This window comes from Bacteroidales bacterium, from assembly GCA_013141385.1.
Taxonomy (GTDB): domain Bacteria; phylum Bacteroidota; class Bacteroidia; order Bacteroidales; family Tenuifilaceae; genus UBA8529.
Genome location: JABFRB010000019.1, coordinates 173,014 through 288,356 on the forward strand (window position 1 = coordinate 173,014; position 115,343 = coordinate 288,356).

General features: G+C 34.7%; 99 protein-coding genes and 1 tRNA gene (2 of these 100 only partly in view). 43 read left to right on the forward strand and 57 right to left on the reverse strand.

All coding sequences use genetic code 11. From position 1 onward, the window contains the following. The 8 genes from HOO91_11620 to HOO91_11655 all read left to right on the forward strand — a co-directional run. Window positions 1-577: the 3' portion of a hypothetical protein gene (locus tag HOO91_11620; GenBank protein NOU18193.1), read on the forward strand. It extends 5,930 nt beyond the left edge of the window; the window shows 577 of its 6,507 coding nt (coding positions 5,931-6,507); its start codon lies off the left edge, out of view; the stop codon is at window positions 575-577. Between the two features lie 243 nt (window positions 578-820). Further along, window positions 821-1,681 carry a sulfite exporter TauE/SafE family protein gene (locus HOO91_11625; protein NOU18194.1) on the forward strand — a complete coding sequence of 287 codons (861 nt, stop codon included), beginning with the start codon at window positions 821-823 and terminating at the stop codon, window positions 1,679-1,681. Between the two features lie 223 nt (window positions 1,682-1,904). Beyond that, the gene (locus HOO91_11630) at window positions 1,905-3,278 is read left to right on the forward strand and encodes a TolC family protein (protein ID NOU18195.1); all 1,374 of its coding nucleotides are present in this window, start codon (window positions 1,905-1,907) and stop codon (window positions 3,276-3,278) included. 18 nt (window positions 3,279-3,296) lie between these two features. Then, window positions 3,297-4,610 carry an efflux RND transporter periplasmic adaptor subunit gene (locus tag HOO91_11635; GenBank protein ID NOU18196.1) on the forward strand — a complete coding sequence of 438 codons (1,314 nt, stop codon included), beginning with the start codon at window positions 3,297-3,299 and terminating at the stop codon, window positions 4,608-4,610. 8 nt (window positions 4,611-4,618) lie between these two features. After that, complete coding sequence (gene tsaB / locus HOO91_11640; protein ID NOU18197.1) at window positions 4,619-5,335, forward strand: tRNA (adenosine(37)-N6)-threonylcarbamoyltransferase complex dimerization subunit type 1 TsaB; 717 nt, start codon at window positions 4,619-4,621, stop codon at window positions 5,333-5,335. A 10-nt stretch (window positions 5,336-5,345) separates the two neighbouring features. Then, window positions 5,346-6,134, forward strand: coding sequence for a DUF3108 domain-containing protein (locus tag HOO91_11645; protein ID NOU18198.1), 789 nt, complete (start codon window positions 5,346-5,348; stop codon window positions 6,132-6,134). A 170-nt stretch (window positions 6,135-6,304) separates the two neighbouring features. Then, window positions 6,305-6,871: an elongation factor P gene (efp, locus tag HOO91_11650; protein ID NOU18199.1), complete on the forward strand. Its 567-nt coding sequence runs from the start codon at window positions 6,305-6,307 to the stop codon at window positions 6,869-6,871. A gap of 143 nt (window positions 6,872-7,014) precedes the next feature. Then, on the forward strand, window positions 7,015-8,250 hold the full coding sequence (locus HOO91_11655) for a SpoIIE family protein phosphatase (GenBank protein NOU18200.1): 1,236 nt from the start codon (window positions 7,015-7,017) through the stop codon (window positions 8,248-8,250). Here HOO91_11655 and HOO91_11660 read toward each other — a convergent pair. Further along, a complete protein-coding gene (locus tag HOO91_11660; protein ID NOU18201.1) occupies window positions 8,247-9,359 on the reverse strand; it encodes an O-antigen ligase family protein in 1,113 nt (370 codons plus the stop codon). The genes HOO91_11655 and HOO91_11660 overlap by 4 nt on opposite strands. Window positions 9,360-9,399: 40 nt before the next feature. Between HOO91_11660 and HOO91_11665 the strand changes: the two genes are divergently transcribed. Then, window positions 9,400-9,672 (forward strand): hypothetical protein, encoded by a 273-nt coding sequence (locus HOO91_11665; protein ID NOU18202.1) that lies wholly within the window; start codon window positions 9,400-9,402, stop codon window positions 9,670-9,672. A gap of 8 nt (window positions 9,673-9,680) precedes the next feature. On the opposite strand, the gene HOO91_11670 is transcribed toward HOO91_11665, so the two are convergent. From HOO91_11670 to HOO91_11695, 6 genes are all read right to left on the reverse strand, one after another. Next, entirely contained in the window at window positions 9,681-10,694 is a 1,014-nt protein-coding gene (locus HOO91_11670; protein ID NOU18203.1) for a hypothetical protein, read from the reverse strand. A gap of 109 nt (window positions 10,695-10,803) precedes the next feature. Continuing rightward, window positions 10,804-12,096 carry a tyrosine--tRNA ligase gene (locus tag HOO91_11675; GenBank protein ID NOU18204.1) on the reverse strand — a complete coding sequence of 431 codons (1,293 nt, stop codon included), beginning with the start codon at window positions 12,094-12,096 and terminating at the stop codon, window positions 10,804-10,806. A gap of 75 nt (window positions 12,097-12,171) precedes the next feature. Beyond that, entirely contained in the window at window positions 12,172-13,476 is a 1,305-nt protein-coding gene (locus HOO91_11680) for a M48 family metalloprotease (GenBank protein ID NOU18205.1), read from the reverse strand. Window positions 13,477-13,529: 53 nt separating this feature from the next. Then, complete coding sequence (locus tag HOO91_11685; GenBank protein NOU18206.1) at window positions 13,530-14,075, reverse strand: hypothetical protein; 546 nt, start codon at window positions 14,073-14,075, stop codon at window positions 13,530-13,532. Window positions 14,076-14,119: 44 nt separating this feature from the next. Further along, window positions 14,120-14,647, reverse strand: coding sequence for a CvpA family protein (locus HOO91_11690; GenBank protein NOU18207.1), 528 nt, complete (start codon window positions 14,645-14,647; stop codon window positions 14,120-14,122). 18 nt (window positions 14,648-14,665) lie between these two features. Then, window positions 14,666-15,640, reverse strand: coding sequence for a polyprenyl synthetase family protein (locus HOO91_11695; protein NOU18208.1), 975 nt, complete (start codon window positions 15,638-15,640; stop codon window positions 14,666-14,668). A gap of 191 nt (window positions 15,641-15,831) precedes the next feature. Here HOO91_11695 and HOO91_11700 point away from each other — a divergent pair, with 191 nt between their 5' ends. From HOO91_11700 to polA, 3 genes are all read left to right on the forward strand, one after another. Next, window positions 15,832-16,131 carry a helix-turn-helix transcriptional regulator gene (locus tag HOO91_11700; GenBank protein NOU18209.1) on the forward strand — a complete coding sequence of 100 codons (300 nt, stop codon included), beginning with the start codon at window positions 15,832-15,834 and terminating at the stop codon, window positions 16,129-16,131. Between the two features lie 102 nt (window positions 16,132-16,233). Further along, window positions 16,234-16,680 (forward strand): 6-carboxytetrahydropterin synthase, encoded by a 447-nt coding sequence (locus tag HOO91_11705; protein ID NOU18210.1) that lies wholly within the window; start codon window positions 16,234-16,236, stop codon window positions 16,678-16,680. Window positions 16,681-16,691: 11 nt separating this feature from the next. Continuing rightward, entirely contained in the window at window positions 16,692-19,469 is a 2,778-nt protein-coding gene (gene polA, locus HOO91_11710) for a DNA polymerase I (GenBank protein ID NOU18211.1), read from the forward strand. 30 nt (window positions 19,470-19,499) lie between these two features. Here polA and HOO91_11715 read toward each other — a convergent pair whose 3' ends face one another. After that, complete coding sequence (locus HOO91_11715; protein ID NOU18212.1) at window positions 19,500-20,459, reverse strand: AEC family transporter; 960 nt, start codon at window positions 20,457-20,459, stop codon at window positions 19,500-19,502. Window positions 20,460-20,821: 362 nt separating this feature from the next. On the opposite strand from HOO91_11715, the gene HOO91_11720 reads away from it, so the two are divergent. Together HOO91_11720 and HOO91_11725 are read left to right on the forward strand one after the other, a co-directional pair. Continuing rightward, window positions 20,822-21,040, forward strand: coding sequence for a hypothetical protein (locus tag HOO91_11720; protein NOU18213.1), 219 nt, complete (start codon window positions 20,822-20,824; stop codon window positions 21,038-21,040). Window positions 21,041-21,179: 139 nt separating this feature from the next. Further along, window positions 21,180-23,798 carry a tetratricopeptide repeat protein gene (locus tag HOO91_11725; GenBank protein ID NOU18214.1) on the forward strand — a complete coding sequence of 873 codons (2,619 nt, stop codon included), beginning with the start codon at window positions 21,180-21,182 and terminating at the stop codon, window positions 23,796-23,798. Here the strand turns inward: HOO91_11725 and HOO91_11730 are convergent. The 5 genes from HOO91_11730 to HOO91_11750 form a co-directional block, all read right to left on the reverse strand. Further along, window positions 23,764-24,273, reverse strand: coding sequence for a winged helix-turn-helix transcriptional regulator (locus HOO91_11730; protein ID NOU18215.1), 510 nt, complete (start codon window positions 24,271-24,273; stop codon window positions 23,764-23,766). The genes HOO91_11725 and HOO91_11730 overlap by 35 nt on opposite strands. Before the next feature lie 193 nt (window positions 24,274-24,466). Beyond that, window positions 24,467-24,952 (reverse strand): GNAT family N-acetyltransferase, encoded by a 486-nt coding sequence (locus HOO91_11735; GenBank protein NOU18216.1) that lies wholly within the window; start codon window positions 24,950-24,952, stop codon window positions 24,467-24,469. A gap of 6 nt (window positions 24,953-24,958) precedes the next feature. Then, on the reverse strand, window positions 24,959-25,939 hold the full coding sequence (locus HOO91_11740) for a D-alanine--D-alanine ligase (protein ID NOU18217.1): 981 nt from the start codon (window positions 25,937-25,939) through the stop codon (window positions 24,959-24,961). A gap of 6 nt (window positions 25,940-25,945) precedes the next feature. After that, entirely contained in the window at window positions 25,946-26,923 is a 978-nt protein-coding gene (locus HOO91_11745; GenBank protein NOU18218.1) for an ATP-grasp domain-containing protein, read from the reverse strand. Between the two features lie 166 nt (window positions 26,924-27,089). Further along, the gene (locus HOO91_11750) at window positions 27,090-28,331 is read right to left on the reverse strand and encodes a KamA family radical SAM protein (GenBank protein NOU18219.1); all 1,242 of its coding nucleotides are present in this window, start codon (window positions 28,329-28,331) and stop codon (window positions 27,090-27,092) included. Between the two features lie 424 nt (window positions 28,332-28,755). On the opposite strand from HOO91_11750, the gene HOO91_11755 reads away from it, so the two are divergent. Continuing rightward, window positions 28,756-28,827 (forward strand) — tRNA-Arg (locus HOO91_11755). Window positions 28,828-28,950: 123 nt separating this feature from the next. Then, on the forward strand, window positions 28,951-32,220 hold the full coding sequence (locus HOO91_11760) for a peptidase S41 (protein ID NOU18220.1): 3,270 nt from the start codon (window positions 28,951-28,953) through the stop codon (window positions 32,218-32,220). Window positions 32,221-32,291: 71 nt separating this feature from the next. Here HOO91_11760 and deoC read toward each other — a convergent pair whose 3' ends face one another. The 13 genes from deoC to HOO91_11825 all read right to left on the reverse strand — a co-directional run bounded on the left by deoC (window position 32,292) and on the right by HOO91_11825 (window position 39,397). Continuing rightward, window positions 32,292-33,089 (reverse strand): deoxyribose-phosphate aldolase, encoded by a 798-nt coding sequence (deoC, locus tag HOO91_11765; GenBank protein NOU18221.1) that lies wholly within the window; start codon window positions 33,087-33,089, stop codon window positions 32,292-32,294. 1 nt (window position 33,090) lies between these two features. After that, window positions 33,091-33,573 carry an RpiB/LacA/LacB family sugar-phosphate isomerase gene (locus tag HOO91_11770; GenBank protein NOU18222.1) on the reverse strand — a complete coding sequence of 161 codons (483 nt, stop codon included), beginning with the start codon at window positions 33,571-33,573 and terminating at the stop codon, window positions 33,091-33,093. A gap of 74 nt (window positions 33,574-33,647) precedes the next feature. Then, a complete protein-coding gene (locus HOO91_11775; GenBank protein NOU18223.1) occupies window positions 33,648-33,917 on the reverse strand; it encodes a EutN/CcmL family microcompartment protein in 270 nt (89 codons plus the stop codon). Further along, window positions 33,914-34,189 carry a EutN/CcmL family microcompartment protein gene (locus HOO91_11780; GenBank protein NOU18224.1) on the reverse strand — a complete coding sequence of 92 codons (276 nt, stop codon included), beginning with the start codon at window positions 34,187-34,189 and terminating at the stop codon, window positions 33,914-33,916. Before HOO91_11780 ends, HOO91_11775 begins: the two co-directional genes overlap by 4 nt. A 38-nt stretch (window positions 34,190-34,227) precedes the next feature. Then, window positions 34,228-35,643 (reverse strand): aldehyde dehydrogenase EutE, encoded by a 1,416-nt coding sequence (locus tag HOO91_11785; protein NOU18225.1) that lies wholly within the window; start codon window positions 35,641-35,643, stop codon window positions 34,228-34,230. A 17-nt stretch (window positions 35,644-35,660) separates the two neighbouring features. Continuing rightward, window positions 35,661-36,212, reverse strand: a complete 552-nt coding sequence (locus HOO91_11790; GenBank protein ID NOU18226.1) for a BMC domain-containing protein — start codon at window positions 36,210-36,212, stop codon at window positions 35,661-35,663. A gap of 7 nt (window positions 36,213-36,219) precedes the next feature. Further along, window positions 36,220-36,507 (reverse strand): EutN/CcmL family microcompartment protein, encoded by a 288-nt coding sequence (locus HOO91_11795; protein ID NOU18227.1) that lies wholly within the window; start codon window positions 36,505-36,507, stop codon window positions 36,220-36,222. 2 nt (window positions 36,508-36,509) lie between these two features. Next, window positions 36,510-36,806, reverse strand: coding sequence for a EutN/CcmL family microcompartment protein (locus tag HOO91_11800; GenBank protein NOU18228.1), 297 nt, complete (start codon window positions 36,804-36,806; stop codon window positions 36,510-36,512). 96 nt (window positions 36,807-36,902) lie between these two features. Then, entirely contained in the window at window positions 36,903-37,208 is a 306-nt protein-coding gene (locus HOO91_11805) for a BMC domain-containing protein (GenBank protein ID NOU18229.1), read from the reverse strand. Between the two features lie 45 nt (window positions 37,209-37,253). Continuing rightward, window positions 37,254-37,877: a hypothetical protein gene (locus tag HOO91_11810; protein ID NOU18230.1), complete on the reverse strand. Its 624-nt coding sequence runs from the start codon at window positions 37,875-37,877 to the stop codon at window positions 37,254-37,256. 16 nt (window positions 37,878-37,893) lie between these two features. Further along, window positions 37,894-38,202: a BMC domain-containing protein gene (locus tag HOO91_11815; GenBank protein NOU18231.1), complete on the reverse strand. Its 309-nt coding sequence runs from the start codon at window positions 38,200-38,202 to the stop codon at window positions 37,894-37,896. A gap of 407 nt (window positions 38,203-38,609) precedes the next feature. Further along, window positions 38,610-38,945 (reverse strand): nucleotide pyrophosphohydrolase, encoded by a 336-nt coding sequence (locus HOO91_11820; protein ID NOU18232.1) that lies wholly within the window; start codon window positions 38,943-38,945, stop codon window positions 38,610-38,612. Beyond that, window positions 38,945-39,397 carry a D-tyrosyl-tRNA(Tyr) deacylase gene (locus tag HOO91_11825; GenBank protein NOU18233.1) on the reverse strand — a complete coding sequence of 151 codons (453 nt, stop codon included), beginning with the start codon at window positions 39,395-39,397 and terminating at the stop codon, window positions 38,945-38,947. Before HOO91_11825 ends, HOO91_11820 begins: the two co-directional genes overlap by 1 nt. Before the next feature lie 185 nt (window positions 39,398-39,582). On the opposite strand from HOO91_11825, the gene HOO91_11830 reads away from it, so the two are divergent. From HOO91_11830 to HOO91_11890, 13 genes are all read left to right on the forward strand, one after another. After that, on the forward strand, window positions 39,583-44,874 hold the full coding sequence (locus HOO91_11830) for a T9SS type A sorting domain-containing protein (GenBank protein ID NOU18234.1): 5,292 nt from the start codon (window positions 39,583-39,585) through the stop codon (window positions 44,872-44,874). Between the two features lie 128 nt (window positions 44,875-45,002). Beyond that, window positions 45,003-48,263: a PAS domain S-box protein gene (locus tag HOO91_11835; protein NOU18235.1), complete on the forward strand. Its 3,261-nt coding sequence runs from the start codon at window positions 45,003-45,005 to the stop codon at window positions 48,261-48,263. A 314-nt stretch (window positions 48,264-48,577) separates the two neighbouring features. Continuing rightward, on the forward strand, window positions 48,578-49,063 hold the full coding sequence (locus HOO91_11840; GenBank protein NOU18236.1) for an RNA polymerase sigma factor: 486 nt from the start codon (window positions 48,578-48,580) through the stop codon (window positions 49,061-49,063). 7 nt (window positions 49,064-49,070) lie between these two features. After that, a complete protein-coding gene (locus tag HOO91_11845; protein ID NOU18237.1) occupies window positions 49,071-50,141 on the forward strand; it encodes a hypothetical protein in 1,071 nt (356 codons plus the stop codon). Window positions 50,142-50,209: 68 nt separating this feature from the next. Beyond that, the gene (locus tag HOO91_11850) at window positions 50,210-51,154 is read left to right on the forward strand and encodes an outer membrane beta-barrel protein (GenBank protein ID NOU18238.1); all 945 of its coding nucleotides are present in this window, start codon (window positions 50,210-50,212) and stop codon (window positions 51,152-51,154) included. Between the two features lie 135 nt (window positions 51,155-51,289). Continuing rightward, the gene (locus tag HOO91_11855; protein NOU18239.1) at window positions 51,290-53,263 is read left to right on the forward strand and encodes a tetratricopeptide repeat protein; all 1,974 of its coding nucleotides are present in this window, start codon (window positions 51,290-51,292) and stop codon (window positions 53,261-53,263) included. 114 nt (window positions 53,264-53,377) lie between these two features. Further along, complete coding sequence (pepE, locus tag HOO91_11860; GenBank protein ID NOU18240.1) at window positions 53,378-54,082, forward strand: dipeptidase PepE; 705 nt, start codon at window positions 53,378-53,380, stop codon at window positions 54,080-54,082. 112 nt (window positions 54,083-54,194) lie between these two features. Beyond that, complete coding sequence (locus tag HOO91_11865; GenBank protein ID NOU18241.1) at window positions 54,195-54,878, forward strand: ABC transporter ATP-binding protein; 684 nt, start codon at window positions 54,195-54,197, stop codon at window positions 54,876-54,878. A 561-nt stretch (window positions 54,879-55,439) separates the two neighbouring features. Next, window positions 55,440-57,239 (forward strand): translational GTPase TypA, encoded by a 1,800-nt coding sequence (gene typA / locus HOO91_11870; protein NOU18242.1) that lies wholly within the window; start codon window positions 55,440-55,442, stop codon window positions 57,237-57,239. Between the two features lie 130 nt (window positions 57,240-57,369). Then, window positions 57,370-57,861 carry a DUF177 domain-containing protein gene (locus HOO91_11875; GenBank protein NOU18243.1) on the forward strand — a complete coding sequence of 164 codons (492 nt, stop codon included), beginning with the start codon at window positions 57,370-57,372 and terminating at the stop codon, window positions 57,859-57,861. Window positions 57,862-57,887: 26 nt separating this feature from the next. Further along, the gene (rpmF, locus tag HOO91_11880; GenBank protein ID NOU18244.1) at window positions 57,888-58,076 is read left to right on the forward strand and encodes a 50S ribosomal protein L32; all 189 of its coding nucleotides are present in this window, start codon (window positions 57,888-57,890) and stop codon (window positions 58,074-58,076) included. 37 nt (window positions 58,077-58,113) lie between these two features. Continuing rightward, window positions 58,114-59,055 carry a phosphate acyltransferase PlsX gene (plsX, locus tag HOO91_11885; GenBank protein NOU18245.1) on the forward strand — a complete coding sequence of 314 codons (942 nt, stop codon included), beginning with the start codon at window positions 58,114-58,116 and terminating at the stop codon, window positions 59,053-59,055. Further along, window positions 59,055-60,062: a ketoacyl-ACP synthase III gene (locus HOO91_11890; GenBank protein NOU18246.1), complete on the forward strand. Its 1,008-nt coding sequence runs from the start codon at window positions 59,055-59,057 to the stop codon at window positions 60,060-60,062. The genes plsX and HOO91_11890 overlap by 1 nt, the downstream gene beginning before the upstream one ends. 47 nt (window positions 60,063-60,109) lie before the next feature. Here the strand turns inward: HOO91_11890 and HOO91_11895 are convergent, their stop codons facing one another. The 5 genes from HOO91_11895 to HOO91_11915 all read right to left on the reverse strand — a co-directional run bounded on the left by HOO91_11895 (window position 60,110) and on the right by HOO91_11915 (window position 68,902). Then, window positions 60,110-61,180: a T9SS type A sorting domain-containing protein gene (locus HOO91_11895; GenBank protein ID NOU18247.1), complete on the reverse strand. Its 1,071-nt coding sequence runs from the start codon at window positions 61,178-61,180 to the stop codon at window positions 60,110-60,112. Window positions 61,181-61,183: 3 nt separating this feature from the next. After that, window positions 61,184-65,038 (reverse strand): T9SS type A sorting domain-containing protein, encoded by a 3,855-nt coding sequence (locus tag HOO91_11900; protein NOU18248.1) that lies wholly within the window; start codon window positions 65,036-65,038, stop codon window positions 61,184-61,186. A 5-nt stretch (window positions 65,039-65,043) separates the two neighbouring features. Then, a complete protein-coding gene (locus HOO91_11905; protein ID NOU18249.1) occupies window positions 65,044-65,601 on the reverse strand; it encodes a 5-formyltetrahydrofolate cyclo-ligase in 558 nt (185 codons plus the stop codon). Between the two features lie 96 nt (window positions 65,602-65,697). Further along, a complete protein-coding gene (locus HOO91_11910) occupies window positions 65,698-68,529 on the reverse strand; it encodes a hypothetical protein (protein NOU18250.1) in 2,832 nt (943 codons plus the stop codon). 28 nt (window positions 68,530-68,557) lie between these two features. Then, complete coding sequence (locus tag HOO91_11915; protein NOU18251.1) at window positions 68,558-68,902, reverse strand: translation initiation factor; 345 nt, start codon at window positions 68,900-68,902, stop codon at window positions 68,558-68,560. Window positions 68,903-69,194: 292 nt separating this feature from the next. On the opposite strand from HOO91_11915, the gene HOO91_11920 reads away from it, so the two are divergent. From HOO91_11920 to HOO91_11960, 9 genes are all read left to right on the forward strand, one after another. After that, the gene (locus HOO91_11920) at window positions 69,195-72,257 is read left to right on the forward strand and encodes a DUF2723 domain-containing protein (GenBank protein ID NOU18252.1); all 3,063 of its coding nucleotides are present in this window, start codon (window positions 69,195-69,197) and stop codon (window positions 72,255-72,257) included. A gap of 74 nt (window positions 72,258-72,331) precedes the next feature. Next, window positions 72,332-73,843 (forward strand): F0F1 ATP synthase subunit beta, encoded by a 1,512-nt coding sequence (locus HOO91_11925; GenBank protein NOU18253.1) that lies wholly within the window; start codon window positions 72,332-72,334, stop codon window positions 73,841-73,843. Window positions 73,844-73,853: 10 nt separating this feature from the next. After that, window positions 73,854-74,111 carry an ATP synthase F1 subunit epsilon gene (gene atpC, locus HOO91_11930; GenBank protein ID NOU18254.1) on the forward strand — a complete coding sequence of 86 codons (258 nt, stop codon included), beginning with the start codon at window positions 73,854-73,856 and terminating at the stop codon, window positions 74,109-74,111. A 9-nt stretch (window positions 74,112-74,120) separates the two neighbouring features. Next, a complete protein-coding gene (locus HOO91_11935; GenBank protein ID NOU18255.1) occupies window positions 74,121-74,861 on the forward strand; it encodes a hypothetical protein in 741 nt (246 codons plus the stop codon). A 111-nt stretch (window positions 74,862-74,972) separates the two neighbouring features. Next, a complete protein-coding gene (locus HOO91_11940; GenBank protein NOU18256.1) occupies window positions 74,973-76,259 on the forward strand; it encodes a U32 family peptidase in 1,287 nt (428 codons plus the stop codon). A gap of 222 nt (window positions 76,260-76,481) precedes the next feature. Then, window positions 76,482-77,183 (forward strand): hypothetical protein, encoded by a 702-nt coding sequence (locus HOO91_11945; protein ID NOU18257.1) that lies wholly within the window; start codon window positions 76,482-76,484, stop codon window positions 77,181-77,183. 230 nt (window positions 77,184-77,413) lie between these two features. Continuing rightward, complete coding sequence (locus tag HOO91_11950; protein NOU18258.1) at window positions 77,414-78,022, forward strand: DUF4254 domain-containing protein; 609 nt, start codon at window positions 77,414-77,416, stop codon at window positions 78,020-78,022. Between the two features lie 13 nt (window positions 78,023-78,035). Further along, a complete protein-coding gene (locus HOO91_11955; GenBank protein NOU18259.1) occupies window positions 78,036-79,064 on the forward strand; it encodes a glycosyltransferase family 9 protein in 1,029 nt (342 codons plus the stop codon). A 419-nt stretch (window positions 79,065-79,483) separates the two neighbouring features. After that, the gene (locus HOO91_11960; protein NOU18260.1) at window positions 79,484-80,395 is read left to right on the forward strand and encodes a YitT family protein; all 912 of its coding nucleotides are present in this window, start codon (window positions 79,484-79,486) and stop codon (window positions 80,393-80,395) included. A 105-nt stretch (window positions 80,396-80,500) separates the two neighbouring features. Here HOO91_11960 and HOO91_11965 read toward each other — a convergent pair whose 3' ends face one another. The 6 genes from HOO91_11965 to HOO91_11990 form a co-directional block, all read right to left on the reverse strand. Next, window positions 80,501-81,238, reverse strand: a complete 738-nt coding sequence (locus tag HOO91_11965) for a glycosyltransferase family 2 protein (protein ID NOU18261.1) — start codon at window positions 81,236-81,238, stop codon at window positions 80,501-80,503. Continuing rightward, window positions 81,207-82,463, reverse strand: coding sequence for a hypothetical protein (locus HOO91_11970; GenBank protein ID NOU18262.1), 1,257 nt, complete (start codon window positions 82,461-82,463; stop codon window positions 81,207-81,209). The genes HOO91_11965 and HOO91_11970 overlap by 32 nt, the downstream gene beginning before the upstream one ends. Window positions 82,464-82,504: 41 nt before the next feature. After that, window positions 82,505-83,563, reverse strand: a complete 1,059-nt coding sequence (locus HOO91_11975; GenBank protein NOU18263.1) for an NAD-dependent epimerase/dehydratase family protein — start codon at window positions 83,561-83,563, stop codon at window positions 82,505-82,507. A 5-nt stretch (window positions 83,564-83,568) separates the two neighbouring features. Continuing rightward, window positions 83,569-84,630, reverse strand: a complete 1,062-nt coding sequence (locus HOO91_11980) for an NAD-dependent epimerase/dehydratase family protein (GenBank protein ID NOU18264.1) — start codon at window positions 84,628-84,630, stop codon at window positions 83,569-83,571. A 228-nt stretch (window positions 84,631-84,858) separates the two neighbouring features. Continuing rightward, window positions 84,859-85,806: a hypothetical protein gene (locus HOO91_11985; GenBank protein ID NOU18265.1), complete on the reverse strand. Its 948-nt coding sequence runs from the start codon at window positions 85,804-85,806 to the stop codon at window positions 84,859-84,861. 519 nt (window positions 85,807-86,325) lie between these two features. Continuing rightward, a complete protein-coding gene (locus HOO91_11990; protein NOU18266.1) occupies window positions 86,326-86,874 on the reverse strand; it encodes a hypothetical protein in 549 nt (182 codons plus the stop codon). Window positions 86,875-87,098: 224 nt separating this feature from the next. Between HOO91_11990 and rsgA the strand changes: the two genes are divergently transcribed. Genes rsgA through mnmH form a run of 3 tightly spaced genes read left to right on the forward strand, consistent with a single transcriptional unit; the run spans window position 87,099 to window position 89,858 of the window. Then, window positions 87,099-88,022 carry a ribosome small subunit-dependent GTPase A gene (gene rsgA, locus HOO91_11995; protein ID NOU18267.1) on the forward strand — a complete coding sequence of 308 codons (924 nt, stop codon included), beginning with the start codon at window positions 87,099-87,101 and terminating at the stop codon, window positions 88,020-88,022. Between the two features lie 18 nt (window positions 88,023-88,040). Beyond that, window positions 88,041-88,808: a TIGR00266 family protein gene (locus HOO91_12000; protein NOU18268.1), complete on the forward strand. Its 768-nt coding sequence runs from the start codon at window positions 88,041-88,043 to the stop codon at window positions 88,806-88,808. 27 nt (window positions 88,809-88,835) lie between these two features. After that, window positions 88,836-89,858, forward strand: coding sequence for a tRNA 2-selenouridine(34) synthase MnmH (gene mnmH / locus HOO91_12005; GenBank protein ID NOU18269.1), 1,023 nt, complete (start codon window positions 88,836-88,838; stop codon window positions 89,856-89,858). A gap of 45 nt (window positions 89,859-89,903) precedes the next feature. Here the strand turns inward: mnmH and HOO91_12010 are convergent, their stop codons facing one another. From HOO91_12010 to HOO91_12065, 12 genes are all read right to left on the reverse strand, one after another. Then, window positions 89,904-90,731, reverse strand: a complete 828-nt coding sequence (locus tag HOO91_12010; GenBank protein NOU18270.1) for a universal stress protein — start codon at window positions 90,729-90,731, stop codon at window positions 89,904-89,906. 120 nt (window positions 90,732-90,851) lie between these two features. Then, window positions 90,852-91,850, reverse strand: a complete 999-nt coding sequence (locus tag HOO91_12015) for a polyprenyl synthetase family protein (GenBank protein NOU18271.1) — start codon at window positions 91,848-91,850, stop codon at window positions 90,852-90,854. After that, entirely contained in the window at window positions 91,819-94,209 is a 2,391-nt protein-coding gene (locus HOO91_12020; GenBank protein NOU18272.1) for an MMPL family transporter, read from the reverse strand. The genes HOO91_12015 and HOO91_12020 overlap by 32 nt, the downstream gene beginning before the upstream one ends. Window positions 94,210-94,611: 402 nt before the next feature. Further along, window positions 94,612-95,484, reverse strand: coding sequence for an ATP synthase F1 subunit gamma (gene atpG / locus HOO91_12025; GenBank protein ID NOU18273.1), 873 nt, complete (start codon window positions 95,482-95,484; stop codon window positions 94,612-94,614). A 5-nt stretch (window positions 95,485-95,489) separates the two neighbouring features. Then, on the reverse strand, window positions 95,490-97,073 hold the full coding sequence (locus HOO91_12030) for a F0F1 ATP synthase subunit alpha (protein ID NOU18274.1): 1,584 nt from the start codon (window positions 97,071-97,073) through the stop codon (window positions 95,490-95,492). Window positions 97,074-97,085: 12 nt separating this feature from the next. Continuing rightward, window positions 97,086-97,637, reverse strand: coding sequence for an ATP synthase F1 subunit delta (atpH, locus tag HOO91_12035; GenBank protein ID NOU18275.1), 552 nt, complete (start codon window positions 97,635-97,637; stop codon window positions 97,086-97,088). A gap of 8 nt (window positions 97,638-97,645) precedes the next feature. Next, window positions 97,646-98,143, reverse strand: a complete 498-nt coding sequence (atpF, locus tag HOO91_12040) for a F0F1 ATP synthase subunit B (protein NOU18276.1) — start codon at window positions 98,141-98,143, stop codon at window positions 97,646-97,648. 14 nt (window positions 98,144-98,157) lie between these two features. Next, complete coding sequence (gene atpE, locus HOO91_12045) at window positions 98,158-98,415, reverse strand: ATP synthase F0 subunit C (GenBank protein ID NOU18277.1); 258 nt, start codon at window positions 98,413-98,415, stop codon at window positions 98,158-98,160. 24 nt (window positions 98,416-98,439) lie between these two features. Then, complete coding sequence (atpB, locus tag HOO91_12050) at window positions 98,440-99,567, reverse strand: F0F1 ATP synthase subunit A (protein NOU18278.1); 1,128 nt, start codon at window positions 99,565-99,567, stop codon at window positions 98,440-98,442. Between the two features lie 446 nt (window positions 99,568-100,013). Next, on the reverse strand, window positions 100,014-100,388 hold the full coding sequence (locus HOO91_12055; protein NOU18279.1) for a polymer-forming cytoskeletal protein: 375 nt from the start codon (window positions 100,386-100,388) through the stop codon (window positions 100,014-100,016). A 57-nt stretch (window positions 100,389-100,445) separates the two neighbouring features. Further along, window positions 100,446-101,096, reverse strand: a complete 651-nt coding sequence (locus HOO91_12060) for a rhomboid family intramembrane serine protease (protein NOU18280.1) — start codon at window positions 101,094-101,096, stop codon at window positions 100,446-100,448. A gap of 19 nt (window positions 101,097-101,115) precedes the next feature. Continuing rightward, entirely contained in the window at window positions 101,116-103,296 is a 2,181-nt protein-coding gene (locus tag HOO91_12065; GenBank protein ID NOU18281.1) for a tetratricopeptide repeat protein, read from the reverse strand. 77 nt (window positions 103,297-103,373) lie between these two features. Here HOO91_12065 and HOO91_12070 point away from each other — a divergent pair, with 77 nt between their 5' ends. Next, window positions 103,374-105,827, forward strand: a complete 2,454-nt coding sequence (locus HOO91_12070; protein ID NOU18282.1) for a hypothetical protein — start codon at window positions 103,374-103,376, stop codon at window positions 105,825-105,827. 16 nt (window positions 105,828-105,843) lie between these two features. Next, entirely contained in the window at window positions 105,844-106,998 is a 1,155-nt protein-coding gene (locus HOO91_12075) for a HAMP domain-containing histidine kinase (GenBank protein ID NOU18283.1), read from the forward strand. Window positions 106,999-107,008: 10 nt separating this feature from the next. Here HOO91_12075 and yidD read toward each other — a convergent pair whose 3' ends face one another. The 8 genes from yidD to ybeY all read right to left on the reverse strand — a co-directional run. Beyond that, a complete protein-coding gene (gene yidD, locus HOO91_12080; GenBank protein ID NOU18284.1) occupies window positions 107,009-107,269 on the reverse strand; it encodes a membrane protein insertion efficiency factor YidD in 261 nt (86 codons plus the stop codon). Then, the gene (gene rnpA, locus HOO91_12085; protein ID NOU18285.1) at window positions 107,256-107,642 is read right to left on the reverse strand and encodes a ribonuclease P protein component; all 387 of its coding nucleotides are present in this window, start codon (window positions 107,640-107,642) and stop codon (window positions 107,256-107,258) included. Before rnpA ends, yidD begins: the two co-directional genes overlap by 14 nt. Before the next feature lie 28 nt (window positions 107,643-107,670). Then, window positions 107,671-108,423, reverse strand: coding sequence for a uroporphyrinogen-III synthase (locus tag HOO91_12090; protein NOU18286.1), 753 nt, complete (start codon window positions 108,421-108,423; stop codon window positions 107,671-107,673). Window positions 108,424-108,453: 30 nt separating this feature from the next. After that, window positions 108,454-109,533: a DUF4271 domain-containing protein gene (locus HOO91_12095; GenBank protein NOU18287.1), complete on the reverse strand. Its 1,080-nt coding sequence runs from the start codon at window positions 109,531-109,533 to the stop codon at window positions 108,454-108,456. A gap of 32 nt (window positions 109,534-109,565) precedes the next feature. Beyond that, the gene (locus tag HOO91_12100) at window positions 109,566-111,368 is read right to left on the reverse strand and encodes an excinuclease ABC subunit C (GenBank protein NOU18288.1); all 1,803 of its coding nucleotides are present in this window, start codon (window positions 111,366-111,368) and stop codon (window positions 109,566-109,568) included. Beyond that, complete coding sequence (ade, locus tag HOO91_12105; GenBank protein NOU18289.1) at window positions 111,365-113,005, reverse strand: adenine deaminase; 1,641 nt, start codon at window positions 113,003-113,005, stop codon at window positions 111,365-111,367. Before ade ends, HOO91_12100 begins: the two co-directional genes overlap by 4 nt. 115 nt (window positions 113,006-113,120) lie before the next feature. Further along, on the reverse strand, window positions 113,121-114,986 hold the full coding sequence (mnmG, locus tag HOO91_12110; protein ID NOU18290.1) for a tRNA uridine-5-carboxymethylaminomethyl(34) synthesis enzyme MnmG: 1,866 nt from the start codon (window positions 114,984-114,986) through the stop codon (window positions 113,121-113,123). Then, on the reverse strand, window positions 114,979-115,343 hold the 3' portion of the coding sequence (gene ybeY, locus HOO91_12115; GenBank protein ID NOU18291.1) for an rRNA maturation RNase YbeY. 64 nt of this gene lie beyond the right edge of the window; the window shows 365 of its 429 coding nt (coding positions 65-429); its start codon lies off the right edge, out of view; the stop codon is at window positions 114,979-114,981. Before ybeY ends, mnmG begins: the two co-directional genes overlap by 8 nt.

The window sequence follows — 115,343 nt, forward strand, 5'->3', positions numbered from 1 at the left end:
CTATGCAAAGGCAGATCCGATAAACTTCATTGATCCGACAGGCAAGGAAAATAATTTTCCCTGTCCTCAATATGGACCAGCCCCAACACCATATAAACCAAATCCTAATAATTTTCCACCCATTCCGTTAAGACTTCCTGACTCATATACTTATAGCTACTCAAGTGGGTTGTCTAATTATGCTCTAACAGTCGATTCATTTGGGAGAGTTTATCCTTCATTTGGAGTAAACGATGTACCTAGTACTCCCAACTGGAGTATAACTGCAAATTGGATAGCACAATCAAAAGCCCCAACGGAGCAAGAATCTAGGGACTTTTATACAGGTATGGCATTCAATACAAGTGCAAATGTATTCAACGTGGCTGTAGGAACAACATATTCTGGCGGTAAGATGGGGTATAGTATTGGGGCTTCTCCTGGCGCTGGTTATTCTAGTGGCTTTAGTGTATCACCAGAGCAATTTTCTTATTCTATCCCTGATAATGCAAATAACACAGCATACCAATTTTCGACTGAATTCAAACAGATTTTAGGGCTAAATGATGCGGGATTTATGATGAATTTTTCGAATTAGCTTGAAATTTATTGTATTGAGAACGCTTTTTTTGAACAAAAAATAGAAAGAGGAGCAATAAGCTCCTCATTTTAAAGTTTTTAACTAGCAACTTTTTAGAATTATTTGCTGTTCAGGGAATAAATACTTCACCGATATTTTGGATTTTTTTTCATACCTAAATGACTTATACTTGGAAACCACAAAGCTCTTTTGTAGTTTTAAAAAATCATTTATTGAATCTCCCTTAAAATCTGATATACCATGATTATTATTCTTAAAGCCTTACTTGGAGTATTTGCAAGTATTTTCAGTTTCTTCTACATAAAAGATTTAACAAAAAATAGAAAAACTTATTCTGATAAATCATGGTTTGGACTGTCTGCAACTGGGTTCATCACAAATTTTTTAGATACCCTAGGAATTGGAAGTTTTGCCCAGCAAACTGTAATATTCAAATTTTTCAAATTTGTCGATGATCGGCTAATTCCAGGCACCATGAATGTTGGCAATTTAATTCCCACCGTTGTGCAAGCATTCATTTTTATGACCGCTGTTAATGTTGATCCCATTACTATTTTTTCCATATCAGCCGCTACAGCATTTGGCGCAATCTTAGGGGCAGGAGTAGTTTCAAAAATGCCACGCCAGAAAATACAACTCGGAATGGGTATTGGTTTAATGGTTGTTGCCTTCATCATTCTTGCAGGTTTTTTAAATATCATGCCATTGGGTGGCACTGCTAATGGGCTTATAGGATGGAAACTTGTACTTATTATTTCTTTAAGTTTTGTTTTTGGCGCATTACAGACAATTGGTATCGGTTTTTATGCTCCTTGCATGGCAATGGTATATACCCTTGGAATGCATCCATTAACTGCTTTCCCAATTATGATGACAGCAACAGCAATGCTAATGCTGGCAGGTGGTTTTAGGTTTATGAAAGAAAATGCTTATGATAGGAAAACATCAATTGCGCTTACTATTGCAGGCACGGTAGGCGTTTTCTTAGCTGCTTATGTGGTAAAATCCTTACCACTTCAAGTTCTCAAAGGGGTTGTATGTGGAGTTGTAATGTACACATCAATTTGGATGTTCAAATCTGCAATAAGTAAAGAACACTAATAAAATAGTTTGACAAGTTAACTTATCAAAGAGATGATATGCAATCCCATATTGGGGATTAAAGAACCCTCCATATTCTTAACATAAATAGAGGAATTTTAGTTAAACAGCCTAATACTAAAGGGTGTTTTTACAATATTAGCTTTCTTTAATTATTCTATTTCAAATTATTCAACTAATTTCGAAGGTTAATTATAATCATTATCAACTTAATTATTAGTCTATGCAAAAAAAATATTCTTTGATTATCGTATTGTTTCTGTTCCTATCTTCTGTAACCTTAAAGGCACAAGAAACTTGGTCGTTAGAAAAGTGCATCAAATATGCCTTCGATAATAATATTCAGATTAAACAGCAAATGCTTAATGTTAAGGTGAGCGAAGGAAAACTGTTTCAATCAAAAATGAGCGCCCTACCTAATCTTAATGTATCTAGCAGTCATGCTTACAGTTTTGGACTTGCTACAAACTATTTAACTAACCAAAAAGAAGCACAAAATACACAGGCAACTAGTTTTTCGATTAATACTTCAATGACTCTCTTTAAGGGTTTTCAAATTTCTAACACAAAAAAACAGGATAAATTTGACTTATTAGCCACAATAAGTGATGTTGAAAAGGTAAAAAATAACATCGCATTATCCATTGCTTCGGCATACTTACAAATACTATACAGCGAGGATCTAGTCGCTTCTGCCGATAAACAACTTGAACTTTCTAAAATGCAGATAGAAAGAACAAGCATGCTTGTAAAAGCGGGTAGTTTACCAGAAGGTAATCTTTTAGAAATTGAAGCACAAGCCGCTAGTGATGAACTTCAACTTGTTAATGCTCAAAATCAACTTGATATAGCATATCTTACCTTAACTCAATTTCTTGATATAAAAACCACAGAGGGTTTTAAAATTCAAAAACCAACCCTTGATGCTACTGAGAGTAAACTAGTGGATCTCTCCCCTGCTGGAGTTTTTGAAACATCACAACAAACCATGCCTCAAATTATTAGCGCAGGGCATCGGGTCACAAGCGCTGAGTTTGGCGTAAAAATTGCAAAAGGAGGAATGAGCCCCCACCTTTCACTTAATGGAAATTATAATACTGGTGCTCAATTTTACTTAACAAAAGTTTATAAATTAAATACAACAACTGGTCTACTAGAAGTGATTAACGAGGATCCGTTTATGACCCAAGTAAAAAACAATGCAAGTAAAACCATTTCCTTAGGATTATCTATTCCCATTTTCAATGGGTATCAAGTTCACAATAATATCTCAAACGCTAAGATTTCACTTGAAAATGCTCGGTTAAATTTTGATAACGAAAAGAATGTTCTTTATAAAGACATTCAACAAGCCTATACCGATGCTCTTGCTGCCCAAAAAAAACTTAAAGCAACTCAAAAAAGTTTGGTATCCCTCGAAGAGGCTTTCAGATACTCGGAACAGAAATTCAACGTCGGAATGGTTACTTCAGTCGATTACACAACTGCCAAAACAAAACTATCAAAAGCTGAAACGGATCTATTACAAGCCAAGTACGAGTTGATTTTTAAATCTAAAATTCTTGAATTCTATAAAGGCGTTCCACTAAGTTTATAACTACAAAATATACCACAAATGAAAAAGAAAAATACACTAAAATACTTAATTGGGGTTGTTATAATCCTTATTGTATTTGTAGTTATTGGTAAAAAAGCTGGGTGGTTTGGAAAACCCGAGACAATAGAAGTTTTTGTTGAAAAACCCTTAAAAAGAACAATAACAGAAAGTATTACCGCCAACGGTAAAATTCAACCTGAAATTGAGGTTAAAATTAGCCCTGAGGTATCCGGAGAAATTATTGAACTTCCTATAAAGGAAGGAGAACAGGTTGAAAAAGGTAAAATACTTTGTAGAATCAAACCCGACACATACAATTCATATAAAGAAAGAGCTATTGCGGCTGTAAATACATCCAAAGCACGACAGACCCAATCAGAAGCACAACTTGCGCAACAACTACTAGCATTTAATCGCAGCAAACAACTTTTTAATCAAAAAGCCATTTCTGAATCGGATTTTGAAACTGCCAAAACTAATTATGAAGTTGCGCTAGCAGATGTAAAGTCTGCCCGATTTGGGGTTGAAAGCTCTGAGGCTTCGCTTAAGGAAGCCGATGAAAATCTTCTGAAAACCACAATCTATGCTCCAATGAGTGGAACTATTTCCAAACTCAACGTTGAACTAGGAGAAAGAGTTCTAGGAACAATCCAAATGGCTGGTACTGAAATTCTTCGAATTGCAAATCTTGGTCGTATGGAAACACGAGTAGACGTTAATGAAAATGATATCGTTCGCGTAAAAATGAACGATACTGCTCTTATTGAGGTCGATGCGTATCTAAATCGTAAATTTAAAGGTATTGTAACCCAAATAGCCAATTCTGCAAGCGTGCAAGGAGCCTCAACGGATCAGGTAACTAGCTTTGAGGTAAGAATTTTACTGCTCGAAGATTCTTATAAAGATCTGATAAATAGCAAAAATCCAAGCCCATTTAGACCGGGTATGTCAACAACAGTTGATATTAGAACCCAAACAAAGTATGATATATTATCAGTCCCCATACAGGCGGTTACCACTCGTTCGGACTCTTTGAATAACAATGCCGCCATAGGACTTTCAGAATCAAACCAAGATCAGCAGAACAAAGTGGCTGTAAAACCAAGTGAATTAAAAGAGATCGTTTTCATTGCTAGGAAAGATTCTTCAAAAATAGTTGTAGTAAAAACGGGTATACAAGACAATCAATATATTGAAATTAAGGAAGGGTTAAAAGGTGATGAAGATGTAATCTCTGCCCCATTTAGCGCAATATCAAGAAAACTTAAAGATGGGAAGCTGGTTAAAAAGGTTGCAAAAGACAAATTATTTAAAGACGAAAGCAAGAAGTAATTTACGGGATGTGTAGTTTCCTTTTAATTGAATCGGGTGCAAATGTTTGTTCAGTAGCCATTACTATTGATAAGAGGATTGTTGGGTTAAAAGAAAGCACTGATGAAAAAGCCCATGCAACCCAACTAACAGTTTTTATCGGTCAACTAATTAAGGAAACAGGTATTAGTATCGCTCAGCTAGATGCAATAGTAATAAGTAAAGGGCCAGGCTCATACACTGGCTTAAGAATTGGTGTTTCGGCGGCAAAAGGCATTTGTTATGCCGCAGAAAAACCTTTAATATCGATTTGTAGTCTTAATTCGATGTCATCTGGGGCATTCTTTTTATACCCTTCAATTATTGAAAAAAACAAAATCGATCTCCTTTGTCCGATGATAGATGCCCGTAGAATGGAGGTCTATACCGCACTATACGATAAATCTTGCTCTCAAATCAAGGACATAGAAGCATTAATTGTCTATACAACAACATTCAACAATTATTTAGAAACAAATAAAATTTTATTCTTTGGCAACGGGGCATCAAAGTGCAAATCGGTGATTAACCATCCGAATGCTTTTTTTGTTGATGATTTTTCACCCTCGGCACAATTTATGGTTCCACTAGCCTTGGAGGCTTTTGAAAAAAAAACATTCGAAGATGTTGCCTATTTTGAACCATACTACCTTAAAGACTTTATAGCAACTCGATCTCATAAAAATATTTTTGTCGGATTGCAATAATATTAGAACTATGATTATACCTATTAAGTCAAAAAAACACATCTATTTGCTTTGTGCTCTTATCCTTAATTTCACGGGGATATCTGCTCAACAGAAAAAATCTTTTACCACGGGTGAACTTTTAAAATATCAGGTTCATTATGGTTTTATTCGGGGAGGAGAAGCCATTCTTTCAGTTAGAGAAGGCACCTATGAGGGGAAGTCGGTTAATAGTCTTTACTTAAATGGCAAATCGGTTGGCCTTGCAAGTTCTCTATATCTTGTCGATGACACCTATGAAAGTTTTACTGATAAAGAAACCAACTGGCCCTATAAATCAATCCGAAATATACATGAAAATAGATATAAGCACTATAGTACACAGGTATTCGATCATTGGTCAAGAAAGGATTCTTCAATCTGTAATAGTTCAATAACAGGAAAAGTTGTTGTCGTCAAAGGATGTCAGGATATACTATCATCATTCTACTACTTACGTACTCTAATGCTTGATAAGAAACCAACCCTTGATGAACTTTTTATTGTTAACACATACTTTACCGATGAAAAATATCCACTGGTAATTCGTTTTAAAGGCTTTGAAAAGATAAAAACCAAATTTGGCACTATTGATTGTATGAAGTTTATGCCTGAAGTACTCACCGGAAGGGTGTTTAAATCTAAGGATGATATGGCAATATGGTTCTCAAACGACTCAAACTTTATCCCCATAAGAATTAAGTTTGATATATTTATAGGTTCAGTGTATTGCGATTTGATAGAATATTCCGGTATTCTCTACCCATTAAAATTAGAATAAACCGTATAAATTGCTTATTCTTAGATTTTTTAGCCTTAGTCTTATTTCAAAAAGCCATTATTTGTTTGCTTTTTATTTTTATTATTACAATCATAAAAGACTTCTAAGGAATAAGTTTTAGATTTTCATTGATTTACTATTTTTGCAAGAAATTTATTTATAATAATCATATGGCAACTACTGCAGATTTTAAAAATGGGATGTGTCTTGAGTTTAACGGGAAACTTTACACAATCGTTCAATTTCAACACGTTAAACCAGGTAAGGGGGGTGCATTTGTTCGTACTAAACTTAAAAACCTCGAAACAGGAAAAGTAATTGAAAATACTTTTAACGCAGGAGTAAAAATTAATCAGGTTCGCATTGAACGCAGACCTTATCAATTTTTATATAAGGATGATTTGGGATATCATTTTATGCATCAGGAGACTTTTGAGCAATTTTCACTTCAACAAGATCTCGTTGACAATAGCGATCTGTACAAAGAAGGTCAATATGTTGAAATGATGATACATGCTGAAGAAGAGCGCATACTTTCTTGTGAACTTCCTCCGTTCGTTGAAATGACAGTTACCTATACAGAACCAGGCTTAAGAGGTGATACCGCCTCATCAACTGCTTTAAAAGCAGCAACTATTGAAACTGGAGCTATCATTCATGTGCCTCTTTTCATTAATATCGGGGATAAAATCAGAATCGATACACGAACCAGAGATTATTACGAACGAGTTAAATAAACTCTTTTTCTCTGTATTCTCTGTTGCAAAAAGGATGATTTATAATTCTACTTTTTTATAATCTATATAATTTTGAAAGAGTAGAAATAAGCCAATAGTAATATACATTTTGATATTTACTTTTAGTTTAACATGCTGATTATATGTCACTAACCTCGTCATCAAAAAGACTTAAGCAGAGTACGTTTAAATTGAATGCTCTTTTAACGATGGCGCAGGCTATTAGTGCAGATTTAAAAACCGAAAATTTACTCCAACGGTTTGGCACTATTCTAAACGATGATCTTGGGATTGATCGAGTTCTTTTCTATAAAAAGGAGGAAACATGGGAGTTGTTACTTAAAACGAACTGTCCAGATTCAGTTATTGAGAATATTGATGTTGAGCGAGATCTTATCTCCTTTAACGAAATTACTATTATTAGCACTATTGAGAGTTCAGTATTACAAGAACTTGATATCATCATTCCTGTAATTCAGAATAACACTCCTTTAGCTTTTATTTTAATTGGTGATACAAATGATTTAGAAAAAGGGGTGAGTGCATCAATTAGGCATCTAAATTTTGTACAAACACTTTCAATTATCATATTTGTTGCAATTGAAAATCTCCGCCTATTTTATAAAAGCCTTGAACAGGAGGCCATTAGAAAAGAGTTAGAACTTGCATCGAAGATGCAAAACATGCTAATACCCAGTCCCGAGAATTTACCAAAATTCGAAAAACTCAAAATTACTACATACTATAACCCACACTACGAGGTAGGTGGAGATTATTATGATGTTATTGAACTTAGTCCAGGGGAGATAGGTTTTTGTATTGCTGACGTATCTGGCAAAGGTATTTCAGCTGCACTATTAATGTCGAATTTTCAAGCCAACCTTAGAGCTCTTTTTACACACGAAATTCAACTTACAAAACTTGCCGAAAAACTTAATGAAAGAGTTATGGCAACGGCTAAGGGAGAAAAATTTATTACGATCTTTATTGGTCGATTTAATCTCCAAAAACGCCATCTCGAATACATCAATGCAGGACATAACCCTCCCCTTCTGTACAATAAATTCTCAAAGCAAATCAACCAACTCACAAGTGGCTGTGTTGGGCTTGGAATGCTCGATGAAATTCCTATTATGAATGTTGGTTCAATACTAATAAATCAACCATCAAAGCTAATCTGTTTTACAGATGGTTTGGTTGAATTTCTAAGCGAGAATAAGGTAGAGAATGGAACAAAAGCTATTGAAATAAATATTTCAAACACTTCTAGCCTTGATGATAATATAAAGTTTATTGTGGAGGCACAAGAACAGGATTCAGGGAATAACAATATTGTTCTTTTCGATGATATATCTATCCTTGGTTTTGAATTCCTCTAAAGAGTTTGGTTCCTAAACCGAATATCCATTGCTACAATAAAGGCAATAAATCCCCAAAAGGGAGCAGCAATTTTATCGCTATCAAGAAAATCATTCAAGAAACCATGAATTGCATAGGTAACAATTCCTAATAATGCCCCGATTAATAAAATTCGAATATTTCTATCTTCAATTTTTCTGGTTAATGTAAATCCACGGTAGAATACAAAAATCAAAATTAGAATATAGCCTAACATTGCAATAACACCTGAATCAGCAAGTAATCCAAGGTATTCGCTATGTGCATTTCCACCAGTACCAAAATTTGTGCTGATTATTGTTTTTTGGTATGAACGCTGAAATGGGGCATAGTAAAACATGTAAGTTCCTGGACCCCATCCAAAAAATGGTCTTTCGCTAAACATTCTAGTTGCACAACTCCACCGATTTATCCTTTCTAAATTGGAAGCATCGGTAGAGACATTTATTGCTGAGTTCAAGTGTTCTTTTAAATTTCCACTAGAATCTGTGGTATTACTGCTTAACCATTGACCAATCTCAAGCTGAAACGAGATTAACAAACTAACAACGACTATAAATCCCGCAATCAGTATTGAAAACCTAATTCTTATATACCAAACAACCCATACCGCAATTGCCACAGCCACACTAAGCCAAGCAGCTCTTGAGTATGAAAAAATTAATGCTACAGTAAAAAAGAGGGTCAAACCCGATAAAACTATCTTTCGACCTATTTTCTTAGAGATAACAATTAAACTAACTAAAAAAGGCAGGATTATAGCTATTGCAGCACCATATGAGGTGTGATCGATGAAGAACGGAGCACTAGTTCCATGAGCGGCTTTCTCGTTAAAAATACCAAGCCCTATGTGTTTAATTAGGGAAATAGTAACAACAACCAGTAGACCTAAAATAAAACACCATAGAAAAATTTTAAAATACCTTAATTCCGATTTAAAAAGAATATATCCTAGGTAGAAAAAAACGCCTATAAACCATAATCTAACTAACAAGTACTTCATAGAAACCAAAGGCATTTCGCTAGGAATAATGCAAATAAAAATCCAACCTAGGTATAGTAGTATAGCCCAAAAAACAGGATGATTCATTAGCTGTTTATCAAAATACCTCTCCTTTAATGATTTTAAAATGAGTATTACTAAAATACTTAAGATTATCGGTTCGGTTGGAAACCAAAAATCAAAAGAAAGTCCAGGTATAATTCTATACAACGGTATTGAAAGTGGAGCCAAAAAAACAAGTAAGAAGAAAAGTTGTCTTAATGAAAAGAAAAGAAGGGTTATAAAGATTAATAAAACAGGGAGGATATTCAATAAAAAAATACTCCTTGATGTGAGAAATGCATTTAAAAGGATAAACAGGGTTGAAACCCCAATAATGCCGATAGTATACTTTCGCTGATTCAAAGTTTATTTTTCCCCTTTGAGTACATTTTTAATAAAATCGGCTATAACAATCAAAAATATTCCAAAAAATAGTGCCGATAGAGTAGATAGTATAATTACTATGGATTTCTTTGGATAATCTTTTTTATCGGGAATAGAAGCCCAATCAACAACAAACTGGCTAGGTATTTTTTGAGATGCTTCAATCTGCATTGTTTTTAAACTATTGCTTAACTCAGTTATCTGAATGGCCTTATTCTGAATTTCTTCCATATATATTACATATTTTCCACCATATTTTTTTAATGGTTCCATCTTTTTATCAAGAGCCAGAATAGCGTTGGTTTCATTTTTTGCAACGGCTTTAGCATAGGCTCTATAGAATTCCTGTGTCTGAGATTGTAGATGAATCACCCCATTCGACATTGTCTTAGTTAGGGAATCCTCCAAATTCTTCATTTCTGCTAAGCCCAGTTTATACTGCTCCTCAACAACCAATAACCCTTTTTTAGCAACTTGAGCCTTAATGGCTAGCATCAAACTATCCTCAACAGCAACAATAGTGTTAGCGATCTTTGCAGACATCGCCGGAGAGGCATCCATAACCTCAACCTCTACGCTAAGATATTGCGTTGGCCTAAATTTGATATTATCATTATAAATACCATAGGTCTTATGCCGAGCATACATATCATCGGATTTTATTCCCCAATTTGCGGTAAGATTTAGTTTCTTAATAACAATATCCCTTAACGTGCTTGATGAGAGAACCTGTAGAAGTTGCTCAGATTCTTTACTATCTCCAAATACAGTTAATCCTGCTTGTATATTTGAAGTTAATAACTCCTTTGAAGGTTGGTTATTAATGGGTGGATAGATAATTGCCGTTGCCTTAAACATTGGAGTAATTAGAAATGAAGCCACCATTGAAACAACAAATGCGATTGCACCAATCCACATCAATAGTTTGCGTTTACTCAAAACCAATTGTATAAGATTGGTTGAGTTAAGGTTAAATTCGTTCTTAGTAGATTCCATCTATATAAGGCTCTAGTTATTGTTACCAAAAATGAGTTATAAATCATTGCTAGTTGAACAATGATTTAATAACGAAAATGTTCTGCTTTTTGTATGTAAAATTGAAAATTTAGATCGCTCGAATAATGCTATAATTCTTCTTCCCTTTCTGAACTAAAAGATATTTCTTATTTATCAGATGATTGGTATTAATCAGCATCTCCGAATCGGTTACCTTTTCCTTATTAATGCTAATCCCACCACCCTGAATCAATCTGCGAAGTTCTCCTTTAGAGGCAAAGACCGCAGCGCTCTCCACTGCTAACATTGAGAATGGAGTTCCTTTTTCAAAACTATCAAAAGAAACATCAAATGTAGATACTCCTTCAAATACCGAGAGGAAAGTTTCTTCATCAAGTTTTTTTAACGTATCGGCTGTTGCATTTCCAAAAAGAATTCCAGATGCTTCAACCGCCATCTGATAATCCGCTTCGGAATGTACCATTGTTGTAATTAATTCGGCAAGTTTTTTCTGCAATATTCTAAGATGTGGTGCTTGACTATGCTCAAGAGTCAATGCCTCAACCTCCTGCTTTGTAAGCAAGGTAAATATCTTGATATACTTTGCAGCATCATCGTCCGAAACGTTAAGCCAAAATTGGTAAAAACGGTAAGGTGATGTATATCTCGAATCGAGCCAAACATTTCCCTGTTCGGTCTTACCAAATTTGCCACCATCCGATTTTGTAACAAGTGGAATAGTTAAAGCGAATGCTTCACCACCGGTTTTTCGTCTTATAAGTTCAGTTCCTGTGGTAATATTTCCCCACTGATCAGAGCCGCCCATCTGAAGTTTGCAGTTATTATTCTGATATAGGTGAAGAAAATCGTAGCCTTGTACCAGTTGATATGTAAATTCTGTAAAGGACATGCCTGTTTTTGACTCTTCGCCTAAGCGTTTCTTTACAGAATCTTTCGACATCATGTAATTAACGGTGATGTGCTTGCCAATATCGCGAATGAATTCAAGAAAGGTATAATCTTTCATCCAATCGTAGTTATTTACCATTTCCGCTCTATTCGGAGCATCTGAATCAAAATCGAGAAATTTTGATAGCTGTGCTTTTATCCCATCCAGATTTTTCTGAAGGGTCTTTTCATCGAGCAAATTTCGCTCCTGCGATTTCCCTGACGGATCACCAATCATTCCTGTTGCGCCACCAACCAGTGCGATAGGTTTATGTCCCGCAAGTTGAAAGTGTTTCAGTAGCATTATTTGGGCAAAACTACCCACATGTAATGAATCGGCAGTTGGGTCAAAACCGATATATGCTGCGGTCATCTCTTTCTTCAACAGATCCTCGGTACCAGGCATAATATCATGGATCATGCCTCTCCATGTTAATTCTTCAACAAAATTCATATCAAAAAAATTTCTCAAAGATAATAATCAATTCTAAACAAGACTTACAATGAATCGCTACAACTAGCAACTTTTTTATTCTTTGAGAGGATATACAGAAAGGGATTTATTGAGATGTTCAGCCTTCCAAATCATTGCGTTATGTACCCTTGTTCTCCCGCTTGGGTGATCAAAGAAAATAATTTCCTCCAAATGTCCGGGGCTAATTTTTCTATATTCGGACAACTTCATTGCAATGGAAGCAAATCCATCGGGTTCCTGCGCAGCGTTCAAACTAAAGTAATCGGCCTCAATTTCAATTGTTCGTGAAAAGTTGTTAATTATAGGTTTCGAAAAATGGAAAAACAAAGTGAATAATAACACGAGTAGGGGCAAACTTCCAATATCAGCAATAGTGCTGATGCTCCATTTTTTGCCCCACCTATAAATTAATTTATTTAAACACCAATTAATTAGAGCAAAGGCAATTACAAGAACAATTATCAAAAGAATAATTCCTTTGTAAATGTGGTTTAGAACATAATGACCCATTTCGTGAGCCATTACGGATCTTATTTCGGAAATTGAGCATCTTTTTAATAAATTATCATTCAATGAAATCCTTACCGTACTCCCCAAACCGCTAACATTTGCGCTAATCCTTTTACTCTGCTTTGAGGCATTGAATTGGTAAACATTTTCTGCCGGGACACCATTTGCTTTTGCTAATGATAAAATCTCATTTTTTAATTTTCCCTCTTCGAGTGGTTTGTATTTGTTAAAAAGTGGAGTAATTATAATGGGTCCTATAAACATTCCAAATACTATAAAAACAAAAGCAATCCCGCTAGCCCAAATCCACCAGTCCTGTTTCACTTTTCTAATCGCCTTATAAATAGCAAGTAAAATAATGCTTCCAAAAACTAAAGTCAAAATAAGAATTATTAACTCATCGGCGAACCATCCACAAAACAATAAATTCGACAGATTATACTGATGTTCCCGAATATACCCTTGATAAATATTAAACGGAAAGATTAATAGGAAGGCAAACAAAAAATATAGGAGGATGTATATTAAGTTTTGGAGGTTAACATTTTTTACCCTAAAGGCTATTCCCTTTATCCATTGTGATAATCCTAGCGACAAAAACACCCAAGTGATAACAATTTCTAGGATAATATTCCACAGCATTAGCCAGTAATCACCTTCAAAATATGTATCTGATTTTTTCTTTTCCTCTGGAGTAAGAGTATCAAGATATTTTTGAGTGGCTATTTCTGGATCAAAAACTTCGGTTTTAACAGCTATGGTATCTTTATTTGATGGTACTGTTGAAGTATTATTCGCCTTTGTAAGTGTAGCAAGACTTATTAAACCAGCAAGAAATAGGGTTTTCATATTCTAATAATCACTGCATGAGATTTTTTAAGATTTATATTTCCTGTTGTAGATCAAATTGAACCATTTCGTTGAAACCACTCCTTTGAAGAGTCCGCAAAATTTTCGCAAATAACTTTTTGTTCAAGTTTTTGCTGTGCCCTCACGATTGACTTACTAATCATTGGGTGCTCTATCATCTCATCCTCCTTCATTCCTAAACTTTTCATCATCCGGATTATCTCATCGCTTCCAAATATCTCAAATAACGGTTCATCCAAAGAACTTAAAACTATAACCTGTGAGGGATTTAAGTTAATAATAAAAGTTTCCTCTTTCCCACGTAAAGGAAAGTGCTCAAGCAGAATAAGTTTTTTATCAGATATTTGGGTCGATATGGCGGTTTGTGCAAGTTGAATTTCAACGCCAAGTCCATGCTGTTCATTCAAAAATTGATGAAACTCCTCTTGCGTTTTTGAGAACCATGCAACAACCACAAATTCTTTTTGCTCCTGTAAAAGTTTAAAACAACCCGTTAATTTTGCGGATTGGCTCATCCAAATCATATCCTTTATGTTTGGAGTTGCTTTTTTTTTCTGAGAAAAATTGAATATTCCCATTGTTGGTTTTTTTCAAAGACAATAATAGCTTACTGTTATATTTCCTAAGGATTAACAGGTGCAAAAGTTTCCTTAATCTTAGTTTTGATCTCATCAAAATTTAGATCGGGAAAGATTGATGGTGCTAACCGTTCAATCGGGTGGTAGAAAAGTGATTTTTGAGAAATGTCCTGTGGTAAAAACTTCATTTTAATATCTGCTTTTCCCATAATAACCAAGATAACACTAAGAATAAACGCCGTCTTAAGAACACCAAAAACCACTCCAAGTATACTATTTGCAAAACCCAGGAATGCCATTTCGAATAATCCCTCAACCATATTACCAAGAAAATGAACCCCAACTACAATAATACCAAAGGTTATTGCGAATGCAATTAAAGGTAAATACTCTGTTGTAATATGGAGATGTTCTGTCAATAATCCCGCTGTATAATCTGAAAATTTAATTGCGCCCCAGATACCGAGGAGTAATCCAGCTAATGATGCAAACTGGCTAACAAAACCTTTTTGATAGCCACGAAATCCCGCAAAAATAAAAACTGCGATTAGAATGATATCAATAAAACTCATAGGATATAATATTATTAACTATTTGCTCCTTTCCACAACATAATCCGTTAACATCTCAAGAGATGATCTAAACTCTGATTCTGGATAAAGACTCAATATTTGTAAAGCCTTGTCTTTGAATTCCTGCATTTTTTGGGTTGAATAATCAAGTCCACCATTCTTTTGCACAAAAGCAACAACCTTTTCAACCGCTTTGCTGCTTTTTTTACTGCTCCTCACCAATTTTAAAATATCAGATTGTTCACTTTTTTGAACTTTGGTGAGAGAATAAATCAAGGGAAGAGTAAGTTTTTTCTCTTTAATGTCATTTCCTGTTGGTTTACCAATTATACCTTGAGGTTGATAGTCGAAAAGGTCATCCTTAATTTGAAAAGCCATTCCCAGATACGTTCCAAAATCTTTCATCCGCTTAATCATTTCTGGATTTGCACCAACAGAAGTTGCGCCATTTGCAGCACAAGAAGCTAATAAACTCGCTGTTTTCTTCTGAATAATTTCAAAGTAAGTACTCTCATCAATATCCATTTTTCTTGATCGTTCAATCTGTAGAAGTTCTCCTTCACTCATATCCTTTACAGCTTGACTCATTATTCTTAGCAACTCTATCTCATTTTTCTCAATCGATAGCAAAAGTCCTTTAGAAAGCAGGTAATCACCAACCAGTACAGCAATTTTGGAGCGCCAAAGGGCATTTATTGAGAAAAAACCTCTGCGTTCATAAGCTTCATCTACCACATCATCATGAATTAGAGTTGCAGTATGTAGCAACTCTATCATACCTGCAGCAACATATGTTGATTGATTAATCTTCCCATTCAGCCCTGCAGAAAGGAATACAATCAAGGGTCTAAGTTGCTTTCCTTTTCGTCGATATATGTAATTTGTAATAACATCAAGTAGAGGAACCTTTGAACTCATGGAACTGCGAAAGTATGGCTCAAATTCATTTAAATCATGATTTACAGGCTTCTTTATATCATCGAGTTTTGACATTCGGATTCGATTTATTTTACATGGCAAATTAACTATTTTTTTAATCCTTGATAGCTTATTCTTTTTGTATTATGTGTAAAATAGTAAAAATAAGGATTAACCTGTGGATCAAATTTTAATAATTGATCCTATTGCACAAGGCAAAAGTTAATTATTAATATATTTGTATTTGACTCTACGACTATTAAATCATGCAACAAAAGAGAGAATTAAATGTTGAACAACTTGAAAAGGCTGTTAACATGCTAAAAGCAATCGCACATCCAATGAGAATATCAATAATAAGTCTACTTGAAGACGGCAGGAGAATGACAGTTACCGAAATTCACGAGAAATTAGATATTGAACAATCTACCACCTCCCATCATTTAGGTATACTAAAGGATAAAGGGGTTTTATCATCTAAAAGAGAAGGAAAGAACACCCATTATTTTTTAAAAAACGAAAATCTTTCCAAAATTCTCGATTGTATTGGAAGATGCACGGTTTAAGGGAATTCGAAACAATCCCATAAAGTATTTTTTGCATCTGATTTATTATCAGCCAACAATATAACAAATACGGTTTTTTATTTCTGTAAAGTTTAAGGTATTATGGCATTAATTCGGCTAACCAAGGAGTTCCATTTTGAACTTGCTCATGCACTTGAAGGTTATGATGGAGCTTGTCGCAATATTCATGGTCACTCTTACGTGCTATTCGTAACAGTTATAGGTAGTCCAATTTCTTCTGAATCGAATCCAAAATTAGGGATGATAATGGATTTCGGAGATTTAAAAAAGATAGTGCATGAAAATATCATCGGTCGGTTCGATCATGCTCTGCTGCTTAACCAAAAATCATCGATGTTAAAAACCTTGCGAGCGGAGAGTTTTGGAAAAATTGAATCGCTCCCATTCCAGCCTACATGCGAAAATCTATTGCCTTACTTTGCCGATATTATTTCTTCCAGACTACCCAATGGGGTAAAGCTACATCATCTTAAACTAAACGAAACAGCAACATCATTCGCTGAATGGTATGCTTCAGATAATCTTTAATAGAATTTCGGATGCAAAAAAAACTTCTACTCATAGATGCATACGCTCTGATTTACAGAGCTTACTTTGCTTTTATCAATCGCCCTATAAAAACCAGCAAGGGATTAAATACTTCTGCTATTTACGGCTTCATAAAAACGCTACTTGATGCAATTAAGAAGACAGAACCAACACACTTAGCTGTGGCCTTTGATCTATCAGGACCCACCTTTCGAACGGAACTTTACCCCGAGTATAAAGCCAATAGACAAGAAACGCCCGAAGATATTCGATTGGCCGTTCCAATTATCAAGCGTCTTCTTGGAGTAATGAATATACCTATTGTTGAACTAAAGGGATATGAAGCCGATGATATTATCGGTACACTGGCTACTCAGGCAGATCCTTTGGGTTATGAAGTTTTTATGATGACCCCAGACAAGGATTATGGTCAACTCCTCTCCCCGAATGTAAAGATTATTAAGCCTGGCAAAGGGGGTGGTGAAATGGAAACCATCACAACAGAAGCATTTTGCAAAGATTATAAAATCGATAACCCCTCTCAGTTCATTGATATCCTAGCTCTATGGGGCGATACATCGGACAATGTGCCTGGTGTAAAAGGGATTGGTGAAAAAACCGCTGCTGATTTAATTTCAAAATACGGATCAATAGACAATATCCTTCAAAATACCTATAAACTATCGAAAGCACAAAGAACAAATATTGAGGAATCCAAGGATCAACTTCTTCTGGCTAGAACATTGGTTACTATTAAAATCGACCTAATGTTGAACCAAGACATCAATAGTTTTGAAAGGAAAGAACCAGATCCTGTTGAGTTCAGAAAAATGTTAGAGGAACTTGAGTTTCGTTCAATGCTAAAAGATATATCAGTAAAAAAAGATGTAAAAGAGGTAAAAAAAGAGAGTTTCGTTCAGGGTAATCTTTTTGGTGAAGTAGCTTCACAACCTGTTGCTCCAGAGCATAATCTAAAAACCCTTTATGATTTTACTTACGATTACAGGGTCGCGGCAACAGCTGATGAGCGCAAACTTCTTATAGATGTACTTAATAGCGCAAATGAGTTTGCTTTTGATTCTGAAACAACAGGGCTCGATCTTTATACTAGTCAACTGGTTGGGCTATCATTTGCAACAGCTCCTTTTAAGGCGTGGTATGTTCCAATTCCTGTAAATCAAACAGAAGCAAATCAGGTCCTTCAAGAATTTAAGGCTGTTTTGGAGGATACCAATAAACCAAAGATTGGGCAAAATATTAAGTTTGATCTCCTGATGCTTAAAAACTATGGAATCAAGCTCAAGGGCTTCCTATTTGACACCATGATTGCCCATTATTTGGTAGAACCCGATATGCGCCACAATCTCAATATTATTTCGGAACAATTGCTTGGCTATAAACCAATCGTTATAGAGGAGTTAATTGGGAAAAAGGGGGTAAACCAAATTTCGATGCGAAGCGTTCCTATTGATAAAATCTCAATATACGCTTGTGAGGATGCCGACCTTGCTTTTCAGCTGAAAGAGGTTTTATACAAAAAACTTGTAGACGAGGGTCTTCTAGAACTATATAAAACCATAGAAGCACCCTTAATTGAAGTTCTGGCTGATATAGAAAGGGCAGGAGTTCAAATCAATGTTCAAAATCTTAGCGAGTTTGCTAAATCATTAAACCTTGAATTAATTGCTCTTGATGATGAAATCAAAGCAATAGCAGGTATTCCCGATCTCAATATTTCATCTCCTAAACAGCTCGGCGAGGTTCTCTTCGAAAAACTAAAAATTGCCTCGGATGTAAAAATGACAAAAACAAAACAATATGCAACCGGGGAAGAGGAATTGCTCAAATACAAAGACAAGCATCCAATTATTGATAAAATATTAGAATTTAGATCTTTAAAGAAATTACTTTCAACCTACGTTGAGGCCTTGCCCTTGCTTGTAAATTCTAAAACAGGGAAAATTCATACTTCATTCAATCAAGCAGTAGCCTCAACAGGTCGGTTAAGTTCAAATAATCCAAACCTTCAAAACATTCCTATCCGAGATGAAAAAGGTCGTGAAATTCGAAAAGCGTTTGTTCCCTCCTCTGATGATTACTTAATTCTATCAGCCGACTACTCCCAAATTGAACTCAGGTTGATGGCTCATATGAGCAAAGATCCTTCGCTGCTCGAAGCATTTCATCAAGGGGAGGATATCCATACGGCAACCGCCTCAAAAATATTTAAAGTTCCCCTTAGTGAAGTTACAAGAGAGCAACGAAGTAGAGCGAAAACTGCAAATTTTGGAATGATTTATGGTATTTCTTCCTTCGGTTTATCTCAAAGGCTTTCTATATCCCGAACCGATGCAAAAGAACTAATAGATGGCTATTTTGGCACCTACAAAGGGGTTAAAGAATATATGGAAAACTGCATTAAAAATGCTAGGGACAAAGGATGGGTTTCTACAATTTTCGACAGGAAGCGTTATTTAACAGATATCAAATCAAATAACGCAACAGTAAGAGGTCTTGCTGAGCGAAATGCCATAAACGCACCTATTCAGGGCTCAGCCGCTGATGTTATTAAGTTAGCAATGATAAAAATTCACCAAGAACTTTCCGATAATAACCTTAATTCTAAAATGATCATTCAGGTTCACGACGAACTTGTGCTTGAGGTTTACAAACCTGAAATTGAGCAAGTAAAAGAGATTGTTATAAAATCAATGACACAAGTCGCAAAACTATCAGTTCCTCTTGATGTTGAAATCGGCATAGGTAACAATTGGCTTGAAGCGCACTAATAAAAGCGTTAATAGTTAAGTCACCTGTTTTTAAATTATGAGCCTAAAAATATTCTCCAAAACGAGATAAAGTAAAGGTAAAGTGATAATACTAAATAAGGTTGAAACAAGAAGATTGCTTGCTGCCAGATGGTAATCACCACCATACCTTCGTGTCATCACAACAATGATCGTTTGGCAGGGCATACCTGCTTGCATGACTAAAACGAAGAACGCTTCGCGGGCAATTTCAAGGTGTAGCCATCTAATCAGTAAAATATAAGTAAAACCAAGAATCAGAGGAACGATTAAAAGTTTATTCATACTGATAATAAAAACGCTAACCGTTTTAAATGATTTTCGGATATTCATACCTGCCAGAAGAGCACCAATATAAACCATTGAAAGAGGGCTAGTACACTTCCCTAGGCCAGAAAAAGCATCAACGACAAATTTTGGTAAATGAAGTCCTGAAATCAAAATTAAACTTCCAAGAACAATTGCTCCTGTATTTGCATTAAGTAAGCTCTTCCAACCAGATTTTTGAGTACCCAAACTTAATTTATAAATTCCATAGGTAAAAGTTAAAGAATTAGATGCCAATTGGTAAACTGCTGCATAAAAAACCCCAATGCCATTGGGAAACAGAGCATCAAAAAGAGGAAAACCAAGGAAAACAATATTCCCAAACATAGAATGGAGTGTGTGCACCATTGCTTGAGGTTTACTGAGTTTTTGAGCAAATGATGAAAATGAACCCGCTAGATATAAAATTGCTATATTTACAAAAGCCAGAATAAAAACGAATAACCCATTTTTAAAAAGTTTGATATCAAATTCCAGATGTGAGAATGTTGAAAAAATAAGGAAGGGCAATGTAATATCGATTATTATTCTTGCTAGGAAATCTTTTGATTCATCATTTAATATTTTTCTTTTGGTGGCAAATGCCCCAACAATCATCAAAAGGCAGAATATTAAGAGTTGATTTATAATAATACCTGTAGCCATAAAGAATAAATAATGCCAAAGATAAACTGATTTTTGAAACGTTTGTCCGAAGAAAAAAATGCGAAAACAAATACTCGTATTTGTACGTTTTTTTAAAAATGGGAAGTAATTGGTTAAAAACTTTTTGGAGAAAAAAAAAAAAATTCTAAAATTGCCAAAAATTGATTTGTACAAATTAATAGTAGAAATTGTCTTTAAAAATAAATCCTTGTATATTAACCAGAAAAATAATTATTTATTATTCCATGTGTTTTTAATGCCAAAAAACCCCATATATCTATAACTTTTACAAATTCAATTATCCAATCAACCAAATTATTTAACCTTTAAATGTCTAAACCCCGTTTCTAATTATTCCAGAAATGAAAGCAAGAAAGGAAACTCAAAAACTCCCACGCGAATCATCACAAGGTTCTGAGGAGCTGAAAAAAGCAAGAAAGTTAAAACCAATTAAAAAGGAGAAAAATCAAAAACAATCGTTGTTCCAAGAAATCGAAGAATTCGAAGATATCGATATGGACTATAAAAAAGATCTTTATGATGAAGAGGATTTTTATGACGATGAAGAGGAAGAAGATTAGTTATTATAATTGATAACCACCGCTGAATTCAATGCCCCCTCGGGGGCATTTTTATATCATTATCAGATTAATCTATATTTAATCAACAATTGCATTTCAATACAATCTTATATACCTTACGGGGGTAAACAAAAAATTCATGTTAAGGTCTCTTTGTTTAAATAATAAGATCCTTATCGCCTTTATGTGTCTATATTTATTTGTTTTTTCTCCAACAAATATTAAAGCAGATATTCATAATGGTTCGGATAGTATTAGTAAAATATTAAGTCAATCATCTGGTTCATCTAAATTAGATTTATTAATTAAGTCTGCTGATGAATGTAATAACACCAACGCAGACCTCTCCTTCGAATATGCGAACACAGCAATAGGTATTGCCAAAAAACTAAACCTACCTAAAAAACAACTTAGCGCAGAAGTAATTATTGGAAAAACATACTTTATCAAGGGTGACTATACAAACGCAATAAACCAACTAGAGAAAACATTATCATTAGCACATTCTATTAACGATAGCACTCACTTAATCGATATATACCAAGTTTATAGTTTGATTTATACAAAACTTGGCGACTTTAAAAAGGCGCTCGAATTCTCCCAAAATGCATTTAATCTTATTGATAAACTAAACCAGCAGAGCAAATTAGCAGATATTGTTCGAGAAACAGGAAATATTTACTTTTCGTTTGGAGAGGCTCCGGTTGCACTTGATTTTTATCAAAAAAGTCTTACCATAAGCAAAGAAAACAATAATCAAATTGGCGTTTCAAAGGCACTTAATAACATTGGTCGTATTTATGGTGAACTCGGAGCACTTTCAAAGGCTCTTGACTATTTAAACAGATCCCTTGAAATAAAACGCAAGTATGATAATAAACTTGGAGTCGCAAATACTTTGCTAAATATAGGTACAATCTATTTTCGTCAAGAAAATTATTCCACAGCAATTCAATATTTTCTACAAGCTAATAGTTACTATTCAAAAGTTCCTTTTACTGAAGGTGTCTCAAACTCGTTTCATTTTGCTGGTCGTTGTTATCTTAATTTGAAAAATTATGAACAAGCCGAAGCATTCTTCGCAAAAGCGAGGGTTTTAGCAAATAATGCCAAAATAAAAACGCTATTAGTTGAAATTTCACTACGGGAATCGGAACTTTACGCCGAAATTAATAACTATGAAAGAGCATATGAATCACTATACAAATATAAAGAGTTAAGAGATTCTGTATTTAGCAACGAACGGAGAAATCTCCTTTTGGAGTTAGATGCCAAATACAACTTACAAGCAAAAGAAAAACAGATCCTTCTACTTTCAAAAGAACAGGAATTAAAAGAAACACAAAAGAAAAAACTAAGTTTCTGGAATGCATTTCTAATAATAGCCGCTCTATTTTTGACCTTTTTCATCTATTTTATTCATAATAGGATGAGGTTTAGGGCGAAAATCAACCAAAAACTTTTAGAGGAAATAAATCAAAGAAAAGTTATTGAAGAAGAGCTTCAGGGGCATCAAGAACATTTAGAGGCAATTGTTGAAGCCCGAACCCTTGCATTGAAAATAGCAAAGGAGAAAGCCGAAGAATCTGATATGCTTAAAACGGCATTTCTTGCAAATATGTCTCATGAGATTCGGACACCAATGAATGCCATTGTTGGTTTGGCGAATCTACTCGTAGATTCAGAATCTATTGATACAGATAAAAAAGACTTTGTTCATTTAATTCACTCAAACAGTGAAATCTTAATGAGCTTAATTAACGATATTATTGATATTTCTATAATTGAATCCGGACAACTAAAAATTAATAAAACCCCCGTTTTTATATCCGAAGTGCTAGAAGAACTCCTATTCTTTTTTAATCAAGAGAAACATAAAATAAACAAAAGTCACATCAGTATTACTTTGGATTATGAACTATCTTTAACTTTTCATTCTATTTTAACTGATAAGAAGCGACTTAGACAAGTAATGTCTAATTTGTTATCAAATGCTTTAAAATTTACCAATCAGGGATCAATCGTTTTTGGGTTTAAACTTACAAATTCTCAAACAGTTACCTTTTTTGTTAAAGACACAGGTAAAGGTATTCTACCTGAAAACCAAACCTCAATATTCGAAAGATTTAGTAAATATAACCGAGGAAACGATTCTGTTCTCTTACCAGGAACAGGTCTTGGGCTTGCTATTTGTAAGGAACTTGTACAACTACTTGCTGGAAATATTTGGTTTGATTCACAGCCAAATTTGGGATCATCTTTTTATTTTACCCTACCTAATATCTATTATGATTCGGTCATATCAGAATCACAACATTCAAATGAATCCAATTTAGAGTTAAATCTAAGCAATAAAACAATTATCGTAGCAGAGGATGTTACTTCTAACTTTATGCTTATAAAGGCCTACCTGAATAGAACGAATGCAAATTTACTCTGGGCAAAAGATGGAACGGAGGTTATAAGTATGCTCGAGAATCATGTCGTAAATCTAATTCTTTTGGATATACAAATGCCCGTTATGGATGGGATGAAAACAATTGAGGTTATCCGAGCAGCAGGGAATAAAATTCCAATTATTATTCAAACAGCATTTGCTTTATCTGACGAAATTGAAAAATGTTTTTCTGCAGGATGTGATGACTACCTTACTAAGCCTATAAAAAAGGATGATTTAATCAACAAAATATCCCTTGTATTAAGCAATCAGGAAAATAACAGTGCTAATCTTTTAACTTCCCCCCTTTTTTTCCATTAACTACTCGCTTATCCTTCACATAAACCTGTCTTTCTATAGTTTGATCAAGAGATATAAAGGTTTCGGTATTTGCAATGCCCGGAATATTCTGAATGTTTTTCACAAGAACCTCCATAAGATGCTCATTGTCTCGACAATAAATTTTTAGCAAAAGAGCATATCCTCCTGTAATAAAATGACACTCAACAACCTCTGGCATTTGTTTTAAAGCTTCAATAACGCCATGATACTGGTTCGACGCAGAAAATTGAAGGCCAACAAAAGCACAAACATCAAAACCTAAAGCCTTAGGTTTGACATTCATTCTTGAGCCAGCTATTATGCCCGCATCTTCCATTTTCTTAACACGCTGGTGGATTGCTGCTCCAGAAATACCACACTCTCTGGCTATTTCTAGAAAAGGCATTCTTGCATTTTTGACCAAATAGGATAGTATCTTTTGATCAATTGCATCTACTTGAAAGTGTTCTGACATTTCTATTACGATTTAAAATATTATTGCCAATAAATATAATAAATTGTAAGAAAATACATGCTGTTTAGTGTGAATTTTCATTGAAAAGATAATAAAAATTTTCATCGCTCGCTTAAACCTCTCTTTGTACGACACATACGTAAACAAAAAAGCCACACCATTCTAGGTATGGCTTAAATAAATATACTGATTTCTATAAATGCTTGGAATATATAATCTTATCGTCAGCCACATCATAAAAATCTTTAAGAACTGCTTCTTTAAAATATCCGTGCTTTTCATAAAAACCCTGAGTTGGGATATACAAAGGTTTTGAGGATGTTTCTATGTAAATAACCCTACCTCCCATAGATTTAATTTTTCTTTCAGTTTCTTTCAGAATTAACGAACCAACTCCTTTTCCTCTATAATCATCATGGGTTGCAATCCAGTAAAGATCATAACTATTCTTTGTACAAGCAATAGTTCCATAGCAAGCATAGGAAATGGTTCTTTTGCCATCCATAGCAAAAACGAAAAAGTATCCACTTTCAAGTCCTTTATCAATAGCCTCTTCAACCAATTCGAGGGCAACAGGAATTTCATGATCTTGAAAAAAGCCAGACGAATGAATAATTTCTTTTACCGCTTCAACATCATCGGCTAACGGTTCAAATCTTAACGTGTAGTTTTTTTCCATGGCTATCTATTTTTTTGAGGGAATATCATTTATAATTCTAGTAACCGCTTCGTCGAAAGAAATTCCTGCCTGTTCACAAGCTGCGTAAAATCCACCATTCATTGATATACATGGGTTAACATTAATCTCAAGAACCATTGGGTTGCCCTTTTTGTCAACTCGATAATCAACACGGGCATAACCGTTAAGTTTAAACACATCCCAACTTTTTAATGTTAATTCGGTAAGTTTATTTAAAAGTTCACCATCATTCTTCCCCATCTCAAAGGTTCTACGAGTGTTTGCATATTCAAAACTATTCTCATCCCATTTTGCTGTCCAACCCATCATTTTAGGTTTGTCACCCTCGTAATCGTAAAACTTAATCTCGGCGTGAGGAAGAACGGTTGGGCCATTGGAGCCAGCAAGTATTGATATATTGAACTCCCGTCCATCGATATATTCTTCAATAAAATGGGTAGCAGGATTAAACTCTTTTGCTACTTTCATTAATCCCGCTTCATGCCACCAAAAAACGCAATCCTCGTCCAAGCCAAGAGAGCCATCCTCCCAAATAGGTTTAACGATATAACGCTTGCCTTCAACCGGCACAAACTCCCCTTCTCCATGATACCAATAAGCCGTTGGCAAGCCACCTTGTTTCATTCGCTCTTTTGCTAGGGTTTTGGACGAAGTAATAAAAATAGTTTCCAGACTACCCCCTGTAAATGGGATTTTTAAAGAATTCAGTAGCGCTGGTGCGAGAAAGATTAAATCACCTTTATTATCAACACCTTCAACCATGTTAAAAATAAAATCAGGCTTATGGCTTAGAAGCTCTTGTTCAACCTTTTTCATGTTCAATGAAAAAGTCATCGTTGAATACTTTATTCCAAGTTTTTCAAGATTTTCAGCAATAATGTTTACCTGTTCAAGCACATCTGCCTCATCAGGAGTAGGATTTGGTGATAATTCGTTATAAAGGATAACCGCTTTCTTCGGACTCATAGAATATTATTTTACTCGTTTTAGGGCTGATTTCATTATCATATCCAATAATTTCTCATACCGAATTCCTTTCTTTCCAGCAAGCATCGGTAAATCAGAATGCTCTGGGTTAATTCCGGCTAAGGGGTTAACCTCAATAAAATTAGGTACTCCACTTGCATCCATCTTTAAATCAACCCGACCACCATCCCTACAACCAAGACATCGCCATGCACCCAACGCAACTTCTTCGCACTTTTTTTCATCATCCCCAGTTGCCATTGGATAATCAACAGTGCCTATCCAGTTCTCCTTTGTGTGATATGAATAAATACTTTCCTTTGCTTTTGCAGTGATTACAATCTCCATTACACCAACAACTTTTGCCTCGGAACCAGTACCTACAACACCAACAGTAAACTCACGCCCTGGAAGGTAGGTTTCAACAAGTACAGGTTGATTAAAACGGTTCAGTAAATCTCGGCATAACTCATCAAGTTCCTTTGGACTAGCAACTTTCGATCTACTATCAATTCCCTTTCCTGTTCCCTCGGCAACAGGCTTAGCAAACAGCGGGTAAGGAAGATTTATATCTTTAATATCTTCGGGTGTTTCAACAATTGCAAAATCGGCTGTTGGAATTCCTTTATCTCGTATTACTCTTTTTGTTAATCCTTTATGAAGCGTCAATGAAAGCACTAGTGGATCCGAAAACACATAAGGAATTCTAAATACATCAAGTATTGCTGGTACTTGGGCTTCACGACCAATTCCGTACATTCCCTCGGCTATATTAAAAACCAAATCCCACTTTTTCCCTTTGCCAAGGTCTCTTAATAATGCTTTAACATTACCTATTCTTTCGGTTCTATAACCAAGTTTTTGAATGGTTGATTCTATTGATTCTATCGTTATCTCTGAATCAAACTCGGCAGTTTCCTCTTCGGAATAACCCTCTTTTAGATAATCACTACGTAAATCGTATGTCAACCCAACAGTAAGCATCTTTTCTCCTGGTTATCAGATTATTAATTAACAATTAACTTACACCAATATATGGAATATTTTTATATCTATCTTTTCCAACTTTCAACAAATTGATATAAAAAAAGCATTCCCATTCGAAAGGTGCTATTATACACAACGCGAATGGGGAATGCTATTAACAATATTAAAAATCAGGATATGTATAAATTTTATCCTCGTAATTTTTTAGAATAACCTCGCCATTTTCTGTACCCAGAAAATATTCAGGCAGCAAAGGTATTTTTCCACCACCGCCAGGAGCATCAATTACAAAAGTTGGTACAGCATACCCTGATGTAAAACCTCTTAATCCTTTAATTAATTCAAGTCCTTTTGCAACATGGGTGCGGAAATGACTTGACCCTGGAATTGGATCACATTGATAAATATAGTAAGGTCTTACTCTTGCCTTAAGTACACCGTGCATTAAATTCTTCATGGTATCTAAGTCGTCATTAACACCCTTCAGTAGAACTGTTTGACTTCCGAGAGGAATACCAGCATCCGCTAAACGACCACAGGCCTCAATAACCTCAGGGGTAAGCTCATCTGGGTGTGAGAAGTGAATACTCATGAAAAGAGGGTGATATTTCTTTAGCATATTCACTAAGGTTTTGGTAATACGCTGTGGTAAAACCACTGGTACTTTTGTCCCAATACGAATAATCTCAACATGAGGTATAGCCCTTAAAGATGAGAGTAAATATTCGATATGAGGATCGGGCATTGTGAGTGGATCTCCTCCAGAGATGAGAACATCTCTTACTTCGGAATGATCTCTGATATATTGTAAAGCGGGCTCCCATGCTTTAATTCCAATGTGGCATTTATCTTTAGCCACCATATGTGATCGGGTGCAATATCTACAGTATGCTGAGCAAAAACCTGTGGATAAAAATAGTACTCTATCGGGATAGCGATGCACTAAGTTTGGCACTGGGCTGTGATGCTCCTCGCCAAGGGGGTCGGCAAATTCACCTCTCGACATGGTAACCTCATTTACGGTTGGAACCATAGTCCGGCGGAGAGCCTGATTTGGGTCATCTTGCGATAGCAAGCTTGCGTAATACGGAGTAATTCTTAACGGGAGGGCATACTTATCGTTATCGATAGCGAGTAACTCCGGTTCTGATAGGTTGAGGATTTGACGCAACTGGCTTATTGAGGTAATTCCATTTTTAACTTGCCATTGCCAGCTATTCCAATCTTTCTCTGTTGCGGAAGGGTAATTTTTTCTTAAAAATTCGAGTGATTTTTGGCTAATACCAATACGTTCATTCGAAACGCGAGCTCCTACTTTATTGAAGCGAATTGACACCTCAGCCTCATCGTTGCTGAGGTTGATGGTACTCGGAGGTTCGTCCTCCTCAGTGAATTCATTGATCATGTAAACCAGCTTCTGTTGCTTTTTTTTGTCCATGACTAGACGCTTATTATTTTATCGTTTAGGTTAATAATGCTCAGCTTTTGCTGAGGTTTATTTTAAAAATTAAGTTGCAAATATTAACATTTATAGAACCCGTTGTACTTTCAGAAGCTTTTTTTTACATTTTTTTCTAAAATATTTTAGAAACATGTGTTTAAAAAATTGATATTCTATCGTTTACAAGGGTTTCAAAAATCATTAATTTTTATGCCAAATTACGTCATGAGTAAATATATGATACTCGTTATTGCACCGAAGAATTAACAATAATCAAAAGTTATTAACAATCTCCCTTGCAATAGTGATGAGAGGTTGGTTGTGTAATGCATTTTAGTGCCATTTGCAGCCTTTTAAAATAATATTATCTTTGCGGCTCGAAATAGTTGGCCCTATAGTTCAAGGGATAGAACGGAAGTTTCCTAAACTTCAGATTCCAGTTCGAGTCTGGGTGGGGCTACAAAGAAAAGCCATAATTCATAGTAGAATTATGGCTTCTTTTTTTATCCTCACTTGTATTATTCTTTTTAACTTTAAACTAATCTTTCTTTTTGATATCCTATCTATACTTAAATCAAATTATATGAGACACTTAATAAACCATCTAAAAAACATTATCATGGTGTTTATTCTACTGATGATAATGCTTGCGTTTGCAAATACCTCTCTATTTGCTCAAAACCCAATGATGCGTTATCCAGATATACACGACAATACTGTTGTGTTTGTTACTGGTAGCGATATATGGAAATCTACTATCGATGGTGGTGTTGCAACCCGCTTAACATTTAACGATGGTCAGGAAAATTTTCCAAAAATTTCTCCTGCTGGCAAGTTAATTGCCTTCACAGGGGAATATGATGGGAATGCAGATGTCTACGTAATGAATATTGATGGAGGAGACATCAAGCGAATAACATTTCATCCCGGATTTGATGAGGTGATTGGCTGGAATAAAACTAAAAATAAGATAATGTTCACCTCTGGTAGAAATAGCACATCAAGATACACTAAACTCTTTCTAATATCGCCAGATGGTAATGGTCTTGAGGAAACAATCTTATATGATGTTGCCCGCGCCAGCTACTCCCCCGATGGGTCAATGTTAGCATATAACAAAGATGCACAGGATAATGCTACTTGGAAACGTTACAAAGGCGGACGCGCTCAGGAAATATACGTATATGATTTTAACACCAATCAGGAGGTAAACATTACTAATTATGATGGTTCTGATCGACTTCCAATGTGGGTTGGCGATAAAATTTATTTTGCATCGGATAGAGATAGAGTTCTCAATATCTGGGCGTACGATACTAATACAAAATGGATAGATCAAATAACAAAACATAGTGAGTATGATGTTCAACATCCTAGCGCAGGAAATGGTAATAGAATTGTATATGAACTTGGCGGTGATATTTGGATACTCGATTTAAACACAAAAGAATCAAAAAAGATACCTATTCAGGTTTTAGCGGATATGGAAGAGACTCGTCCATATTTAAAAGATATTAGTTCTGAAATTCAGGATATTGAAATTTCCCCTTCAGGAAAAAGGGGATTGATTGTTGCTCGAGGGGAGGTATTTACTGTTCCACAAAGCGATGGCCCAACAAGAAATATCTCAAACAATTGTGGTGCAAGAGATAAGGACGCTGTATGGTCACCTGATGGTAAATGGATTGCATACTTCTCGGACAAATCGGGTGAATATGAAATATACGTTGTAAATGCCAATGGCAAAGAGGATGCGATAAAACTTACCACCCATAAGGATGGTTATAGGCACACCCTTAAATGGTCACCCGACAGCAGGAACCTTTCATATACCGATCAAACCTTAACCCTTTACTATATTGACGTTGCAACTAAGGCAATAACAAAGATTGACAAGGAAGAGTACGAAAATGTTGATGTTTCTCAGGATGTAAAATCTATCTACGATTATTCATGGTCGCCAGATAGTAAGTATATCGTGTATTCCAAAATGAATAATAATTTCATGTACCAATTATTCGTTTATTCCCTAGAAACTAAGGCTATTAACTGCATAAGCAATGGTCTTTTTCATGATTTTAGCCCAGTGTTTTCTAAAGATGGTGAGTTTATCCTATTCATTTCTGATAGAATTTTTGAACCTACCTATTGTGATATTGAATGGGAAATGGTTTACCAGAAAGTTGCTGGCATATACGCAATCAACTTGAAGAAGGATGGAAAATCTATATTACCGTACAAAAGCGACGAGGAGATTTCTTCGGACAACAACTCAGAGACTAAATCAGCAACCACCTCTTCTATTCATATAGATTTTGATGGCATTACCGACCGTATTGAATCTCTTCCGCTGAAGAAAGGAAATTATAGAAATTTACAAATTAATGATACAACACTATTCTACTTAAACTATAATCAGGGCAATTTTAACCGTTTTGAGGTTAATCCTCAAAATAAAATGTCGCTATACTCTTACTCTTTCAGTAACAGAAAGGAAAGAACTCTTGTTGAAGATATCAATAGTTACAAACTTTCATTTAATGGCGAAAACATTATCTATTTAAAAGATAACAATGTTACAATAATTCCTTCAAGCGGAGAGGAAGAAGACCAACTGAAATTATCTGATTTAAAGATATGGTACGAGCCCATTAAGGAATGGAAACAGATATTCAATGAGGCATGGCGCATGGAACGTGATTACTATTACGAACCCAATATGCATGGCCAAGATTGGAATTTCTTAAAGCAGAAGTACGGACAATTAGTTGATAAGGCATCCTGTCGTCAGGATTTGACGTTTATTATCGGGGAACTAATTGGTGAACTTAATACTTCACACACCTATGTCTATGGTGGTGATTATAAGCGAAATACTTCAAGAGTAAATATTGGTATGCTTGGAGCAGATTATAAGATTGATACTCAGAATAATTTATATCAATTTAAAAAGATTTTTAGAGAAAGGGATTGGTCACGGGAAATATGGCCACCATTAGCAAAACCGGGTATTAATGTTATTGAAGGTGATTACCTTCTTAAGGTAAATGGGGTTGACGTTAAGGCTGATAAAGAGATATATGGCTATTTTGTTGGATTATGTGATAAGCAGGTAACTTTAACAGTTAACTCAAAACCCACACTCACGGGTGCTCGCGAGGTGGTTGTTGAACCTTCACATAACGAAAATAGCATTCGGCATATGGATTGGTTAGAATCAAACCGATTGGCGGTGGATAAGGCTTCTAATGGAAAAATTGGCTATATCTATATGCCCGACACATGGAATGGTTCTGCTATTGATTTTCCAAAGTATTTCTATTCTCAAACCAAGAAAGAGGGTATTATTCTTGATGGCCGATTCAACGGAGGAGGACTGGACCCAGAGATTTTCTTAGAAAGATTATTAAAAAAACCGCATGGTTTCTGGACTCGTCGAAATTCAGTAGACCAGACAATTCCTGCAACAGCTGTTCAGGCAAATATGGCTCTTTTAACAAATCGCTATGCAGGTTCTGGTGGAGACGAACTTCCTTACGAATTCCAGCTAAATAAAATGGGTCCTGTTATTGGTACTCGAACATGGGGTGGCCTTGTTGGTGTTTCAATGTTTATACAACTAATAGACGGGGGTGGTTTAACTGCTCCCGATTATAGAATTTACAACGAGAAAGGCGAATGGGTAGTTGAGAATAAAGGGGTTACTCCAGATATTATAATCGATATTGATTCCAAGAAGATGTCCGAAGGCTACGACACTCAACTAATGAAAGCGGTTGATGAATTAATGAAAAAGATAAACGAAAATCCTCGTAAATGGCCAATTCATCAAGCCTTCCCTATGGATAAATAGATATTATAAAAAGCAAACCCCCGCAAGAATTTGTGGGGGTTTGTTTTTTATAAATATTTTGATGGCTATTCTTAATAAGAACCCTGCGCTGTTGCACCAGTTACTACAGCAACACTAGATCCGCAACCTAATCTATTTGCACCTGCCCGAATAAGAGCAACTGCTTTATTATAGTCGGTAATTCCGCCACTTGCCTTAACGCCCATATTGGGGCCAACAATTCTTCTCATCAAAGCGATATCAGCAACGGTAGCTCCACTGGTAGAAAAACCAGTACTCGTTTTTACAAAATCGGCATCCGCTTTTTTGGCTATTTCACAGGCGAGAATTTTTTCCTCATCGGTTAACAAACTTGTCTCGATAATAACCTTCAAAATAGTATTATTCCTACTTGCTCTCTTAATTGCACGGATGTCTTCCTCAACAAGTTTTAGATTTCTTGACTTTAAAGCGCCAATATTAATGACCATATCTAATTCATTGGCTCCGTGTTCTAAAGCATTACGAGCTTCGAAGGCTTTACTTCTTGTCTCCATTTCACCTAAAGGAAATCCTATAACAGAGCAAACTTTAACGCCGGATCCTCTTAGTTTTTTTGCTACAAACTCTACCCATCCAGAATTAACGCAAACAGAGTAAAATTTATATTGAATCGCTTCGTTGCACAATTGTTCAAATTGCTCTTTCACAGAACCCGGTTTTAACAAGGTATGGTCAATATACCGAGCTAACTCAGCAGGTGAGATACCTAAATTAGCAGATTGCTTTTGTGAAGACTCCTTTTTTTCAGAATCCATTAATTTCATCTTCTCATTTAAGCGAAGCATTACCTCGTTGGTGATTTTGTCAATCAAATCCTTGTGTTCCATATTATCCTCTCAATTTTTCTACCGACATCATTTTATTAATTCTAGGCCAGTGTCTGCCTCCTTCAAATCTGGTTTCAAGCCATAATTTTGCCATTTCACATAATTCACCAGATGTATGTTGAGCAGTACCCATAGTAAGTACATTAGCATTATTGTGTTCTCGACTATTTACAATTGTTTTTAAACTCCAACAGAGTGCGGCTCTGATTCCCCTAACTTTATTACAAACCATTGATGAACCTATTCCTGCAGCATCAAGCATAATTCCTCGATCACATTCTCCGTTAACTACTTTTTTAGCAACAAGAACAGCAAAATCAGGGTAATCCACTTTTTCTACACTATTGTTAGTCCCAACATCTACAACCAAATATCCAATAGTTTGAAGATAGGTTTTTAACATCTCCTTAGAGTCGTACGAGCCATGATCGGCACCAATAGCAACCCTTTTAACCTGATCAATATTATTATACCCGTTGTTCATTCCCAATTAGTTTCAAATATGTAATTTTTTTGTTTAACCAAAATATTACAAAAACCTGTTAATTTGTGTTTTATCTATTTTGATATATTATCAATAATTCCAGCAATTACAGTTTTTACGGTCATAGATTCTGGCTCTCCAATTATCGATCTTGCCGAACCACCTTCTTCCAAAACTAAAACAGTATCGCCAACACCTGCCTGAACCGCATCAATAGCAAGAAATGATGAACCTTTCGGTGTACCAGAGGGATCAATGGGCTGTACAATCAAAATTTTTTTTGATTCGTACCCGTTTGCAATTATCGTAGAAACTACGTTCCCAATTACTTTTGCTAATATCATTTTTTACTATCTACAAAAAGTTCATCAACAATTCCCATAATCGAAGCATCGCTTGGATTCATAATCGTTTCCAGCACTCTTCCTGCCTCCTTGCTTGTCTCGTAATAAATAATCATTCCAGTTCCCGAATGAATGGTATCCATCGCTACAATTGGGTCGCCAACTTTATTCAACTTCTCATCGAGAGGTTGAACCAAAAGTAGGCTAACACCCTGAAATGACTCTACTTTTTGGGTGCTTACCACTCTTCCGATAACTCTACCTAATTTCATTGCGTAATTGTAAGGTTTTTCTTTTTATAAATTCAGCCTTAAATAATTCTCAGATAATCTACTAAAGTACAACGTCTTTCTCTTGTAAACGTTCGTGCTCTTGTTACGCCCTCACCTGTTGGGCTCGCAATAGTAAACGATGCAAAACCAGCACCTCCAAAACCTAAGCCAGCATAACTTGGTCCATTCTTAATAAAAATGGAACAATTCATCATTCTAGCCATTTTGCTAAGTTTTGCAATGTTTAACGAGTGCATGATTGCTGTATGCCTGAATCCGTGCTCACATACTACAGCAAATCCTATTGCTTCATCAACATCTCTAACTCTAACCAATGGCATTACAGGCATAAGCTGTTCTGTCCAAACAAGTGGGTGATTTCGATCAACTTCACAAAGCAATAGTCTTGTAGATGGAGGAACTGTTAGTCCGATTTGACTAGCTATATAATCGGCATTTTTGCCAACAAATTTCTTATTTGCCGCCCCCTCGCTTCCAGGGCCACCAGGTTCTGAAATTACTAAATCTGTTATTTTTTTTATTTGATCAGAAGATAATTCGTATGCCCCGTTTTTCTTCATCTCTTCTTTTAATCTATCAGCAACAGAAGCAACACAAATAATTTCTTTTTCACATATACAGATTACATTATTATCGAAACTTGCTCCGTCAACAATGGCCTTTCCTGCCTTTGCAATATCCGCGGTTTCGTCAACAACAACAGGAGGATTTCCTGGTCCAGCAGCAATAACCTTTTTTCCGCTATTCATTGCTGTTTTAACAACAGCAGGGCCACCAGTAACAACCATTATTGCTATTTTCTTATGCGACATCAACTCTTTTGCAGATTCAATGGTTGGTTCATCGATACATGTTATCAAATTTGAAGGCCCCCCTGCTCCAATTATTGCACAGTTCATTAAATTAACTAAGTAGCAGGATACCTTTTTTGCAGATGGGTGTGGGTTAAAAACCACTGAGTTACCCCCTGCTATCATTCCAATAGCATTACTTATTATTGTAATTGTTGAGTTTGTGCTTGGTGTAATTGACCCGATTACCCCATAAGCTGCTCTTTCAACTAATGTTAGCCCATTATCATCAGAGTATGCTTCAGGAATAATGTCTTCGACGCCGGGGGTTTTGTTAATTCCAAATTCATTCTTCTGGATTTTATCCTCCCATCGACCCAATCCAGTTTCCTCATGTGCTAATTTGGAATAGTAGGTATTATTTGCCAAACATACTTTTCTAATGTTGGCTATAATATTTTTGCGTGTCTCTAGACTTAATTTGTTTAATTCATTAAAAGCTTTTTCGGCTGCATCTATTGCGTTGTTAATGTTTGAAAAAACACCGATTCCTGTTCCAGATTCCTCTTTTACTAGGTCAAGGTTCATGCTTTTAATAACTTCTTGAACCAGCTGTCGAATATTTTGTTCTAGATTGTCCAATTTTCAAACCCTCCTTATTACATAAAAAATGGTTTTATTTCAATATGAGGCTGTGGAATGAGCGTTTCCATACAAAGTTGCCCGTTGGCTTTTGCTTTAGCAGTTCCCGCTTCCATGGCTGCTTGAACCGCATCAAGAGAGCCCATTACTTTCACATAGGATTTGCCACCAAATCCTATAGCAAGTCTTACTTCAATAATCTTTACACCTCCAACCTTCGCAGCAATATCAGCTGCTTCAATACTGGAAACCACTGAAAGTGTTTCAATAATCCCAATGGCTTCCCAGTTTTCTGTTTTAACAATATTTCCAATGGCAGGGATAACATCCTGATGAATCATTGGAAGGAACAAACTATCAATAACACTATTTTTACCTGTTTCATAGCCTTTGTTAAATGAATACTCAACAGAAGCCACATCTCCACTAAAAACAATCAGATATTTCCCTGGGCAAATTGTTCTAGCCTCAATAATCTTGATCGGCGCAATTTTAACCATCTCGTCCAAAGCCAAAATACCGATAGCAATACTACTAAACTCTAATGCGCCTAATACTGTTAAATCCATTTATTCCTCACTTCTTATAAACTATCGTTTCATTTTCATCTATCAAATCAACGATACCAACAATCAAGGCATCAACGGGTTTGTTAAAAGTATCTTCAGTTTCTCTAGCAGAGGAACTTTCCGAAATTATAACCATTTCTCCGTTTCCAGCGCTAACCAAATCTAGGGCGACAAGGTAATCTCCTTTCGTAACGCATTGCTGATTACACTTATCAATTAATAAATATCGCGCTCCAGAAATGCTATCGTTTTTTTTATTACAAACAACCGTTCCAACAACTTTTCCTAGTATCATTTTTAACTGTTTTTCTGAAAAGTATAAACACCGTCCTTCTCAATAAAATCAACAATTGCAATAACAGCAGAATCTGTTGGTCTACCTTCGGTTACGTTAGTAAATCGAGCACTACTACCGGATACATAAAAAACAACCTCCCCTGTTCCAGCACCAACGCTGTCCATTGAAACAACAAAATCTCCTTTGCCTTTCATGGTTATAGGGTCGATTTTCTCAAGCAGCAGGAATTTTATTCCTTCGATTTTTTCTGACTTATGACTTGAAACAACAGTACCAACTACCCTGGCTAATATCATGTTATATTTTTTTAAAAACGAAATATATTGTGCCTAATTCATCAACTAGAAACCTATTCAATTCAAACTATTCTAATTAAATGAGACAAACACTGCCTATTTTTTACTAACCTGATTTCTTCCAAGAGGTAAAGCAGAGTCAACGTTTCCATGAGGTCTAGGAATAATATGTGTGGAAACAATTTCACCAACCTTTTCGGCTGCTTTAACGCCTGCATCAACGGCTGCTCTAACAGAAGCAACATCACCACGAACAATAGCGGTTACATAACCACCACCAATTTTTTCGTAGCCAATTAATTCAACCTTTGCGGCTTTTACCATTGCATCTGAAGCCTCAACCATAGCGGCAAAACCTTTTGTTTCAATCATTCCTAATGCTTCTGAACTATTATCGCTCATAATTTTTCTCCTTATTGATTATTTTTAGTTAAACTTTGTTTTTTTCTAATATTCTTCTCTACCTGTAATTTCAGCTAATCGCTTTTCAACGATTTTTTTTGCCTCCAAGACCTCAGCCTCAGAACCTCCAATATAAACCCTTCCGAATTTTCCAAAACCCATTACATCGATTATATTAATACGAGCGGATTTTTCAGCCTCGTTTGCAGCAAAATAAGCATACCCGGCAGGTTCTACTTCTAGTACAAATAGTGTGTCACCTCTTAAAAGCATCATGCCCATCCTCGTCCTATTGATTAATTGAGCATGGTGATCTTCAACATTTTTAATAAGTTGACTAGTGAGAACTCTTGGTCTAATTCTATCTTCTTCCTTTTTTTCAATTGCTTTCATTACAGCTTCACCAGCCATTCTTATGTCACCTTGACTGTCAGAATGGATTTCAAGCATTCCATATGCCCGTTCAACAATCTGCATTCCGGGTGTAACATTAGTTGCCTTTAAGGCAATATCTGTTAACGTATTAATTTCGATACCAGGAGCAATCTCAATAATGCAACAAGCTTGTCCTCCAACAGGAAGATAACCTTTGGATACGGTTGACAGATATGAAGCCATTTGCAATTGCAACGAATCTAAAAAAACGTATGTTCTTAAATCGACCATAATTGTATTCTTTATTTAGTTATTTTCCCTTTTTAACAATTTTACCACCTAGCGGAAGCGCACTATCTACATTAGCATGTGGTCTTGGAATAATGTGTGTAGACACAACCTCACCAACCTTTTCGGCTGCTTTTACTCCTGCATCTACGGCTGCTCTTACTGATGCAACATCTCCTCGAACAATAGCGGTTACATATCCACCACCAATTTTTTCATATCCTATTAATTCGACCTTTGCCGCTTTGACCATAGCATCTGAGGCTTCAACCATAGCTGCAAAACCTTTGGTTTCAATCATACCCAATGCATTCATTTCATTGTTTTCCATATATATCCTCCTAATTATAATTCGTTATTAAAAGTCTGATCATATTATCAATTCCTTCTATTTTTTATTTCACCAAGTTGCTCAATCTGTTTCCCCAAGGAATATCGAACAATATTAACGAAACAATTCTGTAATAATATTTTCACTATCAATTTTGAGGTCGAAAAAACTGCTACTTTGATTAACAAAATTAGTATTAAACCTTATAATTTTACTATTTTGAAGGGAATAAAATGGTCTTTTTCATTAAATTAAGGAATTTCTTTGGGAATACTCTTTTTTAGAAGTGAATTTTTCTTTTGGGAATACTCATGTTTTCGAAAAAAAGAATAAATAAGATTCATTTGGAATGTCGATAATTAGAAAACTGGTTGTCTGTTCAAAAAATGAAATTAAAGAGATGTTCTTTAAAAAAGTTTTGGATTATTATTATGTCTTGAAGAGTCTCTGTTTGTTTTTTTTTCGAGACTTTTGTTTAAAGCATCGGTAAGATTTATTCCCGTTTGGTTTGCAAGACAAATTAAAACAAAAAGAACATCAGCAAGTTCCTCTCCAAGTTTCGAGGAATCTTCTCCTGCCTTGAATGATTGCTCACCATACTGCCTTGAAATTATTCGAGCAACTTCGCCCACTTCTTCGGTCAATATCGCCATATTGGTGAGCTCGTTAAAATATCTAACACCATGTTTTTTTATCCAGTCATCAACCATTTGTTGTGCTTCCCGAATAGTTAAATCATTCATTACTCTCTATTTTTTGAATCAATTATTATTGTCACCGGGCCATCGTTCACTAGAGATACAATCATCCTTGCACCAAATTCACCAGTAGAAATTGTTTTTCCAACTTCTTGCTCAATTTGCTTCACAAAATTATTATAAAGAGGGATCGCTATTTCGGGAGGTGCTGCTTGAACATATGAAGGGCGATTTCCTTTTTTTGTTTTGGCATGAAGGGTAAATTGGCTTACAACAAGGATTTCGCCACTAATTTCCTGAACAGAAAGGTTCATTATCCCTTGATTATCATCGAATATTCTAAGTTTAGCAATTTTTCCGCTCAGCCAAACCACATCTTCATTCGTATCGGATTGCTCTATACCTATAAGTAAAAGTAATCCTTTTTTAATACATCCCTTAACACAACCATTTATTGAAACAGAGGCTTCATTTACCCGTTGAATAACAACTCTCATAAATCAGTAATAACTATATTAGGCAAATATATGAATGAATTTTTTGATGTTTTTTCAATTTTTGCTTAAATCGCCTTAATATTACCGATTCAATTAACAAATTTTCCATTAGGTTTTCACAAAACAAAATGGGTTGACAATTCGTTTAATAAAATTATACATTTACGGTCATTAAAGAAAGAATTATGAGAGTCTTTTTGTATTCGATTTTTTTTGTGGCATTAAGTAATCTTACGTTTGCTCAGGTTAAAGAAATTTCTTTAGCGAAGAGACATAATGCAACTAGCTCTATTTCTAAAAGTAATAGTGGCATAAAGTTAACATTTAATCATGATAACCTTCTTAGTAAAACAATCAATGAAAACGATGGTAATTCATATACAGATATCTGGATTAAGGGATCTTATCCAATGGGTGAACTAGGAACACCAAAACTACCTGCTTATAAGAAACTTATCAGAATTCCTAAAGGTAGTAAACCTGTTTTAAAGGTATTGTCCTATTCCGAAGAACTGATTAATCTTAAAGACAAAGGAATTTCAGGTTCATTGTACCCAAATCAACCATCCGTTCGAAAAGATCAAGACCCGACTAAGACAAAATTTGAGATAAGAAAAGATGTTTATTCTAAAACCTCTTTTTCGAATTCGCCGATCGCTACAATTGAAATTTTAGGAGATCTCAGATCAGCAACCATTGCTCGTTTAACCATTTCTCCTATAGATTATAATCCAGGTAATGGCTTAATTAAGGTTTATAATGATATTAGTGTTGATATCTCTTTTGCAGATATTAATAGTCAATCAGTAGATGACGTTTTTAAAGCAAAAACATACTCTCCTTACTTTGATGTTGTTTACAGGTCTTTGTTGGAATCATCAACAAGTACATATATCAACCACCCAGATCTCACCAAGTATCCTGTAAAAATGCTAATAGTTAGCGATAGGGCTTTTGAACAAACACTTCAACCTTTTATTGAATGGAAGAAACTTAAAGGATTCGATGTCAAAACAGTATATACAGATATAATTGGTAATTCAGCGGATCAAATTAAGTTATATATTCAACAGGAGTATAATTCTGCTACACCAGAAAGCCCAGCACCAACATTTTTAGTTATCGTGGGTGATGTTCAACAGGTTCCTGCGTCCGCAACAGGCTCATCTACTTCCTACGCAACAGATCTTTACTATGCAAGTGTTGACGGTGATATGTTTCCTGATATGTATTATGGCCGTTTGTCAGCAACAACACCATCGCAACTTGCTAATATCATTAATAAGGTTATTTACTATGAGAAGTACCAGTTTGAGGATCCACGATACCTGAATAATGTTACCCTTATTGCTGGAGTAGATGATTCGTGGAATTTCAAGGTTGGGCAGCCTCAAATTAAGTATGCAACAGCAAACTATTTTAACTCTGGTCATGGTTTTAATACTGTGAATGAATTTGGAGTAACGACAGATCCTAATAATCCTATCGCAAGTTCATCGTATTCAGGATGCTATGATGCTAGTAAGATTTCTGTAGGATTCATCAACTATACTGCACACGGGAGTGAAACGTCATGGGTTGAACCAAATCTTTCAAACGTTACAATTAGCGGATTTTCAAATACCAATAAATATCCACTGGCAATTGGAAACTGTTGTCTTTCTGGAAATTTTGGCACCACAGAATGTTTAGGAGAAGCATGGATTCGAGCACAAAACAAGGGGGCTGTTACCTATATTGGCTCCTGTCCAAATACATTTTGGCTTGAAGATTTTTATTGGGCTGTGGGAGCATTTCCCATGGTTGGGGAAAACAATGGTTACGTACCAACATCTCAGGAAACAACCACAGGTATGTACGATGCAACCTTTGTAAGTAGTTATGTAACCACTGGTGCAATGCTATTTGCAGGGAATCTTGCTGTTACAGAAGTTAATATTCAAGGTTACCCAAACACTGGATCATCGGCACTATATTACTGGCAGGCCTATAATATTTTAGGAGATCCTTCTATAATGCCCTATTTTACGGAAGCAGAACCCAATCAAGTTTTTCACAACTCAACCATAACTGTTGGTGAAAACGCTTTCTCAGTAAATGCACTAGAAAATTCTTATATCGCTATTTCAATGAACAATCAACTTATAGGAACTTCTTTTGTCAGTAAAACGGGTGATGTTAGTATTCCAATCACCCCGATCTCCTCCACGGGAGATCTTATTGTAGTGATTACACGCCCGCAAACAATTCCACAAATCGACACAATTCATGCAATATCACCAACAGGACCATTTCTTCTTTTAGATTCTTATTCAATTGACGATCATCTTTCGAATAATAATAAGAAGGCGGATTATAATGAAACTTTTAGTACAAACCTTAAAATTAAAAACATTGGTGTAGATGATGCAACATCTGTTAAAATAAAAATATTGGGTACAGATGATCATATTTCTATTAATGGTAATGATTCAATTGATGTTGCAAATATTTCTCATAATGAAGGTCTTAATATTTTAGATATTCCTGCAGCATTTTCATTTAAGGTAAACGAAAATGTTCCAGATCAATATATTGCAATTTTTACTCTAAACATATATAGCAATCAAGGTATTTGGACATCTAAACTTAGGATACTATTGAATTCTCCAATTTTATCGTTTGGTGATATAACAATAGATGATTCTTCTGCTGGCGGAAACAATGATAGTTTACTTAACATTGGGGAAACGGCTAAAGCATTGATTCGGGTTACTAACAAGGGACATGCTCTTGCAAAAGATCTTTCTTTTCAAGCAATCATTCCCGACAGTATAAAAAATATTTTAACCTTAAGCAATATTCTAACAGAGCCATTTTCGCTTGATGCCTATTCTTTTTCTTCTGTACCTTTTAGGGTGGCTGTAAATCCAATTCTTCAAACGGAACTTTCTCTTCCAATCACTTTAAATATTACTGTATTACATCCATCTGGATTATCCAAATCATTTGAAAAAATCATTAAAATTTCTGCAAAAGACAGTGTTAAGATTTCCAATGACACCCTTAAAACCTGCTATACCTATTTTTATGATACTGGTGGAAAAAACGGAAACTATAAAAACCTTGAAGACAAAACAATCACTTTTACTGCTCAAAAAGAGAACTGTTTTCTTAAAGTAAAGTTTCTGGCGTTCTCTACTGAATTGAATTACGATTTTCTTTCCATTTTTGATGGACCCAATTTGACTAGTCGGGAGATTACGGGCAGTCCTTTTTCAGGAGCAACATCTCCTTGTGAAATAATTTCCTCTGGGAGATCTCTAACCATTCGGTTTAAATCAGATGATAGTAATGTTTCCACAGGCTGGATTGCAACTGTTGAATGCGTTGAGCCACAAATACCAAACTGTGTATCATCACCCACTCCCTTAGATGGGGAGCAATCCGTTCAATCGGGTATTTTAACATGGTCACCCACACAATATGGAACTTTTTATGATGTTTATATGGGTTTATCACCTTCGAATTTAACATATGCGGGGAGAGTAGAAAAACCAGAATTCGATTTTAAGCCTGAAAAAAGCAAAACATACTATTGGAAAATTCTCCCTGGAAACTTAGTAGGTATAAACAATTCTGCTTGCAGTACTTGGTCATTCACAACCGATGCAATAGCGAGTTCTTCTAGCATTAGCATGTCAACCAATACGATAGCGGTAGACACCATGCTTTTTTATGATTCAGGCGGAGCACTTCTGAATTATAGCAATAATGAAAATCACACATTAACCTTTAAACCAAAATATTCAGGAACTTATGTTAATGCACAGTTTTTATCATTTACTGTTGAGGGTGATAATTGTAAATGGGATAAGCTAACCGTTTACGATGGATTAACAACATCCAGCCCCATTTTAGGATCTTATTGTAGCACAAACACCCCAGGGATTATTCAATCGGGTAATACAGATGGTGCGCTTACATTTCAATTTCAATCAGACGATAACACAACTTTTAGTGGCTGGAAGGCAATAGTAAAATCAACTGGTGCAGTAATATTCAAGACTCTTACAATAAAAGTTCAAAGTAATTCTACCCCAATAGCAAATGCTAGCGTAAATATTGGTGGTGTAATCAAAGCTACAGATAATAATGGTTACGCTTACTTTACCATCGCAAGTGGTGATTTAAGTATATCCGTTAATGTTCCGGGATACAAACCTTTATATAAAAACATTAGTGAATCGGAAACGAGTGCTACAGTAATAGCAAATATTGAAAAACTATATACAATTAGTGTACATGCTTTTGACAAAAAAACTTTAAGTGGTATTCCTGGAGTAAAAGTTATTATTGGAACTGATTCTGCATTTACTAATGCCTCAGGACAAGCAGTATTAAATATTTTATCAGGCACTTACACTTTACTGTTAAATTCCAACAACTATTCTCCTTATAATCAACAATTAGTAATTGATATTACAAATGTTAATCTTGATATTTCTCTTAGCCCTATAAAGTACCCAATCTCATTTATTGTTTCAGATATTCTAGGTAATAAGATCGATGGTGCCTTAATAACCTTTAAAGACACAACACTTACAACAAATAGTATGGGAAATGCTTTTGGAAATTTCTTCTCAGGAAATTATTCTATCACTATCTCAAAACCAAATTACCTTCCTTTAAACTATTGGTTATCAATAATTGGTGCAGCTAATGAAGAAGTATATCTTGATGATGTATCCTCGTTTTACTCTCTTGATTTCACTTTTGTAGGAGACGGTCCTAAAGATAAAATTCTATTAAACAATAATGATGTTGATTTTTATTACAATAACGTACTTTATGGACGTTTTAAAACAGACATACTGGGTAATGGAACGTTTCAATTACCTAAAGGTGTCTTCAACTATAATGTGAATCGTGAAGGATATCATTCAATTAACAAGAACTTTATTGTTGATGGAATAATTTCACAAATAAAAGATACTCTATTTCAAAAGACCTTTGGGATAATATTTAATGTGAAGTCTCAAAACACTCCTATTCAAAACATCGCGGTAACTCTTAATGGCTATGAGCCAACAACAACAAATTCGCTTGGTGTAGCATCATTCTCAAGTATTGGTTACGAGAAAAATCTATCATACTCTATTCAAGGAATTGGTTTTCTCAGTACATCTGGGTTCCTTGACGTTATCAATCCACTTGTTATTGATCTTAATATAATTTCAGATGATATTCCTGTAAACTCAAAAAAACAAATTAAGATCTTCCCGAATCCGGCAGCAGACATCGTTAATATAGAATCCGACCAGCTAATAAGACAAGTGGTTATTGTTAACACATTGGGAAATATCGTTCTAAAAAACAACTATCCTTTAAGTAATCACATTACGATCTTAACAAGAAATTTTAGTCCTGGAGTATATGTTTTTATGATCTATGATAAGAATTTTATCCCCACAAATATTTTGATAATCAAAGAGTAACAAATTGAAATCTTTATTTTTTCCTTAAGATTCTAAATTGTTTATAGAAAAATAATGTGATACCTAACGTTTCTCCATCAAATAATTAATTTTACTTTTGAACTATATCTAGAAAGCATAAAAACGTTTTGAGATCAAAGGCAATTATTAAAGAAAAGTATATCAGAAGAAGAATTATAATTACGCTTGTCTTAATTATAACTGGATTTTCTGTTTTATACAACTATCAATCAATTTCATTCAATCTGCGTCTTAAAAATCAAATCATCGATCTTAAGACGAATGAGTTAAGGTATGATTTAAACCAGTTTTACTTAAGTTCCTTCAATCACTATAGTAGTTTAGGTTCGTCTCAGGAAATTGTTAAATCCATTATTGATAAAGACTCAATTTCTTTTTTCCGCTCACTAGAATCCCTAATTAAACAAGAGGATTACAAATTATGCCACCGCATCTGCGCTTATTCTTCTGATGGAAGTCTGATTTTTGGTTCTAATCCCAAGCATGAAATAGGATTATTCTATAATTCTTACGAAAGCCCAACAAACATTGATTCTATATCTTCTCGATTTTTTATTAACTCTGAGGGGCTTAATCGGATAGTTTCCGTTCCTGTCAATAATGGTAGCGCTGGATTTATTGAAATGGGCATTGGAGATCAAGAAGATGTTAAAGCACTAGAAAACAAAAAGGGCTTTAAGGTCTTAACCGTTCTTAAACCCGAATTAGCAAATACGATTTTAAATAGGAATAATTCAACGGTTTACTATAATGGCTGGGCAATTATTTCTTTAAATAAAGAGAATATAATTCTTGACAACCAAAAACTTAACAAAGTTATAATAGGGAAAAGAGTTACGACTAGGTGTGATAATAAATACTATGCTCTGATTAATGCGGGGGATTTAATCTTGTCCAATAATAAAAACGCAGGATATATAATTATTGCCGTTGATGTTACAAATATTGAAGCTCCTTTTTACAACCTTTTAACCCGTTCAGTTTTACTTTCTTTACTAATTATTGCCCTCTCATATATATTAATTAGACTTTTTTTTAATCGATTAATTGCTCGTTTTTTTAACATAGAGGAAACTTTTGAACGCGAGGTTGCCGATCGTACAAAGGAGGTTTTAAATACCAATATTGAACTTCATCAAATATTTAATTCTACGGCAAATGGGTTGAGGATTATTAATACAAACTATGATATTATAAGAGTAAATGAGTCCTTTTGTAGGATATCCGGCACAACCAGAGAATCTATTGAAGGAGAAAAATGTTACGATATTTTTCCCGGAGTTTTCTGTCATACAACAAATTGTCCACTTGATCGTATCCGTGAAGGTGAAAAGACTGTTGAAACCGAGGAGGTTCGATTTAAAAAAGGGGGGAAAAAAATCAGATGCCAACACTCAGCCGTTCCTTTTTGGGGCAGTAATGGGGAATTACTTGGGATTATTGAAGATTTTAAGGATATAACAGAAAAATTTGAAGTAGAAAACACGCTTAGAAAGACAGAGGAACAATTCTCTGCTTTTATGGATAATATGCCTATTGGTGTTTTTATTAAAGATTATTCGGGAGTCCTTCTATATCAAAACAAGTATTTAACAAATGTATTTGGATTTGATAAGTTTATTGGTAAAAATATAAGTAAAGAACTCAATCCTGAATGGGGTAACAGAATTTCGTTGGAAGACGAAAAAGTTTTACAACATGGAAAAATTGAGTTCGAAGAAACATTAACGGATAAAGAGGGTCACGATAAGACTTTTGTTACTCATAAGTTTAGGTTTCATGGACTTGATAATAATTGGAAGATTGGTGGAGTTTCAATTGATATTACTAAGAAAAAAATAACCGAACATTTTCTGTATGTCCTATCAAAAGCCATTAAAAATTCGCCCGTAAGCATTGTTATAACCAATCCATTGGGGAATATAGAATTTATCAATCCCTCTTTCACCTTTCTAACGGGTCATTCCTTAACAGATTCTATACATAAAAACCTTCTTGAAATGAAGGTTGAATACAGTTCGGGAAAAAATCTGTTTACCGCTATTGAATGCGTAAAAAATGGTAATGTGTGGAAAGGAGAGATTCAACTGCAAAACAAAAAAGGAGAACATTTTTGGGTTCTCGCTTCATTTGCTCCCATATTTAACCGAAGAAGTGAAGTGTCCCACGGTATAGCAAGTATGGAAGATATCACTAGCAGAAAAGAGAATGAAAGAGAACTGCTTCTCTCCAAAATAAAAGCAGAAGAATCTGACAAACTAAAAACTGCGTTTCTCTCCAATTTATCACACGAAATAAGAACTCCATTAAATGCTATTATCGGCTTTTCTTCTTTGCTTACAGATTCGGATCTGTCAATAACTGAAAAGAAAAATCTTTCGGACGTTCTTTATAAAAACTCTAACGATCTTTTAAAGTTAATTGAAAACCTTATTGAAATTTCAGAGATTGAGACAGGTCAACTTGCAATTAAAAAAGGGGAATGTTGTGTTAATAAATTGATGACAGAGCTTCAAGAGACCTATTTAAATGAAGATAAAAAAGGAAAATACGTTAAACTTAACTTTAAGAAAGAAATACGTTCTGAGGATTTTACTATACTTACGGATCCCCTTCGACTTAAGCAGGTTTTAAATAACCTAATCTCCAATGCCACTAAATTCACTGAAAACGGTTTTATTGAATTTGGATATACCTTTAAAGATGAAAGAACGTTAATGTTCTATATTATTGATACCGGTATCGGAATTGAACCCGAAAAGCAAAAATACATTTTTAACCCTTTCCGGCAAGCGGATGATTCAAATACAAGAAGATTTGGAGGTATGGGTCTTGGGCTAGCCATATCAAAACATATGGTTGAGAAGTTAGGGGGGAAAATATGGTTGACAAGTATTCCTGAGTCAGGCTCTACTTTCTTTTTTACGATCCCATATATCCCTGTCCGTTTTAAATTTGAACCAGAACAAAAAGAGGAGAAAAAACAAACTTATAATTGGAAAAATAAAAAAATTCTGGTTGCTGATGATATCGATTCAAACTATGTATATCTAAAAGCGGCAATTAAACACACCTCGGCAGAAGTAATTTGGGCAAAAACAGGCATTGAGGCAGTTGAGCTCGTAAGGAATAATCCTGATATTAATATTGTATTAATGGATGTCGTAATGCCCGAAATGGATGGTTATGAGGCCACTAAACTTATTAAACTTCACAACAATCACCTACCTGTTGTTTGCCAAACCGCCTACCCAAACAATGACAATAATCAAATTGCAATTGACTGTGGTTTCGATAGTTTTATGGCAAAACCCATTAAAATAGATGGAATGCTTCAAATTATTGATAAATTTATCTCGCAGAACTAGTATTGAATTTATCATTTTACATTCCAAATAATTATATTTTCTTTTTACTCATCGCTATTTTTCTATTTAACGTGAGTTCGATGTAAGCATAAAATATTGATTTTCAGCACAGCAATAGATTGTTACTTTGTCATGCAGAACGAAGTGAAGCATCTATTTTCTAGGCAATTAGATCCTTCGCTCCGCTCAGGATGGCAGTTCACATCGAACTCACGTTATTTACAGGTGAATCTTTATAGAATAAAAAAGATTTCTTTTATCATTGTAACTTTCTTAAATCGGAATCGTCTTATTTTCGAAACCGCAGACTTTTAATGACAGTAGAGGAATATAATAAATGTGTTGACTTGTATGCCGATGGCATCTATCGCTTTGCCCTGAAAACTATAAAAGATCAGGAAAAGGCTAAAGATATCGTTCAGGATGCTTATGAAAAACTTTGGACAAAGCATTCCGACGTTTCTTACGAAAAGGTAAAATCTTACCTTTTTACAACAACATATCATACATCAATTGATGTAATCCGAAAAGAAAGAACAAGAACCGATTTTGAATTCATTCAATTATCCAATACATCTACTATTGATCAGTATAGTGATATTGGTGAAGTTTTAAATAAAGCCGCTGAGCGACTTCCAGATATTCAAAAATCGGTATTGCTTCTTCGGGATTACGAAGGCTATTCATACGAAGAGATTGGAGAAATTACAGGGCTCAACGAATCTCAAGTTAAGGTATATATTTTTAGAGCCCGGCTATTTTTGAAGAACTACCTTGTAAGCATCGAAAATATTATTTAGAAACACAATGAAAATAAATAGGTACAATTATGAAGTGTTTCTTATTGACTATCTCGATGGTACACTGAATCCATCGTTAGCGGGGGAACTCATTGTTTTCTTAGAACAAAACCCTGAACTAAAGAATCAATTCGATGGATTAGAGGATGTTGTTCTGACAGACGAGACTATTTCTTATCCAAATAAAGCAAATCTCAAAAAAAAATCGTTCTCAAGGAATGGTATTGAGAACGAATCCGAATATCTATACATCGCTTCCATAGAAGGAGAAATATCAGACAAGGAAAAAGTGCGTTTGGATGCAATGGTAAAAAAAGATCACACAAGAAATTTTGATTTATTGCTATACCAAAAAACTATCATTCAACCCTCTCATTCAATTGTATTTCCAAATAAAACTAGGTTAAAAAGAACCTCAATAATTCCTATCCGTTATTCAACACTAAAAAGATCAATAGGAATTGCGGCTTCTATTGGGCTATTATTAAGTATTTATACTATTGGAAAAATCCTAGTTAACACGAATTCTTCGCACAAACCCCAAAATAATAATATTATTGCTTCTATTAATCCGATATTAATCAATCCAAAAAAAGAATTACTATTAAATAACCAATTATCACTTGTAAAATCTCTTGATTCTGTTCTGACCAAAAAAACACCAAAAATCCATATCAAATCCAATAAACTAGTCACAAATATTGGTACACAAACAACTAGAAAAGAAGAGCCAATTCCCGCGAAACTATTGAGTATTAATTCTAAAAAAATTGTTGTAGAAGAAGCGACTCAAAATGAAGAGATTATGGGATTAGCCGCATCTTATCCCAGACACAATAGTTTTTCAGTGATTGATAAAAATGGCTACGCAGATAACGTAACGAATAAATCCGGCATAAGAGAAATTGGTATTTTTGAAATCCTACAATATGGTATTCAATCATTCGGGAAATTAATGGGAAAAGATGTTCATTTGAATGCAAAAAAAGATAAGAACGGGAGTATTGAGAAACTAAGCTTTGAATCAAGTTTAATTGCTTTCTCAACCCCAATGAGGAAAAAACAGGAAGGGTTGTAACTATTTTTACTCTTAATCCGTCCTACCAATAAAATAACAAAATCAAATTCCAATTAACATTTAATACTATGAAAAAGTTAATATCCAGTTTATTATGTTTAAGCTTCATATCGGCAGCTTATTCACAAGATCCAGAATTACAAATACAAAAACTAAAAGTATTGGAGAGCAAGGATTCAACATTATTATTACAAAAAACAGATACTCTAAAAGAACATCAGCCACCAAAAGTAAAATCTGATTCAGCAAAAATTCGTATTGGTCGAAGCACCATCACCATAATTGATGACGGCGATAATACAACTTTTAAAGTACCAAACCTTAAAAAATACGACGAAGATTGGGATACCGAGTATCACCACAAATCTAGTTTTCAAGGGCATTGGTCTGGATTGGAGTTTGGTGTAAATGGATTAATGGATAAAAATCAATCATTAACATTGAAAGGTGATTTGGCCGCATTGGATCTCAAGCAAGCACGTTCTTGGAATATTAACCTTAATTTTACACAGTATAGTATTGGCTTTGGAACCGATAAAATAGGGCTAGTCACTGGCATGGGGTTAGAATTTAGCAATTATCATTTTTCAAATCCCATTTCACTTAAAATGGAAAATGGGTTGACTATTGTCGATAGTTCTTACATCACAGGAAATTTTGATGTTCAAAAATCTAAACTATCAACAACGCATTTAACAATACCATTACTTTTAGAATTTCAAATCCCAACGGGTGAGCGAGGACATAGAATATACATTTCTGGGGGTGTAGTAGGTGGCTTAAGGATCGGTACGCACACAAAAGTAATTTATGAAAACGGAGGAAGAAAAAAAGATAAAAATCGTGATGATTTTAATCTTTCAACATTTAGATATGGTTTCACAGCAAGAATTGGGTATAGAGGTTTAAAACTATTTGCAAACTATTATCCTGTTGCGCTTTTCGAAAAAGATAAAGGTCCTGAAGTTTATCCCTTCTCTATTGGCTTGGTCTTATTCGATTTCAACGACTAACTCAACATTAAACTTATTCAAAGGCTGCTCGAACGGGCAGCTTTTTTATTTTATATAACATAATTCATAAATCAATTTTGGGGTTGAAAATCAATTAATTTTATACTTTTGAAAGATTTATAATGATCTCTCGCTATGCGTCATTTAATCATTTATATAACATTAGGGGCTTTCTCTTTTTCAAGTATAGCCCAAGATCGAACTATTGACAGCCTTATAAATAGTTTAAAAAATGAGAAAGTTGATTCTATTGTCTACAAAACCTGTTTAAATGTTGCGAAATTTTATACCGATAGTGCTTACGACAAATCACTGCTTTATTTAAATAAAGCATTAAGTCTCGCAGAGAGATCAAATGACAGGAATCGAGTTGCACATGTTTATCATCAAATTGGTAACGCCTATCAAAGAAAAGGAGAGTTTTCCCTTGCTCTCATCAACTTGAATAATGCGCTTGAAATTCACAATTTCCTTAATAACAAAAAAGGAGCGGGACAACTTTTGAATGACATCGGTTTAATTTATCGAGCCTGGGGAAAGTATGATAAAGCTCTCGAAAACTATATAAAAGCATTACTCCTTTTTGATGAAATAGGAGATATCACTTACGGGGCAATCGCGCTAAACAATATTGGCCAGATATATTATTTCCGAGAAGAATACGACAAATCCATTGAATATTTCAAAAAATATCTCGTAGTTAATAAAAAAAGTAACACCCAAAGAGCTATTGCTGGTGCCGCAAATAATATTGCAAGTGCATATTTAGAACTAAAAAAATACGATGACGCTCTTGATTATTATGTGCGTTCTATGAGAATATATGATTCTCTTGGTATTAAACTGGGTGTTGCAATTATTAAAGATAATATCGGTTCATTATTTCTAAGAAAACAACAGTATAATAACGCTCTTCTATACCACTTAGACGCTTTAAAGTTTTTTGAAGATTTAGGGAGTCCTCCTCGTATCTGTTCATCTCTTCAGAGCATCGGGCTTGTATACTCTAAACTAAATAATACTGAATTAGCCATTAAATATTTAAATCGTAGCCTGAGTATCGCAATTAAACTAAAACAAAAAGAAACTCAAAAGGCTGTTTACGAGGCTCTTTCTGACGTTTATCTGCAAACAAGAAACCACGAAAAGGCTTTATTAAATTATAAACTTTATGTTCAGATTAAGGATTCGCTTCTAAACGCAGAAACTTTTGGAAAAATTGAAACGATTCAGGCTGAGTATGATGCGCAGAAAAAAGAAAAAGAACTAGCAGAAATAAATCATCAATTATACAATCAGCGCATAATTATAATTATATCAACAGGTTTATTTATTCTTTTCGTTTTCCTAATTCTGCTATTTGTCAGAGAAAACACACAGAAGAAAAAAACCATCATAAAATCATCTGCTCAAACCCTAGATTTATACAGCTTGCTTGATAAAACCGGCAATTACCTTTATGCTCTCCAAAACAAACAAAAACATTTATCATCTATACTCGAAAAAAATTGGAATGTACATCTAAATGATGAATCACTGCACCAATACTTTTCATTCCAAAAAGATTCTTTTCTTTGTATCGCATTTATCTCTTTTGAAAATCTTAAGGGTACTTCTAATCTTCTATACTTATCCATAATCGATTTTTATAATTCATTACCTCATATATATCCAGATATGGATCTTAAAATGCTGTATCATAACTTTATTTTAAAAGAGTCCTATTGGGATAACGTTTTTGAAAAAACAGACAGTTTTAATGTGGATTTTTGGATTTACAACCAAGATTCCCAACAAACACAATACTTTGGATCTAACAATGCGTACTTTCTAAATAATGAAAACTTACTTACAAATTTGAAAAATAATAATAAAAAGGAGTTGAAGACCAATAAAGGAGATCGATTCTATTTTTTTACTTCAAATTTTCATTCTCCATCTGATGAATCAGACCTAGATCTAATTTGTGAAACTCTTAGCAAAACAATTGTCAAAACATCAAAAATTTCTTTCGAAGAACAAAAAGAAATTTTTTGCAACACACTTGAATTAATAAAAGCAGGGGATGAGTATCAACATGACATTTCAATCTTTGCATTTATAATCTAATTTGTACTGTAATATTTTCAATCTAAACGTAATAACAACATTTCTTTCATTATTTTTGAAATTTTATTGCCTTCATTAAATTTGACGAATCGAACAACCCATAACACACAAATGATGAAATTACTTTTAATTAGCAACTCCACTAATGCCGGAGAGGCATACCTCCAGCATCCTAAAGAGCAAATTAACACATTTCTAAAAGATGTCAAGAAGGTTTTATTCATACCCTATGCGGCTGTAACGTTCACTTTTGATGAGTATGAAAAAAAAGTTCAAAGCAAATTCAGCGAAATGGGTATAGAGGTGGAATCTATTCATCACTCGAAATTCCCCAAAAGATCTGTTCAAGAAGCCGAGGCAATTGTAGTTGGTGGAGGTAACACATTTAGACTACTTAAAATGATTCATCAATTTGATCTTATTGAGGCTGTTAGATATAAAGTTCTAAGTGGAACTCCTTATGTTGGATGGAGTGCGGGAGCTAATGTTGCTTGTCCAACAATTTGCACAACAAATGACATGCCCATAACCGAACCCGATAATTTTGGTGCTTTTAACTTAGTTAGATTTCAAATAAATCCTCATTACATCGATTCGCATCCAGACGGACATGCTGGAGAAACCCGCGAACAAAGAATTTTAGAGTTTCTAGAAATGGATCCTTATGTTTACGTTGTGGGACTTCGAGAGGGTACTATGATTCTTTTAGATAATGTAAAATTATCACTTATTGGCCAAAAACCTGCTAGAGTATTCAAAAAAGGATTACCTGCAAAAGAGGTTAACCCTGGTGAAGATTTAGATTTTCTTTTTGAATAAAAAATTTACTTCTTAACTTTAGGATATTAAAAACTTATTCTTTATTAAAAATTTCTTAATTTGCTTACTTGAAAATTAAAATACTCTTTTTTAAACCTTATAACTAATAACCATGATTAAAACCGTTGATCTTTTCAAAGTATTTCGTACAGACGAAGTAGAAACTACCGCCTTAAATAAAGTTTCTTTCGAAGTAAAAAGCGGTGAATTTGTTGCAATTATGGGTCCTTCTGGTTGCGGAAAATCAACTTTACTCAATATACTCGGCTTACTCGACAACCCATCGGACGGCCAATACTTTTTTATGGACCACGAAGTATCAAAATTCAAAGAGAAACAAAGAACGAACCTTCGTAAATCCAATATAGGATTTGTATTCCAGAGTTTTAACCTTATTGATGAACTAACAGTTTTTGAAAACGTAGAACTTCCCCTACTATATCAAAATGTCCCCTCCTCTGAACGAAAGAAAAAAGTAGAGATCGTTCTTGAGAGGATGAAAATATCCCACAGACGGAATCACTTTCCACAGCAGCTATCTGGAGGTCAACAGCAACGCGTTGCTATTGCAAGATCCGTTGTTAGTAACCCGAAACTAATTCTCGCAGATGAACCAACAGGAAACCTCGATTCTGCTAATGGCGAAGAAGTAATGGGTCTGCTTACAGAACTTAACAACGAGGGAACAACCATTATAATGGTAACACACTCCCCAACAGATGCGGAAAAAGCACATCGTATTGTTCAACTATTTGACGGACACATTGTAACAGAAAACATTAAAAAGATTTTATAAATATCTTTTTGTTTATTATTCTATATCACCCTTGTTGAATGTAATATTGATTTAATGTTTTAAGAGATCTTAAGTTTAATTTTTCTTATTGCTTTTATTAGTAACAACTTAAATTAAAAACCTTACACGAATTCTCATGAAAACATTTAAAAAATTAAGTGCCGAAGACCTAAAAAATCTTTTAGGGGGAATGAATAAAGCACAGCTTATTGATGCTATTGCAGCAGAAACTAACTTAACCTCTCCTCCGCCCCCTCCACCCGCAAAGTAGTAATTATTTCTAATTGGATCTAAAAAAAGAACACATGGTAAACCATGTGTTCTTTTTATATTTATTGTTATATAAACTCCTTTCCACAATAATAACAATCTACTCTCTTCGTATAAAATTTATAATTGCTAGTTTCCAAAAAGTTCTTTAGAATAATAAAACTACTACCATTCTTATCTTTTATTAACCAAATGCTTAACTCGTTCTGTTGTTAATACTCAATAATTTTAAATAAAAGTACAATTATCCGTTTTTAGGCTTACCTTTGCAGCCCAAATTTATATACTGAAATGCAAGGGATTAGAAATATTGCAATCATTGCGCACGTCGATCACGGGAAGACAACGCTGGTGGATAAGATGATTGTCATGGGTAAACTTTTTAAGGACCATGAAAAACCAGGTGAGCTTATTCTCGACAGCAATGATCTTGAAAGAGAGAGGGGAATTACAATTCTTGCCAAAAACGTATCGGTTAACTATAAGGGAGTAAAAATTAACATTATCGACACACCCGGACACTCCGATTTCGGGGGAGAAGTTGAACGTGTTCTTAATATGGCCGATGGTGTGCTTCTACTTGTTGATGCTTTTGAGGGCACCATGCCCCAAACACGATTTGTTCTCCAAAAGGCACTTGCGCTTGGGCTCAAACCAATTGTTGTTATCAATAAGGTTGATAAACCCAACTGCCGACCCGAAGAGGTTCAGGAGCAGGTTTTCGATTTGATGTTTAACCTCGAAGCAAATGAAGATCAACTCAATTTTCCAACAATTTTTGGAAGCGCCAAACAGGGTTGGATGTCGGATGACTGGAAAAATCCAGCAACAGATACAACCGCACTTTTTGAATGCATTATAAAGCACATTCCACCGGCTAAATCACTAAAGGGAACACCTCAACTTTTAATTACATCGCTAGACTACTCTTCTTACGTAGGACGTATTGCCATTGGAAAGTTGCATCGAGGCAATCTGAAGCCCGGTCAAATGGTCTCCTTAGCAAAACGCGATGGGCGAATTATTAAGACCAAAATAAAGGATCTACTTGTATTCGAAGGATTAGTAAAGAAAAAAGTTGAAGAGGTTGAATCTGGCGATATTTGCGCATTAGTTGGTATTGAAGATTTTGACATTGGAGATACCGTTACCGATATCGACAACCCAGAAGCATTACCAACCATTGATGTTGATGAGCCTACAATGAGTATGCTCTTTACCATCAACAATTCACCTTTCTTTGGCAAAGATGGTAAGTTTGTAACATCTCGACATCTTAAAGAAAGATTAGACAAAGAACTCGAAAAAAATCTTGCCCTTAAAGTTGAACCTACCGATTCTGCCGATGCGTTTACGGTATTTGGAAGAGGCGTTCTTCACCTTTCGGTTCTAATTGAAACAATGAGGCGAGAAGGGTATGAACTCCAAGTTGGACAGCCTAAGGTTATTATAAAGTTAGTTGGTGGCGAGAAATGTGAACCTATTGAGTACCTTGCAATCGATTTACCCGAAGAGGTTTCAGGGAAAGCAATTGAACAGGTCACACGACGTAGAGGAAATCTACTCACAATGGAACGTAGGGGTGATAGAATTCATCTCGATTTCGAAATCCCATCACGTGGTATTATTGGTTTACGAAATCTTCTTTTGACAGCCACCGCAGGTGAAGCCGTTATTGCTCACCGTGTAAAGGGTTTTGAGCCTTACCGGGGTGAAATAGAAGTTCGACAAAATGGTTCGCTGGTTGCAATGGAGGGCGGAACAACATATGCTTATGCTATTTATAAACTTCAGGATAGAGGCAAATTCTTTATCGATCAGCACGAGGAGGTTTATACGGGTCAGGTTGTTGGAGAGAACACACGTCCAGGCGATATGGTTATAAACGTAACCAAATCGAAGAAATTAACCAATATGCGCGCTTCAGGATCGGATGAAAAGACAGTTCTAACACCACCTATAAAGTTTAGTCTTGAGGAGGCTTTAGAATACATCCAGGAAGATGAGTATGTGGAAATAACACCTAAGTCGATGAGACTTCGTAAAATTTATCTCGACGAAAACGAAAGAAAGAGACGGTCGAAGGGATAAATTTATAGAACTTCTGCTAGAATTGCATTTTTTTTGGTTTGATATTATTTTTTTTACCTTTGCACGATATTTTTTGAGTACTGTGACTAGCTATTTAAACACATATTCAATTCATTTTAAAGGCCTTGGGGTGGGTAAACATTCGTTTAACTTCGAGGTTGATAAAAGGTTTTTTGACGAGTTTCAAGAGGGTGATATTAGACTGGGCAAATTACTGGTTGACGTAAATCTTACCAAACAAAGCCAAATGCTTGACCTTAATATTTGTATTAATGGTTATGCTGAGGTTGTTTGTGATAGATGTCTTGAGTCTTTTAATCTTCCTATTTCATATAAAGGTGTTTTATTTGTGAAATTCGGAGGTGAAAAGCTAGAGGACAACGATGAAATCATTATTTTAACTAACGATGATAATGAAATTAACCTTGCCCAATATATCTATGAAAGTATTAGCCTAAGCTTACCCATACAACGTTATCACGGGATGAATGGTTTAAAGGAAAAATGTAATAAGGAAATGATTGACAAATTAAAAAGCCATTTATCCAACAAATTAAAGAAAGAGGAAACAGTAGATGTTGATCCTCGATGGAATAAACTTAAAGATATTAAATTAAACTAAATTTTACACAATTAACAACTTTAACAATGGCACATCCAAAATCCAAAATTTCCAAGCAAAGAAGGAATAAAAGGAGAACTCACGACAAAGCCGAATTACCAACACTGGGAACATGTTCTAACTGCAATTCTGCTATTCAGTACCATAGAGTTTGTCCAGAATGTGGTTTTTATCGTGGTAAATTAGCAATCGAAAAGGCTGTTGCAAAAGCTTAACCGATTAACCCCTTTTTTTAATTAAAGGAATCTATTTATGAGAATTGGTGTAGATGCAATGGGTGGTGATTTTGCTCCTGACGCAGTTGTATCAGGGGCAATTCTTGCTCAAAAAAAACTATCTTCCGATCAGAGGATTGTACTTTTGGGCGATGAAACCCAAATTATCTCATTAATAAAAAAGGGTAATGCTAATCCTGATGACTTTGATGTTATTCATTGCACCGAAGTTATCGAAATGAGCGATAATCCAGCTAAGGCGTTTAAAAACAAACCTGATTCTAGCATAGGTAATGGTTTTAAGGCATTGGCCACCAAACAAATTGACGGTTTTGCCAGCGCAGGGAATACTGGAGCGATGTTGGTTGGCGCAATGTATACTATTAAGCAAGTTTCTGGTATAATTCGTCCGGCTATTGCGAGTTTCATCCCAGTAAGTGAAAGCAAGTTTAATCTTTTACTTGATGTAGGGCTAAACCCCGACTGCAAACCTGAGGTTTTATATCAGTATGGTATTCTTGGATCGCTTTACGCAAAATTTATCCTTGGAAATCAAAATCCTCGTGTAGCTCTTTTAAACATAGGAGAAGAGGACGAGAAGGGTAATCTTCTGGTCAAAAGCACTTTTGACTTGATGAAAAACAACAAGGATTTTAGCTTTGTTGGAAATGTGGAGGGGAACGATCTTTTTAAGGACGATAAAGCTGATGTAGTTGTTTGTGACGGTTTTGTGGGTAATGTCGTTCTAAAAGAGGCCGAAGCATTTTATCGAATTATCAAAAAAAGAAAAATAGAGGATCCTTACCTCGAAATGTTCAATGCAGAAAATTATGGTGGAACACCTATTCTTGGTGTTAATGAACCTGTAATTATTGCGCATGGCTCATCTAATCCCAAAGCCATAATGAACATGATACTTCAAACCAAAGAGGTGATTAGTTCGAATCTTTGTCTAAAAATCAAGGAGGCTTTTAGTTAATGGGAAAAATTACTGCTGCAATTACCGGTATTGCTGGTTATGCCCCAGATTATATTCTTACGAACGAGGAGTTAAGCAAAATGGTCGACACCACAGATGAGTGGATAATGACCAGAATAGGTATCAAGGAAAGAAGAATTCTTAAAGGCGAAGGTAAAGGAACATCTGATATTGCAACACCAGCCGTACTGGAATTACTTCGCAAAACAAATACTCACCCTGATGAGGTTGATATGCTTATCTGTGGTGTTGTTACCCCCGATATGCTATTCCCTGCAACGGCTAATATTATCAGCGATAAAGTTGGAATCAAAAACGCATTTGGTTATGATCTAAATGCCGGTTGTTCCAGTTTTATTTATGCTTTGGTAACCGCATCTAAATTTATTGAATCAGGAACACACAAAAAGGTTATTGTTGTTGGTGCTGATAAAATGTCCTCCATAACTGATTATACTGATCGTGCAACTTGTCCGATTTTTGGAGATGGTGCAGGAGCGGTTCTTTTAGAACCTTGTACCGACGGATTTGGTGTAATTGATTCTCTCATGAAAGTTGACGGTTCTGGACGCAAGCATTTGCATCAAGTAGCCGGTGGTTCAATGTATCCCGCATCAATTGAAACTGTCAATAAACGTCAACATTATATCTATCAGGAAGGTCAGGCTGTATTTAAGGCGGCTGTTTCCAATATGGCAGATACTGCTGTTGAGATGATGAATAGGAATAACCTAACCCCCGAAAACCTTGCTTGGTTAGTACCACATCAAGCGAATATGAGAATCATTGAGGCAACGGGCAATAGAATGGGCTTGAGCAAGGATAAAGTTATGATCAATATCCAAAAATATGGCAATACGACAAGTGCAACTATTCCATTGTGTCTATGGGAATGGGAATCACAACTTCGTAGGGGTGATAACATCATTCTTGCAACTTTTGGTGCTGGTTTTACTTGGGGTGCTGTATATTTAAAATGGGCCTACGATGGCGATAAGGTAAAATAAGATATAGTAAAAAACCGAGTTTTTACTCGGTTTTTTTATTTTAACTTCTAGTAGACCACAATTTTGGTAGTATTTTTAAAGGCCTTCCCGCTTGCAATTACAAAATATACTCCTGGGTTTAACTTACTAATATCAACTATTTTTTTCCCGCCATTATAGGTTGTTTGAATAATTGTATTTCCAGTAACACTAACAATCGTAAGGATATCTACCTTTACATTTAAGGCCTCAACACATATTTCCCCTTTTGAAGGATTTGGATAAATACTAACTAGTGGTAATGAATTTATTTTATCTACAGCGGTATTTGTTCCCCAAATAGCCTGAGCATATTCTGGTTGATCAATAAATGGATTTCGATTGCCTTGTATTGAATAAACAGCATTATTCCTATCAATCTCTTTTTGACTAACAGGATCTTGTTGGCACCAACTCAAAAGGAGGGTGACATACCATGCTTTATAAGCAGGAAAGGAATTACCCGCTAATATCGCCTGAGTTTCAGTTGTATATGAAGCCCATCCGGCGATCCTGTCTTCATAACATGTAGCCATATAAAGGTAAGAGCGTGCAAAATCCCCTTTATACTCATTTATTGGCTCAAAAACAGTACCTGAAAAACCAGTTGTAGGATCGGAAGAACCGAGTTTACAACCATTAGATGATGTATAACTTGGGGTTAAAACCACGCCATAAACATAATTGCTCCTCGTATTATTCACTTTTTTATCGGTGGGGTATAGATGGAATAGGTCTGTGTACATTGGAGACGCTTGATCTCCATTAAACCAGTTGTTGGGGAATGAGTGTTCTCTATTGTACTTTTCACATTCACTTGTTCCGCCTGAACCATTATCCTGATTTGTAACAAAAATTAAACGGCATGATGAGTACATATCCCAAACCTTCCCATCATCCCGTTTATCTGTTGTTTGAAAATCAGTCCAAAGATTTGAATAGGTTCGAACAGTATGAGTTTTAATAATATTAAACAGTGCCGTTTTTAAAGTTGCACCCGTTTTCCCTTCGGCTGCTGAATAATACCCGTTAGGGATTTGAGAAAAAGTAGTTATCGAGAAAATCAGAAATAACGCTATTGAAATCGTTTTTTTAATCATCTTTTATTTATTAACAATTATTTTTGTTGTGTTTCTAAAGTTATTTCCAGAAACTGAGACAAAATAAATACCTGAATTTAATCTGCTAATATCTACAAACTGCTTCTTTCCAATAACTGGTAGATCAACAACCTTTTCTCCAATAATATTGGATATCACAAGATGGTCAATAATATCACTAGACTCTACCATAATACTATTTTTAGCAGGATTCGGGTAAATCTTAATTAACGAACCATTAATATCGTTAATATCTGTTGATGGTGATATTGTTATGCTATCTTCAGAACTTGTACTAATATCTCCGGAATTATCTTTTGCACTTACCATAAAGTAAATAGTTCCGGCCTGTATTTGTGATGGAATTATTCCTTCATATTTTCCACCGTTTAAAGTCATATTGGCTTTAATAATTAGATTGCCAGTAACTCCCCAATTAATATAAGCCTCCTGAATTGTCCCATCTGAATCGGTAATGGTAGCAGATACCATTATCTCTTGACCCGTGAGTGGGCTTTGAGGGTTGAACGTAATATCAGAAATAATTGGTAATACGTTGGGTGCTATTACTGTAAAACTACTTTGGTTTGTAGTCTTAGTTTCCCCTGAGTTATCCTTTGCATTTATAGTGTAATAAATCGTTCCTGCTACAGACTGGGCGGGGATTGTCCCCTTGTAACTTCCTCCATTTAAAGTCATAACGACCTTGTTTGCTAAATCGCCAGAATTCATTCCCCACATTAAGTAGGCCTCCTGAATCGCACCATCGGAATCGGTGATATTGGTTGATACCAATACGGCTTGCCCTGTGAGTGGGTTTTGGGGGTTGAGAGTAATATCAGAGATGGTCGGTAGAATATTCGGTGCAGTTACTGTAAAACTGCTTTGGCTTGTGGTCTTTGTTTCACCAGAATTATCCTTCGCATTTATGGTGTAGTAGATAGTTACAACAATAGATTGAGAGGGAATTATCCCCTCATAAATTCCTCCATTTAACACCATATCAACCTTATTATTAAGATTGCCTGAAACTGTTCCCCACATTAGGAAGGCTTCTTGAATCGTACCATCTGAATCGGTGATAGTAGAGAATACCGTTATGGGTTGACCCATTAACGGATTCTGTGGATTAATCATTGTATTTGTAATTGTTGGCAATACATTGGGGGTAGAAATAGTAAAACTCTGCTGTGCAGAAGAACCAGTAAGATTAAGGTTATCCTTTCCACTAACCATAAAGAATATTGTTCTTGCCTGTGCCTGAGCCGGAATAACACCCTCATATTTTCCATTGTTCAAGGTCATGTTTACTTTAGTGGTTAAATTGCCCGAAGTTGTTCCCCAGTTCAAGTAAGCTTCTTGAATCGATCCATCGGAATCACTTATTGTCGCCGAAAATGTTATGATACCTCCAATTAATGGGTTTTGTGGTGTCCATGAAATATTGGTTATTGAAGGAGTTTGGTTTTGAGTAATCACGAAGCTATAAAGCGATGATGTTTCTGCACCAGAATCGTCCCTTGCATTAATGCTTAAGTAGATTGTTCCTGCCTGTATTTGAGCTGGAATATTAGTCTCATATTTACCACCCACCAATACCATGGTTAACTGATTTGTCAATGCAGATGGTGATGTTCCCCACTTTAGCCAAGTATCTTCAATTGTTCCGTCGATGTCGGTAATGGTTGCCGAAATTTTAATTGTTTCACCCGTGAAAGGGCTTATAGGCGCATTTGATATATCGGCTATTGAGGGCTTTACGTTCTGAATAATAGCATAGCTATAGTCTAATGTAGAAACAGCATCTAAATCATCCTTGGCATTTACTCTTATGTAAACCGTTCCTGCCGATTGCTTTGGAATAGTTGCTTTGTAAACATTACCATCAAGGGTCATCGTTAATGTGTGGTCAAGCGTTGAAGCAGAAAGACCCCAATCAAGGGTTGCTTCCTTAACTGTTCCATTATCGGTAATGGTTGCCGAAACAACCACATCATCATTGGTTGTTGGGTTTATTGGTGAAACCGAGATATTAGAAATGTTTGGAGGAGCAATTGTATAGGTTGTCCAAGTAACGTCGTCAATTACAGGACGAGCATTGCCATTATTTACAATTTTAATTACAAAATTACCTACAACATTAATGTTTGTGAAAGATGCAATCTGCTCAGTAGTTGAGTATGCAAAGGGAGAGCCAATCTGAACGCCATTTATTAAGAGCGTAAGAGTTCCACCCGTCCCAGTAAAAACCTGTAAATTTTTAAAATTGATTGATCCGCAACCACCAGAAAGTGTTCCCGATTCAATATACGTGTCGGCAACATTTTTAAGGCAAATTGCCTTATTACTAGCTACAATTGCTTGATCTGTTCTTGCTGATGTTGCACTCCATGTTGAACCATCATCGCCTGTCCAAGTAAAATTTGTATACGATGACGAGGCGGCACCGATATTGGTAAAAGTTTCCTTATTTGATGTTCCTGCAACACTAACTGTTATTGCAAAAGGCTGTGTTACTGTAGTAAAACCGTCATTTGCTGAAATTGTAACAGAATTTGATCCAGCATCGTCTGCCATGGGAGTTCCGCTGAGAGTAGCGGTACCATTTCCTGTTGAAGTTAGGGTTAACCAAGAAGGTTTTGTGGTTGCAGATATTGATATTGTTGCCCCTGGATTTGCAACATCTGATGTTGTAATCGAATAGCTATAGGCACTTCCTGTTGTAGCCATTGTAACCGGTGTTGATGTAATTTTAAGTCCTTCTAAAGCTGCAACATTAATCGAAAATGATTGAGTTTTTGTAGAAGACCCATCGGTTACTGAAAGGGTTACATCAAATGAACCTGAAGTAGCAGGTGTTCCACTCAACGTTGCAGTAGTATTTCCTGTTGATGAAAGTGTTAACCAACCGGGTTTGGTTGGGGCGGTTATTGTAAGCGTTGATCCAACAGGACCAGCAACCGATACCGAATAATTGTAAACCATACCAACGGTAGCAGATGTAACCGCAGAACTTGTAAAATTCAATGCAATTGTTCCACTTCCCCAAACAGCCTCAGCATACTCAGGATGATCAATATATGGATTGCGATTGTGCTGTAGTGCATAAATAGCATTATTCCTATCTATTTCTTTTTGGCTAACAGGATCTTGTTGACTCCACTGAAGCATCAACGTTTTAAACCAACTCTTAAAAGCAGGGAAAGATGTTCCGTCCAATAGCTCACCAGCACTTCCATTCGAAGCCCAACTAGCAACCTGAGTTTCGTATCGAGTTACAACGTAGAAATACATTCTGGCAAAATCGCCCTTAAATTCATCAATTGGTTCAAATACTATTCCCGAATAACCTGTTGAAGGATCGGAATTTCCTAATTTACTTCCGTTCGATGATGTCCATGATACAGTACCCACCTTCCCGTGCGGGTAACTACTTCTACGATTATTCACATAACCGTCGGTTGGTAAAATATGATGCGCATCCGACCTCTGCGGAGATGCCTTTCCTAACCAACTATCGCAAAAGGTATGCTCACGATTATAGCAATCTCCTTCTGTACTATATGACCCACAACGATCACCAGATATATGAGAATAAAAATAGTTTGCAGTACCATCTGCCTTGATGGAATACATATCCCAAACTTTTCCCGAGGGAAGGTTGTCGGATGTTGTATACACATTGTATAGTCCATCATAACCTAAATCGGTATGACCCTTAATAATGTTATACAGGGCTGTCTTTAGTGTTGCACCTGTTTTACCATCTGCGGCTGTGTAGTACCCGTTGGGGATTTGCGAGAAAGTAGCAATAGAAAATACAACAAATAATGCTATCGATAAAAATCGTTTAATCATATAGTTTAATTTTTTGTTGAAATAACAATGTTAACGGCAACATCTAAAGAAGATACAGGAACACTCTCTAATATCTGAAAATCAAAACCAACTGCGATAAGATAGGCATTGGTTTGCTTTAAAAATCTATCGTAAAAACCTTTTCCCCTGCCAAGTCTATTTCCTTTAATATCAAAAGCAACTCCAGGAATTATAGCACAATCAATATCAGCAGGATTTACAAGATCGCCTGATAGCGGTTCTTGAATACCAAATGAATTATTAGTAAATAATTCATTTAGCCCATTAAAAGTCCTTAATTCTAAAGTATCTCCAACAACGATGGGTAACACCATTTTTTTTTCACCAGTCCATTTCATTACAAAAACATGCGTGCTGACCTCATCGGGTAGAGACCAATAAACAAGAACCGTTTTTGCTTTTTTGAACTGAGGTAAAGATTCGACTTTTCCAAAGATTCTTTGCGAATCTTCATATATTTTCTCCTTGGAGATATTCTTCTTTAACTCTTTTACTATTTTCCGAAGGTTTTGCTTTTGTTTTATAATATCTTCCTGATTCATAACAAAGTAAAAAAGATGAACACCTAAATGTAATATTGATGATTAACAAAACCGAGGCCAAAGTGGTAAATAGAAAAATCAACTAATAATCGGCAATTATTGACCGTAAAAATCTACAAATAAGCCGAACGAATTAAACGGTAAAAGGTCATCTCCACCCCATCCTTGTTGGAGTTGTAGACGAATTGGATATCTTGTTCGGAAAAGTTTAAAATCTACATAAACCTCAAAACCAAAAGATTTCATAGTATCGGTTTGATCGCCTGTTTTTACAGGATATTGATTTTTTGCATAATCGTAAAAGGGACTTAGAGATATTCGCTTAAGATACGCAAGTGAACCAAAGGCAAAATCAGGGTAGACAATTGGAAGCAGGTATTCTACAGACACTCCCCTATAGGTTTCCGATTGATAATTAGCATATCCCCTTGGAAAAATAATTTTATTAGAATAGTAATAATGTTTAAGATTCTGATTTTGGAAACTCGCTTTAACGAATAGACTATGATTTGCTGCTAAGCCCGGAAGGTACAGATTAAATGTGCCAGCAACTAAAGATCCTAAATTGTTTTTATTGAATGGGGCATTTTCCATCTGAATATTTGCCGTAAATCCCAAACAAGGCCGAACATCTTTAAGAGCCTGTTGCTGTAGAGTAGAAAAGTAAACTCTATAATTGAACCGTTGAAGTTTCTTGTGATATGAACTATCGCTACCCGAAAACAGATAATCGTTACTACTAATGGCTTGAATGAAAGGGCGTAACAAGGTGGTAAATCTACCTGAAGATAACTTTAGTGGTAGATAAATACTTAGGGTAGATTCTTTTCTTTTTTCAGTTATAGTGGGTGGTGTAGTTTTTTTTATGTAGAAGAGCGCTGGGTAATTATTACTCAGATCGAAACTGTATGAGAAAACAGGAAATAACCCCAAATACTGATAGTTGATATGTGTCAGATTAGATTTTTCATAACCATATCCAGCAGTTAAGACAGATGTTCCTGTTATGTTTTGCGAAATCAGAGTCAATCCTGGTTTTATGGCAAATACCCCATTTGTTAACTCCATTGGATCGTAATAGAACGGAGCCCAACTGTGAATATTAAAAAGCGTTTTAATTCCTCGATACTGTTTTACCTCAAAGGTGTTATTTGGAATTACTGTAGAATCGATGTTGAACTTTAAAGCCTGACTTAATTTTTTTGAGATCAAATCGTCTGTAATATCTGGTAGTATGATCTCTGTATTTGTTGTGTCGGGAATAATTTTTGATATTGAATATCCGTTCGTTGTGTAATTTGAAAAAAAGATTTCGTTTGATTTTGAATCAAATGAAGGATCTGTTGAACCAAAAGGTGATTTTGTAATCTGAAACACCTTTTTTGTTTTTACGTTAAATGCAAATATATCCTCCTTGTAATCATTCGTAGTTGAGAAAAGAATAAAATCATGAAATATTGATAAAGAGTGAATGTCAAGAAAAGTTGAACCGAAAAGAATACTAGATGAACCATCATCATCTAAATTAATGATTGATTTTCCTTTATCGTTAACCACTGCTACAATCAAAGATTTTTGATTCTGTGAAAAGATCAACTCAAATGGTTGATATTCGTTGGGAAGGTTAATGCTTTTAATTTTTTTTCCATAAATATCAAAAGCATCAATTGAATACAATCCATTATTATTTGCAGATATTGCATAAACCAGATCGTTATGAGGATTGTAAACTGGGGAATAATATTTTCCCTGATCGGAAATTGTTTTTATCTGTCCATTTCTAATATTAAACCACTTAATAACACTATAGTTTAAGTACTGCCAGCGGATATGAGATTGGTACTCTGTCCAAAAAATATTTTCGTTGTGGTATGATGGTATGCTTGTTAAATAGCCCGGTTGAACCAAACATTTTTCTTTCTTGCTATTTAAATCAATAAGAGTGAATTGAGGGTTCGTTGAAAGGTTCGTTTTATAAACAATTAAACAATTATCGTTTAGTCTATAGGGGTATCTATAATCAGTATACTCCTTATTCTTTTTAATAATAATGGTTAAATTATCAATATTGTTGTATTTCTGATTGCTAGACCAAATGCCATCAAGATTATCAAAGGTTTTCTCGAAAAGTTTTTTTCTTGAAAATCCAATTTCTTTTTTTAGTCCAAAGTAGAAGGGGAAAACGGTGAATGGGTATCGTGAAACAGAATTTAGCGTATTCGCCCAAACACTATCACCATATTCAATCTTGGCATAACTAACCAGCTGATATCCGAAACTATAATGATTCGGAATATTGTCTTTGAACGACCCCATCAACCATTTATCGTATTTAAACTTCTTTGATTTGGTGAGATAATGAGTTCTGTAATATTGATAAAAATCAGCTTGGCGTCCTCTTCCAGAATTGGATGCTGCGGTCTCGAAAGCAACTGCATCTCCTTCCAAAAACCAATTTGGAACCATTCCTGCTGATAATCCAACAATTTGTTCGCCCAAAAGAATTGAACTAAAATTAACAAGGCCTTCATCTAACTTATAAAGTTGTGAGGTATGGCGTGTTTCATGCAATGCTAACTGGGTCAACCAAGGTTGGGCGTATGTGAATGTGGGTGATTGCGAAACTATTTCCATTCGCTTTGGCGCCCAAGCAACAAAGGCATTGGAAAGTACACTGTTGTTGTGAATTACAACGTCATAGGGTTTTTGCATCGCATTTAGCGATTTTGGAGCAACCGTATCAATTATACTTAGTAGATTCGCATAACGAAATGCTTTTTGCTCAGCCTCAACGGGAAAAATAATTCGTGCATTTTTTGTTTTTATCTGCCTCCATTTAATACTAAAAGGCTCAACTCCGGTTAAAAAGTATTGTGCCTCTGCTTGTAAGGAGAGGATAAATAAAAAGATAAATAAAACTTTCTTCACTATAAATAAAATTCTTGATTATTAATCATCAACCTGATACTTTTACCTTATAACCCCATTCTTCCAGTAAATCGGCAATGCGAGTTTTGAATTCTCCTTGAATAATAATCTCACCCTCTTTTACTGATCCACCAACCCCACATTTTGTTTTCAGTTTCTTTCCTAGTTCTATCAAATCATCCTCTTTCCCTATAAAACCTTTAACAAGTGTAACAGTTTTACCTCCCCTGTTTTTTCGCTCAATAGCCACAATTAAATTTTGCTTTTGTGGAGGAATCGTTTCCTCCTCATGTTTTTCTCCTTGATTGTATTGAAAATCAGGATTTGTAGAATAGACAACATTTAACCTATCCTTCCAGTTATTATCCTTCATATTTTAATAATTTTAGGCAAAAGTACTTCAAAAAACAGATTAACATAGTTTTAAACAAAGCTAAAATTATATTACATGAGGGCTATAAGCGAATTTTGGTTACTTTAGCTGTTTATATTTTTATCAACTTATGAAATGTCCATATTAATAAAGAACACCAAGCGCAGTAATCAAAACATGGACATTTAGTTTCGCTGAACCCGTTGGGGTTCATCTGAACTTAGGTAATTAATATCATTCGAAGAAAAACAATAACTGATTCTATATTAATTATTTTTGAAATTTTGTACAGATGAAAAAATACAACCTGATTAACAATATCATGGGATGGGCTGCATTCCTTGTAGCGGTTATTGTCTACTTATTGACAATTGAGCCTACTGCAAGTTTTTGGGATTGCGGGGAATTTATTGCTTCGGCATACAAACTTGAAGTTGGACATCCTCCCGGAAGTCCAATATTCATGCTTATTGGTAGATTCTTTACCATGTTCGCTGGCGATCCATCTAAAATAGCTATAACTGTCAATATCATGTCTGCACTTGCTAGTGCATTTACTATACTCTTCCTATTTTGGACAATAACACATTTGGCCAAAAAACTAGTTGTAAAAAAAGATTCTGAAGCCACAACGGCAGAGTTAATTGGAATAATGGGAAGCGGTTTTATCGGTGCATTGGTTTATACTTTCTCCGATTCATTCTGGTTTTCTGCTGTTGAAGGAGAGGTTTATGCGCTCTCATCTTTCTTTACAGCTATAGTTTTCTGGGCAATTCTAAAATGGGAGAACGAGGCTGAGAAACCTTATGCTAATCGATGGCTAATATTCATCGCTTATATGATGGGTTTATCCATTGGTGTTCACTTGCTTAACCTTTTAACAATACCTGCAATAGTATTTATTTACTACTTCAAAAACTATACACCAACCAGAAAAGGATTAATTTTTGCCAGTATTTCTGCTGTTGCAATTCTTGGATTTGTAATGTATTTTATCATCCCAGGCACTGTGGTTTTTGCATCGTGGTTTGAATTTCTCTTTGTTAATGGCTTCGGATTACCATTTAATAGCGGTTTAGTATTCTTTGTAATGCTTATTGTTGGTATTTTCGTTTGGGCAATTAGATATACTCTTAAAACTCAAAAAGTATTAGCAAATACAATCCTATTAGCGATTGGGGTAATTTTGATTGGTTATTCTTCCTATGCCTTGATATTAATAAGATCATCTACCAATACACCTTTAAATGAAAATAATCCCTCGAACATATTCGCTTTAAAAAACTACCTGAATCGTGAGCAATATGGCGACAGACCTTTACTTTACGGTCAATATTATAATGCTCCCGTGACTAGTAGCGAAAACAAAACAACATTTATTCCCCAAAATGGAAAATATATAAGATCTTACCTGAAAACAAATTACTCTTTTGATGAGCGGTTTCAAACCGTTTTTCCAAGAATGTGGAGTCCTGGCGAAGGGCATGATGAAGAGTATAAAAAATGGGCTAATATTGTTGGAATCCCTGAACGAGTAACCAATCAAAACGGAGAACAAGAGGTAAGAAACATTCCAACGTTTACCGAGAATTTACGTTTCTTTTTTAGTTTCCAAGTGGGGTTTATGTATTGGCGTTACTTCATGTGGAATTTTGTTGGCCGACAGGATGATATTCAAAGCCAAGGAGGGTTGCTAAATGGTAATTGGATAAGCGGAATTAAACCAATAGATGCTATTCATCTTGGCAATCAGGATAAATTAACAAGTGAGCAGCTCCATCAAATTGGTAGAAATAAGTATTATTTCCTTCCTCTAATCTTGGGATTAATCGGGTTGGCTTATCAGTTTCTGCGCGATAAAAAAAATCTTATTGTCGTAACACTTCTTTTCGTTTTAACGGGTGTCGCTATTGTTATATATCTTAATCAGTATCCATTGCAGCCACGTGAACGTGATTATGCGTTTGCCGGATCATTTTATGCATTCGCTATTTGGGTTGGTATAGGCGTATTGGCTATATCGGAAGGATTTTCAAAACTACTTCAACCCGTTCAGAGAGCTTCTATGGCCTCAGTATTGTGCCTTGGTGTTCCACTCATTATGGGAACACAAAACTGGGACGATCATAATCGTTCGGGACGTTATACCGCAAGAGATTTCGCATACAATTATTTAAATTCATGTGCTCCAAATGCTATTCTTTTTACCAATGGTGATAATGATACTTTCCCTTTATGGTACATTCAAGAAGTAGAAGGGGTTAGGACCGATGTGAGGGTCTGCAATCTTAGCTTGCTTGGAACCGATTGGTATATAGATCAAATGAAAAGAAAGGCATATGAATCTGCGCCTCTTCCTATAAGCATGAATATAGATCAATACGTTCAGGGCAAACGTGATATTATTTATGTAATCGAGAGGTTTAAACAAAACATTGAACTAAAACAGATAATGGATTTTATTGCAAGTGATAAGCCTGAAACTAAATATCAGATTCCAAATGAAGATCCTGTTACCTATATACCCACCAAGAGTTATATGGTTTCGGTTGATAAGGACGCCGTAATAGCAAGCAATACTGTTAACAAAAAAGATTCCGCACTAATCGTAAAAGAAATTGTTGGAACACTTAAAAAGAGCTACATCCAAAAAAGCGATATGATAATGCTTGATGTAATTGCCAATAATAACTGGAAACGCCCAATTTACTTTGTTTCACCTTATGGTGATTCCGATATAGGGATTAGCGATTATTTACAACTCGAAGGTTTTGCTTATCATTTAGTACCTATAAAGACTAAACCTAAAGACTATTTATCTTTCGGTAGAATTGATGTTGACATTCTTTACAATAATCTGATGAATAAATTTCATTGGGGTAGAATGAATCAACCCGATGTAAATATCGACCATAATAATCAACGAACCACAACAGTTCTTCGATTAAGGAACAACTTTAACCGATTAGCAGAAGAGTTGATCTCTCAGAATAAAAAAGATTCCGCACTGGCAGTTCTCAACAAAATTGTTGATTTGATGCCTCAAAGAAAATATCCATACGATATATTCACCCTCAAGACTGCTGAATCTTACTTTAAAATCAACGAAACAGAAAAGGCTAATCGAATTATTAAGGATTATGTAAAAGCAACCGAAGAAAACTTACGTTATTATTTCAGTTTAAGTCATCGATTCGATAATTCAGTTGATTACGAAAAACAGGTTAACATTCAAACCCTACAGGAATTGGGTTCTTTAACCGAAAAGTATGCTCAGGTTGATTTGAAAAATGGAATAGAAAAAAGTTTGCAGTATTACTATGAGTTATATACTCTGGGTAGTTCTCAAAAATAAAGATGTTGCATTTTATCAATATTATTTTATTTATTAGCTAATTTTGTCACAATCATATTTTAATGTTTACTGTTATGGCCGATTTGTATGGTGAAATAGTTCAGGTAATTGGACCCGTTGTTGACGTGACGTTTAGTATGGCCGGCACAAGTTTTCCAAATATTCATGACGCGCTTGAAATAATTCGTGAAGACGGTTCTATTCTGGTTGTTGAGTGTCAACAGCACATTGGCGAAAACACGATTCGTACCGTCGCAATGGATTCAACCGATGGTCTTCGTAGAGGTATGAAAGCCCGAGCAACAGGATCGACTATCTCGATGCCCGTTGGCGACCATATCAAGGGTCGTCTGATGAATGTTATTGGTGCTGGTGTTGATGGTCTTAGTACATTGAGTCGGGAAAAAGTCTACTCAATACACAATAATCCTCCCAAATACGAAAACCTTAGCACCGAGAAAGAGGTTCTTTATACTGGGATCAAGGTTATTGACTTATTAGAGCCTTACTCAAAGGGTGGTAAAATTGGTCTTTTTGGTGGTGCTGGTGTTGGAAAAACTGTTATCATCCAGGAACTTATTAATAACATTGCCAAGCAATCCAAAGGATTTTCAGTGTTTGCAGGTGTTGGCGAACGTACCCGCGAAGGTAATGACTTACTTCGCGAAATGATTGAGGCAGGCCTTGTCAACTATGGTGAAGAGTTCAAGAAAAGCATGGATGCTGGTGGTTGGGATCTTTCAAAAGTAAATGAGGAAGAACTCAAAAAATCCCTTCTGACTATGGTTTTTGGTCAGATGAACGAACCACCAGGAGCAAGGGCTCGTGTTGCATTGTCGGGTTTGACCATGGCAGAATACTTCCGCGATGGAGAAGGAGAAGGCAAAGGAAGTGATATCCTATTCTTTATCGATAATATTTTCCGTTTTACCCAGGCTGGTTCTGAAGTATCAGCACTTCTTGGTCGTATGCCTTCAGCAGTAGGTTACCAACCTACTCTTTCAACCGAAATGGGTTTGATGCAGGAACGTATCACTTCAACAAATAGAGGATCTATAACATCTGTACAAGCTATTTATGTACCTGCGGATGACTTAACCGACCCTGCTCCTGCTACAACTTTCTCGCACCTTGATGCAACAACAGTATTAAGTCGTAAGATTTCGGAACTTGGTATTTACCCTGCTGTTGACCCACTAGATTCAACATCTCGTATTTTAAGTGTAGAAATTGTTGGTGAAGAGCATTACAATACAGCACAGCGTGTTATTAATATTCTTCAACGCTATAAAGAGTTACAGGATATCATTGCAATTCTTGGTATGGACGAATTATCCGAAGAGGATAAACTTATTGTTCATCGTGCCCGCAGGGTTCAACGATTCCTCTCTCAACCGTTCCACGTTGCCGAAGCGTTTACAAACATCCCTGGATGTATAGTAAACATCAAGGATACAATAAAGGGCTTTAATATGATTATCGACGGAGAAGTTGATAAATATCCTGAAGCAGCTTTTAACCTTGTTGGTACTATCGAAGATGCAATAAAGAAAGGTGACAAAATGCTTGCTGAAGCCCAATCTTAATTGATAAACTATGTTGCTCGAAATAGTAACGCCTAAAGCGACAATTTACAAAGGGGAAATAATCCTTGTAAGAGTTCCTGGTTCAAAGGGTTCCTTTGCGGTAATGCATAATCATGCACCCCTAACATCTACCTTAGAGCCAGGGCAAATTAAGGTTGTTGAGTTGAATAAAACAGAAATCTTCTTTGATATCTCTGAAATTGGGCTGATTGAAGTTAAAAAAAACCATGTAGTGGTATTATCTGATTCTATTAGTAAAATAAATTAATAGTATCCTATGCGTTTCTTATACAGCCATTTAATTTGGGGATTATCTTTAATGCTTATGGTTTTAAGCACTTCGGCTCAGCAAAAAGTTTCCTTTGAATCTAAGGATGGTTTAATTATCACCGCCGATCTTTATGTCTCCTCAACGGAAAATCCTTATATAATACTTTTACATCAAGCGGGATATAGCCGAGGAGAGTATAAGGAAATTGCACCTAAACTTGTAAAGTTAGGCTATAATTGCTTAGCGTTGGATCAACGTTCTGGTGAGGAGGTTAACTTTATAAAAAATGAGACTGCGGCTAAAGCAAAGGAAAAAAATCTTTCAACAAATTACCTCGATGCTCTTCCCGATATCCATGCTGCAATTGACTATGTCAAGCAAAAGTCGAGTAAGCCCATTGTTCTTTGGGGTAGTTCTTATTCTGCATCGCTAAGTTTAATTGTTGCTTGTGAGGAACTTAAGGTTGGTGCATTAGTTGTTTTTTCGCCAGGCGAATACTTTGATCCGAAAAACTTTATTAAATCAAAGATCTCAAAGATTTCCATTCCTGTGCTTGCGCTATCTTCTAAAGACGAGTATCCAGCAATGGTTGATATGTTTTCTGTTATTCCAAAATCTTTGGTAACAACATTTAAACCCACTACAGATTCTGGGAAGCATGGCTCAAAAGCTCTTTGGGAGTCAAATCCATCGAGCAAAGAATATTGGATGGCTGTAACCGTGTTCTTTAGTAAGTTAAAGAAATAGATATTTTATACCAATCAAGAAACATCCTTTGATTCAAAATCAGGGGATGTTTTTTTATTTTAGCACAAAGAGTTGTTTCTTTGTATCCATATTTTAATCTTATACAAGTTAATGCTGAAACGTTCGGATATAGAGGTAATGTCGCCTGCGGGCAACTTTGAATCCCTTATGGCTGCAATTCAGGGTGGCACAAATGCGGTTTATTTTGGCGTTGGTCATCTTAACATGCGCGCAAAATCATCGGTTAATTTTGCCGTATCCGATTTAAAGGAAATTGTAAGGATTTGCAATGATAGCGGCATAAAGTCATATCTTACTGTAAATACTGTCCTTTACGATAATGATTTACCCGCTGTTAAAGAATTACTTAAAGAAGCTCGTGTTGCAGGTGTTAGTGCAATAATTGCCTCCGATCAAGCGGCTTTGATGTGCGCTTCTGAACTTGGACACGAAATACACCTCTCCACCCAACTCAATATTAGCAACCTTGAATCGTTAAAATTTTATTCTCATTGGGCTGATGTTGTTGTTCTAGCAAGGGAACTTTCCTTAGAGCAAATCTATGAGATATACCAAGGGATTGAAAGAGAAAATATAATAGGCCCATCAGGAAACAAAATTAAAATTGAACTTTTTGTTCACGGAGCGCTATGCATGGCTATTTCGGGCAAATGCTACCTTAGTCTTCATCAGGAAAATATATCGGCAAATCGTGGAGCATGCCTTCAAATCTGTAGAAGATCATATACCGTTCAGGAATTTGAAACAGGCAAGCAGCTTGAGGTCGATAACGAGTATATCATGTCGCCTAAAGATTTGTGTACAATAAACTTCCTAAATAAATTAATTGATGCCGGTGTTCGGGTGCTTAAGATTGAGGGCAGGGCTCGTGCTCCCGAGTACGTAAAAACCGTCACCCAATGCTACAATGAAGCCGTTAATGCAATTTGCGATAATTCCTATACACCCGAGAAAATAAATGATTGGACAAATCGATTATCAACCGTGTTCAACAGAGGATTTTGGGATGGCTATTATCTTGGTCGTAAACTGGGAGAATGGAGCCACGTTTATGGTAGCCTTGCAACCGAAAGGAAAATATATTGCGGAAAAATCACCAACTACTTTTCTAATTTGGGCGTTGCAGAAGTTTCAATTGAAGCGCATGAACTTTACCTCAACGATAAAATTTTGATCATTGGCCCAACATCTGGAGTTATTGAAGAAACCGTTTCGGAAATAAGGGTTGATGAAAAACCTGCTCAATTTTGTCCAAAAGGAATAAAATGTTCTATACCTGTTAACACCACTGTAAGGCGAGCAGATAAGTTGTATAGAGTAGTATCAGAGGAGGAACTTAAAAAATTGGGGGAAATTAGCAACAAGAAAAATTTTTAGGATAATCATTTCAAACAATATTTTCCACTATGGTTAAATATATTTCGTGGTATTATATTTCTAAAAATTAAATAATTGTAGCAAAAACAAATATTCTGCATTTTTTCTGAAAGGAAAATTTATTCAACCAACAAAATAAAATGTTAAATCATTTCATTAGATTAGTCTTTTTTATTACAGAAATGTAATCAAACCCCAAAAAATAAATTAAAGTAATTGATTATGAAGAAATTTTTTCTCTTTTTTTTAGTGGTATTTGTTACAAGCATGTCAGCGTTCTCACAGGATACTCTCATTAGACTTAATGATGAAAGAATAATTTGTAAAATTCAAAAGGAGGATGCCGCAGCAGTGCACTTCACTTTATATAAAAACGGCAAAAAATTCGACACCTTTCTTGATAAATCAGAGATAAAATCTATTATATACGGAAACTCAGCATCTATGCAATCTAGCAATTTCGACAAAGTATCATTGGGTGCAGGTTTAGGTATGGATTTTGGCGGATTGGGACTAAATTTACTTGTCTATCCACAAAGGAATATTGGACTCTTCGGAGGTGTTGGGTATGCGTTTGCCGGAACAGGTTACAATATTGGGGCTAAGATTAGGTTTGTTTCAGAAAATACAAAATCAAAAGCCACATTTTATGGTCTTGCAATGTATGGCTACAATGCTGCAATTTCTGTAACAAATGCAACCGAATTTAACAAACTATTTTATGGACCAACAGTAGGATTTGGTTTCGACTATAAATCACATCCTTCAAAAAAGAGCTATTGGACATTTGCTATATTGTTGCCCATAAGAAGCACTGCGGTTGATGATTATATTAATGACCTCAAAGATCATCATAGCATAGAATTTAAGAATGCCCTTATGCCTATTGGAATAACTATGGGCTATAGAATTATATTAAACTAATATGATTGTCCGCAATAATACCTAATGGAGAATTAATAATCCAAATTGTCATTCCTGCGAATGCAGGAATCTATCTCTGTTTAAGAGATTCCGGGACTTCGCCCGGAATGACATCAGGATTCATTTTATGTATTAGGTATAATTAGAGGGTATTCATATAAATTAGTACTTTATCTTGGTTAACTTTTTACTGTAAATATTTGTTGTGTTTTACTAATAAAATCAAAAAAATGACCTTCAGCGAACTTTGTAATAAACTTTTTGATGATAGTACAACTTACTATCATACAATGGATAATGTATACGCTACATTAGCAAATCCTCATAAAGAGGAAACCATTGAGGGAGCGCTATTTAAAAAGAACTGGATTGATGCCGTACAATGGCATCTTGAGGATATCATTAGAGATCCTAAAATTGATCCCATTAAGGCATTAGAAATAAAGCGTTGGATAGATCGTTCGAATCAGGAAAGAACCGATTTGGTTGAGCTAATCGATAGCTACTTTCTTACAAAGTATAAAGATGTTAAACCGCAACCGGGAGCAACCCTTAATACCGAAAGTCCCGCATGGGCCATCGACCGCCTATCAATACTTGCGCTAAAGATTTACCACATGCAACAAGAGGTAATTAGAAAAGATGCCGCACCAGAACATCTTGCTAAATGCCAAATCAAACTTGATGTTCTTTTAGATCAGAAAAAAGATCTCTCTCTTGCTATCGATCAGCTAATTGCCGATATCGAAAGTGGTAAGAAGTACATGAAAGTTTACAAACAGATGAAAATGTATAACGATCCCTCCTTGAATCCTGTTCTTTACGCACAAAAAAAATAATCTCAAAAAAAAGATGGCAAAGATTTTAGTATTCCGGTTAAGTGCTATTGGGGATGTTGCAATGACGGTTCCCGTTATATGGTCATTAACTAAAACTTACCCAGATGCCGAAATTACATTTGTATCACAAAAATTTGCCTCAGGATTTTTAAAACATATTCCAGGAGTAAGACATTTTGAAGTTGACCTTAAAGGAAAGCATAAAGGATTTTGGGGGATTATTCGTCTTTACCTTGATCTTCGAAAACTTGGTAAGTTTGATGTAATCGCCGATTTACACGATGTAATAAGAACAAAAATCCTCCGTTTTCTATTTCTTTTTTCATTATCGCATTTTGCGATTATTGATAAAGGCCGAAGGGATAAACACAATCTCACTAAAATTAATAAGAAAGTTTTACGTCAACTCGACACATCTGTATCGCGCTATGCAAAGGTATTTTACGACGCTGGTTTTAAATTTGATGTTGAATTCGATTACCTATTTACCCAATCGCCCCTAACCGAAAAAATTACAAACATCACTGGGCCAAGGGAAAACAAGTGGGTTGGAATTGCCCCATTTGCAAAGCACAAAGGGAAAATATACCCGCTCGAGCTAATGGAGAAGGTAATGGAACTCGTTTCCGATACTAAAGGCGTTAAAATATTCCTATTTGGCGGAGGACAGTATGAAAAAGCGATTTTAGAGGGATGGGAGAAACGTTTTCCGAATACAATCTCCCTTGCAGGCAAACTTAGCATGGAAGATGAGCTAAAGGTAATTTCGAATCTTGAGGTGCTTGTTTCCATGGATTCCGCAAATATGCATTTAGCATCGCTTGTAAACACGTGCGTAGTAAGTATTTGGGGGGCAACACACCCTTTTGCAGGATTCTATGGATGGAACCAAAACCCAAAACATGCGCTTCAAATTAATCTGCCTTGCCGGCCATGTTCCATTTATGGAAATAAGCCCTGTTTTAGGAAAGATTTTGCCTGTATGAATCTAATTACCCCTGAAAGCGTTTATAGCAAAATATTGGACGAAATTATCACCTAAAATCGATATTGTTACTATTCAGCAATTAAAAAATTCTCACGCTAAGTCGCGAAGAAGATAAAATAGATGAGGAGCACCTCTAAAATCAATTGCATCTACGATTTGTGCGCAAAGAGAAAAAACCTTTGATTTTTTCTCCCTTGGCGTGCTCTGCGACTTTGCGTGAACCCATTAGGGCTCAACGAAATTAAGCATTACGACAGGAACATGTAATCTTTGCTTTCAAAGAAAATGTTTGCTGAAACATAAACCTGAACGACTACTTGATATTTAATTACCCCAAAAAACCTCGAACTCAAATCGGGGTTTTTTAATGTATCGTGGCCAACTTTTAGAAATATGTTAAATGACACATAATCAAACTTTAAAAGAGAAAGAATTAATTTTGTGACAAATTTGAAAACTAATAATTTATTGATATGACTTACATTACGAAGGAAAAGCTGTTTTCGAAGGAGTGGTTTTTAGCCTATACCTTGATAACAATTGGTGCGTTTATTCTGGCGGCGGGTTTTGTGCTTTTTATCGACCCACACAGAATTGCACCAGGAGGGGTTTATGGCATTGGTATTATCACGCACTACTTGACTCAGGGTATGTTTTCTTGGGCACCAGATGGTTTACCAATTGGTACAGTTGGTCTTATCCTAAATATTCCGTTAACCATAATTGGAATAAAAATACTTGGCCCTCGCTTTGGGGTTAAAACCGTAATCGGTTTTCTTCTATCCTCTATTTTCATCGACTTGCTTCATGGGCTATTGGGTTACGCACCGCTTGTTGACGATATGCTACTATCATCAGTTTTTGGAGGTGTATTAATTGGTTTCGGATTGGGGTTAATATTTAAATCAAAAGCCACAAGCGGCGGATCTGATATAATTGCCATGATTTTTGCAAAGTATACCCGTCTTCCCCTCGGACAATTGATGATTTATGTTGATTCGGCTATTGTGCTATTGGCCTTGCTCGCTTTTAAGGATTGGAAGATTCCTATGTATTCATGGATTGTTATCTACATAACTGGTAAGGTTATAGATATGACCATCCAAGGTGTTAGCTACGATAAAACTCTTTTCATAGTTTCTGAGAAATGGGAGGAGATACGTAATAAGATTATTATTGATCTGGAGCGTGGAGGTACCTTAATAAACGTCACAGGTATGTACCAAGGCCAAGAGAAAAAAATGATCTTTACCAATGTTAGCCGCCGTGAGGTATATATGTTAAAGGATTACATTAAATCAATCGATCCATTTGCCTTTATTACAGTGATTGACGCAAACGAAATCCTTGGCGAAGGATTCAAATCAATTCATAGTGATAGCTAATCAAGAAAAATGCTGAGAAAAAAGCCTAGTTGGAAAATTCCAACTAGGCTTTTGTTTTTTAGAACAGACAATACTAAATACAATCATAGCCGATAATCAAAATTCTTACCACTTTTTTCTAAAATCTCCTCGCGAAAAATATTTTTCAATAAAACAGTACATCAAAATAAAAAAGTATCGACTTCCCATTTCACGAATCTTTAACTTTGATTCGCCGTACTTTCTATTTGTCCATGAGTTTGGAATTACAGTATATGAATATCCCCTTATTATTGCCTTTAATGGTAATTCAATAGTCAGGTTAAAGTGTGGAGATAAGAATGGCTTAATCCCTTCAATTGTATGACGCTTGTAAAGTTTAAATGCATTTGTGGTGTCATTGTATTTTATATGCATTACAAAACGAATAATAAAATTCGCCATCCGATTGATTCTTTTTTTAACAAAAGGATAATCAATCAATTTCCCTCCTTTGATAAAGCGATTCCCAAAAACACAATCGTAGTTGCCTTCAATCATTGTTGTATAAAACTTAATAAGATCGTAGGGTGAATCTGATAAATCGGCCATCATGATAGCCACACAATCTCCATCAAATCGCTCCAATCCATATCTCACGGCATAACCAAATCCATTAGGTCCATGATTTGTCTCATATCTTAGCGCTGGGTGCTTTTTTTGAAGATCAACCAATACCTGCTCAGTATTATCTTTTGAATTATCATTAACAACAAAAATTTCATGCTCAATTTTTACCTTGTCAAATGCTTGTTCAATTTGTTCAATAGTTTCTGCTATTGATTCCTCTTCGTTATATGCTGGAATAACTATGCTTAGTTTCATCTTTAAAATGCTGTGAGAATGTCTGAACTACTAAAATAATTAAATAGAGAATAGAGAAAAACAACATAAAAGTTCCATCAAAATCTTGCCTTATATTGTGGTAATAAGAATAAAAGAAAGAGAAAAGAGCATATAGAAGATAAACAAGCCAAAGTATGGTTGTAATACCAAATAACTGACCATATCCTAAAAGAATAATAAGGGCTACTAAGGCGATATTCATTCGATCCATGCTACCGTTCATTAAATAAATACAAGTAAATAAGAATAAAAGATTTGCCGATACCACAACCACATCAAGTCGCTTTCTTAAAAAGCCAATAATATTAATGCCTACAAACATTAAAATAAAAATATTTCTTATCACAGTCCAAGAATTAGGAAGCACTTTAAATAGTCCTAACCACATAGAACCGTGTTGGGGTTGATCAAGAACAGCAAGTCCTATTCTTCGTATCATCATTTGTATAAGTTCTGGCAAAAATGGGGCTATGGAAATTATACATGCTAGAAATGAAACAAGACAATAAAAAATAATTTTTCGAAAACCATTAACATTGTTTTTATAAATATTATAAAGGCATAATGGCCCAATAAAAACGCCCATACCTACAAAAGCGACGGAAAATCCCAAAAGTACAGGGCTAATAAACAGGCCTAATGTTTTATTAGAACTATCGGAAAAATAAATCGCTGAAAGAATTAGTAAAAGCCCAATTCCTTTGGGTTCAGAAATATAAGTACCCCAAATAAGTAAAATTGGAGACAAAGCACCTAAAGATAAACCAATCAGTAATGGAAGATTTTGCTGTAATTTAATAGGAAGCTTATTTAAAATTCGATTTTTAGGGATGCGATATCGCCACTTATTAATAATAAAAGCAAAAATCAAAACAGCTAATAGACTATCAAAAAATGCAAAAGTGTATCTGAAAGCCAATGGGGAGGCAAAGCAATACTCAATGCCTCCAAAAAAAAGTGTTGCCAAAGGAAGATTGCTAAATGCATAGTAGTTCCATCTATCCTGAGTTGAGCATACCCATGGATCGTAATTGTCTTTATCGGTTCTTAATTGCTGCCTTAATTTAACGTGGTCTGTTGAGTCATAGGGGTTGACTCCATTTGCAACCAGTTGTCCCGCATCTCGATAAATTTTCAGGTCAATATTCTCATTTTGACGAGGTGAGTGAAAAATCATTACCAAGCGAAATGACATTGCAATCAAAAAAACCCACAAATAAATTTTGGTTCTATCAGACATAAAAACTAATTCGAAGTTAAACTATCATAGATTTGGCGAAGTATATCGTTTAAATTATAACGATATTCCCATTCTGGATAACGCTTTTTAAATTTTGACACATCCGAAATATACCAGATATGATCCCCAATTCGATTATCTTCAGCATAAGAATAGTTCATCTTTTTTCCCGTAATTGCCTCGCACAAAACAATCGCTTCCTTCATTGAACAATTGGAATGACGGCCCCCTCCTGCATTATATACTTCTCCCTGACCTGGAGATAGATAAAAATGATAAAACATATTCACAAGGTCATAAGCGTGAATATTATCCCGAACCTGCTTCCCTTTATAGCCAAAAACTGTGTAGTGATTACCAGTTACCGCGCATTTCATTAAATATGATAGAAATCCATGTAATTGAGCACTTGAATGGTTGGGTCCGGTTAGGCAACCGCCCCTGAATACTGCTACATTCATACCAAAATATTTTCCATATTCCTGAGCCAAGACATCAGCTGCCAATTTTGATGCCCCAAACAATGAGTGTTTTGAGTTATCAACGCTCATGCTTTCATCAATCCCGTCTTTGAAGTAAGGGTGGCTTTTAGCAATTTCCCATCTGTTTTCCAATTCCACTAATGGAAGAAGGTTAGGAGTGTCACCATAAACCTTGTTGGTTGAAGTATAAATAAAAACCGCTTTAGGAGAGTACAATCGAGTTAATTCCAATAGGTTAAGTGTTCCATTAGCATTAATCGTAAAATCTGTAATTGGTTCTTTGGCTGCCCAATCGTGACTGGGTTGAGCCGCAGTGTGAATTATCAATTCTATATCTGAATTGTATTTATCAAATATCGTTTGCAACGCATCGTAATTTCGAATATCTATTGAGTGATGTTTATAGTTTTGAATCGTTTTTTCCAATTCTTTTCTACACCAATCCGTAGAAGATTCTTTTCCAAAAAAATATGCCCTTTGGTCGTTGTCAATTCCGATAATTAGATCCATTTTTTTAGAAAAAAAACGAACTGATTCACAACCTATAAGTCCAGCAGATCCCGTTACAATTGCAACTTTCATAGAAATTATTTTAAAATTGTTTTTAATTTTTGTTCATTTTTGTTTATCCATGCGAAAACATCAGAAAAGATATTTTCTACACTTTTTTGTGGTTTCCAACCAATTTCATTTTCTATTTTAGTGTTATCTGAAATGAAAATCCTCAAATCAGCTGGTCTATTTTGAGTTTCTGCGTCAATTTTTATTTTATTTCCTGTGATTTTTTCACAAATAGAGGTCATTTCCAATAAAGATACGCTAGAAAATAATCCTCCTCCGGCATTATAAATTTTTCCATTAAACTTCTCTATCTGATGAATTTGAATATCTATTAAATTTATCAAATCATCAATATGTAAAATATCTCTTACCTGTTTTCCGAGTCCACCATAACCAATATATTTAAGCGGCTGTTTCCAATAATGCTTTGCTATCCAGAGAGTCACTACACCTTGGTCTGTTTTGCCCATTTGTCGCGGGCCAGCAACTACACCAAATCGGGTTATTGCCGCTTTTAAGTTGTAAAATTCGGCATATTCATTAATAAAAAATTCCGAAGCAAGCTTGGTTGTTCCGTAAAAAGAACGAGCACCTGAAAGATTTAAATCTTCTGAAATTCCCAAGTTTGAGATTCCTTTTTCTTTCTGGTCTTTGCAAAATGAAAAACGTGTTTCTTCTTCAATAAAATTTGCATTTTCAATTCTACTTATTGGATAAACTCTACTTGTGGAAAGAAATATAATTTTTGCCTTGTTTTTCAAGCAAGCATTAAAACAATTAATCGAACCGTACAAATTATTGTTTATGATGTAAGTTGGGTCTAAGTTAAGTCCAGACATTACTGATGGCTCAGCCGATGCCTCGATTAGCACATCAAAAGGTCCAATGGCTTCAAGATCCTCGTTATTTCGAATGTCCCCATGAATAAATTCAATCCCTCTTTCTTGAAAATCTGTTAAATTCAATTCCGAACCTCTTCTTTTTAGATTGTCAAAAACAACAATTGAATAACTTGGATATTTTTCTTTAAGCTTAATGCAAAGCGATGAACCAATGAAACCGGCTCCCCCCGTAACTAATATTTTCATTTTCCTTGAATAATTGTTTTGCCTCTTTCTATCAATAGTTTTGATTCAATATTTTATTCAATATTCTTAAACACGAATATAATATTTTTTTTCATACATGAATTTCACCATACCTGAGTACAATCGTTATTTAGGAATTTTAGCAATTGAAGTTCTCGAAGGTGGTTTAATCCAACTATAGAAATAACTAGATTACCATCCTTTTTACCGCTAGTCCTGTAGAATGTTCTATTTTGCTTTTTTAATCCGCTCAATCAGTCCAAAATGTTTTAATACTCTCAACGCCCTTAATGTGTTCCATCTGCTGGGTTGCCCAATAGTTTCCATATCAAAATGGGTCTGCCCGCTGTGTTTACATTGCAGAGTCCATGTCATATCTGCTCTTTGCTTTTTTATCAAAACCTCCAATGCATCTGCCATTCTACCATCATAACCAACACCTGCCAACCGGAAATAATCTAACGCCCTTAAAATATCGTATCTCCAACGCGATGGGTATGATAGCATTAACATTCTCCTATCAATTATCTCTCCTGTTCTATGCGATTTATACAATTTGTGTTCAAGAAGGAATTCCCTCGACTCCTCCTCCACTTTTTTTAGCTCATTCAAACGATAGGTGTAGCCCTGCTGTGAATATTCCAAAATCCCCTCAATTACCGATAGCGTTGAATGCACCGAACTGTGTTTTGCACCATGAAAGTTGAACTGACAATTAAATCCACCATCGGAAAGTTGCTGAGAAAGAATAAAATCCACCACCGATTTTAAATCATCCTCGTTTGCTCCAAAATAGGCAGCATAATTTAAAAACATTCCACAAATACATATATCGCTATTGGGGACAGTTTTTGCTGGATTTATTCCACCATCAGGATCTTTATTTTCACGAATAATTTTATTGATAGTATCCTGTATCTCCTTGCACTGATTTGAAATTGATAAATTCTTTAAATCCAGTATTGTATAATGCGATGAAATCCATTTAGGTTGATAAAATCCACGCCCCCAATGCCCGTTACTATTCTGGTACGATAAAAATCTTGCACCCCAACCCTCCTTCGATACTCCCTCTTTCAGATCAGACCTATCAATACTCAGCAAATCACGATAACCCTGATACTGAATTGAAACATCGCTATCCAGTAACCATTCAATTATTTGGTTAGGTATCATGGGGTTTAGAATTCTTGGTTTTTTAAAATTGCATTAACACTCATTCTTGGTTCATATTCGTGATAAAAAAGAATCTCGAATAAATCCAAAAGTTTCTTTTCACAGTTCAAATATGATAAAGCATGAATCAATGTTCCATTATGTTGATAATTGTCTTTTTTAAAATTGCATTAAACAGTGCTTCTAAAGATCTATTGTCTTTCAAATCGACAAGTGCAAGAGTAGCATTATTTCTAAGTTCAGATTCGTCTTTTTCATTAAGGGTATTAGAACTTCTGTTACATCATCTATTCCAAATTCTGATAGTTTCTTTGCTGCAGCTATGGTTTTAACGTTTTCTTTAGATAATAAAACTTGTATTAATTTATCAATTTTGTTCATTTTTGTGACGTAGAAACAAATTCCCTTTTTAATGCCTAAACGAGAACAAGGAATAGTAAACAGTAAATTTAAACATCCCAAAATACGACAGAATCTATTTGTTTATATGTATATCAATTTCTTTGAAATTTAACAGTATTAGGAACTGGTAATTTTTTTTTCGTTATAATGCTTATTCGATTCTATATAAAATAAGTTTCTTTTCTTTTTCATCTTATCCTGAATTGAATGAATTTCTTTAAGGTTTGGTATTTTACATTCAAATATTACTACCTCCCTTAATTCATTTTCGACATTTGCTGTTTCATCCAAAATTACTGCAGCATCATTAATTCCAAGTAATTTCAATCGTGAAATAGCTGTCATTTTGTTATCTCTTGCTTGAATTAACAGCCCATCTCTTTCTCTAATTTTTTTCCAACCTTCATCGCTTACAGGGATCCCTTTCTCTATTTGTCCTTTTGAAACTCCAGAAATAGCACTTATACAACGAGACCATTTTTGAAAATAATCTTCTGCTGAATCAGAAATTTTTTCAATCGTATCAAAATATCTTTTATAAAATTCTTTTCTAGCATCTGATTTATGATTTAATCGTGTCAATAAATAACTTGATAAAGATGCAATTATAGCTCCTAATCCAATTTTGATTGTTGTATCAATCAAACTATAAGTTTCGCTATTCATAAGAAGATATTTTTATCAATATAATTAACCTATAACTCGTTTATATGTCTATTTCTTTCAGACTGATTCATCATAAAATCTCGTTAAGTCTTATAATTGCAATCCCTAACCCAAATATAATCATTTAATTTATAGATCCCCACAGGGCTATAATTTTATAAGATATAGCATAAATCGATTTTCAAATTCCTATTTTTGTTTTTTATTAATGACTCAGCAGTAGAATGAAAAGTGGGTTGGTGCTTAAAACAACTGGTAGTAGATATACTATTCGGGATAATGATGGAAAAATATATTTCTGTTCAATTCGGGGGAAACTTCGGTTAAAGGGGGTAAAAACAACAAACCCAATAACCGTGGGCGATTACGTGGATTTTGAGGTAGATGAAGGTGATGTTGGGGCAATTAGCCGTGTTCACGATAGAAAAAACTATATCATTCGTCGCTCTACAAACCTATCGCGCGAATCGCACGTTATTGCTGCAAATCTGGATCAAACACTGCTAATTGTTACCATTGAATTTCCAGAAACCCAACTTGCTTTTATTGATAGATACCTTGTTACTGCTGAAGCTTACAGAATCCCAACAACTTTAGTATTCAATAAAACAGATCTTTACACCGATGAAATGATCGGTAAGCTCAACGACTATATATCTATCTACAGTAAAATTGGGTATCACTGTATTCAGGTTTCGGCAGAAACTGGACAAAATCTCGCCGAACTAAAAAATATACTTACAGGGAAGGTTAGCCTAATCTCTGGGAATTCGGGGGTTGGAAAATCTACACTAATCAATAAAATTGCACCTGAGCTTAACCTAAAAACCGAGTTGATATCCTCCTATCACCTTATGGGTAAGCACACAACAACTTTTAGCGAAATGTTTGAATTAAGTTTTGGTGGTTTTATAATTGATACTCCAGGAATTAAAGGTTTTGGAATAGTTGATATCGATAACGATGAGCTATACCACTATTTTCCCGAAATATTTAGAATCGCCTCGGATTGTAAGTTTTATAATTGCACCCACATTCACGAGCCTGGTTGTGCCGTTATTCGTGCTGTTGACGAGGGTGCTATAAGCCCATCCCGTTACATAAGCTATTTAAGCATCCACGATGATGATAATGATAAGTATCGTTAAACCACTAATAATCAGGAAATGAAATCACATGAAATTGACTATCGGATAATGGGTGAATCCATCCAGCTAGTAGAAGTAGAACTCGATCCAATGGAAACAGTTATTGCTGAGGCGGGTGCTATGGTTTATATGGATGATGGTATTCAATTTGAAGCCAAAATGGGCGATGGTACTGCCCCAAATCAAGGATTCTTTGACAAATTACTTTCGGCAGGTTCAAGGGTATTGGCAGGGGAATCATTATTCATTACCCATTTTACAAATCGTGGGCTAGGCAAAAAAAAGGTTGCATTTTCGGCACCTTACCCTGGAACAGTTATTCCTATTGATTTGTCTCAAATGGGTGGGCAACTTATTGTTCAAAAAGATGGATTTTTATGCGCAGCCATGGGTACTAAAATAACAATGCACTTTAATCGTAAAATTGGATCGGGTCTTGTTGGAGGCGAAGGTTTTATCCTCCAAAAACTTGAGGGCGATGGACGTGCCTTTGTTCATGCTGGCGGAACGGTTATAGAGCGTCAACTAAATAATGAAGTGCTAAGGATTGATACAGGTTGTATTGTTGCTTTCGAGCCTCGAATCGATTTTGATGTTGAGTCAACAGGTAGCCTAAAAAGTATGGTCTTTGGTGGCGAGGGTCTATTTCTTGCCACGCTCCGTGGAACAGGTAAGATTTGGTTACAATCAATGCCAATCAGAAAATTAATTCAGGCAATTTCGCCATACGGCAGAAATTCAGGAAAAGAGAGTAGTTCTGTCCTTGGAAATTTATTTCAGGATTAAACTAATTGTTTAACTTATTTTACTCTAGTGAAAAATATCGGGATTGTTGATTTTTTATCAGAACGAGAGCATACTCCAGTAATTGATGTTCGTTCACCATTGGAATTTACTAAGGGTCACATTCCTGGAGCCTATAATATCCCTTTATTTACCAATGAAGAACGAACAATAGTTGGAACTAAATATGTACAAGAATCTCGTTATAATTCTGTTATCGCAGGGTTAGATTTTGTTGGTCCCAAATTAAGTGGGTTTATCGATAAAGTTTCAGCAATTGCACCAGATAAAAAAGTCTTGGTTTACTGCTGGCGTGGAGGAATGAGGAGTTCTAGTATGTCGTGGCTCTTTAATCTTGCTGGCTTTAACTCAAAGACGCTCATTGGTGGTTATAGATCGTACAGAAGGTATTTAAAAGAATATCTGGCAAAACCGATAAATCTGACTATTCTGGGAGGAATGACTGGCAGCGGAAAGACGGAACTTTTATCACAACTGTCAAAACTTGGTCAACAGGTTATCGATCTTGAGGGATTAGCAAACCATAAAGGCTCTGCCTTTGGGGCTATTGGACAAAAACCACAACCTTCCACTGAGTTTTTTGAGAACCTGCTTTTTGAGGAGATTGCTAAATTAGATCCCAATATTCCCTCTTGGGTTGAAGATGAAAGCAAGAGTATTGGCTCTGTTTTTATTCCCAATGAATTTTTCAGTCAAATGCTCAATAGTCCTGTTATTGCAATTGAACTTCCTACAGAAATTAGAATAGAAAGACTTGCTAAAGATTACACAAATTGTGATCCCGAATTACTTACTGCATCGGTTAATAGAATTACTAAACGGCTGGGTAGTGATAATGCAAGTAGGGCCATCAAAAGCATTCAAGAAGGTCGTTTTGATGAAGCAATTGAGATCACTCTAAAGTATTACGACAAAACTTATCTTTATGGTTTAAGTACTAAAAAAATCAAACCAACCATAGTCCAACTCAACAAGAATGATATTATAATGAACAGTAAGATTTTGATTGAAAAACTGAAGGAATCCCTATAAAGCAAAAAACCCCATTCGCTGGGGTTTTTTTATGTCTTGAAATTTTTACATTGATTGATTTATACACATAACGGGAATCTTCGATTCATTTGCTATAACATACTGTTCTTGAGCTCCAAAGACGTAGTCAGTAAAATCAAGACTTCCAGATGTCATTATCAGAATAAGATCCGCTTCAATATCAAGAGCTAATTTTACAATCTCCTCTTGAAACTTACTTCCTTTTCCTGCACTGTGTATCTCGTATGGAATATTATAACTTTCGAGATGTTTTTTAGCAAAAGCAAGGTTATAATTTACCTTTTTTTGAACCCCTGAATCAAATGCATTAGGCAAAATAATATGAATCTGTGATTTATATTGAATAGATACCTTAATTGCCCATGTCAATTTTTCCTTTTCATCAAAACTAAAGTCAAGGGGCATCACAACATGCTCAAAAACCCGTTTCTCTTTTGGTTCATCCTGCACAACAAGGAAAGGAACACTAGAACCAGCAATAACCTTAAGAGCCCAACTACCAGTAAGTTTCTGAACTCCTTTGATTCCATGAGTTCCCATAATAACAAGATCTGCATTAACCTCAGCAGCATAATCGCTAATTGTATGAAAGATATTTCCTTCCATTACAGCAGTTTTCACCTCAATTCCGTACTGTTCCTTAATTCGGTTATAATCAATTTTTAACTTCTCGGTCGTCTCCTTTTCGGAAAGTCGACCCTTAGCGAATAACCCTCCCGCTTCAACAACATGGATTAGTTCCACCTGAGAAGCCGTTGCCAATGATCCAATTTTAACAGCGTACTTAAGCGCATTCTCGGCTACTGGCGTAAAATCCCAGGGAATTAATAATCGAAGAGTATTATTTTCCATATCTAACAAAGTTTAGCCTATAACATGGATAATTTTACCATATAAAGTTAATAAACTTTATATATTTGATCCTAGAAAAAATCTAAAAACCTTGCTGTTTTGATTATATACAACATATTTTTAACTATTTCTGTTCATAATTTTGCTAGCAATATTTCGCAGGATGTCTTTTCGGCTTGAACTTATATTGACTTTTTCAATTGATTCGATTGCCTTATTATAATAACTTGTTATTAGTAGCTCTGTCTCCTCCTTTACATTAGTTTCATTAAAAATATTAACTACCTCGATAATCTTTGTATGAGGATCGATGTCATTTTGCTGATATAACATCTTTAATTTATCCAATTTCGCTCCTCTGGCATTGCAAAACGCCTTGACTGCTAAAATCGTTTTTTTATTCGCAACAATATCACCACCCTGTTTTTTTCCAAAAACATTGGTGTCTCCATACACATCAAGCAAATCATCTTGTAACTGAAAAGCCATACCTAGATTTAAGCCAAAATCTCCAATTAAAGTAACATCTGAACTCTTTGCTTCTCCAATAATTGCTCCAATTTGTAATGCCCCCTTAAGCAAAACTGCTGTTTTAAGTTCTATCATTTTCGTATACTCCTCAAGAGAAGTATACCTTACATTCTCAAAATCCATATCAACCTGCTGTCCCTCACAGATACCTAAAGAGAAAGAATTAAAAATCTCAATTATTGGAAGAATAAATTTTTGATCTGTTTTCACCAGCAATTTATAGGCAAAAATTGTCATAGCATCACCCGAAAGAATTGCTACACTGCTATTCCATTTTTTATGAATTGTCTCCTTTCCCCTTCTAATATCTGCATTATCCATTATGTCATCATGCACAAGAGTAAAGTTATGAAACATCTCTATTGCAAGAGCAGGATAAATAGCATCATTCAAGGTCTCTTTGAACATATTGCATGAGGAAAGAGTGAGTATAGGTCGAATTCTTTTCCCTCCAGATAATAGCACATATTTGATTGGATCGTACAGGTTGTTTGGCTCTTTAGGAAACTCCATGGTTGTAAGTGCCTTTTCAACCAATTCAGAGAGCTCTTCTACGCTATACATCTTTTTCAATAGTTGGATTATCATTATTATCATCTTCATCCTCAAATCCAGCCGATAATTCAAGTGCGGGCTCATAATCTGGATCTAAGGATGTTGATCTTTCGAACGATAAAAGAATTGATGGTAAAATAAAAAGGTTGCTAAAGAGCGCTATAAGGAGGGTTAATGCAACTAATACACCCAACGACACCGTTCCTCCAAATTTTGAAAGAGAAAATACACCAAATCCAAAAAATAGCACAATTGATGTGTATAGAATACTTATTCCTGTTTCCCTAATTGCATAAATAACGGATGCTTTTATATTATGGGATGTTTTTCGAAGTTCTTGCCGATATTTTGCCAATAGTTGTATCGAGTTGTCAATTGCAATTCCAAATGCAATACTAAAAACTATGACAGTGCTTGGTTTTAGAGCAATACCAATAAATCCCATAGCTGCGGATGTGAGCAAAAGGGGTACCATATTCGTTAAAACAGAAAACATTACTATTCTCCACTTCCTAAACATCCATGCCATAAAAAACGAAATTAGGCAGATGGCTAATGGTAGACTAACGAATAAACTATCAACAAGGTAATCGTATCCTTTTGTAACAACTATGCTTGAACCTGATATATAAACATGTTTAGAATTATCTTTGAAAACGGTATCGATATCCGACCTGATTTTCTGGTTTAGCTGATTCATCCTAATCGTCCCAATATCATCGGCGTTATACATTACTCTAACATATCTTCCCGTTGAGTCAACAAGACGAGCAAACATATCGCTTACACCAATACTCTTGGGAACATAGGATAAAATAAACCCCCACTCAAAAGAACTTGGCAATCGATATCTGTCGGGTTTACCATTATAGTAAGCTTGTGAAGCAAATTTTGCTGCCTCTACAATTGAAACCGGTTTTGATAATTCTGGATAGTTTGAAAGTTTCTTTTGAAGCCTGTCGATTCTAACAAGAACACCAGAAGATAAGTAACCATTAGGCTTTTGTGTATCATAAACTATTTCGAGAGGCATGACACCATTAAAGTTTTTCTCGAAAAATTTTAAATTAACTAATACAGGATGATTTCTCGGGATATCATCAACCATATAGCCGTTATTCTTCAGGAAAGTAACTCCAACAAAACCGGCGCAAATTAATGCTATTGCGATAGCAAAGACAATTTTTCTTCGGTATAAAACAGTTAAAACAATTCTGTTAATATTTCTCTTAACCCCTTTTCGCGAAAGATGCGTTAGATGCTTGTTTTGGGGAGGTGCTATATAGCTAAAAATAATGGGGATGAGCATTAGAGATATTGAATAAACACCCATCACATTTAAAGAAGCAACAATACCAAATTCCTTTAATACCTGAGTATTTGTAATTATGAAAGCACCAAAACCGATTGCAGTAGTTAGATTAGATAGAAAAGTAGCGCTTCCTACCCTTGTAACCACCCTATAAAGTGCTTTCGTTTTATTTCCATGATGTCGATACTCATGGTGATACTTGTTGATTAAAAAGATACAACTCGGGACTCCAATAATTACTAAAAGAGTTGGGATTACCGCAGTTAAAAGGGTTAAATCGAATCCAAAAAGCGAAAGCGTTCCAAGAGACCAAATAACACCAATTCCTACAACAAGAAGCGATATAAGCACAACTCTAATGGAGCGAAATAAAAATAAGAGTATTATTGAAACTACTAGCACAGCAAGAACGACGAATAGATACATTTCTCCTTTAATCATTTCACCAACTTTCACTCGAATGTATGGTAGTCCAGAGTAGTAGAGTTTATTGGTCGTATTTACTTCATAAACCTTACAAACATTAACAATGTTATTAACCAAACCAACCCGTTCCTTTTTTGTAATTAGCTCCCTATTAAGGGTCACTAGCATCAGATAGGTCTTGGTAGAATCATTATACAGCAAGTTTTTATAAAAAGTCAACGATCTGGTAATAGCAGATAATGAATCAAGTTCTTGTGCTGAATATGATTTTTTTCCAAATATTTTTTCTGGTATAAACTTTTTGCTTAAAGTGTCTTTTACCAAATTAAGAGCATCGACCAAGGAAAATACCTGTTCTACACCATTAACAGTTCTAAGATCTTCCTCTAATTTGTTCCAGTTTTGAAAATTCTTTAATGAAAAAAAAGAAGTGTCTTGTACCCCAATTATCATAATGTTTTCACCCTTACCGAATTTTTTGGAAAATTCGATACTCCTAATAAGCACTGAATCCTCTTTTGGTAATAGCGGAGTGGGTTTGTATGATAACTCAACAAATGTTGCTTTATAGGCCATAAAGCATGTGAAAACTCCCAGAAAAATAAGAATAAACAGTTTGTACCTTAAAATTGTCCTTGCTAAAAATTGAAACATTTGAAGTTTATTTAGTGATAAAAAAATAAAATCATTTTAACGGACTAAGATAGCTCTTTTAGATACTTTATCAAACTACTAATTTATCATTCACAAATCTATTTCATTGTCTTTCTTCAATATACAAAACAGCATCCCTAAAAATTCCACACCATTTTAAAATTTTTCTTTGACTCTCTTTGAACGATATTACACAAGTTTCTAATTATTAAGTGTTTATTGCTAAATGATATATTTTGGGGAATTTAATTGGTTTTGTTGATAAATAGAAGAACCGATCAATCTGTATTTATCTATATATAATGCGAATAACCAGTCATTAGTTGCTAATAACTTACAACTTGTGTAAAATATAAAGTTGGGTTTATGACCGGGAGTAGCAAAACTACGAATTACGTTTAACTATCCCTTTAGTGCGTTTGCTCCAGAAACAATCTCAAGAATTTCTTTGGTAATAGCAGCTTGCCGCTCTTTGTTGTATTGAAGAGTTAAATCTTTAAGAAGATCTGTTGCGTTATCTGTCGCCTGATGCATAGCAGTCATACGTGCGCCATGTTCTGCGGTGGTGCTTTCTAAAATAGCTGCATGAATTTTATATAGTAAAAACTTAGGTAGTGTTTTTTGAATGAATATTTCTGGGTTTGGCTCAATAATAATATCAGCATTACTCGAATTATCTTTTGTTTCTAAAGCATAGGGAAGAAAACCTGATATTGTCTGAATTTGAACTGCGGCATTTTTAAATGAATTAAAAACGAACTCTACCATGTCAAGATCTCGTTTTAAAAACAATTCTGATAACTCTTCAAATATTTTTTTTGTTAATAAAATATTTGGTTTATCAACTGCTGCTGAGCTTAAAGGTTTAACTTCTAGCCCTTTTTTCGATAAAATATCTGTAGCTTTCTTCCCTATACAAAATATGTGAATTTTTGCTTTAGGGTATTTAATAGATAACTGGTAATGAGCCTCTGCGGTTTTTTTTATTACATTTTGATTGAACGATCCGCACATACTACCGTTTGATGATATTACAACCAGGCCTATATTTGAAATATCTTTCCGGATTTCACAATATTTATTGTTACAATTACCATTATTCGCAATAACAAACTCTAAGGAAGACCTATAATGATCATAGAATGGCTTATACTTTATAAGTACATCCTGCGCCTTTTTGAATTTAGAGGCAGAAACCATCTTCATCGCACTAGTAATCTTTCTGGTGGACGTTACTGATGAAATCCTAGTTCTAATCTCCTTAAGGTTTCCCATAAATACTATTTACTTAAATATTTCTTTGCAACATCTTCAGCAACTGCGGTAAAAACAGAAGCGGTATTATCATCAAAATCACCTTTTGCAACTTTTGCTAATAAATCTTTGTGCTTTAGCTGAATTAGTTCTAGGTAATCTTTTTCGAATTCTCTAACCTTATCTTTATGAATATTCTTCAAAAGACCTTTAACACCACAGAAAAGTATTGCCACCTGTTGTTCAACGGGAACTGGCTTATATTGCCCTTGTTTCAGTATCTCAACATTTTTCGAACCTTTATCAAGAACGGCAAGGGTTGCTGGATCGAGATCTGAACCAAATTTTGCAAAAGCCTCAAGTTCTCGATATTGAGCCTGATCAAGTTTTAATGTTCCTGCAACCTTTTTCATCGATTTTATTTGAGCCTTTCCGCCAACTCGAGAGACAGATATACCAACATTGATAGCGGGTCTCACACCACTATTGAAGAGGTTGGTCTCCAAGAATATTTGTCCATCAGTAATAGATATAACATTGGTTGGAATGTAGGCAGAAACGTCTCCCGCTTGAGTTTCAATTATTGGCAAGGCTGTTAATGATCCACCACCCTTAACAAGATGTTTAATTGATTCTGGTAAATCATTCATCTGCCGTGCAACATCATCGGAAGCAATAATCTTAGCAGCACGTTCTAGCAATCTTGAGTGAAGGTAGAAAACGTCCCCAGGAAATGCCTCACGTCCTGGCGGTCTACGAAGTAGTAAAGACACTTCACGGTATGAAACCGCTTGTTTTGATAAATCATCATATATAATTAATGCTGGTCTTCCCGTATCGCGGAAAAATTCGCCGATTGCTGCTCCGGCAAAAGGAGAATAGAATTGTTGTGCTGCAGGATCTGATGCCGTTGCTGCTACAATAACGGTATACTCCATTGCTCCATGCTCCTCAAGGGTTTTAACAATTCCGGCTATTGTAGATCCTTTTTGACCTGTGGCAACATAAATACAATAAACTGGTTCTCCTTTTTCAAAAAAGGAACGTTGGTTAATAATTGTATCTATTGCAATAGCTGTTTTTCCGGTTTGTCTATCACCAATAATAAGCTCTCGTTGTCCTCTTCCAATTGGAATCATAGCATCAATTGCCTTAATACCCGTTTGAAGTGGTTCGGTTACTGGCTGTCTGTAAATAACCCCGGGTGCTTTTCTCTCAAGAGGCAACTCATAGGTTTCTCCCTTAATTGGTCCCTTGCCATCAATGGGTTCACCAAGTGTGTTAATAACCCTTCCAAGCATCCCCTCGCCTACTTTAATTGAGGCTATTCTTCCTGTTCGTTTTACTCGATGACCCTCTTTAACTAATTCTGAAGGTCCAAGCAATACAGCACCAACATTATCTTCTTCAAGGTTAAGAACAATGCCCATTACTCCTGTTTCAAACTCTATCAATTCGTTTGATCGAACGTGATCTAGTCCAAAAATTCGAGCGATTCCGTCTCCAACCTGTAAAACACTCCCTATTTCTTCAAAATCTACCTGTTGCTTAACTCCAGCAAGTTCATTCCTGAGTAATTCAGATATTTCCGAAGGCTTAATTTCTGCCATAATCTCAATATTTTAAAGTACTTTTTGATTTTGGACCAGTGCTTTTTCTACTTTCGCAAGTTGTCCTGAAATGCTTAAATCAATTAGTAATCCTTCTACTTCAACAATAAAACCTCCAATCAAACTTGGTTTTTGCCTGACTTCAAGTTCTGGTGTTTTATTAAATTTTTTGTTTACGTATGCTAAAATATTCTTTTTTGTTTCTTCTTCTAATTCCGAGGGCGTTTCAATTATAACCCTTATTAATCCTACTTTCTCTCTATATATTTTCCGAAATACAAGTAGTGCATTTACAATATACGATTCCCTTCTTTTTTTAACCATTAGGATAATAAAAGATAAAAGAAGAGGATGTACATTATTGGTTAAAATGCTATTAATTATTCTTTCTTTCTCGCTGGGCAGAATAACGGGATTATGGAGTACTGTGTAAAACTCCGATGAAGAATCAATAATTTGTGACACGGCATAGGAGTGCTCATAAACAGCTTTTGCCGTGTTCTCTGCATTGGCTAAATCATAAAGAGCCTTTGCGTATCTAACTGAAATTCGCCCTGCGTTCATTTTTGTTTCTAGTTTTTGCTGGATATCTCGCTAAGCAAATCCTTAAAGTACCCAATCTGCTTATCCTTATCCGAAAATTCTTTCCGAAGGATCTTTTCAGTTATCTCAAGAGCAAGTTTAGAGACCATTTGAGCAAGCTCCTTCTGTGCATTTTCTCTTTCCTGGATGATCAGCATTTTTGATTTCTCAATAATTTTCTGCGCTTCAGCCTGAGCCTGTGCTTTTGCCTCCTCAACGATTTTATCCCGAAGGGATTTCGCTTCTTTCAAAGCTAACTCTCTCTCTGCTCTTGCTTTTTCAGCAAGTTCTTCGTTGTATTCCTGAAGTTTTTTTATTTCATTTCTTGCCTCTTCGGCCTGTCTTAAGGATTTCGAAATAGTTTCTTCCCTACTTTTCAACCCTTCCATAATAGGTTTCCATGCAAACTTCTTAAGCACGAAAAGAACCAATCCGAATGAAATTAACATCCAGACCAATAGCCCATAATCAGGAGTAATCAGTCCCATAGGAATAATTTTTTTTATAAGAAAAGGACTAGCGCACAGATAATGATTGCAAAGAAAGCAACCCCCTCAATAAGAGCAGCAGAAACAATCATGTTGGAACGAATATCGCCTACTGCTTCTGGTTGACGAGCAATTGATTTTAGCGCAGATGAACCAATATTACCAATTCCAATACCTGCTGCTAATGCTGCGATACCTGCACCTAATGCTGCACCTAATTTTGCTATCGAGGCATTTGCAGCAACTTGAAGAATAATAAGTAAAGTAGTCATATAACTAGTTTTTATGTTAAATAATTAATGATGCTCTTGTGTTGCCATTCCAAAGTAAATAGCCGATAATAATGTAAAGACATATGCTTGAATTAATGCAACAAGAAGCTCAAGCAATGTCATAAAAAATGCAAAAGAAACACTTATAATAGAAATACCATAACCAGCCCAAATATTAAGAGCTCCAAAAATAAATATTAAACTAAAGAAAACAATTGCAACCATATGACCAGCAAGAATGTTTGCAAAAAGTCGTATCATAAGGACAATTGGCTTAGTAAACAATCCGGTAAATTCTACAACTGGCATAATGGGTATTGGGAATTTCAGAAACCAAGGAACTCCGGGTGCATTTATCACCTCTTTCCAGTAATGCTTGTTTCCATTAAATGTTGTAATTGCAAATGTGAAAAGAGCGAGAACCATTGTAACAGCAATGTTACCTGTTACATTCGCACCACCAGGAAAGATTGGAATTAACCCAAGCATATTGTTAAACCAAATAAAAAAGAAAACGGAGAGCAAAAATGGCATAAAGCGCTGGTAATGCTTTTCTCCAATTGATGGAAGTGCGATATCGTTTTTAATGAAAAGAATTATCGGTTCAAAAAAGTTTTGAATCCCTGTTGGTGCTTTATCTGCCCCGTTTTTATATTTTCTGGCAATACTAATAAAAACCCAACAAAGAAGCCCAGATGCTAAAAATATGGAAAAGACCAATTTAGTAATTGAGAAATTTAATGGTAAAGGATTTTCTTCAAGTATCTTACCGGTTGAATTCAACTCTACAATTTTTCCCTTATACTTTCCCTCTTCTTCCCATTTGAAACCATTATAAGTCTCTTTCCCATGATGAAACTTGCTTGAAAAAAATATATTTAACCCCTTTTGTTTACTATATAGTATAATGGGTAAAGGAATTGAAACATGATGCTCTCCAATTGTAACAATATGCCACTCATAGGAATCACCAATGTGTTCAAAAATGAAATCAACAGTGTTGAATTTCTTTTTCCCGCCCTCTGCGTTGTTGCTTGTTTGTTCTTCTCCCCCTTTTGATGCAAAAACTTCATTACAATTACCAAAACTGGTAATTGCAAACAAAAAAAGGCCTATTAAAATGCTCCTTTTCACATTGAAAAAATTTCGCATAAAGTTATTATGTTTTTGCTTGAGTGGTTTCGCTTTTCTTATTTTTCTTAAAATAATTGAGAATCTCAATTATTTCTTGAGTCAAAAAGATCAAGTAAACGACCAAAAAAGATGAAAGAAAGGGGATTGCCTGATCTTTATTGAAAAAAAGAAAAACTAACATGAATACAATACTTCCAAGCAATTTTAGTGTTGTAAACAATAAATGTCTATTCGAAAATTTTAAAAGGGTTAAATCCTGCGCCTTAAAAAGTGATTTAAAAATAAGGGTGTTAATGACACCAAAAATAAGGGGTAAAAAAAAGTATATAATAAGGAGCTTCTCCGGGAAGAAAATCTTAAATATTGAAACGCATAAAATAGTAGTAATCAATACCACCATTATCGTTCTAAAAATAAATTGTTTAAATGACATTCCCCGTTTAATATCTTATTTTCATTAAAAACTACTCCATTAATTTCTCGTTGTCGTTTGTCATATTACAGTAACCGGTAAATTTTGATCCCGGTTCAATGGCTAATTTACTTGTAGTAATATCACCTATCATTTTTGCTGTTGCTTTCAGGGATAAAAGTTCTGCAACAGTAATCTTTCCTTCAATAATTCCAGAAATATCTGAGTTTTTACAGTTTATTTCCCCTTTTATTCTTCCAGTCTCGCCCACCACTACTTTACCTTTAGATGTAATATTACCACAAAGGGTTCCATCAATCCTCAAATCACCGCTACACATAATATCTCCAGTAATTTCTGTTCCTTGTCCAATTAAATTAATATTATTGGATGTCATTTCATTTTCATTATACTTTGCCATTTTTATCGGATTAAGTTGTTAATTTTAATTAGTTGTTGGGAGCAAATATAGAAAAAGGATTGTTTATTCGAGCGATTTCACTGTTAAATCCTCGGGGTTATCATCGTCATTGACATCTTCCTCTTTTTCCCATGACCATTCAATCGGCTTTGGACCATCTTTTCGATAAATGAATGCTGCCAGAAAACCACTAATACTACCGAAAAAATGGTATTCCCAGGATATTTGTGGGAAAAAAGGGAAAACACCCCAAACCAATCCCCCATATAAAAAAATTACAAGGAGGGAGATCGATGCTAAGCGATAATCCTTTCTTATCGCCCCGCTAAGAAAAAGAAATGATGCTATTCCATATATCAATCCACTTGCTCCGATATGATAACTCTCTCTTGCAACAGCCCAAACACACAAACCGCTTACAAACCAAATTATACCAATTACCTTATAAGCCAATTCTCTATAAAAATAGATTATGCCAGTTCCCAAAATTAATATCGGAACACTATTTGACATAAGGTGGTTAAAGTCTGAATGCAATAGAGGTGAAAATATTATGCCCAATAAACCATTAATCTCTCTTGGGAATACTCCAAATACAAATAAATCTAGTCGTTCACTAAAATCAACTAGTTTTATTAACCACAATAGAAGGACAAACAGCAATGGTAAAACAAAACTATATCTGAGTTTTTTTATTTCTTCGGATTTTTCCATTATAAAAACATACTGGATATTAAATATTTATACCCCAAACCAATACATCATCTATTTGTTCATTTTCTCCTCTCCACCACTCAAACTGTTTTTCAGTTTCTTCTAGTTGAGTATCCGCGGTTAAATTGTTTATTTTAACTAGAAATTCGAGAAAGCGAGTTCTCATAAATTTTTTATGATTTTCTCCCCCAAACTGATCGATATAACCATCCGTTGATAAATATAGCCAACTATTGGGTCTAAGTGTAAACCGATGAACTCTAAACTCCTTATTAAATAATCGATTAGATGTACCAAGTGATGCATAGTTGGGCTTTATCTCTGATACTTCTCCATCGTTAACAATAAACAATGGAATTAGCGCACCTGAATAAGTTACCTCTCTTGTTCTTTTATTAATGATACATAATGCGATATCCATACTATCCTTAAGAATAAGTTCCTCTTTTCCCTTCCTGAGTTTCTCTCTCAACTCGTTATTTAAAAAGGACAGTATCTTATCAGTTTCTTCACAACCTTGCTGTTTTACTATTTGGTTAAGTAAATCCATGCCTATAATGCTCATAAAAGCGCCCGGGACACCATGTCCAGTACAATCCGCAAGTGCAATAAAAATCTTATCTTCTCTTTCTGTATACCAATAAAAATCACCACTTACAATATCCTTGGGTTTGTAAAAAATAAATGTTTCTTTAAAAATACATTTTAAAATAGCCGTGTCTGGTAAAATGGATTTTTGTATTTGTTCTGCATATTTTATACTATCAGTAATTTTTCCAATATAATTTTCGATTATTTGATATGCTTCTTCTAGGTTTCTATTCTTTAATTCAATATTTTTTCTTTGTTGTTCGATTTTCTCCTTTTGAAATTCAATCTCGTCTTTCTGTTCGGATAGTAATTTATTTGCTCTTCTTTTTAAAATTAGAGCAAGGTAAACAACTAGGATTAGAATCATACTTAGAAATAGTCCTAAGATTAGAGAGTAGTTAAAATATTTTTGCCGTTTATACTCTTTTTCATTAATCTCTTGTTTTTGCTTTAAAATTTGATTCTCCTTTTCTATCTTCTCTGTTTCAAAAACAGCTTGAATGGTCGCAATGTGATTGGCGTTTTTTTCGCTGAGTATACTATCTTTATAAGTAGTTGATAATTTATAATATTGCAATGATGTTTTAAAGTTATTCTTCTCCGAACAAATTACACTTAATGCCTCATATGCAAGTTGTAAATGAGACCTACTATTTATTTCAAGAGAAACTTTTATTCCCTGATTAATACACTGTTCTGCCTCATCATATTTTTTAAGTTTTACAAGGGATCTCCCAAGATTAATATAGCTTTCGGCAATAAATTTTTTATCTCCAATTTTTTTGTTGATCGTTGCTGCTTCGGAAAAATATTTATATGCGGTTTTTGGAAAATCCGTATAAAGCAAAACCTTGCCAATGCCATTTAAGCAGATGGCTGTTCCTTTTTCATTATTAAGCTGTTTATTAATTTCTAGAGATCTAAAATAGTATTCTTTTGCTTTTTCGTAATTGCCAGATAATTCATAAACCTCTCCGATATTGTTTAAATTTATTGTTTGTCCAAGCAAGTTTCTTTGCAGCTGAGACAATTTCAATGCATTACTGAAATACAAAAGTGCCTCACTAAATTTACTACTATATGAATATATATTACCTAGGCTATTTTCCGACACAGAAATACTAAAAGTATCCTTTATTTCTTCTGCAATTTTAAGTGCCTTAAGATGGTATTCTGCAGCTAGTGAATTATCATCCAGTCTCCTGTAAACAACTCCAATATTATTTAACGTTAAAGCAAGTTGATTCCTATTGTTAACCTCTTCGGCCAAACGATATGCTTCTTTATGCCGCAAAAGAGCATCCGAATACCTTGATAAATTGCGATAAAGAACACCGATTTCGTTGTTTGTTCTTATTACTAATAGTGGCTTACCACAATCTTCTGCTAATTTTTTTGCTTTGAGTAAAATTTTTTCTGCTTCTTTGCTATCTTTCTCTTTTTGATAGTAATAACTTGCGATTTTGATGTATAATTCAATTTTAGAGGTTGTATCTTGGCTATACTGAATCTTTAAAAACAAAGAATCAATATTCTGTCCAATGTTTGTTTTTAAAATAAAACAAGTGAAAATCAATAAAATGGTTAATATTTTTGCTATTTTACTCATAATAGATTCCTACAACATTGAAAAATAATAAAAATGGTTTCCGATAAATATTCAGGAGAAATAAAACTAAAAAAGGTATGAAGAAGGTTTTCATCGGCTTGTTAATTCTAATTTTAACCTTAGGTCTTTCTATAGCATTTATTTTTATTGCTTTTGAGGATCGTATTGTTGAAAAATTTAAAAAACAAATTATAGATAAAACTGACATCAACATTAATTTCTCAAAAGTTCATCTCTCTCTATTTAAGAACTTTCCATATTGTTCATTCGTCCTTAATGATGCTTATGTGCTATATACTTCTAATGAACATTCGGATACGCTTATTACTTCTAAAAAAGTAAGCTTCAAAATTAACACAATTAACCTATTTCGTAGTATTTATGAATTTTCCGAAATTGAATTTTCTGATGGAACAATAAACATTAAAAGCGAAAAAGTAAGTTTACTTTTCCAAAATAAGGATTCCAATAAATCTTCAAATTCGTATATAATTAAAACCGAAAGAATTAAAATTATACATTGTTTGGTCAAATATTCTTGCGGAAAAAACATCACCCTTTCATTTCATCTTCGGAATATTGTCGGCTCTGGCACATTTTTTCCAAACGCTTTTGATATAAGACTTAACTGCAATGTTGATAGTTTAGCTTGTCGTTTCAACAATTACAGTTTCAAAAATACAACTCCCGTTTTTATCTCTACAAAGGTAAAGGAAAAAAACGATGTCCTTTTTTCAGAAACCGGGTTAATAAATCTTAAAACCATTAAACTTGGTTTTGCTTTTAATTATTCTTTTAAAAACGACTCTCTTCAGGTATCACTATCATCTCAAAGTATCTCATTCAAAGAATTAAAAAGAAACATCCAGCGAGATATCCTTCCTTTCGTTAATAAAGGGGATTTTTCGTTTGAGTCTTACTATGGTGCAAATTTCAACGATTTCAATTCTCAGAAACTTACTGTTAGATATAAACTTAAAAACCTGTCGTTTTCGTTTGATAAAAACATTTTCCTTTCCAATCTCAATGGAACATCATTTTTTCTAAATAATTTCAAAAAAAATATCTCCGATATCAGCAATTTCTCAATCAACTATTCGGGATTAAGTTTTTCTGGTGATGCAAGAATTGTAAATTTCCCAAAACCACATATACTAATTAATTCAAAAGTATATAAAACAAAAGATCTTTATATAAATAAAGATCTTATAATTAAAGGTACTATTAAAGGTGATTTAAAACTATTAGCTAATATAAGCGATATATATAAATTGAATTATAATACATTAACAATAATTAAACTTTACTCTGCTATTAATATGTCGGATCTTACAATTGATAAATTCGACATTATTAAAAAACTAGCAGGAGACATTCGCCTAGATGAAAATAGGCTAACATTTACAGGAGGTGGAAAATTGTTAAGTTCTTCATTTATAGGTAGTTTAGAGATTCCTGATTTCCTGAATGTATTAATACACAAAAAGAATCCTTCGCCGGTGATTTCAGTTGAAGTAGATCGAATAAACCTAGATTCAATTCTTTCAATTAACAAAAATAGTACATCTGCCAAATACCCAAATAATTATCATTTAAGCACTAAAATAAAAAAACTAATTTATAGAGGCTCTGAAGTTAATAACTTGTCATTGTGTGTAAATTATAAGAACCCGAAATTCACTTGCGATAGATTTTCAATGAATGCCTTTTCAGGTAATCTAACTGGAAATTTTTCATCCTCTATTAATGAAGACACAAAAATTTCTGTCTTATTTGAAAACATTGATATTAATCGTCTCTTTATAACCTTCAATAATTTTGATCAACAGGTAGTAACGAGTGAAAATATTAGCGGGAGTTTATCAGGAAAAGCGAATATTGCCTACAAATTAGAAAAAACAGGCGTAATAAATTCTTCTTCTATTAAGTTATCATCAAATTTGATAGTTGAAAACGGGAAACTACGGAATTTAAATCAATTCGAAAAATTGTCGAAATTTCTTAATCTAGAAGAGGTGGAATCAGTTAATTTTAAAACACTTGAAAACAAAATTAACATTGAGGACGGGATAGTTACAATTCCATCAATGAGAATTTCTTCAAATGCATTAGATTTTGATCTTGCAGGAAAGCATTATTTTAGTGGAGATTTTAACTATTTGGTGAAGATTAATTTAAAAGAAATTTTAACCAAAAAATATCTAAAAAACAATAAATATAATTCAGGTTATGAGAGTGATAATCATAATGGCTTAAACTTGTTTTTTAGGTTGATAGGTAGCAGCGATAACTATAATTTTATTCTTGATAAAAAAAACTCGTTCTTAGAGTTAACAAATAGCATTAAAGAAGACGGGCCTTCATTTAAAAGCATGATTAAGGAGGAGTTTAAAAAATCTAAAAAAGACAAATCATTTAAAGATTCAATTGGTTTAGAAATCATAAATAAAATTGACTCTGTTGGCAATAAAAACAAAAAAGTTCCATTTAAAATTGAATGGGACGAAATAGATTCAACTAAAATATTTTAACATCAACAATCAACATATGGATATTCAGCATAATAAACTTCAATGGAATTTTATAATAATTTTAATTGCTGTGTTAATCTTTTCTTCTCTTATTTTCACCAATTCCTTAGTAAAGGAATTGTCAAATGAGGAGAGAAAAAAAATTGAATTATGGGCAGAGGGGATGAAACAACTCTCCAATATCGAAAACACCAATAAAGACATAACTTTTATTTTTGAAGTTATTCAGAATAATACAACTGTTCCTGTTATCCTAACAGATGAAAAAGATAGTATCCTCTCCTGCAGAAACTTCTCGTTCCCAAAGAATGATTCACCGGAAAACGTAAGAGCGATTCTGAACAAAATGAGAAATTCGCATGAACCAATTCTTGTAACCCTACTTGATGGGAAAAAAAACTATATCTACTATAAGGACAGTACCACGTTAGTGCGGTTGACATACTACCCATACGTTCTTATCTCTATTATAATTGTTTTTTTAATTATCACATATTTTGCTTTTAGTCAAGCAAGAAGAGCCGAACAGAACAGGATTTGGATTGGTTTGGCAAAGGAAACGGCACATCAACTTGGAACTCCAACTTCCTCTTTACTTGCTTGTTTAGATATGCTTAAAGAAGGATCACAGAATCAGGCAATTGCTATCGAATTGGAAAAAGATATTTTTCGATTAGAAAAAATCGCTGACCGTTTCTCGAAAATTGGATCTATTCCTTCTTTGGAACAAAAAAACATTATAGAAATTATCAATATATCAACCGATTACCTAAAAAATAGAGTATCCAATCGAATTAAATTTACTCGTCTTTATGACGAAAAAGAAAGTGTATTTATTCCTATCAATGCTATCTTAGTAGAATGGGTAATAGAAAACATTGTAAGAAATGCTGTTGATGCTATACAGGGGAATGGTGAAATAGTTTTTAGCATTCACGATCATATTCAAGTTGTATATATCGACATTAGTGATAACGGAAAAGGTATTCCAAAATCGAAATATAAAAAAATCTTTGAGCCAGGCTATACCACAAAATCTAGGGGATGGGGACTTGGTTTAACACTATCAAAAAGAATTATTGAGGAATACCATAATGGAAAGATTTTTATCAATTATTCTGAAATCAACAAGGGTACCTCCTTCAGGATTGTTTTACCGAAAAACAGATAATGATTTTATCCTATGGTACAGGATCATAACCATGTCCGCCCCAAGGGTGGCAGCGCATTAATCGTTTTACCGTAAGCCAAACTCCTCGAAACAAACCATGCTTCTTAAATGCTTCAATTGAATATGAAGAACAGGTTGGGGTAAATCTGCAACTGCTCGGGAAAAAAGGGGAGATAGTTATTTGATAAATCTTGATCAAAACAATTGGTATAAATACAATTGCTTTTGATATGATTAATAGCGGTTTATACTTTGATCTATTCAATGCCATCAATATGATTTGATAAATATAAAATCTGCTTAACTACAAGATTCTCGATTTCTTTATAATCAATAATTACTTTTGATACATAAATAAAGGCAATATAAATACCCAACCCCTTCCCTTCCAATGACTTCTTTATATGAAACGAATTCTTTCTAAAGGCTTCTTTTATTCTGCGTTTTATTAAATTTCTATCAACGGCTCTTTTAAAATTTCGTTTCGAAACGCTTATTAATACTTTATAGTCCCCTTCCTTAAGCGGATATGTTAAATATAAAATCTTTATTGGGTAAATAAAATGAGATGCTCCTTCCTTAAAAAGAGTTTCTATTTCCCTTTCGATATATAGTCTATTATTTTTTCTATGAAAGAGTCTCATGATATGAAAAAAGGGGCTTTAACCCCTTTTACTTGTTGTCTTTATTATGTTTTTTTATGAACTCCTCAAGGGCTTGAGTCATGCTTGGACAAGTAGGTGTTGGTGCGTGAACATCCAATCTAAGCCCACCCTCTTTTACAGCCTTTGCCGTTGTTGGTCCAAATGCAGCAACCTTAACCTCTCCCTGTACGAAATTTGGAAAATTATCAAATAATGATTTAATCTCATTCGGGCTATAAAATACAAGCATATCATAAGACATCTGCTCAATATCTGATAAGTTACTACTAATTGTCTTATATAGAATAACTTTATTGTATTTGAGTTTCGCTTTATCCAGTGTTTTGGGAATTTCAGGCTTATGAACATCAGAAAGAGGAACTAAAAATTTTTCCTCTCTGTGCTTAAGAATAACTTCCATTAAATCCTGAAAAGTATTATTCCCATAAAAGATTTTTCTTTTACGATACACAATATATTTCTGTAAATATAAAGCAACGGATTCTGTAATACAGAAATACTTCATCGTTTCAGGAACAGCAATTCTCATTTCCTCACTAATACGAAAAAAATGATCAATTGCTGTTTTGCTCGTAAAGATAACAGCCGTATGCTCTAAGATATCTATTTTTTGCTGCCTAAACTCTTTTGCAGCAACACCCTCAATTGTGATAAATGGCCTAAAGTCAAATTTTAAGCTGTGCTTTTGAGCCAACTCCCAATATGGTGATTTTTCGCTCTGTGGTTCAGGCTGAGAAACTAGGATTTTCTTGATTTTCAAGGCACCTTTTTTTAATTCTATACCACTTATTTATCTAGAATTAACCTCTTTCCACACTATAAAAAGAGGTGCTAATTCAAGCGCACAAAGGTACAAAATGAAATAGAATATTGAAAATCCAGCCTTAACAAATACTTTAAACATTCTTATAACTCTCGTAATCAATATAATAGAAGTTATTAAAATTGCTAAATAGAATAAAAACAGGGTAACAAAACCTGTTGTATAGCTAATAAAAAACACTAGGGGTAGCAGAAAAACACCAAGAGTTCTTGTATATAAAGAAGAATTACTATACAAATCGTTAAAAAAATTATTCTGATTCGAAAATAGAGCAGAGATTTTATAGATAATCTTTCTAAAAACCCTTAATGCCAGTAAAAAAGCACAGAAAGTCAGAAATATCAAATAATCAAATCTATTCGATGGGGTATAAATTTCGAATTTTCTCACAATCATATCCACAAGTAAAGAGAAAGAGATAATAAAAAGAAAGTCCAGAAAAAAAGTCAATCGTTGGAAAAGAGTATTTCTTTCTTTTAGATATTTTGATGACGAGAATATATAGATAGTGCTCTCGATTAGTTGCCCTAAATATTTCCTGTAAAATGTTATAATTGAAGCAATAATAAACATTCCAAGTAACAATGGAATAAAAGCCCAATCATGGAGGTTCGGATTTTTCTCTTTGATGCTAATCTCTTTCAAGGATGAAGAATGAACTTCTTTATTTTCAATTAAAATAGGACGAAAAAAACGCTTATGGTAACTCTTAACTATATAACAAACTTCATCTTGAGAAGAATTAGATCCCACAAAACAATCAAATGACGCTACTGTTGATCTGGGATGTGTATCTGTTTTACAAAATTCGGGAAGGCCTCTTATTGTGTCAGTATTACCAATTAGAAAACTCTTATCATGCTGCATGTTTTCTTTTACAATACCTGATTTGTTTAACTTTAAATCTAAGGAATTCTGAGAATTTTCTTGTATCGGGCTTACTATTATTTCCGTTTTTACAAATATGGTATCAAATGTTGATTTAGGCGTCAACCTTATGGTGTCGGTGTTTGATAAGAAATCGGTTTTATTTTCGGGGGTTAGCATCTGGAATAATTTTGATAGAACAAAAATATCTATTATTTCCTTTTAAAATATGATAAAAGAATATCTGCTCTTGCTTTTCCTATCAATTTGACTAATTCTTCTTCTTCGGCATTTAAAATCTTATCATATGATTTGAAAAATTTAAAAAGAATTTGCTTAGTAGTTTCTCCAATTCCTTTTATATCATCCATTTCCGATTTAATATTTTTAATAGATCTTTTTGTGGTATGGTGTCTTACACCAAATCGATGTGCCTCATTTCTAAGATATTGAATGGTTTTTAGTGTTACTGAATTCTTATCTAGGTATAACGGAACAGGATCTCCATAGCAATACAATTCCTCTAATCTTTTTGCTATTCCAATTAGTTTTACTTTATCTATTACGCCCAAATTCGTTAAACTTTGTGCAGCAGAACTTAATTGGCCTTTTCCTCCATCAATAATAATAAGCTGTGGGAGTGATTGCTTTTCTTCAAGAAGCCTTTGATATCTGCGCAATACAACCTCCTCTATTGTGGCAAAATCGTTAGAACCAATCACTGTTTTAACATTAAAGTGACGATATTCTCTTTTTGATGGTTTAGCATTTCTAAATACCACACAAGAAGAAACAGGATTCGTACCCTGTAAGTTTGAGTTATCGAAACACTCAATGTGAGTTGGTAAATCTAATAGATGTAAATCATCTTTAATGGTTGTAAGTATCTTATTGGTTTTATCAATGGGATTCTGGGTTTCAATTCTTTTTTCTATTTCGAGCGAATGAGCTAAACAATTTCTTAAACTCAATTCCAGTAATTTCTTTTTATCTCCCTTTTGGGGAACGCTGTAGTTCACTCCTTCAATTAAAAAATCCGGTTTAATTGGAACCATTATATTTTTCTCGTTGCTCTTAACACGGTCTCTAATTTCGGTTATTGCAATTCCAAGGAGTTCTTCTTGGGTTTCGTCAAGGCTTTTCTTCAGTTCAATTGAATATGACTGGATAATAGATCCCCTAACAACTTTTAAATAATTAACAACTGCATAACTCTGTTTTTCTAAAATGTTAAAAACGTCAATATTAGATATTTTATTACTTACAATTGTAGATTTACTTTGATACTTTTTTAATGTTTCAAGTTTCGTTTTATAAAGTTGTGCTTGTTCGAATTTACATTCATTTGATGCTTTTTTCATCCTATTGCCTAACCATTCTTGCACAGAAGACAGATTACCTTTTAAGATGTTTTGTATTTCCACTATGTTCTTATTGTACTCATCAACAGATTGATTACCAATGCAGGGAGCGGAACAATTTCCAATTTGGTATTCGAGGCACGGTTTGTACTTTTTTTGCTCTATGCTCTTTCTGTCGAGATTTAAACTACATGTTCTAATTGTGTATAATCGCTTAACAAGATCTAGAATTGTCTTAACAAGTAACCCAGAAGTATATGGACCATAATAATAACTCCCATCATTCTCGTACCTTCTTGTAGAATAGACCCGGGGAAACGCTTCGTTTTTTATGCAAATCCATGGAAATGTTTTATCGTCTTTTAAAAGTATGTTGTACCTTGGTTTATATTTCTTTATTAGGTTATTTTCAAGCAGAAGGGCATCTGATTCTGTTTCAACAACAACATATTTTATATCAACCGTTTTATTTACAAGAACTAATACCTTTTTACTATGGTTATTGTTGGGGGAAAAGTAGGATTGTACTCTCTTTTTTAATTTTTTAGCTTTACCTACGTAGAGTAATTCATTTAGATCACTATAAAACTGATAAACACCGGGTTTATCAGGCATCAAATCAATCTTCTCTTTTAAAAAAGATTTATCTATCATGGAATAAATAGATCTGTAAATTGAAACTTTGTTACATCAAATAACCCTTTGGGGGTTATCTTTAACATTGGAATTACGGAAAGAGCCATAAATGATAATGTCATAAAAGGTGCCTGCAACCCACATCCGTCAGCCACAACTTTATTATTTATTTCTTTATACTTATTGGCAATTACATTTCCAGAATCAAACCCCATTAAACCATAAACAGGTAATGCTAAGCCTATAATATCTATACTATCACAATAGCAAACACCGCCTTTATTCTTAATTATATAGTCTATCGCCCTAAAAATACTCATATCATCAACCCCAACGGCTATAATATGATGACTGTCATGCGCTATGCTCTCCGCTATTGCTCCCTTGGTTAAACCAAAACCTTTTATTAATCCAACATACAATTCATTACTTTTAAATCTATTAACAACTACTATTTTAAGTATATCATTTTCTATGTCTGAAGTTATTTTTCCTTCCTTACTTAGAACGTTTTTCTCAATTACATTAGTTACCAGTTCTCCTTCTAACACCTCTATTACTTTAACTTTACTCCCCTTGGGCACTAAACACATATTTTCTAAATCAATTGATGGAGAAAATGCATAGTTAGAAATATCAGATGTTGTTTCTATAGAAATAAAACCATTTTCAAGAACATTCACTCCATTTATAATATTCGCTTTTACATTTAAATCCTCAAGATTATCAACAATAATAAAATCGGCAAGATCTCCTATCTGCAATAAACCCACGTCTAAATTATAATGTTTAATTGGGTTAACAGAAACAACCTGAAGTATATCAAAAATATTATGTCCTAATTTTAAAGATCTTTTAACTGTATTGTTTATATGACCCAATATAAGATCTTCAGGATGACAATCATCAGTACAAATCATTGTTTGCAAAGGGTGGGTTGTAATCAAAGAATTTAACGTATTAAAATTTTTGGCAGCACTACCCTCTCGAATCTGAATATTCATTCCTAATGCTAATTTTTCTATTGCTTCATCTAATGTGAAACATTCGTGATCCGTTGTTATTCCAGCAGAAATATACTTTTTTAAAGATTCATTAATTAATGCAGGAGCATGACCATCTACGGGTTTCTTATTATCTAATGCACTAGAAATTTTTTTCATTATATCTACATCAGAATTAATAACACCGGGGAAATTCATCATTTCTCCAAGGAAATAAATATCTTTCCTTTTCATCAATTTTTCTATCTCAGTTGAGTCTATAACTTTATAACAATCATCAAATGGGGATACTGGCACACACGATGGTGCTCCAAAGAAAAATTTTATTTCAGCAGACTTTGAATTATTAATCATGAAGTCAATACCTTCTACACCTGCCACATTCGCTATTTCATGCGGATCCGCCACAACCGCCACTGTTCCGTGTTTTACGGCAATCTTCGAAAATGCAGTAGGAACTAACATCGAACTCTCGATGTGAATATGGGAATCCACAAAGCCGGGTAAAATTATTGGCCCAGTAACGCTATCATCAGGTTCAATACAATCAATCCTGCCATTTTTCAATATTATTCTGCCTGGAATTACAATCTTTGCAATTGGATCATATATAATTCCCTCGATCACACTCGCTTTTTTCACACCTACCATATTAAAATACTTAAACCTTACTAAAAAACAATATTATATAACCTCTTGATTAATAGTTATATATTTTTGCTCCACGTGGAACAAGAATAAAAAACATCGCGCTCCACGTGGAGCTTTATCTACCAAAATAAATTAAAAGTACATTTATATCCGTGGGCGACACCCCGGAAATTCTTTTTGCTTCTCCTATTGATTTTGGTTTTTGCTTTGCTAATTTTTGTCGTGCCTCAGTACTTAACGATTCAAGTTTGGAGAAGTCAAAGTCTGGATTAATGGTTATATATTCCAATTTATCAAACTTGTCGGCAAGAAGTTTCTCCTTTTCTATATAATCAAAATACTTAATTTTTGTTTCAACACAATCTATAATTTCATTTTCAAAAATCATATTATTGAAAAAGGTTGTGTTTTCACATTCTGCTAATATTCCTCTAAGTGAAACCTCTGGTCTCAATAAAACCTCTCTCAAGTTTCTCTTTTGAGTTATTGCAACACTACCTACTCGCTTTAAATAATTATTTATTTCATTTGGTTCAATATGTTTTGAATCGATTGCCTTACTTAAATCAGCAATCTTTTCATACTTTAATCTAAATTCACGGGCTCTCTCACCGATAACCAATCCTAATTGTTCTGCAATTGGTGTTAATCTCTCATCAGCATTATCCTGTCTTATCAATAATCGAAACTCTGCCCTACTGGTAAATACTCTATATGGTTCATCAACGCCTTTTGTTACAAGATCGTCAATCATAACGCCAATATAACCCTGATCTCTTTTTATAATAAGTTCCTGCTGATTGGTTGTTTTTAAGTGTGCGTTAATTCCAGCAATAATTCCTTGTCCTGCGGCTTCCTCATAACCCGTAGTACCATTTATTTGCCCAGCAAAAAACAAATTATCTATCAGTTTAGACTCCATGGTATGCTTTAATTGTGTTGGCTGGAAAAAATCATATTCTATTGCATAACCTGGGCGGAGTATATTGACATCTTCAAATCCTTCAATTAAAGTTAGTGCTCTGTATTGAACATCTATGGGTAATGATGAACTGAAGCCATTCAGATACATTTCATATGTACTAATTCCATCTGGCTCTAAAAACAATTGATGTGAAGTCTTTTCTGAAAAAGTATTCACTTTATCTTCAATACTTGGGCAATATCTTGGGCCAACCCCCTTAATTCTACCTGAAAATAGAGGAGAATCTAAAAATCCTTTTTTCAATTCCTCGTGTACACTTAAATTCGTGTGAGCAATAAAGCAACTTTTTCTCTCAAGGCAACTCTTAACTTCCTTTAAAAAAGAAAACTTTCCCTCCTCATCTGACCTCTGTTCAATTAGTTTGTTATAGTTAACAGATCGACCATCAATTCTTACAGGAGTTCCCGTTTTCATTCTTCCAATTTCAAATCCTTTGTCTTTTAAAAGTTCCGATAGTCCATATGAAGACAACTCACCTATTCTTCCTCCCGGAAAACTTGTTTTTCCTATATGAATTAATCCATTTAAAAAGGTTCCATTAGTTAAAATAATCGCTTTTGTATTAAAGTAGTTCCCGTTTTTTGTTTTTAACCCTGTTAGTTTATTTGATTTAAAATCTATATCTACAACCTCATCCTGCAATAACAATAAATTAGATATTTGTTCTAATTTCTTCCGCCATTCAATTGAGAATAATATTCTATCACATTGTGCTCTTGGACTCCACATTGCAGCACCTTTTGATGTATTTAACATCCTGAAATGAATAGTTGTCAAATCTGTTACTATTCCAGTATATCCTCCCAGCGCATCTATTTCTCTGACTATTTGCCCCTTTCCAACTCCACCAATAGCAGGGTTACAACTCATCTGTGCTAGCTTCGTTAAATCCATGCTTATTAGCAACACTTTTGATCCAAGATTTGCTGCTGCTGCTGCTGCCTCACATCCAGCATGACCACCCCCAACAACAATAATATCGAAACTGTTATTCATATTTTGTGGAAAATAATTCTAAACATTTGTTTTCATTTTCTCTCATTATTGTTTTATCTAATTCCTCTTTATCCTTAAATCCAAGTAAATGTAATATACCATGAATTATTACTCTTAATAATTCATTATTAAAAGAAACATCATATATTTTTGAATTTTCTAAAACTGTATCAAGAGAGATAAAGATATCCCCTTCGATTTTTCTCTCATGCGAGTAATCAAAAGTAATTATATCAGTAAAGTAATTATGGTTTAAGTATTGCTTATTAATTTCAAGAATGTAAGCGTCGTTTGAAAAAATAATTGTAATGTGACCTATTTCCTTTTCGTAATTTGATGATACTTCTTTAATCCAAT

Excerpts from the sequence above, each read along its gene's own strand:
- HOO91_11625 (NOU18194.1), top strand. The coding sequence starts at position 821 with ATGATTATTATTCTTAAAGCCTTACTTGGAGTATTTGCAAGTATTTTC.
- HOO91_11630 (NOU18195.1), top strand. The coding sequence starts at position 1,905 with ATGCAAAAAAAATATTCTTTGATTATCGTATTGTTTCTGTTCCTATCT.
- HOO91_11635 (NOU18196.1), top strand. The coding sequence starts at position 3,297 with ATGAAAAAGAAAAATACACTAAAATACTTAATTGGGGTTGTTATAATC.
- tsaB (NOU18197.1), top strand. The coding sequence starts at position 4,619 with ATGTGTAGTTTCCTTTTAATTGAATCGGGTGCAAATGTTTGTTCAGTA.
- HOO91_11645 (NOU18198.1), top strand. The coding sequence starts at position 5,346 with ATGATTATACCTATTAAGTCAAAAAAACACATCTATTTGCTTTGTGCT.
- efp (NOU18199.1), top strand. The coding sequence starts at position 6,305 with ATGGCAACTACTGCAGATTTTAAAAATGGGATGTGTCTTGAGTTTAAC.
- HOO91_11655 (NOU18200.1), top strand. The coding sequence starts at position 7,015 with ATGTCACTAACCTCGTCATCAAAAAGACTTAAGCAGAGTACGTTTAAA.
- HOO91_11660 (NOU18201.1), bottom strand. The coding sequence starts at position 9,359 with ATGAATCATCCTGTTTTTTGGGCTATACTACTATACCTAGGTTGGATT.
- HOO91_11665 (NOU18202.1), top strand. The coding sequence starts at position 9,400 with ATGAGTATTACTAAAATACTTAAGATTATCGGTTCGGTTGGAAACCAA.
- HOO91_11670 (NOU18203.1), bottom strand. The coding sequence starts at position 10,694 with ATGGAATCTACTAAGAACGAATTTAACCTTAACTCAACCAATCTTATA.
- HOO91_11675 (NOU18204.1), bottom strand. The coding sequence starts at position 12,096 with ATGAATTTTGTTGAAGAATTAACATGGAGAGGCATGATCCATGATATT.
- HOO91_11680 (NOU18205.1), bottom strand. The coding sequence starts at position 13,476 with ATGAAAACCCTATTTCTTGCTGGTTTAATAAGTCTTGCTACACTTACA.
- HOO91_11685 (NOU18206.1), bottom strand. The coding sequence starts at position 14,075 with ATGGGAATATTCAATTTTTCTCAGAAAAAAAAAGCAACTCCAAACATA.
- HOO91_11690 (NOU18207.1), bottom strand. The coding sequence starts at position 14,647 with ATGAGTTTTATTGATATCATTCTAATCGCAGTTTTTATTTTTGCGGGA.
- HOO91_11695 (NOU18208.1), bottom strand. The coding sequence starts at position 15,640 with ATGTCAAAACTCGATGATATAAAGAAGCCTGTAAATCATGATTTAAAT.
- HOO91_11700 (NOU18209.1), top strand. The coding sequence starts at position 15,832 with ATGCAACAAAAGAGAGAATTAAATGTTGAACAACTTGAAAAGGCTGTT.
- HOO91_11705 (NOU18210.1), top strand. The coding sequence starts at position 16,234 with ATGGCATTAATTCGGCTAACCAAGGAGTTCCATTTTGAACTTGCTCAT.
- polA (NOU18211.1), top strand. The coding sequence starts at position 16,692 with ATGCAAAAAAAACTTCTACTCATAGATGCATACGCTCTGATTTACAGA.
- HOO91_11715 (NOU18212.1), bottom strand. The coding sequence starts at position 20,459 with ATGGCTACAGGTATTATTATAAATCAACTCTTAATATTCTGCCTTTTG.
- HOO91_11720 (NOU18213.1), top strand. The coding sequence starts at position 20,822 with ATGAAAGCAAGAAAGGAAACTCAAAAACTCCCACGCGAATCATCACAA.
- HOO91_11725 (NOU18214.1), top strand. The coding sequence starts at position 21,180 with ATGTTAAGGTCTCTTTGTTTAAATAATAAGATCCTTATCGCCTTTATG.
- HOO91_11730 (NOU18215.1), bottom strand. The coding sequence starts at position 24,273 with ATGTCAGAACACTTTCAAGTAGATGCAATTGATCAAAAGATACTATCC.
- HOO91_11735 (NOU18216.1), bottom strand. The coding sequence starts at position 24,952 with ATGGAAAAAAACTACACGTTAAGATTTGAACCGTTAGCCGATGATGTT.
- HOO91_11740 (NOU18217.1), bottom strand. The coding sequence starts at position 25,939 with ATGAGTCCGAAGAAAGCGGTTATCCTTTATAACGAATTATCACCAAAT.
- HOO91_11745 (NOU18218.1), bottom strand. The coding sequence starts at position 26,923 with ATGCTTACTGTTGGGTTGACATACGATTTACGTAGTGATTATCTAAAA.
- HOO91_11750 (NOU18219.1), bottom strand. The coding sequence starts at position 28,331 with ATGATCAATGAATTCACTGAGGAGGACGAACCTCCGAGTACCATCAAC.
- HOO91_11760 (NOU18220.1), top strand. The coding sequence starts at position 28,951 with ATGAGACACTTAATAAACCATCTAAAAAACATTATCATGGTGTTTATT.
- deoC (NOU18221.1), bottom strand. The coding sequence starts at position 33,089 with ATGGAACACAAGGATTTGATTGACAAAATCACCAACGAGGTAATGCTT.
- HOO91_11770 (NOU18222.1), bottom strand. The coding sequence starts at position 33,573 with ATGAACAACGGGTATAATAATATTGATCAGGTTAAAAGGGTTGCTATT.
- HOO91_11775 (NOU18223.1), bottom strand. The coding sequence starts at position 33,917 with ATGATATTAGCAAAAGTAATTGGGAACGTAGTTTCTACGATAATTGCA.
- HOO91_11780 (NOU18224.1), bottom strand. The coding sequence starts at position 34,189 with ATGAAATTAGGTAGAGTTATCGGAAGAGTGGTAAGCACCCAAAAAGTA.
- HOO91_11790 (NOU18226.1), bottom strand. The coding sequence starts at position 36,212 with ATGGATTTAACAGTATTAGGCGCATTAGAGTTTAGTAGTATTGCTATC.
- HOO91_11795 (NOU18227.1), bottom strand. The coding sequence starts at position 36,507 with ATGATACTAGGAAAAGTTGTTGGAACGGTTGTTTGTAATAAAAAAAAC.
- HOO91_11800 (NOU18228.1), bottom strand. The coding sequence starts at position 36,806 with ATGATATTAGCCAGGGTAGTTGGTACTGTTGTTTCAAGTCATAAGTCA.
- HOO91_11805 (NOU18229.1), bottom strand. The coding sequence starts at position 37,208 with ATGAGCGATAATAGTTCAGAAGCATTAGGAATGATTGAAACAAAAGGT.
- HOO91_11815 (NOU18231.1), bottom strand. The coding sequence starts at position 38,202 with ATGGAAAACAATGAAATGAATGCATTGGGTATGATTGAAACCAAAGGT.
- HOO91_11820 (NOU18232.1), bottom strand. The coding sequence starts at position 38,945 with ATGAATGATTTAACTATTCGGGAAGCACAACAAATGGTTGATGACTGG.
- HOO91_11825 (NOU18233.1), bottom strand. The coding sequence starts at position 39,397 with ATGAGAGTTGTTATTCAACGGGTAAATGAAGCCTCTGTTTCAATAAAT.
- HOO91_11830 (NOU18234.1), top strand. The coding sequence starts at position 39,583 with ATGAGAGTCTTTTTGTATTCGATTTTTTTTGTGGCATTAAGTAATCTT.
- HOO91_11840 (NOU18236.1), top strand. The coding sequence starts at position 48,578 with ATGACAGTAGAGGAATATAATAAATGTGTTGACTTGTATGCCGATGGC.
- HOO91_11845 (NOU18237.1), top strand. The coding sequence starts at position 49,071 with ATGAAAATAAATAGGTACAATTATGAAGTGTTTCTTATTGACTATCTC.
- HOO91_11850 (NOU18238.1), top strand. The coding sequence starts at position 50,210 with ATGAAAAAGTTAATATCCAGTTTATTATGTTTAAGCTTCATATCGGCA.
- HOO91_11855 (NOU18239.1), top strand. The coding sequence starts at position 51,290 with ATGCGTCATTTAATCATTTATATAACATTAGGGGCTTTCTCTTTTTCA.
- pepE (NOU18240.1), top strand. The coding sequence starts at position 53,378 with ATGAAATTACTTTTAATTAGCAACTCCACTAATGCCGGAGAGGCATAC.
- HOO91_11865 (NOU18241.1), top strand. The coding sequence starts at position 54,195 with ATGATTAAAACCGTTGATCTTTTCAAAGTATTTCGTACAGACGAAGTA.
- typA (NOU18242.1), top strand. The coding sequence starts at position 55,440 with ATGCAAGGGATTAGAAATATTGCAATCATTGCGCACGTCGATCACGGG.
- rpmF (NOU18244.1), top strand. The coding sequence starts at position 57,888 with ATGGCACATCCAAAATCCAAAATTTCCAAGCAAAGAAGGAATAAAAGG.
- plsX (NOU18245.1), top strand. The coding sequence starts at position 58,114 with ATGAGAATTGGTGTAGATGCAATGGGTGGTGATTTTGCTCCTGACGCA.
- HOO91_11890 (NOU18246.1), top strand. The coding sequence starts at position 59,055 with ATGGGAAAAATTACTGCTGCAATTACCGGTATTGCTGGTTATGCCCCA.
- HOO91_11895 (NOU18247.1), bottom strand. The coding sequence starts at position 61,180 with ATGATTAAAAAAACGATTTCAATAGCGTTATTTCTGATTTTCTCGATA.
- HOO91_11900 (NOU18248.1), bottom strand. The coding sequence starts at position 65,038 with ATGATTAAACGATTTTTATCGATAGCATTATTTGTTGTATTTTCTATT.
- HOO91_11905 (NOU18249.1), bottom strand. The coding sequence starts at position 65,601 with ATGAATCAGGAAGATATTATAAAACAAAAGCAAAACCTTCGGAAAATA.
- HOO91_11915 (NOU18251.1), bottom strand. The coding sequence starts at position 68,902 with ATGAAGGATAATAACTGGAAGGATAGGTTAAATGTTGTCTATTCTACA.
- HOO91_11920 (NOU18252.1), top strand. The coding sequence starts at position 69,195 with ATGAAAAAATACAACCTGATTAACAATATCATGGGATGGGCTGCATTC.
- HOO91_11925 (NOU18253.1), top strand. The coding sequence starts at position 72,332 with ATGGCCGATTTGTATGGTGAAATAGTTCAGGTAATTGGACCCGTTGTT.
- atpC (NOU18254.1), top strand. The coding sequence starts at position 73,854 with ATGTTGCTCGAAATAGTAACGCCTAAAGCGACAATTTACAAAGGGGAA.
- HOO91_11935 (NOU18255.1), top strand. The coding sequence starts at position 74,121 with ATGCGTTTCTTATACAGCCATTTAATTTGGGGATTATCTTTAATGCTT.
- HOO91_11940 (NOU18256.1), top strand. The coding sequence starts at position 74,973 with ATGCTGAAACGTTCGGATATAGAGGTAATGTCGCCTGCGGGCAACTTT.
- HOO91_11945 (NOU18257.1), top strand. The coding sequence starts at position 76,482 with ATGAAGAAATTTTTTCTCTTTTTTTTAGTGGTATTTGTTACAAGCATG.
- HOO91_11950 (NOU18258.1), top strand. The coding sequence starts at position 77,414 with ATGACCTTCAGCGAACTTTGTAATAAACTTTTTGATGATAGTACAACT.
- HOO91_11955 (NOU18259.1), top strand. The coding sequence starts at position 78,036 with ATGGCAAAGATTTTAGTATTCCGGTTAAGTGCTATTGGGGATGTTGCA.
- HOO91_11960 (NOU18260.1), top strand. The coding sequence starts at position 79,484 with ATGACTTACATTACGAAGGAAAAGCTGTTTTCGAAGGAGTGGTTTTTA.
- HOO91_11965 (NOU18261.1), bottom strand. The coding sequence starts at position 81,238 with ATGAAACTAAGCATAGTTATTCCAGCATATAACGAAGAGGAATCAATA.
- HOO91_11975 (NOU18263.1), bottom strand. The coding sequence starts at position 83,563 with ATGAAAGTTGCAATTGTAACGGGATCTGCTGGACTTATAGGTTGTGAA.
- HOO91_11980 (NOU18264.1), bottom strand. The coding sequence starts at position 84,630 with ATGAAAATATTAGTTACGGGGGGAGCCGGTTTCATTGGTTCATCGCTT.
- HOO91_11985 (NOU18265.1), bottom strand. The coding sequence starts at position 85,806 with ATGATACCTAACCAAATAATTGAATGGTTACTGGATAGCGATGTTTCA.
- HOO91_11990 (NOU18266.1), bottom strand. The coding sequence starts at position 86,874 with ATGAATAGCGAAACTTATAGTTTGATTGATACAACAATCAAAATTGGA.
- rsgA (NOU18267.1), top strand. The coding sequence starts at position 87,099 with ATGAAAAGTGGGTTGGTGCTTAAAACAACTGGTAGTAGATATACTATT.
- HOO91_12000 (NOU18268.1), top strand. The coding sequence starts at position 88,041 with ATGAAATCACATGAAATTGACTATCGGATAATGGGTGAATCCATCCAG.
- HOO91_12010 (NOU18270.1), bottom strand. The coding sequence starts at position 90,731 with ATGGAAAATAATACTCTTCGATTATTAATTCCCTGGGATTTTACGCCA.
- HOO91_12015 (NOU18271.1), bottom strand. The coding sequence starts at position 91,850 with ATGATAATCCAACTATTGAAAAAGATGTATAGCGTAGAAGAGCTCTCT.
- HOO91_12020 (NOU18272.1), bottom strand. The coding sequence starts at position 94,209 with ATGTTTCAATTTTTAGCAAGGACAATTTTAAGGTACAAACTGTTTATT.
- atpG (NOU18273.1), bottom strand. The coding sequence starts at position 95,484 with ATGGGAAACCTTAAGGAGATTAGAACTAGGATTTCATCAGTAACGTCC.
- HOO91_12030 (NOU18274.1), bottom strand. The coding sequence starts at position 97,073 with ATGGCAGAAATTAAGCCTTCGGAAATATCTGAATTACTCAGGAATGAA.
- atpH (NOU18275.1), bottom strand. The coding sequence starts at position 97,637 with ATGAACGCAGGGCGAATTTCAGTTAGATACGCAAAGGCTCTTTATGAT.
- atpF (NOU18276.1), bottom strand. The coding sequence starts at position 98,143 with ATGGGACTGATTACTCCTGATTATGGGCTATTGGTCTGGATGTTAATT.
- atpE (NOU18277.1), bottom strand. The coding sequence starts at position 98,415 with ATGACTACTTTACTTATTATTCTTCAAGTTGCTGCAAATGCCTCGATA.
- atpB (NOU18278.1), bottom strand. The coding sequence starts at position 99,567 with ATGCGAAATTTTTTCAATGTGAAAAGGAGCATTTTAATAGGCCTTTTT.
- HOO91_12060 (NOU18280.1), bottom strand. The coding sequence starts at position 101,096 with ATGGAAAAATCCGAAGAAATAAAAAAACTCAGATATAGTTTTGTTTTA.
- HOO91_12065 (NOU18281.1), bottom strand. The coding sequence starts at position 103,296 with ATGAGTAAAATAGCAAAAATATTAACCATTTTATTGATTTTCACTTGT.
- HOO91_12070 (NOU18282.1), top strand. The coding sequence starts at position 103,374 with ATGAAGAAGGTTTTCATCGGCTTGTTAATTCTAATTTTAACCTTAGGT.
- HOO91_12075 (NOU18283.1), top strand. The coding sequence starts at position 105,844 with ATGGATATTCAGCATAATAAACTTCAATGGAATTTTATAATAATTTTA.
- yidD (NOU18284.1), bottom strand. The coding sequence starts at position 107,269 with ATGGCATTGAATAGATCAAAGTATAAACCGCTATTAATCATATCAAAA.
- rnpA (NOU18285.1), bottom strand. The coding sequence starts at position 107,642 with ATGAGACTCTTTCATAGAAAAAATAATAGACTATATATCGAAAGGGAA.
- HOO91_12095 (NOU18287.1), bottom strand. The coding sequence starts at position 109,533 with ATGCTAACCCCCGAAAATAAAACCGATTTCTTATCAAACACCGACACC.
- HOO91_12100 (NOU18288.1), bottom strand. The coding sequence starts at position 111,368 with ATGATAGATAAATCTTTTTTAAAAGAGAAGATTGATTTGATGCCTGAT.
- ade (NOU18289.1), bottom strand. The coding sequence starts at position 113,005 with ATGGTAGGTGTGAAAAAAGCGAGTGTGATCGAGGGAATTATATATGAT.
- mnmG (NOU18290.1), bottom strand. The coding sequence starts at position 114,986 with ATGAATAACAGTTTCGATATTATTGTTGTTGGGGGTGGTCATGCTGGA.